Annotated in this window: 100 protein-coding genes, 1 tRNA gene and 1 other RNA gene (1 of these 102 running past the window's edge); 42 read left to right on the top strand and 60 right to left on the bottom strand. The window is 38.6% G+C overall.

The window, feature by feature from the left end; all coding sequences use genetic code 11:
- Together SKC36_RS01050 and SKC36_RS01045 are read left to right on the top strand one after the other, a co-directional pair.
- Window positions 1–1075: the 3' portion of a DHA2 family efflux MFS transporter permease subunit gene (locus SKC36_RS01050; protein WP_459452676.1), read on the top strand. The gene continues 509 nt to the left of window position 1, outside the view; the window shows 1075 of its 1584 coding nt (coding positions 510–1584); its start codon lies beyond the left edge, outside the window; its stop codon occupies window positions 1073–1075.
- A gap of 4 nt (window positions 1076–1079) precedes the next feature.
- Window positions 1080–2381, top strand: coding sequence for a TolC family protein (locus tag SKC36_RS01045; RefSeq protein WP_459452674.1), 1302 nt, complete (start codon window positions 1080–1082; stop codon window positions 2379–2381).
- Here the strand turns inward: SKC36_RS01045 and ald are convergent, their stop codons facing one another.
- Window positions 2382–3467, bottom strand: coding sequence for an alanine dehydrogenase (gene ald, locus SKC36_RS01040; protein WP_459464070.1), 1086 nt, complete (start codon window positions 3465–3467; stop codon window positions 2382–2384).
- 214 nt (window positions 3468–3681) lie between these two features.
- Between ald and SKC36_RS01035 the strand changes: the two genes are divergently transcribed.
- The 5 genes from SKC36_RS01035 (at window position 3682) to SKC36_RS01015 (ending at window position 7908) form a co-directional block, all read left to right on the top strand.
- Entirely contained in the window at window positions 3682–4155 is a 474-nt protein-coding gene (locus tag SKC36_RS01035) for an Lrp/AsnC family transcriptional regulator (RefSeq protein ID WP_459452670.1), read from the top strand.
- A 41-nt stretch (window positions 4156–4196) separates the two neighbouring features.
- Window positions 4197–4568, top strand: a transfer-messenger RNA (tmRNA) gene (ssrA, locus tag SKC36_RS01030).
- 112 nt (window positions 4569–4680) lie between these two features.
- Complete coding sequence (locus tag SKC36_RS01025; protein WP_459464068.1) at window positions 4681–5988, top strand: flavin-containing monooxygenase; 1308 nt, start codon at window positions 4681–4683, stop codon at window positions 5986–5988.
- Window positions 5988–6686, top strand: a complete 699-nt coding sequence (locus tag SKC36_RS01020) for an alpha/beta hydrolase (protein ID WP_459464066.1) — start codon at window positions 5988–5990, stop codon at window positions 6684–6686. Before SKC36_RS01025 ends, SKC36_RS01020 begins: the two co-directional genes overlap by 1 nt.
- 211 nt (window positions 6687–6897) lie before the next feature.
- Window positions 6898–7908, top strand: a complete 1011-nt coding sequence (locus tag SKC36_RS01015; protein WP_459464064.1) for a DUF6268 family outer membrane beta-barrel protein — start codon at window positions 6898–6900, stop codon at window positions 7906–7908.
- On the opposite strand, the gene SKC36_RS01010 is transcribed toward SKC36_RS01015, so the two are convergent.
- Window positions 7909–8373 carry a DUF2147 domain-containing protein gene (locus SKC36_RS01010; RefSeq protein WP_459464062.1) on the bottom strand — a complete coding sequence of 155 codons (465 nt, stop codon included), beginning with the start codon at window positions 8371–8373 and terminating at the stop codon, window positions 7909–7911.
- A gap of 304 nt (window positions 8374–8677) precedes the next feature.
- On the opposite strand from SKC36_RS01010, the gene SKC36_RS01005 reads away from it, so the two are divergent.
- Window positions 8678–9631: a 3-keto-disaccharide hydrolase gene (locus SKC36_RS01005; RefSeq protein ID WP_459464060.1), complete on the top strand. Its 954-nt coding sequence runs from the start codon at window positions 8678–8680 to the stop codon at window positions 9629–9631.
- 133 nt (window positions 9632–9764) lie between these two features.
- On the opposite strand, the gene SKC36_RS01000 is transcribed toward SKC36_RS01005, so the two are convergent.
- From SKC36_RS01000 to SKC36_RS00960, 9 genes are all read right to left on the bottom strand, one after another.
- A complete protein-coding gene (locus SKC36_RS01000) occupies window positions 9765–10316 on the bottom strand; it encodes a hypothetical protein (RefSeq protein ID WP_459452658.1) in 552 nt (183 codons plus the stop codon).
- Between the two features lie 55 nt (window positions 10317–10371).
- Window positions 10372–11496, bottom strand: coding sequence for a glycoside hydrolase family 88/105 protein (locus tag SKC36_RS00995; protein ID WP_459464058.1), 1125 nt, complete (start codon window positions 11494–11496; stop codon window positions 10372–10374).
- 9 nt (window positions 11497–11505) lie between these two features.
- Window positions 11506–11820 (bottom strand): L-rhamnose mutarotase, encoded by a 315-nt coding sequence (gene rhaM / locus SKC36_RS00990; protein ID WP_459452654.1) that lies wholly within the window; start codon window positions 11818–11820, stop codon window positions 11506–11508.
- Between the two features lie 74 nt (window positions 11821–11894).
- Window positions 11895–12923 carry a threonine aldolase family protein gene (locus tag SKC36_RS00985; protein WP_459464056.1) on the bottom strand — a complete coding sequence of 343 codons (1029 nt, stop codon included), beginning with the start codon at window positions 12921–12923 and terminating at the stop codon, window positions 11895–11897.
- Between the two features lie 5 nt (window positions 12924–12928).
- Window positions 12929–14077: an Lnb N-terminal periplasmic domain-containing protein gene (locus SKC36_RS00980; protein ID WP_459464054.1), complete on the bottom strand. Its 1149-nt coding sequence runs from the start codon at window positions 14075–14077 to the stop codon at window positions 12929–12931.
- 6 nt (window positions 14078–14083) lie between these two features.
- A complete protein-coding gene (rsmI, locus tag SKC36_RS00975; RefSeq protein ID WP_459464052.1) occupies window positions 14084–14755 on the bottom strand; it encodes a 16S rRNA (cytidine(1402)-2'-O)-methyltransferase in 672 nt (223 codons plus the stop codon).
- 185 nt (window positions 14756–14940) lie between these two features.
- Window positions 14941–15028, bottom strand: a tRNA-Ser gene (locus SKC36_RS00970).
- 21 nt (window positions 15029–15049) lie between these two features.
- Complete coding sequence (locus SKC36_RS00965; protein ID WP_459464050.1) at window positions 15050–15856, bottom strand: tRNA (adenosine(37)-N6)-dimethylallyltransferase; 807 nt, start codon at window positions 15854–15856, stop codon at window positions 15050–15052.
- 39 nt (window positions 15857–15895) lie between these two features.
- A complete protein-coding gene (locus SKC36_RS00960) occupies window positions 15896–16750 on the bottom strand; it encodes a hypothetical protein (protein WP_459464048.1) in 855 nt (284 codons plus the stop codon).
- 83 nt (window positions 16751–16833) lie between these two features.
- Between SKC36_RS00960 and kduI the strand changes: the two genes are divergently transcribed.
- Window positions 16834–17664, top strand: a complete 831-nt coding sequence (kduI, locus tag SKC36_RS00955; protein WP_459464046.1) for a 5-dehydro-4-deoxy-D-glucuronate isomerase — start codon at window positions 16834–16836, stop codon at window positions 17662–17664.
- A gap of 2 nt (window positions 17665–17666) precedes the next feature.
- Entirely contained in the window at window positions 17667–19562 is a 1896-nt protein-coding gene (locus tag SKC36_RS00950) for a glycoside hydrolase family 88/105 protein (protein ID WP_459464044.1), read from the top strand.
- Here SKC36_RS00950 and SKC36_RS00945 read toward each other — a convergent pair.
- The 3 genes from SKC36_RS00945 to SKC36_RS00935 are packed head-to-tail and all read right to left on the bottom strand — an operon-like array spanning window position 19559 to window position 22926.
- A complete protein-coding gene (locus SKC36_RS00945; RefSeq protein WP_459464042.1) occupies window positions 19559–20212 on the bottom strand; it encodes a DNA/RNA non-specific endonuclease in 654 nt (217 codons plus the stop codon). The genes SKC36_RS00950 and SKC36_RS00945 overlap by 4 nt on opposite strands.
- Before the next feature lie 10 nt (window positions 20213–20222).
- Window positions 20223–20999 (bottom strand): carboxylesterase family protein, encoded by a 777-nt coding sequence (locus SKC36_RS00940; RefSeq protein ID WP_459464040.1) that lies wholly within the window; start codon window positions 20997–20999, stop codon window positions 20223–20225.
- A gap of 4 nt (window positions 21000–21003) precedes the next feature.
- Window positions 21004–22926 carry a beta-N-acetylhexosaminidase gene (locus SKC36_RS00935; RefSeq protein WP_459464038.1) on the bottom strand — a complete coding sequence of 641 codons (1923 nt, stop codon included), beginning with the start codon at window positions 22924–22926 and terminating at the stop codon, window positions 21004–21006.
- Between the two features lie 123 nt (window positions 22927–23049).
- Here SKC36_RS00935 and SKC36_RS00930 point away from each other — a divergent pair, with 123 nt between their 5' ends.
- Together SKC36_RS00930 and SKC36_RS00925 are read left to right on the top strand one after the other, a co-directional pair.
- Entirely contained in the window at window positions 23050–24291 is a 1242-nt protein-coding gene (locus tag SKC36_RS00930) for an ammonium transporter (RefSeq protein ID WP_459464036.1), read from the top strand.
- 18 nt (window positions 24292–24309) lie between these two features.
- The gene (locus tag SKC36_RS00925) at window positions 24310–24651 is read left to right on the top strand and encodes a P-II family nitrogen regulator (RefSeq protein ID WP_130925100.1); all 342 of its coding nucleotides are present in this window, start codon (window positions 24310–24312) and stop codon (window positions 24649–24651) included.
- A gap of 56 nt (window positions 24652–24707) precedes the next feature.
- On the opposite strand, the gene SKC36_RS00920 is transcribed toward SKC36_RS00925, so the two are convergent.
- The 11 genes from SKC36_RS00920 to lpxK all read right to left on the bottom strand — a co-directional run bounded on the left by SKC36_RS00920 (window position 24708) and on the right by lpxK (window position 37788).
- Complete coding sequence (locus tag SKC36_RS00920; protein ID WP_459464034.1) at window positions 24708–25370, bottom strand: spheroidene monooxygenase; 663 nt, start codon at window positions 25368–25370, stop codon at window positions 24708–24710.
- Between the two features lie 101 nt (window positions 25371–25471).
- Entirely contained in the window at window positions 25472–26845 is a 1374-nt protein-coding gene (locus SKC36_RS00915; RefSeq protein ID WP_459464032.1) for a sulfatase, read from the bottom strand.
- Window positions 26846–26857: 12 nt separating this feature from the next.
- Window positions 26858–28222: a tRNA uridine-5-carboxymethylaminomethyl(34) synthesis GTPase MnmE gene (gene mnmE, locus SKC36_RS00910; RefSeq protein WP_459452628.1), complete on the bottom strand. Its 1365-nt coding sequence runs from the start codon at window positions 28220–28222 to the stop codon at window positions 26858–26860.
- Complete coding sequence (locus SKC36_RS00905; RefSeq protein ID WP_109322748.1) at window positions 28222–28506, bottom strand: SCP2 sterol-binding domain-containing protein; 285 nt, start codon at window positions 28504–28506, stop codon at window positions 28222–28224. The genes mnmE and SKC36_RS00905 overlap by 1 nt, the downstream gene beginning before the upstream one ends.
- Before the next feature lie 64 nt (window positions 28507–28570).
- Window positions 28571–31486, bottom strand: coding sequence for a PD-(D/E)XK nuclease family protein (locus SKC36_RS00900; protein ID WP_459452626.1), 2916 nt, complete (start codon window positions 31484–31486; stop codon window positions 28571–28573).
- A gap of 6 nt (window positions 31487–31492) precedes the next feature.
- Complete coding sequence (locus tag SKC36_RS00895; protein WP_459452624.1) at window positions 31493–33202, bottom strand: GMC oxidoreductase; 1710 nt, start codon at window positions 33200–33202, stop codon at window positions 31493–31495.
- A 10-nt stretch (window positions 33203–33212) separates the two neighbouring features.
- Window positions 33213–33752: a gluconate 2-dehydrogenase subunit 3 family protein gene (locus SKC36_RS00890; protein ID WP_459452622.1), complete on the bottom strand. Its 540-nt coding sequence runs from the start codon at window positions 33750–33752 to the stop codon at window positions 33213–33215.
- Between the two features lie 101 nt (window positions 33753–33853).
- Window positions 33854–34138, bottom strand: a complete 285-nt coding sequence (locus SKC36_RS00885; RefSeq protein ID WP_459464030.1) for a transposase — start codon at window positions 34136–34138, stop codon at window positions 33854–33856.
- A 29-nt stretch (window positions 34139–34167) separates the two neighbouring features.
- On the bottom strand, window positions 34168–34506 hold the full coding sequence (locus SKC36_RS00880) for a transposase (RefSeq protein WP_459452619.1): 339 nt from the start codon (window positions 34504–34506) through the stop codon (window positions 34168–34170).
- A gap of 253 nt (window positions 34507–34759) precedes the next feature.
- Complete coding sequence (locus tag SKC36_RS00875; protein ID WP_459452617.1) at window positions 34760–36751, bottom strand: putative porin; 1992 nt, start codon at window positions 36749–36751, stop codon at window positions 34760–34762.
- Window positions 36752–36780: 29 nt separating this feature from the next.
- Complete coding sequence (lpxK, locus tag SKC36_RS00870) at window positions 36781–37788, bottom strand: tetraacyldisaccharide 4'-kinase (RefSeq protein WP_459464028.1); 1008 nt, start codon at window positions 37786–37788, stop codon at window positions 36781–36783.
- A 67-nt stretch (window positions 37789–37855) separates the two neighbouring features.
- Between lpxK and SKC36_RS00865 the strand changes: the two genes are divergently transcribed.
- Both SKC36_RS00865 and SKC36_RS00860 read left to right on the top strand, forming a co-directional pair.
- The gene (locus SKC36_RS00865) at window positions 37856–38950 is read left to right on the top strand and encodes an o-succinylbenzoate synthase (RefSeq protein WP_459464026.1); all 1095 of its coding nucleotides are present in this window, start codon (window positions 37856–37858) and stop codon (window positions 38948–38950) included.
- A gap of 48 nt (window positions 38951–38998) precedes the next feature.
- Window positions 38999–39400, top strand: a complete 402-nt coding sequence (locus tag SKC36_RS00860) for a hypothetical protein (RefSeq protein ID WP_262899901.1) — start codon at window positions 38999–39001, stop codon at window positions 39398–39400.
- An 87-nt stretch (window positions 39401–39487) separates the two neighbouring features.
- On the opposite strand, the gene hemF is transcribed toward SKC36_RS00860, so the two are convergent.
- From hemF to SKC36_RS00845, 3 genes are read right to left on the bottom strand one after another with little or no spacing between them, the layout of a single operon-like run.
- Window positions 39488–40384: an oxygen-dependent coproporphyrinogen oxidase gene (hemF, locus tag SKC36_RS00855; protein ID WP_459452612.1), complete on the bottom strand. Its 897-nt coding sequence runs from the start codon at window positions 40382–40384 to the stop codon at window positions 39488–39490.
- Window positions 40385–40386: 2 nt separating this feature from the next.
- On the bottom strand, window positions 40387–42999 hold the full coding sequence (locus SKC36_RS00850; RefSeq protein ID WP_459452610.1) for a transglycosylase domain-containing protein: 2613 nt from the start codon (window positions 42997–42999) through the stop codon (window positions 40387–40389).
- Window positions 43000–43011: 12 nt separating this feature from the next.
- Complete coding sequence (locus SKC36_RS00845; protein WP_459464024.1) at window positions 43012–43605, bottom strand: N-(5'-phosphoribosyl)anthranilate isomerase; 594 nt, start codon at window positions 43603–43605, stop codon at window positions 43012–43014.
- 125 nt (window positions 43606–43730) lie between these two features.
- On the opposite strand from SKC36_RS00845, the gene mnmA reads away from it, so the two are divergent.
- From mnmA to SKC36_RS00830, 3 genes are all read left to right on the top strand, one after another.
- On the top strand, window positions 43731–44870 hold the full coding sequence (gene mnmA / locus SKC36_RS00840) for a tRNA 2-thiouridine(34) synthase MnmA (protein WP_459464022.1): 1140 nt from the start codon (window positions 43731–43733) through the stop codon (window positions 44868–44870).
- Window positions 44867–45799, top strand: coding sequence for a metallophosphoesterase (locus SKC36_RS00835; protein ID WP_459464020.1), 933 nt, complete (start codon window positions 44867–44869; stop codon window positions 45797–45799). The genes mnmA and SKC36_RS00835 overlap by 4 nt, the downstream gene beginning before the upstream one ends.
- A gap of 190 nt (window positions 45800–45989) precedes the next feature.
- A complete protein-coding gene (locus tag SKC36_RS00830) occupies window positions 45990–46856 on the top strand; it encodes an AraC family transcriptional regulator (RefSeq protein WP_459452602.1) in 867 nt (288 codons plus the stop codon).
- A 233-nt stretch (window positions 46857–47089) separates the two neighbouring features.
- Here SKC36_RS00830 and SKC36_RS00825 read toward each other — a convergent pair whose 3' ends face one another.
- From SKC36_RS00825 to SKC36_RS00815, 3 genes are read right to left on the bottom strand one after another with little or no spacing between them, the layout of a single operon-like run.
- Window positions 47090–47626, bottom strand: a complete 537-nt coding sequence (locus SKC36_RS00825; RefSeq protein ID WP_459452600.1) for a metallophosphoesterase family protein — start codon at window positions 47624–47626, stop codon at window positions 47090–47092.
- Between the two features lies 1 nt (window position 47627).
- Window positions 47628–48632 (bottom strand): zinc dependent phospholipase C family protein, encoded by a 1005-nt coding sequence (locus tag SKC36_RS00820; RefSeq protein WP_459464018.1) that lies wholly within the window; start codon window positions 48630–48632, stop codon window positions 47628–47630.
- Window positions 48619–52719: a hybrid sensor histidine kinase/response regulator transcription factor gene (locus SKC36_RS00815; protein WP_459464015.1), complete on the bottom strand. Its 4101-nt coding sequence runs from the start codon at window positions 52717–52719 to the stop codon at window positions 48619–48621. Before SKC36_RS00815 ends, SKC36_RS00820 begins: the two co-directional genes overlap by 14 nt.
- A gap of 303 nt (window positions 52720–53022) precedes the next feature.
- Between SKC36_RS00815 and SKC36_RS00810 the strand changes: the two genes are divergently transcribed.
- Complete coding sequence (locus SKC36_RS00810) at window positions 53023–54051, top strand: GntR family transcriptional regulator (protein WP_459464013.1); 1029 nt, start codon at window positions 53023–53025, stop codon at window positions 54049–54051.
- A gap of 31 nt (window positions 54052–54082) precedes the next feature.
- Here SKC36_RS00810 and queG read toward each other — a convergent pair whose 3' ends face one another.
- Complete coding sequence (gene queG / locus SKC36_RS00805; RefSeq protein ID WP_459464011.1) at window positions 54083–55024, bottom strand: tRNA epoxyqueuosine(34) reductase QueG; 942 nt, start codon at window positions 55022–55024, stop codon at window positions 54083–54085.
- Between the two features lie 100 nt (window positions 55025–55124).
- Here queG and SKC36_RS00800 point away from each other — a divergent pair, with 100 nt between their 5' ends.
- Together SKC36_RS00800 and dnaJ are read left to right on the top strand one after the other, a co-directional pair.
- Window positions 55125–55649, top strand: coding sequence for a nucleotide exchange factor GrpE (locus tag SKC36_RS00800; RefSeq protein ID WP_459452591.1), 525 nt, complete (start codon window positions 55125–55127; stop codon window positions 55647–55649).
- Window positions 55650–55657: 8 nt separating this feature from the next.
- A complete protein-coding gene (dnaJ, locus tag SKC36_RS00795) occupies window positions 55658–56815 on the top strand; it encodes a molecular chaperone DnaJ (protein WP_459464009.1) in 1158 nt (385 codons plus the stop codon).
- Between the two features lie 74 nt (window positions 56816–56889).
- Here dnaJ and SKC36_RS00790 read toward each other — a convergent pair whose 3' ends face one another.
- The 3 genes from SKC36_RS00790 to SKC36_RS00780 all read right to left on the bottom strand — a co-directional run bounded on the left by SKC36_RS00790 (window position 56890) and on the right by SKC36_RS00780 (window position 61657).
- The gene (locus SKC36_RS00790; protein ID WP_459464007.1) at window positions 56890–59868 is read right to left on the bottom strand and encodes a glycosyltransferase family 117 protein; all 2979 of its coding nucleotides are present in this window, start codon (window positions 59866–59868) and stop codon (window positions 56890–56892) included.
- Between the two features lie 68 nt (window positions 59869–59936).
- Window positions 59937–60962 (bottom strand): phenylalanine--tRNA ligase subunit alpha, encoded by a 1026-nt coding sequence (gene pheS, locus SKC36_RS00785; RefSeq protein ID WP_459452586.1) that lies wholly within the window; start codon window positions 60960–60962, stop codon window positions 59937–59939.
- 14 nt (window positions 60963–60976) lie between these two features.
- Window positions 60977–61657 carry a porin family protein gene (locus SKC36_RS00780; protein WP_459464005.1) on the bottom strand — a complete coding sequence of 227 codons (681 nt, stop codon included), beginning with the start codon at window positions 61655–61657 and terminating at the stop codon, window positions 60977–60979.
- 104 nt (window positions 61658–61761) lie between these two features.
- On the opposite strand from SKC36_RS00780, the gene radA reads away from it, so the two are divergent.
- Window positions 61762–63141: a DNA repair protein RadA gene (gene radA / locus SKC36_RS00775; RefSeq protein WP_459464003.1), complete on the top strand. Its 1380-nt coding sequence runs from the start codon at window positions 61762–61764 to the stop codon at window positions 63139–63141.
- Here radA and truA read toward each other — a convergent pair.
- From truA to SKC36_RS00750, 5 genes are all read right to left on the bottom strand, one after another.
- Window positions 63113–63880: a tRNA pseudouridine(38-40) synthase TruA gene (gene truA, locus SKC36_RS00770; protein WP_459464001.1), complete on the bottom strand. Its 768-nt coding sequence runs from the start codon at window positions 63878–63880 to the stop codon at window positions 63113–63115. The genes radA and truA overlap by 29 nt on opposite strands.
- 18 nt (window positions 63881–63898) lie before the next feature.
- Window positions 63899–66127: a phosphoribosylformylglycinamidine synthase subunit PurL gene (gene purL, locus SKC36_RS00765; RefSeq protein WP_459463999.1), complete on the bottom strand. Its 2229-nt coding sequence runs from the start codon at window positions 66125–66127 to the stop codon at window positions 63899–63901.
- Between the two features lie 111 nt (window positions 66128–66238).
- On the bottom strand, window positions 66239–66820 hold the full coding sequence (locus tag SKC36_RS00760; RefSeq protein WP_459452576.1) for a nucleotidyltransferase family protein: 582 nt from the start codon (window positions 66818–66820) through the stop codon (window positions 66239–66241).
- Window positions 66820–68988, bottom strand: coding sequence for a xanthine dehydrogenase family protein molybdopterin-binding subunit (locus tag SKC36_RS00755; RefSeq protein ID WP_459463997.1), 2169 nt, complete (start codon window positions 68986–68988; stop codon window positions 66820–66822). Before SKC36_RS00755 ends, SKC36_RS00760 begins: the two co-directional genes overlap by 1 nt.
- A complete protein-coding gene (locus tag SKC36_RS00750; protein ID WP_459452573.1) occupies window positions 68985–69473 on the bottom strand; it encodes a (2Fe-2S)-binding protein in 489 nt (162 codons plus the stop codon). The genes SKC36_RS00755 and SKC36_RS00750 overlap by 4 nt, the downstream gene beginning before the upstream one ends.
- A 92-nt stretch (window positions 69474–69565) precedes the next feature.
- On the opposite strand from SKC36_RS00750, the gene SKC36_RS00745 reads away from it, so the two are divergent.
- From SKC36_RS00745 to SKC36_RS00725, 5 genes are read left to right on the top strand one after another with little or no spacing between them, the layout of a single operon-like run.
- On the top strand, window positions 69566–70741 hold the full coding sequence (locus tag SKC36_RS00745; protein ID WP_459463995.1) for a class I SAM-dependent methyltransferase: 1176 nt from the start codon (window positions 69566–69568) through the stop codon (window positions 70739–70741).
- Window positions 70742–70798: 57 nt separating this feature from the next.
- Window positions 70799–71473: a hypothetical protein gene (locus SKC36_RS00740; RefSeq protein ID WP_459463993.1), complete on the top strand. Its 675-nt coding sequence runs from the start codon at window positions 70799–70801 to the stop codon at window positions 71471–71473.
- A 4-nt stretch (window positions 71474–71477) separates the two neighbouring features.
- Window positions 71478–71786 carry a hypothetical protein gene (locus SKC36_RS00735; RefSeq protein ID WP_459463991.1) on the top strand — a complete coding sequence of 103 codons (309 nt, stop codon included), beginning with the start codon at window positions 71478–71480 and terminating at the stop codon, window positions 71784–71786.
- A gap of 10 nt (window positions 71787–71796) precedes the next feature.
- Window positions 71797–72243 (top strand): SRPBCC family protein, encoded by a 447-nt coding sequence (locus SKC36_RS00730; protein WP_459463989.1) that lies wholly within the window; start codon window positions 71797–71799, stop codon window positions 72241–72243.
- Window positions 72244–72247: 4 nt separating this feature from the next.
- Window positions 72248–73486 (top strand): dicarboxylate/amino acid:cation symporter, encoded by a 1239-nt coding sequence (locus SKC36_RS00725; protein ID WP_459452565.1) that lies wholly within the window; start codon window positions 72248–72250, stop codon window positions 73484–73486.
- Here the strand turns inward: SKC36_RS00725 and SKC36_RS00720 are convergent.
- The gene (locus SKC36_RS00720) at window positions 73473–74696 is read right to left on the bottom strand and encodes an ABC transporter permease (RefSeq protein ID WP_459463987.1); all 1224 of its coding nucleotides are present in this window, start codon (window positions 74694–74696) and stop codon (window positions 73473–73475) included. The two genes, SKC36_RS00725 and SKC36_RS00720, sit on opposite strands and share 14 nt — an antisense overlap.
- Window positions 74697–74707: 11 nt before the next feature.
- A complete protein-coding gene (rbfA, locus tag SKC36_RS00715; RefSeq protein WP_459452561.1) occupies window positions 74708–75082 on the bottom strand; it encodes a 30S ribosome-binding factor RbfA in 375 nt (124 codons plus the stop codon).
- An 85-nt stretch (window positions 75083–75167) separates the two neighbouring features.
- Between rbfA and SKC36_RS00710 the strand changes: the two genes are divergently transcribed.
- The gene (locus SKC36_RS00710; protein ID WP_459452560.1) at window positions 75168–76538 is read left to right on the top strand and encodes a hypothetical protein; all 1371 of its coding nucleotides are present in this window, start codon (window positions 75168–75170) and stop codon (window positions 76536–76538) included.
- Here the strand turns inward: SKC36_RS00710 and rpiB are convergent.
- On the bottom strand, window positions 76535–76972 hold the full coding sequence (rpiB, locus tag SKC36_RS00705; RefSeq protein WP_459452558.1) for a ribose 5-phosphate isomerase B: 438 nt from the start codon (window positions 76970–76972) through the stop codon (window positions 76535–76537). The genes SKC36_RS00710 and rpiB overlap by 4 nt on opposite strands.
- An 81-nt stretch (window positions 76973–77053) precedes the next feature.
- Here rpiB and SKC36_RS00700 point away from each other — a divergent pair, with 81 nt between their 5' ends.
- Window positions 77054–77776 (top strand): LOG family protein, encoded by a 723-nt coding sequence (locus SKC36_RS00700; protein WP_459452556.1) that lies wholly within the window; start codon window positions 77054–77056, stop codon window positions 77774–77776.
- On the opposite strand, the gene SKC36_RS00695 is transcribed toward SKC36_RS00700, so the two are convergent.
- Together SKC36_RS00695 and SKC36_RS00690 are read right to left on the bottom strand one after the other, a co-directional pair.
- Complete coding sequence (locus SKC36_RS00695; RefSeq protein ID WP_459452554.1) at window positions 77773–79440, bottom strand: helix-hairpin-helix domain-containing protein; 1668 nt, start codon at window positions 79438–79440, stop codon at window positions 77773–77775. The two genes, SKC36_RS00700 and SKC36_RS00695, sit on opposite strands and share 4 nt — an antisense overlap.
- A 14-nt stretch (window positions 79441–79454) precedes the next feature.
- Entirely contained in the window at window positions 79455–79940 is a 486-nt protein-coding gene (locus SKC36_RS00690; RefSeq protein ID WP_459452553.1) for a methylated-DNA--[protein]-cysteine S-methyltransferase, read from the bottom strand.
- 267 nt (window positions 79941–80207) lie between these two features.
- On the opposite strand from SKC36_RS00690, the gene SKC36_RS00685 reads away from it, so the two are divergent.
- The 3 genes from SKC36_RS00685 (at window position 80208) to SKC36_RS00675 (ending at window position 83258) form a co-directional block, all read left to right on the top strand.
- Window positions 80208–81638 carry a circularly permuted type 2 ATP-grasp protein gene (locus tag SKC36_RS00685; protein ID WP_459452551.1) on the top strand — a complete coding sequence of 477 codons (1431 nt, stop codon included), beginning with the start codon at window positions 80208–80210 and terminating at the stop codon, window positions 81636–81638.
- Between the two features lie 408 nt (window positions 81639–82046).
- A complete protein-coding gene (locus SKC36_RS00680) occupies window positions 82047–82733 on the top strand; it encodes a DUF4386 domain-containing protein (protein ID WP_459463985.1) in 687 nt (228 codons plus the stop codon).
- A gap of 285 nt (window positions 82734–83018) precedes the next feature.
- Window positions 83019–83258 carry a hypothetical protein gene (locus SKC36_RS00675; protein ID WP_459463983.1) on the top strand — a complete coding sequence of 80 codons (240 nt, stop codon included), beginning with the start codon at window positions 83019–83021 and terminating at the stop codon, window positions 83256–83258.
- A 435-nt stretch (window positions 83259–83693) separates the two neighbouring features.
- On the opposite strand, the gene lysA is transcribed toward SKC36_RS00675, so the two are convergent.
- The gene (lysA, locus tag SKC36_RS00670) at window positions 83694–84929 is read right to left on the bottom strand and encodes a diaminopimelate decarboxylase (protein ID WP_459452543.1); all 1236 of its coding nucleotides are present in this window, start codon (window positions 84927–84929) and stop codon (window positions 83694–83696) included.
- A gap of 44 nt (window positions 84930–84973) precedes the next feature.
- On the opposite strand from lysA, the gene SKC36_RS00665 reads away from it, so the two are divergent.
- From SKC36_RS00665 to SKC36_RS00655, 3 genes are read left to right on the top strand one after another with little or no spacing between them, the layout of a single operon-like run.
- Window positions 84974–86314, top strand: a complete 1341-nt coding sequence (locus SKC36_RS00665; RefSeq protein WP_459463981.1) for an alkaline phosphatase D family protein — start codon at window positions 84974–84976, stop codon at window positions 86312–86314.
- A 1-nt stretch (window position 86315) separates the two neighbouring features.
- Window positions 86316–86753, top strand: coding sequence for an OsmC family protein (locus SKC36_RS00660; protein ID WP_459452540.1), 438 nt, complete (start codon window positions 86316–86318; stop codon window positions 86751–86753).
- 3 nt (window positions 86754–86756) lie between these two features.
- Window positions 86757–87551 carry a thymidylate synthase gene (locus tag SKC36_RS00655; protein ID WP_459463978.1) on the top strand — a complete coding sequence of 265 codons (795 nt, stop codon included), beginning with the start codon at window positions 86757–86759 and terminating at the stop codon, window positions 87549–87551.
- A gap of 122 nt (window positions 87552–87673) precedes the next feature.
- On the opposite strand, the gene SKC36_RS00650 is transcribed toward SKC36_RS00655, so the two are convergent.
- From SKC36_RS00650 to SKC36_RS00615, 8 genes are all read right to left on the bottom strand, one after another.
- Window positions 87674–88639: an AAA family ATPase gene (locus SKC36_RS00650; protein WP_459463976.1), complete on the bottom strand. Its 966-nt coding sequence runs from the start codon at window positions 88637–88639 to the stop codon at window positions 87674–87676.
- Window positions 88639–89997 (bottom strand): peptidylprolyl isomerase, encoded by a 1359-nt coding sequence (locus SKC36_RS00645; protein ID WP_459463974.1) that lies wholly within the window; start codon window positions 89995–89997, stop codon window positions 88639–88641. The genes SKC36_RS00650 and SKC36_RS00645 overlap by 1 nt, the downstream gene beginning before the upstream one ends.
- 7 nt (window positions 89998–90004) lie before the next feature.
- Complete coding sequence (locus SKC36_RS00640; RefSeq protein WP_459452533.1) at window positions 90005–92260, bottom strand: peptidylprolyl isomerase; 2256 nt, start codon at window positions 92258–92260, stop codon at window positions 90005–90007.
- Window positions 92261–92348: 88 nt separating this feature from the next.
- On the bottom strand, window positions 92349–93026 hold the full coding sequence (locus tag SKC36_RS00635; RefSeq protein WP_459452531.1) for a hypothetical protein: 678 nt from the start codon (window positions 93024–93026) through the stop codon (window positions 92349–92351).
- Window positions 93023–94072, bottom strand: coding sequence for an agmatine deiminase family protein (locus SKC36_RS00630; RefSeq protein WP_459463972.1), 1050 nt, complete (start codon window positions 94070–94072; stop codon window positions 93023–93025). The genes SKC36_RS00635 and SKC36_RS00630 overlap by 4 nt, the downstream gene beginning before the upstream one ends.
- A 1-nt stretch (window position 94073) precedes the next feature.
- Complete coding sequence (locus SKC36_RS00625; protein ID WP_459454889.1) at window positions 94074–94841, bottom strand: type III pantothenate kinase; 768 nt, start codon at window positions 94839–94841, stop codon at window positions 94074–94076.
- 3 nt (window positions 94842–94844) lie between these two features.
- On the bottom strand, window positions 94845–96776 hold the full coding sequence (gene nadE / locus SKC36_RS00620; protein ID WP_459463970.1) for an NAD(+) synthase: 1932 nt from the start codon (window positions 96774–96776) through the stop codon (window positions 94845–94847).
- Window positions 96777–96781: 5 nt separating this feature from the next.
- Entirely contained in the window at window positions 96782–97087 is a 306-nt protein-coding gene (locus SKC36_RS00615; protein ID WP_459454887.1) for a hypothetical protein, read from the bottom strand.
- Between the two features lie 163 nt (window positions 97088–97250).
- On the opposite strand from SKC36_RS00615, the gene SKC36_RS00610 reads away from it, so the two are divergent.
- Together SKC36_RS00610 and SKC36_RS00605 are read left to right on the top strand one after the other, a co-directional pair.
- Window positions 97251–97835 (top strand): 7-carboxy-7-deazaguanine synthase QueE, encoded by a 585-nt coding sequence (locus tag SKC36_RS00610; protein WP_459464730.1) that lies wholly within the window; start codon window positions 97251–97253, stop codon window positions 97833–97835.
- Window positions 97836–97837: 2 nt separating this feature from the next.
- Window positions 97838–99091 (top strand): OmpA family protein, encoded by a 1254-nt coding sequence (locus SKC36_RS00605; protein ID WP_459463968.1) that lies wholly within the window; start codon window positions 97838–97840, stop codon window positions 99089–99091.
- 302 nt (window positions 99092–99393) lie between these two features.
- Here SKC36_RS00605 and SKC36_RS00600 read toward each other — a convergent pair whose 3' ends face one another.
- Window positions 99394–99891, bottom strand: coding sequence for a septal ring lytic transglycosylase RlpA family protein (locus SKC36_RS00600; protein WP_459454884.1), 498 nt, complete (start codon window positions 99889–99891; stop codon window positions 99394–99396).
- 104 nt (window positions 99892–99995) lie between these two features.
- A complete protein-coding gene (locus SKC36_RS00595; RefSeq protein ID WP_459454883.1) occupies window positions 99996–101267 on the bottom strand; it encodes a citrate synthase in 1272 nt (423 codons plus the stop codon).
- 183 nt (window positions 101268–101450) lie between these two features.
- On the opposite strand from SKC36_RS00595, the gene pepT reads away from it, so the two are divergent.
- Window positions 101451–102719, top strand: coding sequence for a peptidase T (pepT, locus tag SKC36_RS00590; protein WP_459463966.1), 1269 nt, complete (start codon window positions 101451–101453; stop codon window positions 102717–102719).
- A gap of 127 nt (window positions 102720–102846) precedes the next feature.
- Here pepT and guaA read toward each other — a convergent pair whose 3' ends face one another.
- The gene (gene guaA, locus SKC36_RS00585; protein WP_459463964.1) at window positions 102847–104370 is read right to left on the bottom strand and encodes a glutamine-hydrolyzing GMP synthase; all 1524 of its coding nucleotides are present in this window, start codon (window positions 104368–104370) and stop codon (window positions 102847–102849) included.
- A 72-nt stretch (window positions 104371–104442) separates the two neighbouring features.
- Window positions 104443–105618, bottom strand: coding sequence for an exo-beta-N-acetylmuramidase NamZ family protein (locus SKC36_RS00580; protein ID WP_459463962.1), 1176 nt, complete (start codon window positions 105616–105618; stop codon window positions 104443–104445).
- A 78-nt stretch (window positions 105619–105696) separates the two neighbouring features.
- Between SKC36_RS00580 and SKC36_RS00575 the strand changes: the two genes are divergently transcribed.
- Both SKC36_RS00575 and SKC36_RS00570 read left to right on the top strand, forming a co-directional pair.
- Complete coding sequence (locus SKC36_RS00575; protein ID WP_459463960.1) at window positions 105697–106905, top strand: ABC transporter permease; 1209 nt, start codon at window positions 105697–105699, stop codon at window positions 106903–106905.
- 2 nt (window positions 106906–106907) lie between these two features.
- Window positions 106908–108758, top strand: coding sequence for a M61 family metallopeptidase (locus SKC36_RS00570; protein WP_459463958.1), 1851 nt, complete (start codon window positions 106908–106910; stop codon window positions 108756–108758).
- Here the strand turns inward: SKC36_RS00570 and SKC36_RS00565 are convergent.
- Both SKC36_RS00565 and SKC36_RS00560 read right to left on the bottom strand, forming a co-directional pair.
- Complete coding sequence (locus SKC36_RS00565; protein ID WP_459454877.1) at window positions 108748–111024, bottom strand: NADP-dependent malic enzyme; 2277 nt, start codon at window positions 111022–111024, stop codon at window positions 108748–108750. The two genes, SKC36_RS00570 and SKC36_RS00565, sit on opposite strands and share 11 nt — an antisense overlap.
- 21 nt (window positions 111025–111045) lie before the next feature.
- Window positions 111046–112305 carry a cation:dicarboxylate symporter family transporter gene (locus SKC36_RS00560; RefSeq protein WP_459454876.1) on the bottom strand — a complete coding sequence of 420 codons (1260 nt, stop codon included), beginning with the start codon at window positions 112303–112305 and terminating at the stop codon, window positions 111046–111048.
- Between the two features lie 130 nt (window positions 112306–112435).
- On the opposite strand from SKC36_RS00560, the gene trxB reads away from it, so the two are divergent.
- Genes trxB through bshB1 form a run of 3 tightly spaced genes read left to right on the top strand, consistent with a single transcriptional unit; the run spans window position 112436 to window position 115197 of the window.
- Window positions 112436–113374: a thioredoxin-disulfide reductase gene (gene trxB, locus SKC36_RS00555; RefSeq protein ID WP_459454875.1), complete on the top strand. Its 939-nt coding sequence runs from the start codon at window positions 112436–112438 to the stop codon at window positions 113372–113374.
- Between the two features lie 9 nt (window positions 113375–113383).
- Entirely contained in the window at window positions 113384–114481 is a 1098-nt protein-coding gene (locus SKC36_RS00550; protein ID WP_459454874.1) for a peptidoglycan DD-metalloendopeptidase family protein, read from the top strand.
- Window positions 114482–114483: 2 nt separating this feature from the next.
- Window positions 114484–115197, top strand: a complete 714-nt coding sequence (gene bshB1 / locus SKC36_RS00545) for a bacillithiol biosynthesis deacetylase BshB1 (RefSeq protein ID WP_459464728.1) — start codon at window positions 114484–114486, stop codon at window positions 115195–115197.
- The last annotated feature ends 146 nt before the right edge of the window (window positions 115198–115343 follow it).

Raw genomic sequence — 115343 nt, 5'->3', positions numbered from 1 at the left:
CAACATCCCTGTTTGTATTTTGGCTACCATTTTAACCATTGTTTTCATTGATAGAAAAGAGGGTGAAGGCCAACATCGAAAAACGATGGAAATTGATTACATCGGCATTTCTTTATTAACCCTGGGTATAGGGAACCTGCAATATATTTTAGAAAAAGGCGAATCGGAAAATTGGTTTGAATCCAGAACCATCAATACCATGGCTGGATTATCGGCCATAGGACTGATTGGATTTATTTGGCGAGAGTTAACGACAGAACATCCTGTAATTAATTTAAAAATCTTCAAAAACAAGGTCTTTGCCATGAGCACGGTATTTAACCTAGTTAGCGGATTTGGTTTATTTACATCTGTTTTCATTTATCCCATCATGGTGCAACGCATCAATGGCCTAAGTTCAACGGAAACTGGACTTTCCTTGATGTACCCAACTTTACTCGGTGTCATATTATTCCCCATGATAGCCAAATACCTGTCCTTGGGAGGAAAACCCATTCCAGTCATGGGGCTTGGAATTTGTATTTTTATCATTTTCGGATTTATTGGTGGATCGGCTACTCCTGAAATGGGTCGCTGGGATTTCTTTCCGATGCACCTATTACGTATGATGGGGGTGGCCATGTTACAAATGCCCTTAATTAATCAAGCTGTGGCGGGTTTACAACCATCTGAATATCCCGCAGGAATTGCCTTGAGCAACATGATTCGACAGTTAGGTGGAGCCTTTGGTATTGCCGTTGCGAACAATTATGCAACACATCGCGCTGCCCAACATAGGACAGATTTACTAGCTAATATTCAAGTAGAAAATCCTTTATTTCAACAAAGAATTCAAGGATTGACACAAAATATGATGCAAAAAACGGGGGATTTAGTTCGGAGTGGAGAAGCTGCCTATCGCCAATTAGATGCTATGGTCAATAAGCAAGCATACTATTTGGCTTACTTAGACACTTTCCGTTTAGTTTCCATTTTATTTATGTGTATACTCCCCTTCTTATGGTTATTGCGGACACCTAAGAAAACCAAAGCAGAAATAGAAAAAATCATGAAAGCCAGTGAAGAGGCTCATTAAACATATGAAAAAATACATCTTACTTTTATCCTTTAGTTTTTTGAGCAATGTTATTTTTGCTCAAACCAAGGGCCTTCCTGAATTAATTCAAGGTATTTTACAACATTCACCTGCCTTGAAAGGACAAAGAAACCTGATAAAAATGGGGCAAATAAAAACCCAAATTCAGGAGTCGTATGCTAAACCGGTGATTGGTGCAGAAATTGGACTTACGAGAATCGACCCGGTTGCCCAGGCTAGTTTTAACTTCGGGGGAGCGAATTCAACTTTACAATTTCAACCTAACATGAATTATAATTCGCAATTTGTGGCCAACCATGTATTATATGATTGGGGAAGGAATGCGATGGCCATTGAGAAAACAAGATTAGAAACTCAATTAAGTCAAGCACAGATAGAGCAACAAGAATTCCAAATGGGCTTTCAAATCGCTAATTTATATCAACAAATTATCTTAAATAAGAAAGCCATACAAGTGCAAAAGTCACAATTGAAGCGCTTAGAAAATAATTTACAGGTTATTCAAAAGCAACTAGCCCTAGGAGAAGCCATTGAATATGATAAAATCAGCCAACAGGTAAAAATAGCAAACCAAGAGAGTAAAATCCTTGAATCTGAAAATCAAGTAGCTCGCATGTTGGATTATTTAAGCACTCTATTAGGAGCTAATGCAGAGGCCTTTTTGGTTGAAAACCCTCAAAATTGGCAAGCCCAAACAGCCAAACCCATTGAGTCATTTTCCAATCCAGAGATTAATCAAATCAAAGCCCAAGAAGAAATTGTTAACAAAAGTATTGAGTTAGCTAAATCGGAAAACACCCCTACCTTAGCAGGATTGGCCACACTTGGACTGAAAAATGGTTATGTTCCTAGAATCAATGGCGAAACACCTGCCTTTGCAGATGATTTTAAAGTAAATAGTGTTTTGGGTATTAAATTAAGTATTCCTATTTATTCTGGAAAAAGAGGGGCTTATCAAACAGAATTAGCCACCATTCAAAAGGAACGTGTCGCATTTCAATTGGAGGATGCACAAGAAAAATTAGGTACCGAATGGAGGCAAGCTCAATTGAATCATCAAAATTACCTTAAAAAATCAGCGACACAGAAAGAGGTAGTGGCTCAAGCCCAATATGCCTTAGATTTAGCCAATACCCGCTTCAAACAAGGATTAATTCGTAGAATTGAATTAGATCAAGTAGAATCCATGTTAGAGGAATCCCAATTGATGCAAGCTCAATTTGATTATCAAGTGAACTTACAACAATTGGAATTATATAGAATACAAGGAATAAAAATCTGGTAATTATAAATCAAATAAAATAGCTAAGCCCGGGTTTTGTAATTTACCCTCGAAAATCGTCAGTCCATTGGCTAAGGCTTGGTTATTTGTACAGGCTAAATTCCAACCTTCTTTGGCCAATTGCTGGACATAAGGAAGTGTTGCTTGGGTCAAAGCCAATGTAGACGTTTGTGGAACTGCTCCTGGCATATTTGCCACACAATAATGAAGTATCCCGTCAATTTCATAAACCGGATTTTCGTGGGTGGTAGGTCGACAAGTTTCGATACAACCACCTTGATCGACAGCCACATCGACTAGAACCGTTCCGGGACTCATTCGCTTTAAATCTTCCTTCTTTATGAGATGAGGAGCTTTGGCGCCGTGTAATAGCACCGCTCCAACGATCAAATCAACTTGAGCTAAGCTCTCCTGAATAGCTAATGAAGTAGAAAACTGGGTGGACACATTGGCGGGTAAAATATCTTCCAAATATCGCAACCTACCTAGATTGGTATCCATGATGGTAACATTAGCGCCCAAACCTGCTGCCATTTTGGCCGCCTGGGTTCCTACAACTCCACCCCCTAAAATGAGCACATTTGCAGGTTTTACTCCTGGAACACCACCTAACATTTTACCTTTTCCACCTTGAGCTTTACCTAAAAAATAGGCCCCCACTTGAATAGCCATTCGACCAGCCACCTCAGACATCGGGGTTAATAAAGGTAAACTACGATCAGGTAATTCTACTGTTTCGTACGCTATACAAATAGCCTTACTAGCTATCATTGCTTGGGTCAACTCTTTAGACGCTGCAAAATGAAAATAAGTAAAGAGTATTTGACCCGCTTGAATCAAGGGATATTCTTGAGCCAAAGGTTCTTTCACCTTGACAATCATTTGAGAAATTTCATAAACCGACTTCGCATCAGGAAGTATTTTAGCTCCTGTTTGCATGTACAATTCATCTGAAAAACCAGAACCTAAACCGGCCTGAGTTTGAACATAAACTTGGTGACCTTGAGACACCAACGATTGAACCCCAGCAGGCGTTAAGCCTACTCTAAATTCTTGATTTTTAATTTCCTTAGGGACGCCAATGATCATGATAGTAGATTTTAGCTTGTTTGAAAAAAAGAACGGCCAACGAAAAATTTCGCTGGCCGTTACCTTTGATGAAGTATAATACTCCACAAATATAAAAAAGACAAAAATTATTTAGGTATATCCCTTATAAATAAGGAAATATTACTGCAAAATTAGATTGAAAAGGAAATAATTCTATATATTAACATTCTGTTAACAAAAATCCGAAAAAATTATGGCTTCCAAACTCAACTTAGATGCGCTAGATTTAAAGATTTTGAAAATCATTCAAGGCAAAGGGCAAAAAAAACTCAAAGATGTAGCCGCCCAAGTCAATTTATCCCTCTCTCCTACGCATGATCGAATTCGGAAATTGGAGAAAGATGGATATATCATGTCCTACGTAGGATTACTTAACCGTAAAATGTTGGATTTAGGTTTATTGGTGCATTGCCAAGTTACGCTAGAAAAGCAAAACCGTAAAAATTTCAAAGAGTTTGAACAAGCAGTTCAAGCTTTTCCTGAGGTTTTATCATGCCATTTAGTTTCAGGGAACTTTGATTATTATTTGATGGTTGTTAGCTCGGATGTAGAAAGTTATAACCGTTTTTACCAAGAGAAATTGGCTGTACTCCCCACAGTAGCCCATATCAATAGTTTATTTGTGATGGATGAAATTAAACAAAGTACAGAATTACCAATTCCTTGACAAAGGCCTATTTAATGTTGTACCTTTGCATCTCAAATAATGGGGTCGACCGGTTTTGACAGCTTATGTCGGTCGGTGGTAAGCACGTCGGGAGTTGTAGGCATTTCCTGTTAAAAAAACCTTCGAATTATAACTGGCAATACACAGTATGCCATGGCTGCTTAATCTTAGAGATTAATCAATTTGCCATCGTTCAGCCTTCTCCAAACTCTGCCGAGGAGGGCATCTGAGCGTCGACATGCAGAGTCGATAAGTTCGAATTTCTCTACGGACTTGTTAGTATCCAGAGGATAAGTTGAAAGTTTGGGTCTGATGTGAACCCGCTTTTGATCGAAAAATAATCACAGCTAAACGTGTAGAAAGCTATTGTTCGCTAGGTTTGGACGAGGGTTCGAATCCCTCCGACTCCACCAGGTTTTTTTTCTTCCCATCAATTCAAGGACTTGGCCCGGTTTTTAACCGGGCCTTTTTTTATCAAATATAAATGAAGGACTATTTATATATATTTGATAAAAAGTAATTTATATGACGAAAGTTTGTGTAATTGGTGCGGGGCCTTCTGGAATAACTGCCTTGAAAAATATGATAGACCAAGGTCTAGATACGGTTTGTTATGAATTAAATACCCAAGTCGGAGGAAACTGGATTTATAATGAGCAATTGGGGCACTCGAGTGTTTTCGAAACCACCCATATAATTAGTTCCAAAACCCTTTCACAATATGAAGACTTTACCTTCGATGATTTCCAAAAAGGGATGCCTGATTACCCTTCGCATGATCAATTAAGACGCTATTTTCAAGCTTATGCTGAACATTTTAATCTATACCCACACATTCAATTCCAAACTTTGGTAAAATCCTGCGAATTAGATGAAGCTAATAATTGGGTTATAAAAACAGAGAAGAACGGCATTGAAAAAACAGAACACTTTACCCATTTAGTTGTTTGCAATGGGCATCACTGGCTACCTAGAATGCCTCAATATCCAGGTGAGTTCACCGGTAAATTCATGCATTCACATGAATTCAAAAAGGCGGAACCATTCAGAGATCAACGTATACTTGTCATAGGTGGCGGAAATTCAGCCTGCGACGTGGCGGTAGAAACATCTCGGGTGAGCAAGAAAACGAGCATTAGCTGGAGAAGAGGCTACCGAATTGTACCCAAATTTTTGTTTGGCAAACCGAGTGATGTAGTAGCATCTAAGTTGACATTTTTGCCCACTAAGTTGAAATTTTTCTTATCAGAATTATCCGTCAAAATAATCTCTGGTTCTAATAGGCACTATGGCCTTCAAGAGCCAGAACATGCCATCACAGGAACGCATCCCACCATCAACGAGGAACTATTGTACAAAGTAAGGCATGGCAAAGTATTCCCCAAAGGAGATATTGATCACTTTGAAGGGCAGCATGTCCATTTCAAGGATGGTACCGTGGAAGAGTTTGATACAATCATCGCTTGCACAGGCTATATTTTAGAACACCCATTTTTTCGAAAAGACTTCATAAATTATAGCGAGGGGGACGTCCCACTTTACTTAAAAATGCTACATGAAAAATACGATAATCTATTTTTTGTAGGTATGTTTCAACCGCTTGGTTGCATTTGGCCAGGGGCTGAATTGCAAAGTAAGATAGCGGCAAGGGCCATTAAGGGACTTTGGCATAGACCCAAGAACATCGCCGAATTATGCCAAAGAGAAGTCACTCATCCTCATTTGCATCAAATAAAAACACCTCGGCATACGATTACGGTGGACTTCCATTTATTTGTCAAGGAACTGAAGAAACACCTTCCCTCAAATTACATCAGTAAATCCCCCGCTTAATGAAAGAAACGATAGTTTTTGTTCATGGTATGTGTCACGGATCTTGGTGCTGGGAGGAGCAATTTATCCCATATTTCGAGAAACTGGGTTATAATTGTATTGGGTTCAATCTTCCTGGGCATGAAACAGAAGGAAGAACCAGGCCTATTTCCTATTCGCTTAGCGATTATGTCCAAGCACTTCGCAAGCAAGTAGAAAACTTACAGGAACCTCCTATCATTGTTGGACATTCCATGGGTGGAATGATACTACAACATTTTCTAAAGACTGGATTATGTAAAAAGGCCGTTTTAATGTCATCGGTTCCTCCCTCGGGTGTGTTATTAGCCAGCCTTCGTGTGATTTTTCGCTACCCGGGTGTGATACCCCATTTACTACTTGGAAATCTGTTAGGTGCCTTTAAAAAATATCCCCATTTGATATTAAATAAGGCTACACTGACAGCGCGATATTCGCCTCGAATGTGTGCTGAATCATTTAGAGCATATGTAGATTTGTTAATACCTATATCACACAGATCTACTGTACCTATATTAGTTTTAGGTGGTTCAAAAGATGGACTTATCACCGTTCGTGAATTTGAAAGCACTGCAAATCACTACCATGCTAAACTTAGCATCATAGAAGGCGGGTCACATGACCTAATGCTAGATGAAGATTATGAAAAATCAGCAAGAGCCATAGAAGAGTGGATTTGATTATTTTTGAACCAATTAGTTCAAAGTCTCTTTTTCGTCAAAACCTTTAAAATTTTTACTAAGGAATGGTACATCGCATGATTAATCTACCCGTGAGCTATTGAAATATAATAAATCACAAGTTGGGAAACCTTATTAACAATTGTTGGTTTTAGTTATGGTTAAGCTTTAATTAACCCAAATAAATTCGCCCTAATTAAAATTTAATGGTATGAACATAATTCGTATACTCGTTTTTTTTCTTTGTCCAATCCTCATTTATGCGCAAACTGATACCACGGACACTTTCGACTATAATAATTTTGGAGATGCCGATGGGGTAAAAAGGTACTGTACGGTTAAAGTGTTAAATCAAACACCCCAACGAATCTTCCATATAGGCTTTGAGAACTATGGACATTTTCCCATGCCAGGAGTTAGATTTAATGCAGCAGATTTACCCAGTACCATACATGTTGACCAAGTTAATGCCATACGCGCTCAGGTGAATATTCCCGTATTGTCAACTAATAAAATTATTTGGCAAATGGGGTTCAACTATTGGGCAAGTAATTTTAAGGTAGCTAATCCAAACATTAATTCCTTTGCGAACTCATTAAACAACAACACTTTAGTTACTGCTGGAATAAATACAACGGTGTTTAAGCCATTGAATGAAAAGAATTTTATGATTTTTCAAGCAAGCTATGATGTAAATGGGCTTTTTAATGGAACCAAGGATATAAGTTCGCAGGCCTTTACTACCAGTCTAACACTCATCTATGGTTGGAAAACATCTGAAAAAAATATGATAGGAACTGGCTTGGCAAGAACCTACCGTGCTGGTCAGCCTATTTTTGCACCCGCATTATTTTGGAATAAAACCTTCAATGAAAAATGGGGAATGGAACTTTTATTGCCTGCACGAGCTCATGTGAGATATAACATTTCTGTCTCCAACATATTACAAGCGGGATTCGAAGTAGAAGGGAATCAATATTGGGCGAATGTTCCAGGAATAGAAAATGTCTACCTACAGCGAGGGGAAATTAAGCCTCGGATTAGTTGGGATAAAAAGCTATTTGGCTTTCTTTGGCTTAACCTACAAGCAGGATTGCGCTACAATTTCCGCTTTGATGTAGCCAATGCTTATAATGCTAAGGAAGAAAGCCAAAAATATTTTACAAGTAATTTAGGAAACCCATTATTCTTCAATGTATCATTGAATTTTGTATCTCCCTAATCACTGTTTAGCTTGTTGCCTTGTCCAATTATCTGTTCTACCAATCAAGGAAACTCCGATGTATCCTCTAACTTCCAGCGTATTGGCGGAAGTTAACTTGATGGTACAAGAATAGGTATTTCCATTTTTAGGATCATAAATATTCCCTCCCTCCCAGGTATTATTTTCCTTGAATTGAAATCCCCAAATATTGATTAAGCCCAAAATAGGTCTTTTTCTGGAAGCCTCTTCAGGATGATTTTTATCCACTTTGGGATTACCCGTTTCAGGATCTACGGGTTCTTTTAACCAAACTATTTTACCTTGGTACTTATCACCATTCTTATAAATACGGACCATAGCGGTTCCTTCACCCGTTTTCCATACCCCTACTATCGCATCAGGATTATCGAAAGCAGATACAAAACTTGAGCTCAATGAAAAAATAACCGTTAATAACAGGGAATAAATAAATGCATGTTTCATGGTAAGTAGTTTTTTGTGTTTAAATAATATGGTATAATATCAAATTTTAACGATAACTATTGAACTGTCACTAATGTTATTTTATTGCAATAAAACTTTTAGGGGATAAAAAAATCAAGCTATTTAATGGTATAAACTTTTGAGGTTTCTTTGATATATGAAAATCATATAAGGTCTTTAAATAAGATTCATACACAATTCCAATTACAGGATAAGACCTGCCTTATTTCAATTTTATTGTAATTCTGGGTTAAAACAATGAAAAAATCGTAAATTCATTGTTCAAACAATACTCAATTTTACTATGAAACAAAGATTCATTCAAAGCATTAAAACGACTTTCATACTATCTATGCTAAGTTTGTCTTTTGGAACATTCGCACAAGTTCCTGCAGGACATTCAGTAGTTGAAGGCAGATGGGATATCACCATTACCAAGAGAAATGTAACTACTCCTGCCTGGTTAGAGGTAACACATTCAGGCTTAAAGACCTTAACTGGCCATTTCGTTGGTGATGGGGGAAGTTCAAGACCTATTTCAAAAGTAAATTTTGTTAATAATGTCCTTTCTTTCAGCATTCCTCCACAATGGGAAAATTCTGATAAGGATTTGTCCTTAGAAGCTGAATTAAAAGATGATAAATTAATGGGTACCTTAACTACCCCATTAGGAGAAAAATTTCGTATTCTAGGAGTTAGAGCCCCTAAATTATGGAGAGAAAAAGCACCTGTTTGGGGAACCCCGATTAGCCTTTTTAATGGCAAAAACATGGATGGATGGCAAACACTAGGACCAGACAATCAATGGGTAGCTGAAAACGGAATCATGAAAAGTCCAAGAACGGGAGCGAATATACGTACGGTTCAAACATTCCAAGACTTTAAATTACATGCGGAATTCCGCGTTCCAAAAGAAAGTAATAGCGGACTTTATTTACGTGGTCGTTATGAAATCCAAGTGGCGGACAGCAAAGGTTTAGAGCCTGCCAAAGACCAATTAGGCGCTGTTTATGGATTTATTGCTCCCCTAGAAAATGTGGCTAAAGAGGCTGGTGAATGGCAGACCTATGATATTGAATTAGTAGGTCGTAATATCACCGTTACTTTAAATGGAAAAACCGTTATCTACAAAGCAGAAATTCCAGGAATCACTGGTGGTGCTTTAGATAGCAATGAAGGAGAAGCTGGTCCAATTATGATTCAAGGAGACCACGGTCCAGTTGAATATAGAAATTTGATTATTACTCCAGCGAAGTAATTGAATAATGTAGAATGTAGAATGAAGAATTGATAATGGTCATTAATTCCTAATTCTACATTCTTCATTCTTCATTCTTCATTCTACATTATTCATTCTACATTCTTCATTCTTCATTCTTTATTCTACAACATTAAGCCTTTCTTCTAGGTAAGTACCACCCTAACCACAATCCACATAAAGCCCAAGATACGAGTAAATCAATCAACTCAGCTCTAAGATCAAATACAGGGTACCAAATATGCTGCGTATAAGGTGAGTTAGTAAAAACTAATAGGCCTATCACTAAACAAAGGCCTAAAATATCTCGCATTTTAGCTGTTTTCAACTGTTTGATTAGGTAAATCACTAATAAAACTAAAAAAATATCTACGATCAAACCTCGAATCATATTATCCTGCATTGATATTTGATAATTGGTATAATATTGAACTCGAGCCCAAGGTTTACCAGTTACTTTTTTGGCAAATTCCTCTGCTTGAGCCATATCTTGCTCATTTTCCATTCGAGGTAAAATATAACCACCCTCTTTTTTAAGATGCTTATTCAAAGAAATCAAAATACTATCTTGATTGGCCGAATACATTTGAGAAGGTTCATGTAGGTTAAAAGCTACATGCGAGGCTGCTTGCCAAAAGAATAGAATTAATCCACCAACTATTGCCCCAATAATTGTCTTTTTCATGATTGATATAATTTAGTATTCGGTAAAATTATAAAAAAAATCAGAAAACATAGAATTAATTTGATTTTAACATTTCAGAGCCTGCCAGCAAAAAGCAGCCCAATCCAAAATCCTCAAAATTGGGAACAGAATTAAAAGTTACGGGTTGTGAATCTTTAGGTTCCTTTCCTGTACCTTGAACAAATCCAAGGAAACCATTCGGGTGCACGCATTTACTCATGGCTTGCCATGCTTTATCCGATGCTTTTTGATACTTTTTGTCTTTCAAAATACCATGCCGCAATGCCCACTTCATTCCATAAACAAACAAAGCCGTTCCGGTTAACTCAGGACCTCCAAAATTACTTTCGTCTTTTAAACTCACATTCCAAAAGCCATCCTTACGCTGTAATGGGATTAATGCCTCCGACATGGCTATAAAATCTTGAATGTATTCTTCGCGATGAGGAGCATTGGCTGGCATAACATCTAGGGTTCTAATTAAAGCCGCATACACCCAAGCATTTCCCCTTGACCAATAACAATTTTCTCCATTGGGTTCTTTATAAGGTGGAACAAAATCCTTATCTCGCCACCAAAGATGCTCTTGGGGATTATAAAGACCATTCCCTCCGTGTTTGTATTTGGTAAAAGCATACAAATCATACATTTTCTCATAATAGCGCGTATCATGAAAGCGAGTTCCTAGGCGCGCAAAAACAGGCATACTCATTTGAAGGCAATCTACCCATGACCAATCGTCGGCTTTTTGTGTAGCCAGCATATTATCTATGTTCGCTTTAATGGGTTTGATTCGAGCAGAATCTCCCTGTAAATCAAACAAATCCAAGTACACTTGACCACATGCCTGATTATCTGCATTTCTTGTTTTTAAGCCATCACGTAAACCCCATTGATGAAATGTGCCCCAATCTGTCATATAGGTTAAATCAGAAGGACGGGGATCCAGCTTATAGAGTTCCATTAGTCCTTCATAATAAACAGCTCTGGTCCAGATATTAGATGGACGTGTTCTATCAGGGCTAACAATCACTTGTCCTACGTTTGGCCATTTTTGCTTAAAATAGCTATTCGCCAAGTGCATCTGAGCTAAAATCTCCTTTTTATTGGGTTTTGCGTTTGCTGAAAATAATACAAGAACAGCTAACATTAAGCTAGAAACAATCGATCTGATTTTCATTTGAGAAGATTAGGCTAAATAAAACACGGAAGGAATTTCAACGGCTTTGGGAGAATTATCAGGATTACTCTCCATAATATCAGCCATATAGGCCCACCACTTCTGCATGATGGGCAATTGAGGAAGAGTATCTAATAAACTTAAATCCTCTGCTTCCAAATAAGCAAATAGAACCCTAGTTTCAGGATCCAGAAAAATAGAATAATTTTGAACGCCTACTGACTTCAATAATTCAGCTAATTCTGGCCAAATTTCATCGTGTCTTTTTTTGTATTCAGCCTCTTTTCCCGGGTGAAGAAACATTTTTAGGGCTTTTCTTTGCATAGTTACCGTATTTTAATTTTTTTTAAAAAAGCCCTAAATTTAAATATTCTACTCAATCAAGAGACCTCATTAACTTAAGAAATAAACGATGATTTTATTCTTTGCTCAAAAAGATTCAAATCCTCATCATCAAAACCTAAATGGGTAACGAAGCGAATGTATTCAGCACCAAATGGTGCACATTTAATTCCTTTTTGGGCTAATAATGCCACTTGAGAAGAAGAATTTAAACCAGGCTGTATTTTCAATATCACGATATTGGTTACCACCGGTAATGTATTTTGTACCCAATCAAGTTTTTCGCAAATCTCCGCTATTGCTTTCGCTCGTTGATGGTCTTCTTTTAATCTATCCACTTGATTATCAAGTGAATAAATACCAGCAGCTGCCAGCATACCCGCTTGTCGCCATCCACCACCAAGTCTTTTTCTTACCCTTTTAGCTTTTTTGATAAAGCTAGTATCTCCCACCAAAACTGAACCCACTGGAGCACCTAAACCTTTGGACAAACAAATGGAGATAGAATCAAACCAGCCACCAAAATCGGCCGGACTTTGTCCTGTTACTGCCATAGCATTGAAGATGCGAGCTCCATCTAAGTGAAGTGGAATGGCATTAGCTCGACAAAACCTTGAGATTTCGTCCAAACTTTCACTACTATACACACTTCCTCCACCTTTATTCACCGTATTTTCCAAACTCACCATGGCACTCTCACAAGCATGTATATCATCAGGAGAAATAGCTGCTTCAATTTGTGATTTTGACAAACGGCCTAAATCACCTTTCAATAATTTCACCGAAGCTCCGGCATTCGCCATAATACCCCCTCCTTCATACAAATAAATATGTGACAGTTCATCGCAAATCACTTCTTGTCCTTTAGAAACGGTGGCTGAAATGGCCATTTGGTTACTCATGGTACCAGAAGGGCAAAACAGTGCCGCCTCCTTTTGAAACATTTTAGCTAATTTTTCTTCAAGCGCTAAAACACTTGGATCCTCCCCAAAAACATCATCGCCCAAAGGAGCAGCCAACATGGCGTCTCTCATTCCGGCTGTGGGCAATGTAAAAGTATCGCTTCTTAATTCAATGAATTTCATGGTGCTTATTTGGTAGAAAAACGGGATAGAAAAAATAAACGAACCAAGATAGGCAAGGCAATGATGAACAAGCCATAAAAGAGATACGCCGAAACTAAACTGGCTATTAATGCAAAAATAAAAGCTATTCTAACATAATTTAGCCAAAAACCAGTGCCTCGATTTTTGGCAAACCAAAATACCAAAGGAAAATGTAAGGGCCATAAAACCAAACAGCTCAAATTGTATGACATAACTTCATGGTCTGTGGCTGTTGCTAAAAAGAAAATCAATATGCCAAAAAGTCCATAAACCAAGAAAAGAGCAATATCAATTCCATATAATAGTTTATGCTTATGCGCTAATCGCCAGGATACCAACCATAAAATTAAAGATAAAGCTAATAATACAGGAATGGGTCCAAAAGGATCAAAGCCTTCCATTGGGTTTGCTTGAGCCTCAAATAAGGTCAAGGAAGCCTCTACCAATTTAGTTTGATTCATACTTGCTTGAGCCGTAGCAATCTCTAGATTATCTGGTAAATAACAAGATTGAGAAGCACTTGCAGTGACATCTGAAGGTAAACCCAAGGCCAGGTTCATACCAAAAGTTACCCAAGCAGTGGAAGGTAAATAGCGATTCATCCAATCTCGGTAGGAAAGCCCTTCCAATCGCTTCATTTTACTCCAAGGATAGGCGCCTGGTGCTGCCTTTTCAAATATATCGCGAATACGCGTAGCGCAATTATCGTAGAAAAATTTATATTGATAATAACGATTCTCCGGTAAATAATTTGTTTCCAAAGCCTGAAAAATCTGATTGCGCTGGGCATTACTTAATGCCAATACTTGCTCCCTCAAAGTTCTGTTCTCATATTGAGAATAATAATTGAGCACGTCTGACATATTATTATATGACAAGGAATAGGGCAAGGTTCCTTTCAAAAATTTCCAATAAAAGTTTTCCGTTTGAAAGTCGAACGTTCCATAACTATAGGCTCTATCTAAACCTGTTTGGGGATCATACACACGAATTAGGGTATGACCAAAAAAGGAGTACAATTCTTTCCCTGGGGCAATGGTCACTAAAGACACACGGGATTGAGGACTTAGGCTACTTTGAGCAAGAGCTGGCCAAAACAAGCCACTGAAAATCAAAACAAACAAATACTTCATAAAACCTTATTTACCTGCTATTATTAAGACCATTTCACCTCGTACTTTGTCAGGATGTTGATTTAAAAACTGTATAACTTCAGCTACTGAACCACGAATCATTTGCTCGTGCATTTTGGATAATTCTCTAGCCAGCATCACCTGCCTGGTTTCTCCCAAAAACTCCAGCGCTTGCTCCATGGTTTTTACAATTCGGTGCGGGGATTCATATAAAACAACCGTTTTATCTTCTTCAGCTATGGCTTTCCAACGGGTTTGGCGACCTTTTTTATGGGGCAAAAATCCTTCAAAAATAAATCGATCACAAGGGAAACCCGAATTGACCAAGGCGGGCACAAAGGCCGTTGCTCCAGGTAAAGTTTCAACTTCAATACCTTGTTCTACACAAGATTTAACCAATAAAAAACCTGGATCTGAAATACCTGGCGTACCTGCATCTGACACCAATGCCAAAGTTTTACCAGCCAATAACATCTTGATAACACCCGCTACACCCGCATGTTCATTGTGGGCATGATGGGCAAATAAAGGTTTATTGATTTGTAAATGCTTCAATAACTGCCCCGTATTACGCGTGTCTTCCGCCAAAATACCGTCTACTTCCCCTAAAATTCGAATTGCTCGTAAGGTAATATCCTCTAAGTTTCCAATGGGCGTTGGTACAATGTATAATTTCATGCAATGAAAATACTACATAAATATGAATTTGTTGGGTGTGTACGTGATTATGAAAAATAATTTACCTACTTCTTAACACGGCGCCATCATGATGATACATGAATTTTAGTAGAATGAACTCAAGCTGGTTATTGAGAAAATTGATGCTTGAAAAAACAAAAAAAGCGCAAATTTCTTTGCGCTTTTGGTAGAGGGTGAGGGATTCGAACCCCCGGGCCTGTAACAGCCAACAGTTTTCAAGACTGCCTCGATCGACCACTCTGACAACCCTCTGTCTCAAATTGAGAATGCAAATTAAGGCCTTTTTTCGATTTTAAGCAAGTCCTTTGTTAAAAAATCCTTAAAAATTAATTGAGAAATCATCCAATCGACTGCTTCTGACCGCATTAAATTTTCAGGAATCCACAGGATTTTAATACCTGACCTTTCCATTTTCCGGAAAAAGGTCATCTGCCTTTTAGCAAATTGATGAATCGCTACTTCCAAACCTTTTTCTAATTCTTCCCGAGTGATTTTATTCTCCACAAAATCGGTTAACCACTTGTATTCCAATCCTAACCATCTCAAATCAGCTGGTTTTAAGCCTTTTGCAAGTAAATTTTCAACTTCTTCTACCATACCCTCATTCAATCGTTGAAATAAGCGATTGGAACAATTCCTTCTTCTGTCATCCCAAGAAGGTTGCAAACCAAATACGATCGTCGGACGATCCAATTCCAAAGGTGATTCCAAAAAGGGAGGTAATTTAGAAAATTGATAACTTGATAAAACAGCATCGATATACAAGCCTGTACCTCCACATAAAATGGGGAATTTATAATCAAGGTCTATTTTTTTCATCGCCTCAAAAGCATCTTTCTGAAAATGGGCCACCGAATAGCTTTCGCCTACCTCCAAGATATCGATCAAATGATAAGGAACTGCATGCTCTCCTTGTCCATATTCCACTATATCCTTTCCTGTTCCAATATCCAAACTTCTGTACAATTGCCTAGAATCGGCGGAAATGATTTCTCCTCCAATTTTCCTTGCCAATTCTACTGCCAAAGCCGTTTTTCCACTGGCTGTAGGTCCAAGAATGGTAATAAGCGGTAGTGACATGAAAAAATATGATTAAATAAACCGAGCTACAAAAATGCTTCAATTTTTCGAATAATATAAACGCAGTTTCTTATTTCCAACAGTACAAACTTGAGCCTCTTCCCAGGTTTTACAAATTTTCCTTTTACCTGCTTCATTCAGCGTATATAAAATGGGAGGTGTTATTTGAATTTCTTGAAAGCCAATGGACTGATACCCTTCCCCCCTATTCCATTCCATATCAATGTAAGTCATGATATTGTCAACCTTTTCCTCTAGTTGATAGTAGTGAAGTACCTTACTTAAGCCTCCGACAATCTGAGTGCCTAAGGTGGAACAAAAACGAATTAATTCGCCTGAAATATGTCCTTCAAATTCCTTTTCTTTCATGCGCATGGGTTTAGCCAATGTAGCCACTCCCACTAATTTTTGATCTCCCATCCAATATGGACTGCTAATGTTCCGAAATTGCCTGTGTGGTGGAACCACTAATCCCCAATAGCTCTTTGCTTGTGCTGAACCTAAGAGATGTTCATTTTCTAAAAAAGAATCAGCTATTTCTTTAGAAATAGGCACAACACGTAAATCTCGAGCAAAAATGGAACTATTACCCAATTTACGAAACTGAAAATACCGCTTAATCCAAGTGGACTGTTTTAACCAAATATCTTCCCAAATTCTAATCAAAGGTGTAGAAGTACTAATCTGTTCCAAATACTGCTTTTGCCAAGCAGCAGGATCAGAAAAATCCTTCTGGCTTTGAAAATCTTTTATTGAAATACATTGTACATATAATGAAAGCTCAGGCAAAAAAATAGTAGAAAAAGCATGATTGGGACATAATTCTACCTTTATTTCCATTTCCTTTAAAAAAGAAATTACTTCATCAAAGAAATTAATAGGATATACGGACATGCCATGAGAAATTGCATTCAAAGATACGTGTATATTGAGTAGAATATCTCCTAATCTAACTTTGTAAACTAAAAATTAATCACATGAACTATCGATTTGAGGCGAGTAGAAAAGAAGTATCCACCTTTACGAATCAAGAATTAAGGGATCAGTTTTTGATTGAAAATATATTTGAACCCAATCAAATTCACTTAACCTATACCATATACGATCGGATGATCATAGGCGGTGCTATGCCCGTTTTAGGTGAAATAAAATTACCCAATCCAGAAAAATTAAAAGCTGATTATTTTTTAGAGCGAAGAGAGCTGGGTATCATCAATGTGGGTGGCCCCGGAGTAATTAAGGCCGATGGACAAAGCTTTGAAATTTCGAAATTGAGTGCTGTTTACTTAGGAAAAGGAACACAAGACCTTAGTTTTCAATCAGTTTCAGCTAATGAACCCGCCCAATTCTATTTACTCTCTTCACCAGCTCATGCTACCTATCCAAATGAGAAACTAGATAGAGAAAATGTAATTACTGTCAATGTTGGTTCATTGGAAAATTCCAATCACCGAACTATCTATAAATACATTCATAAGGAAGGAATACAGTCATGTCAATTGGTCATGGGACTAACTATATTAGAACCAGGATCTATTTGGAATACCATGCCAGCTCACGTGCATGATCGAAGAATGGAAGCCTATCTGTATTTCGATGTAAAACCAGGTCAAGCGGTTTTACACTTAATGGGCGAAGCTCAAGAGACCAAACACATTTGGGTACATAATCATCAAGCTGTAATTTCTCCACCTTGGTCCATTCACAGTGGTGCAGGAACTCAAAACTATTCTTTTATTTGGGGAATGGCGGGTGAAAACAAAGACTACACCGACATGGATTTTTCTGAAATTTCTGAACTACGTTAATTATGAAAAAAGCGCTTTTAGGTTTACTTAGCTATTGTTTATTAGCTCCAGTTTTGGGGCAAAATACCCCCTATTCTATCCAAATGGCTCAATCTTTGATGCATACGCATCCAGATTCCATTCAAGTTAAAATTGGGAAGCCTGCTACTTGGGATTATGAACAAGGCTTATTCTTAAAAGCCCTTGAACATGTTCATCAAAGAACCGGAGACGCTACTTATTTTCAATACATTCAGAAAAACATCAACAGTTTCATTTCTGAAAAAGGGGATATTCGAACCTATAAGTTTTCAGAATTTAACTCGGACAATATCACGACAGGTCGCCTTTTACTTTCTCTTTATCAAGAAATAGGCGATGACAAATACAGATTAGCTGCTGAACAATTACGCTTACAAATCAAAAAACAACCTAGAACAAAAGAAGGTGGATTTTGGCATAAAGACCGATATCCCGATCAAATGTGGTTAGACGGTTTATACATGCTAGAACCCTTTTATGCTGAATACAGTCAGGTATTTCATGAAAATAATTGGGATGACATTGCGCTACAGTTTCAATTGATGTATAAAAATGCCCGAGATCCTAAAACGGGATTGTTGTACCATGCTTATGATCATGAACGCAAACAAGCTTGGGCTAGTAAACAAACTGGACTTTCACCTAATTTTTGGGGAAGAGCTATGGGTTGGTATGCTATGGCTTTAGTGGATGTTTTGGACTATTTTCCTCAGCAGCATCCCAAAAGAAGTATGTTGATTAAGCAATTAAATGAATTAAGCACTGCTTTAGTTAAAGTACAAGATACATCCACTGGACTTTGGTACCAATTACCCACTTTAGGTACTCAAAAAGGGAATTACTTAGAGGCTTCATGTGCCAATATGTATGTATATGCTTTTGCGAAAGGGGTTCGTAAGGGCTATCTGCCTGCCAATTTCTTGACAGCGGCACAAAAAGCCTATGTATCCATTTTAGATAAATTCATCACCAAAGACGCACAAGGCTATATTCATTTAGAAAAAACGGTAAGCGTAGGTGGATTAGGTGGAACACCTTATCGAGATGGAAGTTTCGCCTATTATATGTCAGAACCTCTCAAAACAGATGATTTAAAAGGTGCTGGTCCCTTTATCTTGGCTTCTTTAGAAATGGAAATAGCTAAGGAATTGGGTATAGGAAAAGGTAAAAAAGTGGTATTGGATTATTATTTTAACCATGAGTTCCGTAAAAATAAGCAAGGAAACATGGAGCGTTTCCATTATACTTGGGAAGATAGAAAGGATTCAGGATTTCAGTTATTAGGAGTACAAATCGAGCAGTTAGGAGCTACATTGGACAGCTTAGCTCAAGCCCCTACAAGCAAAAATTTGGCAGGAGCTTCCGTGTACATTATAGTAGATCCAGATAGTCAAAAAGAAACCGCCAAACCTAATTACATGCGTGTGCAGGATGCGGATGAAATCGAAAAATGGGTAAAGGCTGGTGGAACTTTAATTTTATTGGCCAATGATACAACCAATTGCGAAATACCCAAATTTAATACTTTGGCAAAAAGGTTTGGAATGGAATTCATGGGGCCTAATTTAAATATGGTTCAAGGAAAGAATTGGCATCAAGGAACATTGAACATTTCATCCAATAATCTCATTTTCAAAGGATTGAAAAAAATCTATATCAAAGAAATTTCAACCATTAAACTTTCAGGAACGGCTAAATCCTTAGAGGATTTAAATGGCCATTGTGTGATGGCCATGGCAAAGGTGGGTAAAGGGCGAGTGTTCGCATTGGGAGATCCTTGGATTTACAATGAATACACCAATAACCGCCGAATTCCTTTGGAATATGAAAACTTCCCAGCTGCCAAGAAATTGATGGAATGGGCGTTAAAACCTTAAGGAAAGCGTAAACCCGTCATTTTTTCTAAGGTATTTTTCGTCACAGCAAATGTTTGCCAGTTAGGATGCAAATCATGCTGGTTTGGGAAAAGTAAATACCAAGATTTTTCGGGACCAATCACCACCTTCCAACAATATTTTGGAATGATCACCTCATTTCCAATTTTATCCAAAACCCCAAAACCGCCGGCATAAATCGTTAATTTTTGTCCCCTTTTGGCCAATTTTCTACAATAAGATTCTAGGCGTTCCCAAGGTCCTCGATTCAGTTCAGGAGTCTGTGGAATCATGTTGGACATGTAGAAAGTTTCCGCATTTAGAAAGAAACTGGAAGATCGATCTTCTGAATTACAAAGATGCCCCCGATCGTATCCGCTGTATTTATAATCATCAGCATCTATTTTCTTAAAACTTCTAGGTAAATCATCATCTTCTCTAAACCGATTCGAACGAGGCGTATCTCCCAAATCGGAAGCTGATAGCGTCCAAGCCACCCAATTAGCTTTTCCTTGAACTCCATCATAGGACATTACATATCCCCTTTTTATTTCTAAGTAATTAGAAGTAGAGGCCGTAGAAGCCCCTGATATATTAAAAATACCTCCAGGTAATAAGGCCACCTGGAGGTATAATAGGATGCTTAATAGCATAGGTTACTGTTTATTTTTTGTGTGAAAACATCCAAGAGAATAATTCAGGTTCTTTAAATGCATTATCCCATGAGTTGTGGTTGACACCTGGGTATTCGGTATATTTTGGATTGGCCCCCACTTCCTTTAAAGCAGCTACAGCCTCTCTAGAATGTTTTACAGGCACCACGGCATCTGCATCACCATGAAATATCCATAGCGGAAGTTTTTTAGCATACTTTTTAACAAAATGTAAGTCGGCACCACCGCAAATAGGTGCAGCTGCTGCAAACATTTTAGGGTTTCTGGAAATGGCTTCAAAAGTCCCCATTCCACCCATAGAAAGTCCCATGATATATAAACGCTTTTTATCAGCAGCTTTTTCCTTCACTAAATCTTTGACTATACTAACCGCCGCTGCTAAAGGCCAATTGGGTTCTTTGGGATATTCAAAAACAAAAGTTGTTGGCTTAGTAGTTCGATCAATTTTCACCGTGGACCAATAGGAATTGGCAGGGCATTGAGGAAAAATAACTATGGAAGGAAATTTAGATTGATTACTAGGATCCAAAAACAACTTGGAACCATGAGTCAGCTGTTTTTCATTGTCGTTTCCTCGCTCACCCGCCCCATGCAAAAATAGAATTACGGGGTATTTCTTTCCCTTGTCATAATTTTCAGGATAAAGAATTTGGTAAGGTAGGTTTTGATCGGGACCAAAAGCTAATTCCCTTTTTTCGAATTTAGCTTGAGAAAATGCAGAGAGGCTTACACATAAAGCTAGCCATAATAAAAGAAGTTTTTTCATCATTTTATTTCTTTAAACGTTTTTTCAAATCTTCAATAGAAACCGTCATCATTCGACCCACCTTTTCTTTACCCCTGTAGGAAATCATGCGCATGACTAAGGCATCTTTAGGGACTATAATTTTACCAGAAGCAGCAGGATAGAAATAATCAGGATAAGAAAAATCAAAACTGTAATGAACAGATAGAGGGTTAACTTCCGTGCTTAATTCAACCCATAATTGACCTTGCTCATTTTTACCTACCTGAATGATAGCATCATACATACTCGGCGCATATTTGCGTTCAGCCTGATCAAAACGACCAAAGTGATGCTCCACACGGCTTACGAAATTATCCCAATTTCTGTTTTCTTGAGGAGACCATAAAGCCTCTGAAACAGCCCAAGCACGCGGGAATAACATGTATTGCAAATGACGGTAGGTAAACAATTGTTCTGACCATAAGTTGGCCTGCCCACCTTTCACTAATTTGGCATCCACTCCATCAGGAACAGGATTGAATGCATAAGAATCTTTTAGTCGAACCGTTTCATATACTGGAGGCTCTATGGCAGCGTCACCCTGCATTAAATCCACGTACACGTGATTATTAGGAGTCATTACCACTTCATGACCATCTTTAGCTGCCTGTACTCCTCCAGCAATACCCCTCCAAGACATCACAGCTGTATTTTTAGGTAAACCACCACCTTCTAAAATCTCATCCCATCCCATCATTTTCTTACCTTTGGAAGTAATGATTTTTTCTAATCGACGGGTAAAAAAGGCTTGTACTTCTTGTGGGGTTTTCAAATTTTCTTTCTGCATCATGGCTAAAATCTGAGGATTTTTTTCCCAATAATTTTTAGGGCACTCATCTCCTCCCATATGAATGTATTCGAATGGAAACATTTCAGCCACTTCCGTAAATACTTTGTCCAGAAAGGTGTATACTTTTTCATTGGCAGGACAAAGCGTATTGTCTTGCAGAGCTACTGCATGACCATGAGACCAATCAATAAAAGGTTCACCTGAGATCACTTGATAATTTACAGCCTCAGGTGTACAAGATAATTCAGGATAAGAAGCAATAGCTGCCATGGAATGACCAGGAACATCAATTTCAGGCATGACATTCACAAAGCGTCCTTTGGCATAAGCTACGATTTCTTGGATATCCTCTTTGGTAAAAAATCCACCTTGAGTTCTAGGCTCATTAGGTTCTGGCTTAGAAAATTCTGTAAAACGGCCTACTTTAGGTACATTCCATGCCCCTTTTTTGGTCAAATTAGGGAATGATTTAATTTCCACGCGCCAACCTTCATCATCTGTTAAGTGAAAATGTAAGATGTTATACTTATAGGCCACCATTTCATCAATAAACTGCTTTACTTGATCTTTATTGAAGAAGTGACGAGCTACATCAAGCATTAAACCCCTCCAAGCAAAACGCGGATAATCAGTGATTTGAGCAAAAGGGATTTTCCAAGATGACTTAATTACCGTTTGTTTGGATTCAATTTCCTTTGGCATCAATTGAATTAAACTTTGAATACCATAAAAAATACCGGCAGGTTTATTTGCTGTAATCAATACCCCTTTGGCATTCACAACTAAGGTATAACCCTCATTTCCCAAATTAGCTATGGGTTGATTGGATAATACCAAACGAATTTGGGCTAAATCAGCTTGAGAACTAGCATCCCAAAGCATCTGCACCTTACGCATGGCCGTTTTTTCTAAGCGTTCTGTTAAATTTTTAACTGCCACTTGTAGGCTTTCGTCTTTAGGAGCGGCTATAATTACCCGACTAGGCAGACTATAAAATCCTTGTGGGTAATTGGCTTTTACAGGAATAGGAATTAAAGGAGCTTGTTGGGCTGCAAGAGAAAAGTGAATGCTCAGTAATAAAAAAAATACTTTTGCAATGAATTTAGATTTCAACATGAGTTTTAAATAGATTTTTAGTAAAAAATGATAAATTTTCGTTTTAAAGGTTTTAAAAATAAGGTCATTTTCGAAATTTTAGTATAATTTCGAGGAATCAAGTAAAAAAACAGAAACAAAATCATGAATAACACCATTTCCCTTGCGGCTCAGCAAGTCGAACTTACACATGCTATTGATACTGTCTGGGTGGCCCTTTGCGGAGCGCTCATTTTTCAAATGGAGGGAGGCTTTGCTTTATTAGAAGCCGGCTTTGTCCGTTCAAAAAACGCCGTCAGTATCATTGCCAAAGTCATGATTGACATCATGTTTGGCGGAATAGCCTTTTATGTAGTAGGATTTGGTATAGCCTACGGAACAGGATTATTCGATTTCGGAATCAATTTAGGAGATTTAGGTTTAGGTCTCACCATTTCTAATAAATTATTTTGGTTTATTCAGATGGGATTTGCCATTGCAGCTATCTCCATTGTTTCTGGTGGTGTGGCAGAAAGAATGAAAATGTGGGCCTATGCTATTTATGTCACGATTTTCTGTGCCTTTTTATATCCATTGGTGGCTCAATGGGTCTGGAATCCACATGGCTGGTTTGCCTTACAAGGATTCAATGATTTTGCTGGTTCGGCGGCAGTTCATACCATGGGTGGTTTTGCTGCATTAGCGGGTGCTATTGTATTGGGACCTCGCATTGGGAAATACAATGAAGATGGTAGTATCAATGCTATCCCTGGTCATAATTTAACTTTATCTGCCGTAGGGGCATTTATATTGTGGTTTGGATGGTTTGGTTTTAACCCAGGATCTACCTTAGCAGCTGTAGGGAAATGGGATTTAATTGGTTCTGTAGCCACCAATACCTTTTTAGCATCAGCTATGGGAGGAGTTTCTACTATGCTGTATACTTTTATACGTTATAAAAAGGTTGATATTACCATGGTCATTAATGGAGTATTGGCAGGATTGGTAGCAGTAACGGCGGGTTGTAATGTCGTTAGTCCTAATAGTGCTTTAATCATTGGATTTGTAGCAGGTATATTGGTAGATGTAGCCGTTGTACTAATCGATAAAATGCAAATTGATGATCCAGTCGGTGCTATTGCGGTTCATGGAGTAAATGGTTTTTTCGGTACTGTGGCGGTGGGTTTATTCTCAGAAAAGAATGGTTTATTTACTACGGGACAAACAGATCAATTGCTGATTCAGGTCATGGCAGTCAGTATCATCAGTATCTTTTCTTTTAGCGCTACATTCGCGATATTTAAGTTATTGAAGAGTACCATTGGTATTCGCCTAAGCTACAAGGCTGAATCGGCTGGTATCGATGCCGTTGAATTTGGAGTTGAATCATATACCACATTTGAATAAGCTGAAAGGGAAAAACCTATGAAAAAAGTAGAAGCTATTGTTAAGCCATCCAAATTAAAAGCCATTCAAAAAGGCTTAATTGATGCCAATATCCCCTGTATGACCGTCGTGCCTGTTCGTGGCGCGGGATTACAACAAGGTTATTCAGAAATATATCGAGGTACCGAGAAGTCCTTAATCTTATTGCCCAAAGTCATGATCATTTGTGTGGTCAGTGATGAAAACCTGGAAAAATGCATTGATGTAATTCTAGACAATGCCTCCGAAGGAAATACGGGTGATGGTAAAATATTCATCTATGATGTCCAAGATGCCATACGTATTCGTACCAGAACCAGAGGTGTAGAAGCGATTAGGTAAAAGGTGGGGATTGATTTTGGATATTAAAATATCCAAATCATAACCTACATGTTACCTTATAAATTTCTGGCTTTCATCCTCACAAACATCTCCTCGGAGTACCATTGGTATTGCCTGGTTTTTTTAATCATGGGAGCATGAGCACGGGAGCGATAAGCAAAGGCATCCAAGGCTTGCGCATTTTCCCATATACTAAATGTGGCTTGTTCGAATAAAGGCACCTCACCAACACCCTTGGCAAAAAGCAAACCGGCTTGATTTTCAATACCCCGACTGGAAGAAGGAACATTCATCCAAAATCGTATTGCCTTTCTTTTATCGATGCTGGCTCGAGTGATGACAGCTACTGGACCATCCCAAGGTTCATTAGAATCATCAAATTCAAAAGGTTGCTTATGATTCCAAGTTCCATGTCCTTTCCATGGAGTAGCATCCCAACCTGAAATAGATTCAGCCTGACTAGCTAATTCTTTCCATCGATCATCGGTCGAAAAAAATGTTTGAGCAGCATCTTCGTTATTCCAAAGACCAAGAAAGGCATAAGTTCCCCAATCTGGGAATATGGAAAATCCATTGCCTGCCCCGGTACCTAAATGCTTAGCAAATAGTAATCCCTCAGCTTGCCAAGGATTTTTTCTCAATTTACCCATCCAGGTAAACGCATTCCATTTCGCTGTAAAACCTTGAAAATGAAGAAAGCGAATGGTGATGAATTGCATAATTCTATATAATAGGATTCTTAGGGAATATTATTTACAACCTAAACTAAAAATTTCATTTCATGTTCAAAGTAACTGGTTTCTTATCTTTAAAGAAGCTTTTATTTCTTTAAAGGCATGTTTGCCTGAACTTTTTTTCTCCAATCGATCAAAAGGCGATGTAATTCATCGCGTTTGGCAGGAAATTGCTTTGCCACATCGTGGCGCTCGCCAACATCTTCTTTTAAATTATACAGCTCTAATTGCGCTAATTCGAAATTATCCACGAGTTTCCAATCGCCTAAGCGAACTGCACCGGCCGGCCGGCCCATTTGGTTTGAAAAATGTGGATAATGCCAAAATAGGGGCCTATTTTGATCTTTTATCGAAGGTTTATTAATCATTGGCCAAATACTGATTCCATCAGTGAGGTCTGGGGCTTTTTGTCCTAATAAATCTAAAATGGTCGCTGTATAATCCGTATTCATGAAATAGGTATCATTTACCTGTTTAGGCAAAATTTTACCTTCCCAAAACATAAGTGTAGGAATTCGAATACCTCCCTCATACACGTGCCCTTTCCATTTTCGAAGGCTATCATTTTGGGTGGGTGTTGGGCCTAATTCTGGCAAACCCACGCCACCATTGTCTGAAGCAAAAATCACCAAAGTGTTTTTCAATAGCCCTTGTTTTTTCAATAATTCCATAATGCGACCTACCCCCTCATCCATACTTTCGACCATTGTGGCGTAATAGGGATTATATTGACCTTTAAATTTCTCGTATTTCATAAAATACTTGTTCAATTTGGTAGCTTGGGGAACGATAAACACATGAGGAGCCGAATAGCACATATACAAGAAAAAGGGATTAGCATCTGTCTGTTTACCTATGAAGTCAACGGCATAATCGCTTAATTTATCGGTCAAGTAGCGTTCTCCTTTATCTTCAAAAACCTGTTGGAAACTATCTTGGAAGATTCCATAGTTATAATAATCAAGGCCATTTTTTCCAATCATTCGTGCATAATCAAAGCCGCGATTCCAAGGCGCGAGGCTATCTCCTGAACCTAAATGCCATTTTCCAATCATTCCAGTTTGATAACCTAAAGCCTTTAGTCGTTGGGCTAAAGTAATTTCCATGGATGGCAAATAAGTTTTCCAATTCGCGGGCAATAGAGGGGAATCCTCTTCTGTTCGATTACCCACCAAGAAATTTGTTAATTTTAATCGAGCCGGATGAAGGCCAGTCATGATGGCTGCACGTGAGGGTGAACAAACGGTACTTGCCGCATACGCCTGCGTAAATCGAATACCATTCTGGGCTAATGAGTTTAAATGTGGGGTTTCATTGTAAGGATTTCCATAACAAGCTAAATCCATATAACCTAAATCATCCGCAAGAATGAAAATGATATTAGGTTTTTTAGGGGTATCTAAGGCGTAAATTTGTAAACTCAAGAGGCTTAAAAGCAAAATAGAAAAGACCTTTTTCATAGGTATAAAGATTTATTTTCCAATACAAAACTTCCCAAAGATATTTTTCAATAAATCGTCATTGGAAATGGCTCCTGTGATTTCACCTAAATGATGTAAGGCATAACGAAGGTCCTGAGCGATTAAATCTCCTGTTAAATTCGATTTCAATGCATGTAAAACCTCCTCCAATGTCTCTTGGGTTTGTTTCAACTTTTCATAATGCCGCAAATTGGTCACTAAGGTTCCTGAGTTAGACACCTGATTCAATCCCACAACATCCAATAATTTTTGTTCAAAATCCGCTAATCCCTGACCAAATTTAGCTGAGATAGCGACCGTAGGAAAGCCCAAAGATTCCCATTTGGAGATGTCTGGTTGAGCTTCATCTACTTTATTTAAAATCAATATCAAAGGGATTTCCAAATTGGCCATCTCCTCAACCGTATCCTGAATATCTTTTTTGGTATCCTTGGTCACATCCACTACATACAAAATCACTTGGGCCTTTTTAACCCAAGCCTGGGTTCTTTGTACCCCTTGTGCCTCAATGACATCTGCGGTATCTCGTAGTCCGGCTGTATCCACCAATCGAAATCGAATACCTCCTAAAACCCATTCATCTTCTAAACTATCACGGGTGGTACCAGCAATATCCGAAACAATAGCCCTCTCTTCTTTCAATAAGGCATTGAGTAGCGTAGATTTACCCGCATTGGGCTTACCCACAATAACCGTTGCAACTCCATTCTTAATGGCGTTTCCGGCTTTAAAACTTGCCACTAAGGGCCTGACTTTTTCCAATAACTTATTGACCAAATCCTCCAAATCTTGTCGGTCAGCAAACTCAACATCTTCTTCACCAAAATCCAATTCTAATTCTATCAATGAGGCAAAATGAATCAATTCCTCACGTAAGGCCGCCAATTCCTGAGAAAATCCACCCCGTAATTGATGTAAAGCCGCCGAGGTAGCTGCTGCAGAATCCGCTGCGATAACATCAGCCACCGCCTCTGCTTGGGCTAAGTCAAAGGCACCATTTAAAAATGCTCTTTGTGTAAATTCACCAGCCCGAGCCAATCGAGCCCCCTTTTCAACGAATAATTGAATGATACTTTCTTGAATATATGGCGAACCATGGCAAGATATTTCAATCACATCTTCTTTGGTATAAGATTTGGGGCCTTTGTACAAACTAATCACCACTTCATCAAATACCCTTCCACCCGACTCAATACGCCCATAATGTAAAGTATGAGGCGCTTGCTTACTTAAATCTTTGTTGGGAAACACGTCATTAACCCATTCAATTGCCTGATCTCCCGACAATCGAATGACACCAATTGCGCCCACACCCAAAGGCGTGGCTAGGGCAATGATCGTATCCTTAAAATCCATTATAACAAGTTTTGTAATTTCATGGCCACGGACATATCGCCTGAAATCTTGATTTTTCCAGTCATTACTGCCATCATCGGATTTAAATCACCCGACATTACCTTACTGAAATTTTCTACTGTTGCCGAAATAGTACAATCCGCTTCCTCATTTTCATTAGTAACCGTTCCATCATTTTTTACCACGATGATTCCTTCTGGGAAAGCAAATTTAAATGAAACTCCTAAGCCGCCTTTCTGTGCAGCCATGGTAGCAATACGATCATTGATGTCTTGAAATGTCATGTTATTTTTATAAATGTGTCAATAAAAAGCAAATTTAAGGCATTTAATTCCTTAATAAAATACACTAAACCTCACGCCGACAAATACCCTTGAAGTCGCAATACTGGCAATCCTCCAAATTACTTGTTTTCTCAAATGCTTGGGTAGGATCTAGTAAACGTTGAACCCAATGCTCCACCAATTGTTCTGATTCTTTTAAAAATGATAACAAAGGTTGACGTTCTTGAAATTCAATATTCTCAGTTAATACTTTTGAACCCAAATTCCTGAATGATATGATGCCAGGCTGTATTTGAATATGGTCAGCTTGGAATTGTTTCAAATATCCTACTCGATCTTCTTTGGATTTAGTTAACTCAGTTCCTAATAAAAACTTATATAACCACAATTGAAACAGTTTTTCCTTTATTTCATCGGATGTTAATTCCGATATCAAATCCTCTGCTATCTTTAAATCCTTGGCTTCTACTTTACCTGTTTTGTAATCTAAAATCCTAATGGTATTCTCCCCCAAAAGATCCATGCGATCTATCCTACCTTTCAACTTAACTGGCCAAATATCTCCATCTACTGGAACATTTACCATGGTTTCTAAACTTCCTTCTACCACCAAAAGTTCAATGTTTTCCTTTTCCCATTGTGGAGAAGATTCTAAATAATTTTGTAAAATGGTTTTGGCAACTTCTTTTAACACATAATTAAAGCCCTTTTCTAGTTCAAATACCCCTTTTTCTTTCTCTATTTCTCGTATGGCCTCATGTAAATAATCATCCAAATGGTTGATTTTATCGTTCCAATCCACTAGCTCTAATTTACCCGAATACTTTTCAATGATCTCGGCATCTATTATTTCTAATACCTTATGAATCCAGGTACCAAAAACATCCGCTCCCATCTCGTCATCACTCTGCTTATCATCTCGCAAACCCACTATTTGAGAGAAATAATATTTCATGGAGCAGGTAACCAACATGGATACAGAAGATGCAGACAGCCCCCTTTTTTGCAACACATCCTTTATCTTTTGTCGCATCTCACCCGTTTTTTCAATTCGAGTAATGTGTTCTTCCTGTTGTTGTTGAGTTTGTCCCAAATGCAAAATGGGTTCTTCCAAAATCAGGTTAGGATTCTTCTTTTGCCAATCAAATTGTATCTGTTTAATGAATCGACTCATTTCTTTGATACTTGATTTTTCAGAAGGTTGAACATAACAGAGTATGACCTCTTGTGCACGTTGCATCAAGCGATAAAAGTGATAAGCTGTTACCGCATCTGCTTGGGTAAAAGTAGGTAATGAAAAATACGACATATTGGCGATGTCGGTAGGAATTAGACTTTCTCGCTTTCTTGTCCCTGGTAATGAACCTTCATTCAAAGACAATACAATCACACGATCAAAGTCTAGGGTTCTAGTTTCCAATAAACCCATGACATGCAAGGTTCTAGAACTATGATCAGGTCCCTCAAATGTCAGCTTTTGCTGCTGCAATAATTGCATCAACAATATTTTTCCACTTTTATAGGAAATTGGGAAACGACCTTTTATAGCGGATTCTAAGGTTTCACAAACATCAAATGCCTGTTGAATGGCTTGCGCTTCTTCATCCCATTCATTTTTAGGGTAGGCCCTTAAAATTTGTTCGACAAAACCCTTAATTTGACTTAGAATAATAGAAAATTCATCGTCTAATTGAACTACAATATGCTGAAGTAAAGGAATTTGAAGTTCCTTTATTTGTTCAAATGAAAGATATAAACTTTCCTCACCTAGCTTGGAAAGTATATTTTGGGCAGGAACTTGTCTTTTTTTAGATTCCGAGTCAGCATAAATTTGAACCAATGGGTGATTCCAAAGTTTCAAGAAATGCGACATAGGATAGCGTTCATCTACACCTCTTTTGGTTAATTCCCACCATAAATTCAGTAAGGAATAAATCTGTGTTTTTTTGATGGAAAAACCCATCGTGATATTCAATCGATCCTTGAATTCACCAATATATTGTGTCAAAGAGTCCAATAGGGATTCATCCCCTAATACCAATGCCACCTGTTCATGATCTCCATGATTTTTTGCCCAATTCCTAATGGCCTCCATGGCCACATAAACTTGAGCAGAGGGATTGGCCACACCTAAAATTTGGACTTTTTTGGGTGATTCCATTAGGTTTTTACCCATCCAAAGGAAAGGTCCACGAGATAAATATTCTTGAGAAGCAGGATGAGAATAATTTCTTAACCAATTGCCTGCTCGATGAAATTTATTTTTCACATAATATTCATCCGCATCCCAAAGCGTGTTAGCCAATCCTTGTTTCAAAAGTAGGCTAATGATATCTTCTTCAGCTTTGGACAAAGCATTAAAGCCAACAAAATAAATCTTTTTGAAGGCTTTAGGAAGAGCGATACCTTTTTCTAAATTCTCCACCAAGCGCCGATAGGCCATTCCCCGATAAACCAATCCCAAAGAATCTAAACGATTTTTGAGTCGAATATAAACCTCTAATAAATGATCATAAAGCTGAAAATATGCCTTGGTATGTTCGGTAATGAATTTTTCTGGATGTTCTTCACCATAATCTTTTCCCCACCGCTCCAAAGATTTAGCCTCAGAAAGAAAAGAAAATAATTGAACGGGATCTACCATATAAAGGTCGAGCACATCAAAATCCTTTAACATCAATTGTCCCCAGGAAACAAATCGATCAAAATCTACCTGAGGATCAACCTCTTTAAAGCAAGTAAATGCTTCTGACAATAAAGAAATGGGGTCAATGAGCTCGGAATTTGTCATTTGCAGAGCAAATTCCTCAATGGTCATAATTTTAGGAGAAAGAAATGGTCTTTCTCCCAATTGAGCTAATTGTGTTTTAAGGTAAAGCGCACCACGTTGGGATGGCATGACGATAGCCACCTCCCTTATTTCATCAAAGCCATGTTGAGCAATGAGGTGTTCCGCTGTTTGCCTTAAAAATGATTTCATCCGCGCTTATAAATTCCCCTTTTTCATCTCCTTAACAGCATAATCTACGGCTCTAGCCGTAAATGCCATATAGGTTAAAGAAGGATTTTGTGTGGATGTAGAAGTCATACATGCTCCATCTGTGACGAAAACGTTTTTCACATGGTGCATTTGATTCCACTTATTCAACAAGGAAGTTTTAGGATCTGCTCCCATGCGAACCCCTCCCATTTCGTGAATATCCAATCCTGGAGCTTGTTTAGTATCCCGATGGCGTATATTTTTAAAGCCTGCTTTGGTGTACATTTCGGTAAATTGGTCAATAAAATCCTGAACCATTTTATCGTCATTGTCATCATAAGCCACATTGACATGCAAGATAGGCATACCATTTTCATCCTTTTTTAGCTTATCCAAAGTAACTTTATTGGATTCTTTTGGAATGGTTTCACCCATCATATGTGATCCAGCATACCACATTTGATTCATTTTGGGATTAAGCAAGGAATTCTTCAAGCTTTCTCCTAAACCTTCGCGGTCAGTACTTGAACCCCTTCCTGCGTTCATACCGGCGGCATAACCTCTCAAGAAATTGGTTTCTTGCTTGTACAAATTACGGAAGCGAGGAATGTATCCCGAATTTGGACGGCCTCCTTCCGTTTTATAATCTAAATATCCTTCATAATCTGCTGAAATGGATGCTCTATAATTATGAAATGCAATGTGTGTACCTAAAAGCCCTGAGTCATTTCCTAATCCATTGGGGAATCGATGTGAAGTCGAATTCAATAAAATCAGATTGGTATTTAATGCTGCGGCAGTAACAAAAATCACTTTAGCGTAATATTCCACCATTTCTTTGGTATGTGCATCAACCACCCGAACACCTACGGCCTTTTGTTTTTTCTCATCATAAATAATGGAATGAACCACAGAATCTGGCCGTAAAGTCATATTTCCAGTTTTAGCTGCCCAAGGTAAAGTAGAGGCATTTGCGGAAAAATATCCCCCGTAAGGGCAACCCCGTTGACATAAATTACGACCTAAACATTGAGCTCTACCTTGTTGGTAATGAATTTCCTTAGGCTCGGTTAGATGAGCACATCGACCGATAATCACATGTCGATCATTGTATAATCTTTTAATTTCTTTTTGAAAGTGCTTTTCTACACAAGTCAATTCATGAGGCGGTAAAAATTCACCATCAGGCAATACATCCAAGCCATCTTTATTACCCGAAATACCAGCAAATTTTTCTACATGAGAATACCAAGGGTCTAATTCTTTATAAGTAATGGGCCAAGGTGTGGCAAAGCCATCTCGAGCAGGACCATCAAAATCCAATTGAGACCAACGTTGGGTTTGTCTGGCCCATAAAAGGGATTTTCCTCCTACTTGATATCCTCGAATCCAATCAAAAGGCTTGTCTTGTTCATAAGGATGTTCTTTATCCTTTACAAAGAAATGTTTTGCATCCTCTCTAAATGCGTAGCACTTGGATATAATGGGATTTTCAGCTAATTCTTCCTCCGACAAACGACCACGGTGAGGAAACTCCCAAGGAGACATTAAAGTAGTTGGATAATCTTCATTGTGAGTTACTTTTCTACCTCTTTCTAAAACCAATGTTTTAATTCCTTTCTCACAAAACTCTTTGGCAGCCCATCCTCCTGCCATTCCCGACCCGATTACGATAGCACCATAAGTGCGTTTTTCAGCGTTTGTTAAATAGTTCATTGAGTTTACCTTATGATTTTTTGACAGGAGCACAGCCATTAAAAAAACCTGGCGCCATGACGTAATTGTAATATTTGACCATAATTTCTTCCGAAGTAGTATAACCTTGTATCGTTAAACCTTTCAAGGTTGACATGGCTTTTTGAGCACCAGAACCTACATTACCTTTGGCCATAGCAAAAAGAAATTCCTCTTTTTCGGCTTGATTAGCTTGTGACCAAGCTTTTTTAACATAGGATTCAAAAGAACTAGGGAAAGCATCTAAAACTTGACGGAAAGTTTCTTGAGCAGAAAGCTCATAACAATCATCTAACATGGTTTTTACAAATTTAGGAACTCCTAAACTTACTGCCCCAGGAATGGATGACTCTGGAATTATAACTCCTATCCATTCATTCAGTATTTGTTCTTGTTTGGCTGTCCAGGCTGGTGCTTTTTTAGAAACAGGAAAATTAGGTTTGGCTTGGGCGGAAAGGTCATAAAAAGCGACAGTACCCAATGTGGCTAATGTCATTCCTTTTACCCACTCACGACGAGAAATTGTTGTCATTAGTAATAGATTTAAAACATGGTAAATCTAATGAAAAATTGGGAGCTTATTGTGCTGAAATTTGGGTAAAAGTAAATGGCTATCTTTTATTTTAAACCATTTTACAATGGAGATTTCTTCTTTCCCCAATTTTTGGGATTATTGAGCGTATAGCGCTGCATGTTATCAAATGACCTTTTATTTAAAACTACATAATCATGATAATTGGAATGCCAGCCAAAATCTGGAGTAAACTTATGAGCAAATTTAGATACAGCAGATTTATAGGAACGAACTATGGATGATATGGAACCATTTTTGGGTGAAATAGAAGACATATAAGCATTTGGTATACCTTTTTTGGTCCTTTTAAATGAATTAGAATCTCGAACGGAATCTGCATTCATTTCATTGGAAGTATTTAAAATTTCCTTACCTAAGATTGATTGAATTGTGAAGTTGAAACGGGGTAATTTTTGATTATCAACATACCATGCAAATGATCAGGCATGATGACAAAATTGGCTAATTCTACAAAAGGGAAATGTGAAGGTATTTCTCTCCAAAACTTTTCAGCCAATTTTCCTAATTCACTTAATTGCATTTTTGAGTCAGAAGCATCTTGACTTTTTACTATGGACCCAAAGAATGGAATTCTATTTTTGGTTACAATGGTAATATAATAGGCTGCTGGTCTTCGATAATCCCAGTCTCGTTTTCTTGTTGTATCTACCCTATATTTATCGTGGAATTTTCTTGGTTTCATTGGTGGCATAGGTATATTTTTTTGATGCTAATCCGAGTTAATCGGAAATCAACTACAAAAAAAATACCCTAAATGCTCAAAAAAAATCCTAATCCCAAAATATCAAAAAGCTGATACAGTGCATCGGATCTGTAAACCCTCCAACCAAAAAAGCTGATGCACCGCATCAGCTCTGTATACCCTCCAACCAAAAAAGCAGATGCAGTGCATCGGCTCTGTAAACCCTCCAACCAAAAAAGCTGATGCACTGCATCGGATCTTGTTAATCAAACAAAAGCCATTTCACACCATAGCCAAAAACGCGTGACATAGCGGGATGTAAATATGCGGTGTAAAAATTATTGTTCAACAAGCCAAAGTTGGCATGGGACATTTTAAAAAATAATCGCACGCGATTAATACGCAGAGATACATAAGGATCTACTTGTACAAAAGCAGGTACTTGATACTTATTTTGAATATGATATTGCTGTAAAGCAGGCTGATAGGCATCCGCAAAATAGGCCGATTGATGATGAACATCAATTCCAAATTGAACATAAAGCAACTTCTTATATTGAACATCTAGAGCTAAATTAGCGTCTATCAATAAATTAGGCATCCTAATAACATCGGGGCCAGTTTGCGTATTGGCATATACTTTAGTAAACCAAGAGAATTTCCGCCATTGTCCTCCAATGTCTACATTAGTTCTAAAAACACCAATATCCGCTTTTACTTGAGTTGGCGTGGCTAGCGTATCAAAATAAATCCAATCTGAAATTCGCTGGATGGTTAAACCTGGTTTAAAATAAATCGATTTAGATTTTAAGCTAATGCCTCCATAAATTTCATCAATGGAAATATTGGCAAAATCATTTTTCCATCGATATGAGGTATTATACACCCAGTTATGGGCAATACTCGGACTATACGAAATTCGTTGAGCAGTGACTTGAAAGAATGGGGATTGAAAATTAGCTTTCAATCGATAATCTGAACCTAATAAATATTCCCCTTCGGCTGTAAAATCAATATTTTTATTGAATGATTGATTTAACCATATACCAACATAATTTTCAAATCGATCTAGACTACTATTATTCATGGGATTATACACAGACCAATACCTTTGTTTCAGGTAGGTTCGGTATACAAATTGCTTATAAATACCCTTAAAACCTGTTTGATGGCTATAGGAAGACCATTGATTTTCATTGTAAAGAGAATCTTCACTCGGAGCCTGAATGTATTGAATATAAGTTCTAGGATAAAAACCATCGGCTAATGATTGTTGAAATGCTTTATCTCGAAACTTAACGGTCCTATTTTCAACATCTAAGGTTTGAAACAATTGTAAACCTTTCCAGCCAATATATTCATGGTATAAATGGAATTTGATGAATTTATCATTGGATTGGGAAAGTGAATTGGATAAAATAGCTGTATTATCTACATATTTTAGAGCTTCATCTGCCGTTAAGGTTTTTGATAATTTAACCCCACCTTGGTCATTTGTACCTTGATCAAAATAATTAATATGCCCAAGTAAACGGTATTTACCATTTTTTGATTGATAATTAGTATGTAATAAAAGGCCCCATTGACCTAATAAACTTTGTTCTCCAGATTTAAATGCCGCATCCGTTAATACTTTGTCGGCCACCATTCGTTGAAGTGAAATACCAATATTCCACAAGGAATCTACGTTTCTAGCGAAATTAAAATTCAAACGCGTTTGTCCTCCTCCGCCCAAATTATATTCCACTTCCGAATAAGGAGATTTAGAATTGAAATACCGCACTTGATCCGATTGGAAAGCATAAGGAGCATAAACTGAGTAACCTAGTTGCGTCCCTAGGCTAGCTGGAGATTGATAAAACACATTTCTAACGGCCGTTCCATCGTTACCTAAATTAGCCGTCAAAAAACCGCTTTTTTCTTGAAATAAATAGCGCTGAAAAAGAGTTAGTGTCGTGTCAATTCTTCGTTTAATGTCCTTAGAATTAACCATATCTGATTCGTACAGATAATACATGGTATTAGGACCATAAATCAATTTAGTGGAATCATCCAGAGCAGCTCTACCACTTTTTTGTGGACCTTTACTTTTAGAAGGAGTCGTAGGATTGGCAGGATTGGGGAAACTATTTCGATCATTGGGATTTTGTGTTCCTGGAAAACCCGAAGATGTACCAGGTGTTAACACTTGTGCCCAAATAGAAATCGGCAACAAAAATAAAAGTAAAAAAAGTACGGCTAAGCGATGTTTCATCCCCACAAAGGTAGCTTAATTTAAGGAAATTATATTGCTAAGCTCTGTTTCAATACATTCCAAAACTCAGCTTCTTGCTCTAAAAAATACATCTCCATGGGCAAATAGAGCAGTTTTTGTTTCAAGAAAGGATAGTCGTTAGCGACAGATTGTAAACGAACAAAATCCTTGTGCGTAGTAATAAATGCTTCATGTGATGCCATATTCTTGGCTAGGTTGTTCATTTCTTCAAGCTCTGCCGACTTAAAACGGTGGTGATCAGGGAAAGATTGTGTCCTTTTTAACTCACCTAAGGTGGCAACTTGTTGAAAAAACAATGTCGGGTCAGCAATACCGGCTATGGCAAACCAGGTGGTAATGGATTCCGAATTCAGACCTAAGGGTTTAGCATAGCGAATAGATGCAAAATATACGGGTTTAGGAATTTGGGATTGAAACCATTGCATTTCTTGTCTGCTTAGGTGAGAAGGACAGCGTGTAAGCACAACCACATCCGCCCTATGAATACCTTCTCTCCATTCCCGGAGCCGGCCCATGGGCATTAAATGGTCTTTAAAATAGGGCTGATCAAAAGTTGTACAAACGATATTAAAATCTGCTTTCAAGGCACGGTGCTGAAAAGCGTCATCTAGAATTACTGTGCTTATTTCTGGGTACTCGGCATACATTTGATGAATTCCTTGAACCCGATTTTCACAAACAGCTACATGGATATTGGGAAATGAGGTTTTATAGCTAAGGGGCTCATCTCCTACCTCACTGGCTGTCGAACTAGTCTGAACCCATTTGAAGCCATGGCTAAGTCGTCCATATCCCCTGCTCAAAATACCTAAAGCTGATTGCCAAGGAGCGTGTTGAATCAAATAGGCCACTAAAGGACTTTTGCCCGTACCGCCCACTGCTAGATTTCCTACTACAATGGTTTTGGGCTTTTCAAAATGATGTGATTTAAACCAAGCCCAATCATAACATGTATTTCGCAAGAATATGATTATTCCATAAAGTAATGCTGGAAACCAAGTCAATAATTTTTTCATATCAAGTTTAAAGCTAAAAAGAATCGTCGAGGCGGCAAAACAGCCAAGAAAATAATAACTTGCATACATGTTTGATATATCTGTTTCTTACCAAAAACATGCTTTAAAATTTCATTTTGAAGCCGGCACTTCTCGGGGTGTGCTGACTGAAAAAAATTCATATTTCATTCAGATAAAGAATAAAAAAAATCCTCTTCAAGTGGGTTTAGGTGAAGCTGGACCGTTACGAGGATTAAGCCCCGAATTTGAAGAAGAGGGATTGGCGGGCTTTGAAAAATATATTAAAAGCGCCAATTGGGAGTTATTTCCGGAAAGCCTGGACGAAATTCCCTTATTTGTCAAGGAGCTACCTCTTGGTTACCCTTCCTATAAATTTGCCATTGAAATGGCAGTCTTCGACTACATCATGGGCAAAAATGGACAATATTTTGATAATGATTTTAGCCAAGGAAATCAGTCAATACCCATCAATGGACTCATTTGGATGGGAAAAGCAGATTTCATGGAAGATCAAATCGAAGAAAAAATAGCTCAAGGATATACCTGTTTAAAATTAAAAATTGGGGCTATCGATTTTGAACAGGAATTAGCCATTTTAAAGAACATTAGAAGTCAGTTTTCGAAAGAACAATTGACTATTCGAGTTGATGCTAACGGGGCTTTTAAAACACAGGAGGCCGCTCATAAATTGGAAAAATTAGCCAAACTTGATATTCATAGCATAGAACAACCCATCGCAGCAGGTTTATGGAATGCGATGGCCGATTTATGTAAAGAAAATATTTTACCCATTGCGCTCGATGAAGAGCTGATAGGCTTAGAGTCTGAATATCAACAAAATCAATTACTAGATAAAATTCCCGCCCAATACCTTATTTTAAAACCGAGTTTATTAGGTGGATTTTCAGCAAGTCATGATTGGATTCAAGCTGCGGAATCTAGGGAAATGGCTTGGTGGATTACTTCGGCTTTGGAATCAAATATTGGTCTTCAAGCCATTGCGCAATTCACTGCGGATTATTCCCCTAATCTACCTCAAGGTTTAGGGACAGGTAGTTTGTATACCAATAATTTTGCCTCGGGCTTATCCATACAAAAAGGAAATTTACATTTCAACCCAAATTTTAATCGGATCAATCCATTTCATGAAAATCATGTTTAGGAAATACATTTTAAGGCCTATCTTTACAAAAAATTAGAAAAATACTTCATGAATACGATTGACGCGGCAATGATTGCCATCCTTGAAAAACGTTTAGAACTCTCTAAATTGAACTATTCAGATGAAAGCTATGATGATGTAGAAGAAATCTTACACGATTTAGAAGATGATTTTAATGAGAAATATGGTGATCAATTAGAAGAAATTCTCGAAAAGGTTCATATCAAACATTGTCCAGAATCTGATGTGCTCCTACCTACCGCTTACCTAGCCAAAAAATTTGTTGAAACAGAAGATGGAGAAATTGAAATAGGTAAAAAAGAGGGTGTAGAGGTTGAATGGATTGAAAATCCAGCGGTGGGTGCAAGATTAGTACTTTTGCCTTCACCTACGCGAATTTTATTAATGACTCCCAAAGGTATCTCTGTAGTTTGGGAAAAAGAAAGCTAATCATTCCAACGAGTATCGTTAACACAACATAAAAAAGCCACTAGATTTATTTCTAGTGGCTTTTCTTTTAATCACATGGGAATAAAATTAATATACCCAATCAATACCTTTGACTAATAATTTCTGCGTTTCAATTCCCAAAGGGTAATCAGAATAATCGTGCATATAGTCCCAGCTAGCTAATGGAGGCAAACTCATCAATATTGATTCTGTTCTACCATTCGTTTCTAAACCGAATTTTGTACCCCTGTCATGTACCAAATTAAACTCTACATACCTTCCACGACGCAAAAGCTGAAACGCTTTTTCTTTCTCTCCAAAGGGCCTGATAGCATTTTCTTCCATCAAATGACTGTAAATTGGCACAAAAGCTTCTCCTACCGCTTTAACAAAGTCAAAATGGGCTAATTTTTCTTCAAGATTCTTTGATTTGACATAATCAAAAAATATCCCTCCTATTCCTCGTGTTTCTTCTCGGTGAGTATTAAAAAAATAATCATCTGCCCAAGTTTTATAGCTAGGATAATAGGATTTATCAAAGCGGTCACAAACTGATTTTATTTGTTCATGAAACCATTTGGCCTGTTCAGGTATGATGATATGAGGCGTTAAATCTATACCTCCACCAAACCAGTTTTCGCCATTGCTTAATTCAAAATACCGAACATTCATATGAATAATCGGTACCCAAGGATTGATTGGGTGCATAACAATAGAAACTCCAGAGGCAAAAAAATCTACCTCTTCCTTTAAATCTAGACTTTTCACCATTTTAGGGTGCAATGGTCCAAATACAGCTGAAAAATTCACGCCAGCCTTTTCTAAGATATTCCCGTTCACAATCACTCGAGAGCGACCACCTCCGCCTTCCTTCCGCTTCCAATTATCTTCCTTAAATCTACTACCCCCATCTACGGCTTCTATGCCCTTACAGATAGAATCTTGCAAACCTTTAAAATATTCGGCTATAACTTCCTTACGCATATTTATTGAGGGGAATGTTGATTGGTATCAGGCGATTCAGTAGGACTTCCTAATAAAGAATTGAGTGAATCCAATTCCGAATCACTGACTTGAAGTGAATCTGGTAGGGTACTGTATGAACTTTGACAGTTAAAATCCTTTTTAACCACTCGTTTATCTAATTTGTCAAAAGGCACGGGCTTATAATTAGCCAAAAGAGGGTCATTGACAACTTTTATCATAAAGCGCTTGTAAATCGGCAAGGCTGTTTTAGAACCTTCACCCAAAGCACCCGTTCGGAAGTGAATGGAACGGTCATCCCCACCAACCCAAACACCGGATATTAAATTATGTGTCATACCTATAAACCAACCATCTGAATGATTGGATGTTGTACCGGTTTTAGCTGCAAATGCAGGTGCATATCGATTATTGGCCGGTAATAAAACTTCTCCCTCGTTCCATAATAATGAACTACCTGTTCCACCTTCATAAACCACCCCTTCTAACATGGAGCGAACTAATTGAGCTGATTCTTTTTTGATGACACGGTAAGAAACAGGGTCAAAACGTTGTAAAACCTTGCCATTTTGATCCTTAATTTCTTGAACTATCATTGGCTCCACATGGATACCTTCATTGACAAAAGCGGAATAGGCACCAATCATTTCGTACAAGGAAACATCAAAAGAACCCAATCCTATGGAAGGAACCGCTTTTAATGGACTCTTGATTCCCATTTTCTGTGCATAATACATAACAGTGTCCGCTCCTACCTCATTGGTTAAACGGGCAGTAATTGAGTTAATGGATTTAGCCAATGCCCTACGTATGGGCATAGCCGAATAGGAAAAAGTCCCATCAGCATTGGATGGCCTCCAAATTTTCTTTTCGCCCTTTTCTTCTACTTCCAGTTCAAATGGCTCATCGGTCATCATGTAACATGGCGACAAATCTTTAGGTCCATCAATCGCGGCCGTATAAACGAAGGGTTTAAATGTAGATCCGGGTTGACGCTTCGATTGCTTTACGTGATCGTACTTAAAATACTTAAAATCCAATCCACCTACCCAAGCTTTAATATGCCCTGTGTATGGATCCAAGGTCATCATACCTGACTGTAAGAATCGCTTATAATATTGGATCGAGTCATAGGCACTCATGGTCATTTGTTCTTCACCCATGGTAGACCTGGAATACACCCACATTTTCCGCTTGACATTCTTCATGTAATGCATGACAGAATCGGGATTATTGGGGTATTTATGTACTAATGCCTTATAGTATTCCGTACGTTTAGCCACTGTATCAATGAAACCAGGAATTTCTTTACCATGTTCATCTACCCAAGGATTTTGCCCAGTCCAGTGATTATCAAATGTTTTTTGAATGGAACGCATACCTGACTCCACGGCTTGTTCAGCATGAATCTGCATTCTAGAATCAATGGTCGTGTAGATTTTCAAACCATCACGATATAAATCAATTTCCATATCGTTGGCTTTAGCCCATTCATTCAAATATTTAGCAATGGCCACTTTGAAATAATTGCCAGTACCGTCATAGGGTGATTCTTCATTAGAATGTAATTCAATAGGCATTTTAGCTAATGAATCGAAGGCGTTTTTCTTGAGATAACCAGCCTTTACCATTTGGGCTAAGACTACATTACGACGTTTCCAAGCTTTATTTTGTTCCAATGGTTTACCTTCATAACGCTTAGGATTATAGGTCGTAGTAGCTTTCTGAAGTCCCACTAAAATAGCAGCCTCTTGGATATTTAAAGAATCTGGGGAAGTATTGAAATAGGTTTTAGATGCTACTTTAATACCGTAGGCATTATTTCCATAGTCAACCGTATTTAAGTACCAAAGGATGATTTCATCTTTGGTATAAAAACGTTCTAGTTTAATGGCGGTCACCCACTCTTTGGATTTATATATCAACTTACTTAAACCTGGAATATAGCCAAATAAACCTGTTTTGGTAAATCCTTTTTTAGTCCTTGTTTTAAATAAATTCTTAGCCAATTGCTGAGAAATGGTACTTCCTCCCCCACGATCACCGCCTTTTACTAATCCCAGAGCCACTCCTGCCCAAGCTTGAAAGTCTATACCGGTATGTTCGTAAAAACGGGCATCTTCGGTTGCCACTAGGGCTTGAACAAGGTAAGGCGAAAGCAATTTATAATCGCGTATTGGAGTTCTATTTTCTGCAAAGTATTTTCCTAATAAAACACCATCAGCAGAATAAATTTCAGAAGCTTGAGATAATTTAGGATTTTGCAATTCATCTACTCCTGGCATTTCACCCGTCAACCAAAAGATATTGGTCTCAATCACAAACAGGTAGATTAGCACATACATGACTACTTTACCCGCTACTTTCCACATGGTGACAATGGGACGATAATAAGGAGAATTTCGGTCTACTCGGGCTTCATAATAAGCCTCGATTAATCTCCATTTTGTCCGTAGAAAAAAACTGGTCATTGCCACTTGGCCTACCAGCCAAGAATACTTCTTTTCTCCTAGGACACGAGCTAATAAGGACAAGAACAAAACCGTTAAACGCTCCAATCCTGTCCAGAAAAGGCTTTTAAGCTGTTGAACGATTGCGCGAATTCGTTGTAGCATAAATGGATTGAATTATTCCGTTTCTAATTTTTCTAAGATACTCATTAAATCCGTAAAATCCCTAAATCCTGGTCTATCCTCATGCCCAGCCATAAGTCCTATTCCTTGGATTGAACTTTGCTCCACCCATTCCTCTAAATCTTCTTCTGGAAGTTCTAAGCCCAACATGACAGGATACTGAGCTGCCCAGGTTTCTATCTGAGCTTCCATACCCACCAAAGAATCAGGAGAATCTGCCACCAATAAAAAATAAGCCACATAAGGTGCAGCCGTAGCAAATAAGGCAGGTAAATTATCTGAATCAATATTGACTCGCATCATTTTTGGAATATCTAATTCTAGTAAACGCGGTAATTGCACCCGGGAATCCACTTCAATCCAATCAGGTGCATAGTTTTGAACGATTTCTTTAATTTGATCTGACGAAAGTCCTGAAAGTTCTGCTACAATTTCCACTCCACTTAACCAATTTCTAATTTCCTTAAACTTATCTAATGGCATTTCATGCAAGGCAAACCCTAACCAATCAACCCCCATGCCGGCACAATATCGAGCATCCGAAAGGTTATCAATGGAGGAAACCTTCACCCGTGTTTTTAACATCATATTTTATTCTAAAACAATTGGCAAAACTACTGCATAGGACGTGAATTACAAATAAAAATGACTTATTGGAGAAATAAATCATTAAATTGCGGAAAATTTCTGCAGGCTTTGAACCTGAATTGAATATGGAAACAAAAGGACGCGTTCTCGTCGCTATGAGCGGCGGCATTGACAGCTCGGTCGCAGCTGTATTATTACACGAACAAGGGTACGAAGTGATAGGCATGACCATGAAAACATGGGACTATGCTAGCTCAGGTGGAACGAAGAAAGAAACAGGCTGCTGTTCTCTAGATTCCATCAATGATGCTCGGCATATAGCCGTTTCCTTGGGATTCCCGCATTACATTTTAGACATTCGGGAAGAATTCGGTGATTCAGTTATCGATTATTTTACTAATGAATACGTAGAAGGTAGAACTCCTAACCCTTGTGTCATGTGTAATACCCACATCAAATGGGATGCCTTATTACGTAGAGCAGACCAGTTGGGATGTGATTTTATCGCAACAGGACATTATGCCCAAATCCGACAAGAAAATAATCGATATATTATTTCAAAGGGGGTAGATGCCTTAAAAGATCAAAGCTATGTGCTTTGGGGAGTATCTCAGGAGAGTCTTGCTAGGACCATTTTGCCTTTGGGACATTTAACCAAACAACGCATCCGTGAAATGGCCACTGAAAGAGGCTTTGTGGATTTAGTGAATAAATCAGAAAGCTATGAAATTTGTTTCGTGCCAGACAACGACTACCGAGGCTTTTTAAAAAGACGTTTACCTGATTTAGAAGAAGCAGTGCAAGGAGGAAATTTCGTGGATCAGTCGGGAAAAATCATTGGGAAACATGAGGGCTACCCATTTTATACCATTGGTCAAAGAAAAGGACTAGGAAAAGCCTTTGGTTTTCCTGCTTTTGTCACGGAAATTCGGAAAGAAACGAATGAGGTGGTAATTGGAAAATTAGAGGATTTGAATCGTACAGGTATGTATGTGGGACAATTAAATCTTCAGAAATATGCTGAAATACCAGCCGGAGGCCTAGAAACCATTACCAAAGTTCGATACAAGGATCCAGGAACGGAAGGTTTAATTGAACAAATAGCTGATAAAATCAAAGTAACTTTTCATGATGAGGTTTCCGGTATAGCACCGGGGCAAGCAGCTGTATTTTATGAAGGGGATGACGTGATTGGCGGAGGATGGATTTTAAAGTCATTCCAAAAAGGTAGTGTATTTGAAAATATTCAATCATTTGCTGTATGAAATCAACCTTCTTGATAGCCTTCATGATGTGGGTAGGCCTTCATCAAAATTGGGCCCAACAAGCTAAAAGTTACCCTAAATCAGACATCAGCTTTTTGCTTATGGGTGATTTTGGTCGTCATGGCGAATACCACCAAAAAGACGTAGCCAAACAAATGGCTTTGACTGCCGCCGAGGCAGAAATAGACTTTATCATTACTACAGGAGATAATATTTATCCCAAAGGAGTAGCAAGTGCCCAAGATCCGGCATGGAAAAGTAGTTTTGAAGATATTTATACGGCACATAGTCTGCATGTCAACTGGTACCCCGTTTTAGGAAACCACGATTATGCAGGTAATCCTCAGGCTGAAATAGACTATTCAAAAGTGAGTCGGAGATGGAATTTACCTGCCAGATACTATTCTAAAACCTACAAATTAGGCGATGGTGCCACCTTATTAATGGCATTTTTGGATACTTCTCCCTTTGAACTAGGATATTATAGCGATGCAGAGGAACCTTTTAGATCGAATGTAGCTGCACAGGATACTAGTGCTCAAAAAAAATGGTTTACCAAATTAATGAGTCAATCCAAAGCCACTTGGAAAATCGTAATAGGACACCATCCCCTATTTACTTCTGGTCCACGTATGGGGAGAATAAATCATGTAGCGAATTCCTGGCAAAAACTATTTGAAAAAATGGGAGTAGACTTTTATTTAGCAGGCCATGAACACCATTTGGAATACAACCATTTAAATCAAAAACTACATCATGTGATTTCTGGAGCGGGCAGTAAAATTACTCCGTTACAAACAAAAGATAAATCCATTTTCGCCCAATCGGTCAATGGATTTGCTGCCTTTTTTATACAATCCAAAGCCTTAGAATTTCAATTTATAGATGAATCTGGAAACACCATCTTTAGCCAAAAAATTAAGAAATAAGAAGATTGGGTATTCTAAACTTGCCCAAGCGCAAAATATAAAATTGATATATGTCAATTTTTGCAAAGAATTTTTTGTTATTTGAAAATTTACATACATTTAGAAGATTGAACCCGTTCAGGTTCAATAATTACCATAAACAATTGGTAATTAACAATGAACATGTTTTACCATTTACTGTGTACTACCATTGAAATTTATACCCAAAGTATCGTTTAAAGAAGACCTAAAATCAGAAGGTTTTGAATGCGTTGATTTACAAGAATTTTGTAATCGAGATTGGTCAAAATATGAACCGCATACCCCCTATTTCCCACATCGAGTAGATTTTTATGTACTCTTAATTATCACCAAAGGTTCGGTCAAACATAAGGTGGACTTTCAAGAATTTTTAGTCAATGAAAATGAGTGTTTAATCATTTCACCCAACCAAATACATGAGTTAAATGCTGAGTCTGACTACCATGGCTATTTCATTTTCTTTACCAAGGAATACCTATTAAACTACTTTACCCCCAATACATATTTTCATATTTCTCAATTATTCAATTACCACATATTTAAGCCTATTTACCAATTAGATGAGTGCATGATGGATTATGCGAAAAGAGTGGCAACTGAATATAGTAATAGCCGCTATGTCCTGAAATATCAAATCATAGCTTCCTTATTTTCTATCATACTTTATAAACTCAACAATAGAAACCTTTTGTATTCAGAAGGAATTACCAAGCAAGGATTTGAAGTGTTTGAAAAATTTAGAAATTTAATTGAAAGCAAATATTCCCAAAGCAGGAATGTCAATGATTATTCGGATATGATGAATATCTCTTACAAGCATTTAAATGAAATCTGCAAGCGATTTACGCATCGAACGGCTAAGGAGTTTTTAGATGATTACATCATTTTGGAAATCAAAAGAAAATTAAGTTCTACAACACTTTCCATTAAGGAAATTTGCTTTGATACAGGTTTTGATGAGCCTACTAATTTCAATAAATATTTCAAAAAATTAACTGGAATTACTCCACTAGAATTTAGAACTGAACTAAATTGAGGTAACATATTTACCATCATCAGGCATAAATTAACCTTTTGCCACTAAGTAAATTTGTTGAATTTTGTCATACATAAAGTAAAACAGACATAAACTCAAATTATAACAGATTTGTTTTTATAAAAATATTTAATTCCGCCTTTTTAATTACCAAATCCTGTGTTCATATAATAAGGTGTAAACAATAAAATGTTTACACCTTTCTTTTTTTAGGGCTTGAATAGCTATTTATCTTACATTCCTTCCTCTAGCATTTCTTTAGGAACCTTTCTATTCCGCTCCATTTGAATGATTTCTACATCATAAATGCGCGTACCATCAATCTTCAATTGAATAGCTGTTTGAATGGGATGAAATCCATGCTGCCCTGCAGCGCCCGGATTAATAAATAGCATATTATTTCGTTTAATATCCCTCTTAACTTGAAGAATATGCGAATGCCCACAAACAAAAATCTGAGGTATTCCCTTTGAAAAAGCCTCATAAGCATCTGGCTTGTAAGAAGAGGGTGCTCCTGCAATATGCGTCATGGCTATATTAACTTCTTCACATCGAAAGCGCATGATTTTAGGGTACATATTACGAATGGTCCTATCGTCAATATTGCCATAAACACCAGCTATCGGTTTTTTATAAGTCAAAAGTTGGTCTGCCAATTGAACTGACCCCCAGTCTCCCGCATGCCAAATTTGGTCGCAAGCTTGTAAATGAGGCTCCAACCTTGGATCTAAAAAGGAATGGGTATCTGAAATAATTAAAATTTTCTTCACCTTACTCGGCCTTTTTATTCTTTACAGAGATTAATAATTTATCGCTAATCAACGTATTCGCTAACCAGGCTTTTTTCTCCGCCTGAAAGGCGCCCTTTAATTCCTGAGAAATTTTAGTATCATGATTCACCCAAGCAGGAGAACCAGCATCTTTATAAGCTGAATACCAAAAGGAGGCTACGCGGTGGGCTGATACCAACATACGGTCTTGCACCTTTGCGCCCAGCTTATTTCCATAAGCTTGAATAAACTCCTTGGTATAATAATTTAAAGTTCTTCCGTTTCGAACTACTTGCATGTGCTTTTTATCTGCACCCATAGCTAGCGTAACCTCTTTTTCCACTTGAAATAATTCAGGTAACATGGCATGTGATTCTAACAAAATTTCAAAAATAAAATCTTGGGGTTTAGAGATATAAACCAAAGGTTTTGCCTGATAAGTAGCTAAATTATATTGAGATAGTTGTTCCTCCGGAACTAAGCTCTCCCACAAAGCATGCAATCCCTTTTGACCCGTTAACTGACCATCATGGTTTTTGGTGGTATGTAAGGGTACGTGAGCATCAGCCACATAATGACCTAAATCTGCTGCATAAAATAATACAGAATCTTTCATTTCCCTTTTAAATGCATTCACCAGTCGGCCATAAACCCGGACAACCTCCCATGGCACTAAACCTTCCTTACGCAGTGAATCTAATCCATATTTAGCTACAGCTGCTGAGAATTCATGAGGGATGTCTTTGGTATAATTTGGTCCAAAAATGGCCGCATCCATATCCAAATAATGTTTCACATCTTCCGTTTTATCTTCGTTTCTGCGAACATCTGGACGAATGGATTGATTAACCAAATAATCCTGATTTGCATAGAAATATGCTCCCAATGGATCAGGTAAAGCATAAATAGAAACTTGCTGCAAGGTTTTATGCGCCAAAAACCCCCAGGATGAAATCATAAGAGTTAAGGGCACAATAATTAAGAAAACATACTTAGGATTTTTCATCTTGAATTTGTTGAATGAATGATTTCGGGGATTTCCCATATTGTTTTTTAAAGGCACGCGTAAAATAGGCAGGATCATTGAAACCAACCTGATAGGCAATTTCGGAGATATTAAATTCAGAATTTTCTAAAAGCAATTTGGCTTGTTGCAAACGGATGGAACGAATAAACTCATTTCCCGCCAATGATGTCAAGTTCTTAAGTTTTCGATACAATTGCATTTTGCTCATATCCAAGCCTTTTTCCAAGTCATCCACATCAAATTCTGCTTCAGCAAGATGGTCGATCACCAATTGAGTGGCTTTTTGCAAGAAGGGATCCTCATACACGGATAATTTTCCTTCTGTTAAACCTTGCTGAATCATTTGTTTTTGCCAGTTTTTCCGCATCCTCTCCTTCGTTTCAAGCAATTTATTGACCCTGATTTCCAAAATATCGGCATTAAAAGGCTTGGAAACAAAATCATCAGCACCGGATTGCATTCCTTCAATCTGACTTTCGTGCGAACTTTTTGATGTTAAAATCAATAATGGAATATGGTTAGTCTTAGGATTTTGGCGTAAGGCTCGGCAAAGATTTACACCACTCATACCAGGCATCATCCAGTCGGTAATTAAGACATCAGGGATAAATTTCAAGGCCATTTCTAGGGCTTCTTCACCCCTTTCTGCTTGGATAATCTGAAACCTATTTTTAAAAATATCCGAAATAAATTGACGCATTTCTGAATGATCGTCAACCACCATTAAAATTTGCTTCTCTTGTTCTATTTCCAATTCATCCGCTTTCTTTAAAACAGAGCTTGGCTCGATTGCACTAAATACCGGTTTATTGAGTATCCAGGAAGGATCATAATCCTTTTGGGTTACCGGAAATTCGATACAAAAATCGCTGCCTTTACCTAATTCGCTACTAACCTCTATCTGCCCTAAATGAAGCTCCATCAATTCCTTGCAAAGAGATAAACCGACTCCAGTACCTACTCGACCAATGGAATCAGGAACTTGATAAAATCGATTGAAAATATGAGGTAAATGAGTCGAATCAATCCCCTTACCCGTATCCATCACATGAATTTTAGCCACTTGAACTTCCTCAGATCCCGCTTTAAACTGCTTAATTAAATCCATTTTGACGGCTATGGTTCCATCTTCTGGAGTATGCTTAAATGCGTTGGAAAGTAAATTAGAAATACATTTTTCAATGATGTCGGCATCGTAATATACAAATAGGGATTCCATGGGTGGAACCCATTTTAATTTAATTTGCTTTTGAACGGCATAAGCTTCAAATCCTTGCATGATACCATTCAATTGTAAAATTAAATCATGTTGCGCTATGACTGGTTGCTGCTTCCCTGCTTCAATTTTAGATAAATCAAGCAATTGATTTATCAAGTGTAATAGTTTTTGGGCATTTTGGTAGATGGCCAATATCCTAGATTTCTGTTCTTTATTGGCCTGTGCATTATTTAAAAAATATTTCTCTAACGGACTGATTATCAATGTCAATGGAGTTCTTAACTCATGAGAGATATTTGTAAAGAAATGAGTTTTCACTTGCTCCAACTCTCGAATTCTCTCCTTCTCAATTTCCTTCATCCTAAGGTCCGTTTTAAATGCCTCGCGAATTCTCACCTCGCGCATAAAACCATAGATCAAACCAAATAAGATAAGAGAATAGAGACCATAGGCCCACCAGGTTCTATACCAAGGAGGCAAAACGGTAATTTTTAATTCAAATGGTTTTTCACCCCAGACACCATCGGAATTAGTAGCTTTCACTTTAAAGGTATAATCCCCGGGGTTAAGGTTGGTATAAGTAGCCGTGCGTTGTGTTCCTACCTCATTCCACTCTTTATCAAAACCTTCCAAATAATACGCGTAGCGATTGTTCTTTGGCCTTTGATATTCCAAAGCCACGAAATCCAAGCTAAAAACTGTCTGATTCGGCTGAAGGATTAAATGCTTAGTTTGAAGGATATCTCGCTCTAAAGGTGAATTTTCGTCCCCTACTTTAACGGGTTTATTGAAAATCTTTAAACCAGTTAAATAAATTGGCGGAATATCCATTTTCATCCTAAGGCTATCTGCCTTAATAAAATTAAGTCCATTTGCGCCGCCAAAAAACAACCAGTCTTTGTTATTCTGACTATAAGCATTGGCCAAAAACTCCTTCCCTTGAAGTCCATCCAATTCATCAAAGTTGACAAATTTGAGTGTTTTAGGGTTCATTTTAGATATTCCTCCGTTGGTACTAATCCAGAGGTTTCCCTGTTTATCCTCCATCATACTCCTTAAAGTATTAGATGCTAAACCATCTGCCACCGTAAGGTTCCTAAAACCTTTACCAGGTCCTAGAAATAAATGTAAACCTCCCCCATTCGTCAACACCCAAATTCGCTTATTCCGATCTTGAAATATTTTAGTAATATTATTGTATCGGATTCCGTTGGGAGCTCCATTTTTCTCAAAATGTGTCAATTGTTGACTAGCTATGTCGTACAGATATAATCCAAAGCCAGTAGTTCCTATCCATATTTGCTTATTTTCAAGGACCATAAGACTGGAAATATTCTTACCCGCAAAATTCTTAGATCCTAAGGCTGGGTAAGGAATACGGTATTTTTTAGTGGGAATATCAAATTCTAAAAGGCCTAAACCAACGGTCCCAAGCCAAAGTTTATTTCCCATTAAGCTCATGGCCGTCAAATTTGCAGCCCGGTTACCTAATTGATATGGATAGGCAATTTGCTTCTTTTGGGAAGTCAAATTTATCAAGCCATTACCCCAAACGCCAATCCATAAATTACCATCTTTATCCGATTGTAATAAACTGACGTCAAAATCTGAAACCTGATTTAATTTGTTAACTCCAGCATTATTAACGATATGCTCAATTTTCCCTGTTTTATAATTAAAGTAGGACAAACCCACATTCAAACCAATCCATACGCCATTGGGATCCGTTTTACTAGCACTTATGGCCGTAACTTTATTACTTAAAAGCCCTTGCAAGGTGTTAGGTTTGTAACGTAGAATGGAAAAGCGAGGTTTTTGGTAAAAGGCAATATTTAAGCCTGCTTCCCAAGTTCCTACCCAGGTATTTAGATTGGCATCAGTAAATAAACTGGTGACAGAAAAAGAACTAATTCCAAGGTCTGGATCAGGATTCGATGAAATTTGATAATAAGAGGAAAAATCTTCCTTATTTAGTACATATACTCCATTATCTGTTCCTATCCATAAATTCTTATAGGCATCTTTTGTTAGGCTGGTAACGATATTTTGCCGACTTAAAGGACTTTGGGCATTGTAAAATACTCGAGTAAAATGTTGGTTTTGCGGATTAAATCGAAATAACCCTCTTCCCTCCGTCCCCACAAGTATGTCACCATTAGCCGCCTCATTAATAACCCGAATACGGTAATCCGGTGTTAAATTTTTTTCTGACAATTTGAATGGCATATAGGATCTAGGTCCAAGCCTGGATATCAATAAACCCGTGCGCGTACCAAACCAGATAGCCCCTTTAGAATGGCGATAAATACGCACCACATCTGCCATCATGGGGTTTTTTACGTCCGATTCTTTGGCTATTAATTTGTTTTCTCGTGTGTCATAAATTAAAATACCCAAGCCTGTGGCAGAAACCATGACCCGATGATTTCCCAAATTCAAAATGGAAGAAACGGTCATGGAAGAAAAATCCTCACCATTAGGGCCCTTAGAAAAACGATAAACCTTACCCGTAGATAGGTCAATTTTATTCAAACCAGCATTCCTGGTGCCCGCCCACATATTGCCTTCATCATCTTCACACATGGTAAAAATATCACTTCCACTAAGGGTGGTTGAATCCGATGGGTTACTTCTAAAAACCACAAAATTATTCCCATCATAGCGGTTAAGTCCGTCTGAAGTGGCAAACCAAAGAAAGCCTTTTTTATCCTGAATAATTTTTGAAATGGTACTTTGAGATAATCCGGATGCCGTAGTCAAGCGTTCATAACGCTGACTCTTTTGGGCAGAAAGTGGCCAACTTACACCCAAAAACAAAAGCAAGAAAAGTCCAAATAATCGTTTCAAAAGGTTTCTTTTATTAGGCTAATAAAAACTAAAATTAGAAAAATATTCCTGAATCCTGAGATGATTTATCCTACATAGAAATATTTAGCCAATGTCCTATTTCCCTAGAAAAGGTGATTAAAGGGTAAAAAATACCTTCAAATTCTTTCAAATGGGTGATTTTGCAAGATATATCCTTAAATATGAAAGATTTGTCCTAAAGTATCCAAGCTCTTGAACTTAATTTTGAACACGTTTTGAGACATAATAATTTAGTTTTTAACTCAAAGCTTTCTCCATTAGTAAATCTTTCAGAACCAAATTATGAATAAATCATTTGTTTCGTTTTCTGGCAAAAATTTTGATAATAAGTTGCCAAAATACCAGCAATTAATTAATTCACTTCTTCAAGATATTGAGATGGGAGAATTGAAGCCGGGGGAACGTCTGCCTTCCATCAATGAAGCCTCGGAAGAATGTTATTTATCGAGAGATACGGTAGAAAGAGCCTATACTGAGTTGCATAAGATGGGAGCCATCACCTCCATTTTTAGAAAAGGGTATTTCATCTCCAACTCGTCGCTGAAGCTAAAAACCAAGGTGATGTTTTTAGTAGGCAAAATTACTGACACCAATAAAGCCATCTTTAATTCTTTTAATGAAGCTGTAGGCAAAAATGTATTGGTGGACATTTTTACTTATCAATACAAGACGCGTCAATTTCAAGAAATATTAGGTCAACAATTGGGCAATTACCATTACTATGTAATTATGCCTCATTTGATTGAAGAGGAAGAGGAAAATATTAAATGCTTAAAAAAGATTGCTGGTGACCGATTAATCTTGTTAGACCAGCATTTTGAAAGTATGCAAAATACTCATGCGAGTATAGTTTGCCATCCAAAATCACAAATCATTCAAGAATTTACCAACCATACAAACCTGTTTCAAAAATACCGTTGTTTAAATCTCGTATTAACCGAAGAAGAATACTTCGATGCGGAATTTATCAATGGCTGTGGAGATTTCTGTGAGTCCATTAACATGGATTTTAAAGTATTAGATGGTCTGGAGGGAGAGGAATTAAACCAAGGCGAATTGTATTTCACCCTGGATGATTCAGACTTAATTCAGGCCATCAAATACGCAGATCAGCAAAAATGGAAATTAGGGAAAGACATCGGTATCATATCCTACAATGATCAAGGATACAAAGAAATATTATCAGGGGGTATTACTGTCCTTTCAAACCAACCTGAAAAAATTGGTCGACGTGCTGCAGCACTAATTGGCGAAAGCATTAAGACCACAGAAGAAATTGATCTACAATTGATCGTAAGACTATCACTTTAGGGTTTAATTTTGTGGAAACGGGTCATGAATTTCATGACTCGTTTTTTTTGTTTACGTATTGAATATTTCTTTGTAAGCCAGTTATTTTCGTGCGTTTAATAGCCGAATAGTGGAATAATTCTTTGAATACTTGTTCAGATAATGATTCCCAATCTCCCTTCTTCATTTCTAAAAAGGCAGGACTAGCTTCAAACCTAGGTTCTTGATGCGGCTTCGAAAAGCGGTTCCAAGGGCAAACATCTTGGCAAATATCACATCCAAAAATCCAATCCTGAAAATCAGATTTCATAGAAGCCGGAATGCCGTTTTTCAATTCAATCGTGAAATAGGAAATACATTTAGAACCATCCACCCAATAGGGGCTTAAAGCTTCCGTAGGACAGGCATCAATACACCTAGTGCATGTACCACAAAAATCCTTGATAGGACCATCTGGCTCGGCAGGAAGATCAATGAGCAGTTCGGCAATAAAGTAAAAGCTCCCCTGTTTGGGAATAATCAAATTTCCGTTTTTACCCAACCAGCCCAATCCTGATTTCTTTGCCCAGGCTTTTTCTAATACCGGAGCAGAGTCCACAAACATCCGTCCTGATATCTCCCCTATTTCATCTTGAAGAGCATCCCACAACACTTGCATCTTATCTTTCACTACCCGGTGGTAATCTTCTCCAAAAGCATATTTAGAGACCTTAAAATGATGATTTAAAGGGCTTAAGCTAGGACTTGGAAAATAATTAAAAACCAATGAAACGACCGTTTGACACCCCTCCACCAATTTTCTAGGATCCAAACGTTTATCAAAATGGTTGGCCATATAAGCCATCTCACCATGCAAACCTTGGTTTAACCAAGCTTCCAAACGCGGAGCCTCTTCCTCCAAAAAATCTGCCTTGGATATTCCACAAAAAGAAAATCCAGCATCTAGGGCCTTTTTTTTGATGATTGCCGAAACTTGATGTGGAGTTAGTGTCATATGCCTAAAATTACGAATATGGCTTATCTCTGCCAAACTGTCATAAAATACTTTTTGGCTTATGATTTGTATGGCTATAAAAGCGTATTAATTTTGCCTTATGAAAAAGAAAGAAAACGAGAATAATTTAGAGGAAGAGAAAATCCAATCCGAAAATCAGGAAAATTTGACAGAAAACGAAGAGAGCGAGCAGCAGGAAACACCTACGGATGAGTTAGCAGAAATGAAGGAAAAATACCTTCGCTTGTATTCAGACTTTGAAAATTTCAGAAAGCGTACCGCCAAAGAAAAAGTAGAATTAATCCAAACAGCATCTGCTGGTTTGATTGTTGATTTGCTACCCGTTATCGATGATTATGAGCGTGCCCTAGCGAATGCACCTGAAGGTGAAATTTCCGAAGGTATTCAATTGATTTTTGCGAAAATTAATTCAGTCCTACAATCTAAAGGCTTAAAAGAACTTCCTGCTAAAGGGGAAACATTTGATGCAGAAATACATGATTGCATAACTCAGTTTGCTGCGCCAACGGAAGCCGATAAAGGTAAAGTACTTGAGGTGATTGAAAAAGGATATACACTACATGAAAAGGTCATCCGCTTTGCGAAAGTGGTGGTTGGTAATTAATAAATACAATGGCTCAAAAAAGAGATTATTACGAGGTATTAGGGGTAGCTAAAACGGCTTCAGAAGAGGAGATTAAGAAGGCATATCGTAAGATGGCCATTAAATACCATCCAGATAAAAACCCTGATAACAAGGAAGCAGAAGAGAAGTTCAAAGAAGCGGCAGAGGCTTATGAAGTTTTAAGCAATGCGCAGAAAAAAGCCCAATACGACCGATTCGGACATGCGGGCATGGGTGGAGCAGCAGGTGGTGGCTTTAATGGCGGCAACATGAACATGGAAGATATCTTCTCTCAATTTGGAGATATCTTTGGGGATGAAAGCCCATTTGGAAGCTTTTTCTCAGGTGGCCGAGGCGGTGGTGGAAGACGCCAACGTAAAGGTTCGGATCTACGCATTAAGCTAAAACTTAATTTAGAGGAGATTGCCAATGGCGTTGAGAAAAAAATTAAAGTTAAACGCCATGTAGCTTGTAAAACTTGTTCTGGAAATGGTTCCAAAAATGGAACTGACCTAAAAACATGTCAAACATGCCAAGGTTCTGGTCAAGTACGTCGAGTACAGCAAACCATGCTAGGACAAATGGTAACGTCCTCTACTTGCCCTACATGTAGTGGTGAAGGAAAGAGTGTTGGAGCTAAATGTGATGTTTGTTTCGGTGAAGGACGTATACTAGAAGAGGAAATAATCCCAATCAAAATCCCAGCTGGTGTGTCAAACGACATGCAGCTATCCATGAATGGCAAGGGAAATGTCCCTCCCCGTGGTGGTGTGGCAGGAGATTTATTAATCGTGATAGAGGAAGAAGCACATGAGGTATTGCACCGTGATGGAAACAATATCATCTATGATTTATATGTGAGCTTTGCTGATGCAGCATTAGGTACCTCAGTAGAGGTTCCAACGATTGGAGGGAAAGCAAAAATCAATTTAGAGGCAGGAACCCAAAGCGGTAAAATTCTTCGCTTAAAAGGCAAAGGAATCAAAGAACTAAACGGTTACCATGTAGGCGATCAATTGGTACATGTCAATATTTGGACTCCGAAACAATTAACCAAAGAAGAAACAGAAATCTTAGAGAAATTAAGAAGCTCGGAAAACTTTGCTCCTCAACCGGGAAAATCCGACAAAGGATTCTTTCATAAGGTTCGAGATATGTTTAGTTAGAAAAACACCATACACTAAAACGACAAAAGGCTTGAAAATTCAAGCCTTTTGTCGTTTACATGAAAAGGGATACTTTATCCGTTAATTCTTTGTATTTGCTTATTGAAAATTTCTTCCAACTCTTTGTATTTAGCTGGATTCACTTTCGATTCTTTAAAGGCAGAAACAATCAAATTCATTTCATAGAAGGCTATCTGAATGTCGCGATCATGTGAACGAACATTGTCTTCAGAGAAATAAAAATCAATTGCCTTGGAGTTACGTCGGATAATGGTATTGGCCATACTTAAAGCCTTTGCCTCATCCCCAATTTCCAAATACAAACCAACAGAGCTGGCAGAGAATTGGTCATAAGGTATTACTTTGTTTGGCATGACCTTATCTAAATGATCAAGCACCTGTTTAGCTTTAGGCAAATTACCTTCGCGTATCAACTGATCTGCTAAACGATAAACTCCTAAACGAGCAGTAACACTTGGTATACCCAAGTAAAAATCACCATGATAATATACCTTTTCATCATTTAAACCCCTCCAATACATTTTATTCAAGAAGTTATCTGCCATAATTTTAGTATTCACAAAACCATCTTTGGCTCCTGGAATCTTAAATGGCATCAAACGATAGGCATAACCTTCTAATTGCATACTTTCCTTTAAACCTAAATATTGATCATTAGGCAAGGTAGAAGCAAAATAAATAGGACGTTTCCAGCCAGTTTTCGCATTGTTTGAAATCACCTCCAATTGAATCAATTCACCTTTGAAGATATTTTTACCCGGAAGTTTCCAACCAATACTTGTACTCAAAAATGGAGTAAACTCTTTAGGGAACCAATTACTAGCTGCAATTTCAGTCGGATTAACCGGAATGACCAAAGAATCAGATGGGAAGGTATTAATCATATCTCCCGACTGAGTTTGGGCTTGAATTCTCGGATCATTTTTATGAAGTAAATCCAAATAATCTGGTAATGACATCCCCGTTATGTTGGGATTACCGTTATACATCACTTGGTCATTTACTCCTTCTAGAAATTGATCTTTAGTCAATTCAATCGGTAATGGAGCCGATTGGTAAGTTTGACGCTTCATTTGATCAATGTACCAGTCAGTACCTAAAAGAGACAAATTACATACACGAACGTCAGTTCGGAAACCCTCTACCTCTTGTACATACCAAAGAGGGAAGGTATCATTATCTCCGCCCGTAAATAAGATGGCATTAGGCGCACAACTATTCAAAAGGTTTTTAGCAAAATCGATTTGGTGGTACCTACCGCTGCGATCATGATCATCCCAGTTTTGCTGGGCCATAATCAATGGGGCAGGAAGTCCAAACACCGCTAAAAGTGACCATTTCAATTGAGGGCTTCGAACAATCTTGCTCAACCATTCCCCAATTTGCATCACACCTAAACCAGCCCAAATAGCCATAAAATAGAAAGAACCTACATAGATATAATCTCGTTCACGAGGCTCTACGGGAGGTGAATTCAAATAAACGACCAAAGCTACCCCGCTCAAAACAAACATGAGGATTGTGATGAGAAAATCCTTTTCATTTTTACTGTAAAGCAAATAGAAGCCTAAGAAAACCAAGATTAATGGTAAGAAGAAATAATTATTTCTCGCTTTATTATTAGCTAAACTCTCCGGTAAATTAGAAGAATCTTGGAAGGGATTAATGGCCCAAGCATCTTGGTAATCACTTTCTCGCCCTAAGAAATTCCATAGCAAATAACGCATGTACATGTGGCCAATTTGATGGGTAAACATGAAGCGAAGATTATCACCAAAACTAGGCTTTTGTCCTGCAGGGATACCCAACATCTCTTGATATAAGGCGACATGCTGAGGTGAATTACTGTAAACACGTGGTAACAACATTTGTTGATCCTTTTGGTATACATATTCAGGCTTGTAGGTATAAACCTCATATTTACCATCCTTCAACTTATAAACAGGCTCTCCTTGTTTAAATTCTTCAATTTCTGCCGTATACACTGGACCATAAAGCAATGAACGCTCTCCATATTGCTCTCTTTTTAAATACTTCAAGAAATTCAAGATATTGCTTGGATCGTTTTCATTGATGGGAGGATTATAACCCGAACGAACTAAAGCCACGGTATAAGTGGAATAGCCGATCATCAAGAATACAAAAGAAAACAAGGCGACATTTAATACTTCTTTGCCTTTGGCATAGGAATAACGAATACCTAACACCACTCCCAAAATGATTAAAAACAAGAAAAATAAAGCTCCACTGCCGTTACTTAAACCCAAAGAATTCACAAAGAATAATTCAAATTTAAAGGCGATGGATGGTAGCCCTGGAATAATTCCAGAATTAATAATGGCCAAAATTACCAAGCCAATAAACATGGCTATAAAACCACCTTTGTAAGTTGGTTTGGCCTCACGTTTAAAATAATATAAAATAGCAAGAGCAGGTAAAGTCACTAAGTTCAATAAGTGGACCCCAATGGATAATCCAACCAAATAAGCGATAAATAGCAACCAACGATTTGCTTCTGCTCGATCCTCAACCAATTCCCAGCGGAAAGCAGCCCATACTACTATGGCTGTAAAGAAAGATGACATGGCATAAACCTCTGCTTCCACAGCAGAGAACCAGAAAGAATCAGAGAAGGTATAAATCAATGATCCTACCACTCCTGAAAATAACAAAGTATAGGTTTCTGTCTTATTTAATGCTTCAAAAGGCTTGTTAATTACTTTGCGACCAATCATAACAATGGTCCAATGCATGAACAAGATGGTTAATGCACTACTAATTACCGAAAGCATATTTACCCAAAAAGCCACTCGACTTACATCGCCTAGGGCTAATAAGGAAAACATACGACCTAGCAATAAGAACAAAGGTGCTCCTGGAGGGTGAGGGACCTGTAATTTATAGGAACAAGCGATGAATTCGCCACAATCCCAGAAAGAAGCGGTCGGTTCAACAGTTAAAGTATACGTAACTAATGCGATGGCAAAAACGACCCAGCCAGTGACATTATTTAAGCGTTTAAAATTCATCATATTTTACAAATTAAAATCAAATGTACAGGGATTCAAGCTGGCTAAAAAAAGCTTGATGTTAAGAGTTGTTAATTGAATTGCTTTAAAAAACGTACGTCATTTTCCGTAAATAAGCGTAAATCTTTGATTTGGTATTTTAACATGGTAATACGCTCAATACCCATTCCAAAGGCAAAACCATTGTATTTTTTGGAGTCAATGCCCACATTTTCCAACACATTAGGATCTACCATACCAGCGCCAGCAATTTCAACCCAGCCCGCTTGCTTACATACATTACAGCCTTCTCCTTTACATAGCAAACAAGTAATATCCATTTCAGCGCTAGGCTCAGTAAATGGAAAATAGGAAGGACGGAAACGTACTTTAGTATCTTTCCCAAACATCTCCTTAGCGAAGTGATAAAGTGTATCTTTCAAATCTTTGAAACTTACTTTTTCATCCACATAGAGTCCTTCAACTTGATGAAACAAACAGTGAGCCCGGGCAGAGATAGCCTCATTGCGGTATACTCGTCCTGGCATAACCGAACGAATAGGTGGCTTCTGGTGCTGCATCAAACGAATTTGAACATTTGAGGTATGGGTACGTAATAGGACATCGTCTTGAATTTCACCTGCACCTTTTTCAATAAAAAAAGTGTCTTGCATTTCCCTAGCCGGGTGATTGGCTGGAAAATTAAGGGCAGTGAAATTATAAAAATCGGTTTCTATTTCTGGTCCATCTGAAACAGAAAAACCCATACGATTAAATATCTCTAATATGCGGCTACGAACCAAGGTTAAAGGATGCAATGTACCTTGTTGAACCGGACTAGACAATGTCAAGTCGGAAGGAACTTCAAAGCTTGTCTTCGAATCCGCAAATGATTCCTGGGCTTGGTTAAACTTATTTTCCGCTAGGTTTTTTAATTGATTTAAGGCTTGACCAACTTCCCTCCTATTTTCTGCAGGCACATCCTTCAAACCGTCAAACAAACTTGCTAACCGACTTTTGCGACCTACAAACTGAATTCGAAATTGCTCGACATCTGATTCATTTGAAATGACAAAAGCCTCAATTTCAGCCTGAATCACCTTGATTTGTTCATTCATTCAAAAAAAATTTATTATAATATTTTAATACCTAAGGTTACATGCCAAACACTGGCCTTTTGAGAAATATTAACTTCACTTGGTATAGGTACAGTTTTCGATAAATCCGTTAAATTTCCTTCATACCGAAGGTCCAAGGTCATTCCCAATAAATCCAAACCTCCTCCTACGGAATACGAGAAATAGGCCTTAGAAACCGCATCACGCACCGAAACAGATGAAGCCACGGAAGTAATAGCCTGAGCTATGGTATTGTCTGAATTTAAATTATAAGAAGCAACTGGACCTGCCAATACATGCAGAGGACCAAGTTTATATCCTAAAAGTAGAGGTACATCTAAACTAGTATAAGCTACATCAACCATTCTATTACCATTGCTAAAATTAATGGTGGCGTTTTTAGCCGTTAATAAGACTTCGGGCTCGATGAATAATTTCCGTCCAACACGGGCATAAACTCCTCCCACATAACCTGTTTTTAAAGCCAAATTTTGATTGAGGATATCATTAATGGGAACAGCTGTCCCTTTATAGGTCATACTTTCTACATTAATTGAAGACAAAGTGATTCCTCCTTTTATTCCTACACGGAAGAAACTACCAGTAGCTTTTCTCGCTCCAAATTGAGCATTTGCTTGAAAAATCATTCCCAACAGGAATAAAATTAAAAGACTAAATTTCATTGACTTTTTCATGAGAGGGCGGTTTAATTCAATTAGCTTGTAAAATTATCCTTTTTACTCCGAAAAAAAAGGAAAAACCAAATCAAAGCGTAATTTTGAGTTCTTAATCTATTGATGTGGCCAAAGCCAAAACTTCTTTTATTTGTCAATCCTGTGGACAGTCATCACCCAAATGGCTAGGTAAATGTCCAGCATGTGGTGAATGGAACACTTTTGTGGAAGAACTCCTTGAAACAACCATCCATCCTGCTGAGGTTTGGAAAAATAAAAGTACCTTTAAAACGGCCCCAGTACCGAAATTATTGCAAGAAATAAGCTTCGAGAGCAGTCCCAAGCTTCAGTGCTCCGATGAAGAGTTCAATCGAGTTTTAGGTGGGGGGATAGTTCCGGGTAGTCTTGTTCTCATAGGAGGTGAACCTGGAATAGGAAAATCTACCCTACTTCTTCAAGTGGCACTTTCCCTTCAAGGACCAAAGATATTGTATGTGACAGGAGAAGAGTCTGAACAGCAGATTAAATTAAGGGCAGATCGACTAGGTCCTATTTCTCAAGATTTATATATCCTTACGGAAACCAATACCCAGCAAATATTTAAGCACCTGATTGACCTAGATCCTGATTTAATTATCATTGATTCCATACAAACCTTGTATTCGGATCAAATTGAATCTGGACCGGGTTCCGTATCTCAAATTAGGGAATGTGCCTTGGAGTTGATGAGGTTCGCAAAAGAAAGTGGCACACCCATCTTTTTGGTAGGACATATCACCAAGGAAGGATCAATTGCTGGCCCCAAAGTATTAGAGCATTTGGTGGATACTGTACTTCAATTTGAGGGGGATCGAAACATGATCTACCGCATATTGCGTACCACGAAAAATCGATTTGGCAGTACATCGGAGTTGGGAATTTACGAAATGCTAGGAAATGGTTTAAGACCCGTGAGTAATCCTTCTGAAATCCTACTTTCATCCCGGGACGAGCCAGCCTCTGGTATCGCCATTGGTACCATTTTGGAAGGAAATAGACCTCTGTTGATTGAAATTCAATCATTAGTTACACAAACCTCCTATGCCACAGCTCAAAGAACGGCTACTGGTTATGATGCCAAGCGTTTAAATATGTTATTGGCGGTTTTAGAAAAAAGAGGTGGATTTAGGCTAGGAACTCAAGATGTGTTTCTCAATATTACCGGAGGCATCCGAGTAGATGACCCGGCATTGGACTTGGCGGCTTGTATGTCTCTACTTTCTTCCCATGAAGATAAAGTGATCGATTCCCACATATGTTTTGCTTCTGAAGTAGGTCTGGGAGGCGAATTAAGAGCGGTAACGCGCATCGATCAGCGCATTGCTGAAGCTGAAAAATTAGGCTTTAAAGAGATTTGGATTAGTAAATACAATCAAAAAAGTATCAATTACAAGGCCAAAAGTATTAAAGTACAGTTAGCTAGTACTTGGATGGAAGTCATGATGAACATTTGGAAACGAATGTAAGTGCTGGATATGCTACTTGAATTAAGTGTAATCCATGCGCTGGAACTGCCCTTCCTGCCTGTTTTCGATCTTTAGCCGCTAAAATACGGAGCAAATCTTGTTGATTCCATTTACCCAAACCAATTTCAATCAAAGTACCTACTACCGCTCGCACCATCCCTCTTAAAAAACGATTTCCCTGAATGGTAAAGATCAATTGATGCCCTTCTCTTCGCCAAACAGCAAGGCTAATGTGGCAGTCGAAGGTTGTTACATCCGTTTTCACTTTGGAGAAACTTTGAAAATCACGGTGATGCAATAAAATTTGAGCTGCTTCATTCATCGCCTCCACATTCAATGGAGTCTCAAACCAATAAGCATAATCCTTGGAAAATGGGTCTTTGGATTGAGATATGCGATATTCATACGTTCTAGCCGTAGCATCAAATCGAGCATGAAAATCGTCTGGAACCTGATAAATCGCCTGAATAGCTACACTTGCAGGTAATATTCGATTTAATCGATACACCCAGTCTTCCTTGGGTTGATAGGCCTCCTCCTGAATATCAAAATGGGCAAATTGTTCAAGGGCATGAACGCCTGTATCTGTCCGACTACTACCCACTAAATCCACTGGTATTCCAGCTAGAGTACTTAAAGCATTTTCTAGTTCCGATTGAACCGAAACGGCATTTTGCTGGATTTGAAATCCATGAAAAAAGCCGCCATCGTACGAAAATTGTAGTAGATAACGGCTCATTTTCTTTGATTTTAAAATCTAATTCAACGCTTTTTCTAAAGCTGTATGGAATGATTCCGAAGCCTTAGCTTGAGATGAAATGATTTGACCATCTACGATGAAATCATGACCCGTCACCACACCTAATGAACTAAATGGAATCGTTTGAGATTTCAAATGGGATTCAAAAGCCGCTTGTTTATCAGGTGAAACAGATACCAATACCCGGCTTTGAGCTTCTCCAAATAAGAAAGCATCTAGACGTACGCTAGTATCAGTATTTATGGCAAATCCTTTTTGTCGTGGGAAAGAAGATTCTGCTAAAGCCACTAATAATCCTCCATCCGACAAATCATGAGCTGATTGAATCAAAGATTGTTGAATCAATGAGGCTATTCCCCCTTGAATTTTTTGCTCGGTCTCCAAATTAAAATGTGGAGATGGACTAGCCTTAACGCCTTGGTAAGAATATAGATATTCAGATGAAGCGATATCATTTACGCTCTCACCCACTAAATAGATTAAATCACCCTCTTCTTTGAAATCCAAGGTCATCTTTTGACTTGCCTCCTCTAAGATACCTAACATTCCGATGGTAGGCGTAGGGAAAACAGGGCCTTCATCAGAAGATTGGTTATAAAAACTCACATTACCACCGGTTACAGGAGTTTCAAAGGCCAAACAAGCTTTTCTCATACCTTTAATGGCCCCAACAAACTGCCAATATACTTCTGGCACGTAAGGATTTCCAAAATTCAAGCAATTGGTAATGGCTACGGGTACCCCTCCAGAACAAACAATATTACGCGCAGCCTCCGCTACCGCAATGGCACATCCTTCTTCTGGATCCGCATTCACGTAGCGTGAGTTACAGTCGACCGTAATAACAATCGATTTCTTAGAACCATGTACTTTTACGACCGCCGCATCAGATGGTGCATTGGTATTGCGGTTAGCACGACCAATGGATGAATCATACTGTTCAGCTACCCATTTTTTGGAAGCAATATTGGGGTGATTCATTAAAAAATCAAAAGCTTTACTGATTTCACCAGCTTCTAAATCTTTAACTGAATCTATCTTAAATTTCTTAAACTCTTGGTAATAAGCAGGCTCACGGTATTCACGGTGGTAGATAGGAGCGCCTCCGCCAAGTACTAAATCATCTGCAGGAACATCCGCTACTAATTGTCCATCTTGGAAGAATTGAAGACGTTTGGTGTCGGTTACTTCACCTATTTGCTCACAATTTAAATCCCACTTATCAAATATTTTCTTCGCTTCATGTTCTCTACCCTTTTCAACCACGATTAACATACGCTCTTGAGATTCTGATAATAGAATTTCAAAAGGTTTCATGTTTGGTTGACGTGTAGGAACTTTAGACAAATCTATGATCATTCCATGCTCACCTTTGGCAGACATTTCAGACGTAGAGCAAATAATACCTGCTGCCCCCATGTCTTGGATACCAATCACACAACCAGCTTCTATGATTTCTAAAGAAGCTTCTAACAATAATTTCTCTTGGAATGGATCCCCTACTTGTACTGCAGGTAATTTTTCTGATGACTTAGCCGTGATATCTTCAGAAGCAAAGCTTGCCCCTCCAATACCATCTTTACCTGTAGCTGATCCTACAATGAATACAGGATTACCTACTCCATATGAAATAGCTGAAGCTTGTTTTCCTACTTTTAAAATTCCTGCCGAGAATGCATTAACCAATGGGTTAGTGGAATAACAATCGTCAAAGAAAACCTCACCTCCCACTGTTGGTATACCAAACGCATTACCATAATCACCAATACCTTTAACCACACCTTTTACCAACCATTTAGTCTTAGCCAATTCAATATTTCCAAAACGTAAGGAGTTTAATTGAGCAATGGGGCGAGCCCCCATGGTAAAAATATCGCGATTGATACCTCCAACACCTGTAGCCGCACCTTGGTAAGGCTCTAGGGCAGATGGGTGATTGTGCGATTCAATTTTAAAGGCACATCCTAATCCATCTCCTAAATCTACCAAACCCGCATTTTCCTCACCAGCCTTAGCCAACATACGAGGAGAATCTTTAGGTAAAGTTTTTAACCAAACAATGGAGTTTTTATAACTACAATGCTCAGACCACATAACAGAAAAAATAGATAATTCAGTGAAGTTAGGTTTGCGACCTAAAATCTCTTGAATGCGATCATATTCTTCTGGAAGTAAACCTAATTTTTTGGCAGTTTCGAGGGTGGGTAAGCTTTCGTTGGATTCCACAATGTAAATTTTAATGTAAGAAATGGCTTTAAAGCAAGCAATTGAGCACAAAGGTAATAATTTTTGCTTGGAGGGAAACGATTAAATCAGGAATATTCCAATTAATCCTTTCTATTTCTCCCAATTTTCTTGCCAATACTTTTTATCCTCTACTGTATCCAAATCTCGGTATTCTTCTTCAAAGGAAATCCAAGTGCAAATCTCAGGATGAGATTTCCAAAATGGACCAAAACCTTTATCTCCCTTCCAATCATATAATTTGGCTTGATGCGCATAGGGAATCAATACAGGAGGAGAAGATTGACCTTGAAATGAGGAAATGATTACTTGATTAGGATACTCAAGGTGAGCCTTTAAAATGGCTTGAATATGTTTTTCCTGAACAAAGGGTGTATCTACCAACATGACGAGAACTGACTCTTTTCGAGGAGCTAATGCGCGCATACACTCTGACAAGGTATTACCTTGACCCAAAGCCCAATCCTGACTTTCTAAAATCTCGATGGGTTCTTGAGAAATAATGCTGCGAATAGCATCTTTCTGGGCACCTAAAACCACAAGAACCTTATCCAATAAAGGAGCTTGCAAAACCTGCAAGCTTCTTTCAATTAAAGTTTTTTGCCCTAAAGTAATTAAAGCCTTAGGCTCCCCTAGTCGGGAAGAAGCCCCTGCCGCTAAAAGAACTCCCAACATTAGACGTTTGAGATATCAAATGGTAAAGTTCTTACTCGCTTACCTGTGGCTAAAAACACCGCATTACATAATGCTGGAGCTACCGGTGGAAGTCCAGGCTCACCAACACCTCCTGGAGCTTCTGTGCTTGGCATAACGAAAACCTCTATTTCAGGTATTTCACCTTGTCGTAGTACCGCATAGTCATGAAAATTACTTTGCTGGGTTTGTCCGTTCACTACCGTAATTTCATTTTTAATGGCAGCAGTAAGTCCCATGGTAATATTACTTTGCACCTGTGCCTTGATATTTCTAGGGTTAATGGGCACTCCGCAATCAATGACTGAATAAACTTTTTTAATGCTGATTCCATTCCCTTGCTTTTCCACTACAATGGCATGCGCGCAGATAGAAGAAAAAGATCGAGCAATGGCTATACCAACTGCCTTTCCTTGTGCCTTCAATTGTTGATAATTAGACAATTCAGCCAATTTCTTTAAAACATCTACAAAGCGAGGAGAGCCTGACAGCAATTCTAAACGAAAAGCCAAAGGATCTTTCTTTGCCTGGTGAGCCAATTCATCGATGAAAGATTCTTGGCCAAATAAATTATTGGAAGCATATACCGAACGCCACCAAAGTATTGGTATTTTGGTTTTAACTAGACTAAATGAATTTCTTCTGTTCGGAAAAGCATAGGGACTATCTGGCAAGTTAATTCCTTCCTCTGCCCATGGATCCGGGGCATTATCTAAAGGAACTTGGAATACTTGATTCAAAATAGAAGCAACATTCATTTTATGTTCAAATGCTTGCACCTTTCCTTGTGCATCAAGAGCGCCTTTCATGACAGATAGCATACCCGGACGGAAAGGTCCTTGTTGGGTATCATCCTCTCTAGTCCAAATCACCTTTACAGGGGCATTGATTTGCTTGGATAAATGGGCTGCTTCTAAGACATAATCATAATAGGCTTTTCTACCGAAAGCCCCACCCAAGAAGGTGACATTAATTTTAACATTTTCTTTTTTGATGCCTAAGTAAGCAGCTAATTCAGTGACTAATGAATCAGGGCCTTGAACTGGAGCCCAAACCTCTACTTTACCCTCTTGCACATAGACCGTGGCATTCTCAGGCTCCATAGGAGCATGAGCTAAAAAGGGAGTTTGATAGGCTGCTTCAATGACCTGAGTGGCTTGAGCAAATGCCTTATTGACATCACCGGTCAGAGATTCCTTGTATTCATATCCTGGGTTTTTCCCTGCTTCTTTCAATTGATTGAAATACTTATCCGTATTCATGGAATCAGCTTCGGTACTTTCCCATTCGATATTTAGTAATCGTTTTCCCTTTAAAGCAGCCCAGTAGGAATCTGCTAAAACAGCTACTGCTTCCGTACTAGCATGAGGCATTTTACGCTCAGTTTTGAGTACAAATTTTACGCCTGGACTAGCAATGGATTTTTCTCCTTGATAGCTTTTTACTTTGGCATGTATACTAGGTGCATGAGCAATACTGGCATAAAGCATCCCTGGAATAACTACATCCATACCAAACTTAGCCGTTCCATTTACTTTAGATGGAATCTCTGGCCTAGGAATGGATTTACCTATTTGCGTAAAATCAGCTGGATTTTTAAGTGTAGGATTACTAGGTACCGGTAATTTAGCTGCCGAAGCTACTAGTTCACCATATCCTAAACTGATGTTCTTATTTTTTTGATAGACACGTCCTTCCTTAGCATAACATGCGCTAACTGGTACATGCCATTGCTGAGCAGCCGCTTGAATCAACATTTCTTTTACTGCTGCACCGACAGTACGCATGGGTATATATCGAGTACTAACAGATGAGGATCCCCCTGATAATTGAGAGCCGAATTTAGCTGATCCGTCTGATGTTACTATTTCTACTTGGTCTAAACGCACTTCCAATTCCTCAGCAATCAACATGGGAATCGATTGAGATGTACCCTGACCCATATCAGGTCTGGCATTAAACAAAGTCACTTTACCCGATTCATTGATGAGTACGTAGGGATTTATTTCCACACCTATGTGAGGTTCATGGGCCATCTTTTTAACCTTTACGCCCGTTCCATTAGCTAAATTTTCAAAACCAATGGCAAGAAAAGCGGCCGTTTGAGCGCCTATCTTGATAAAATCTCTTCTTGTTGTCTTTGAGCTCATTTGGATTTCGATTTAGAAGTGGTTTTCATCATCTTAGCTGCTTCATGTATTGCCTTACGCATGTCTTGGTAGGTACCACATCGACAAATATTACCGGATAAAGCTGTATCTATATCCTGATCCGTTGGATTAGGATTTGAATCTAATAAAGAGGCCACAGCTAATATTTGACCTGATTGACAATATCCACATTGGGGAACTTGTTCTTTTATCCAGGCTAATTGAACTGGATGATTGGTATTGGCAGATAAACCTTCGATGCTAATAAGTTTATCCTCTGGTTTGATACTTGAAATCGGGGTAGAGCAAGAGCGAATCGGATTACCATTTAAAAGTACCGTGCAAGCCCCACAAAGACCCATTCCACATCCAAACTTGGTACCGGTCATCCCTATTTCATCTCGAATTACCCATAAAAGGGGTGTATCAGAATCCACATCTACAAGATGCTTCTTCCCGTTCAGTTTGATGCTGTACTTACTCATGGCTTTATTGATAGATTAGAACATAAATTTACAATAAAATCAAATTCCATTCGTCTTTCAGAGAAAATATTAAACCAGCATTCTTAATTTGCATGATGCTATCAAAAGAAGAAATAAAGTTCATACAAGATCATGCCCAGGATGACCCCTATCAGTTGAGTTTATCAAAGGGACTGAACCCTGAGCTTCATTTGCCTAGCTTGATAGCACAAATACAAGCTAGGCAAAAATTGATCCATAAATTACCCAGCTGGTTGGCGAATCCCGAAATTTATTTTCCCCCACAGTTAAATCTAGAACAAGCATCATCAGAGGATACGGCGCTGTTTAAAGCAGAATTGATTCAAGGTAAATTGATCGATGTAACAGGTGGCATGGGAGTTGATAGCTGGGCATTTGCCCAAAAGGGAAACAAGGTCACCTACGTTGAACGAGATGAAAATTTGGCCAACATTACCCAAAGGAACCATCACCTATTGCTTGGCGACCGGATTCAACATGTGCAAGGTGACGGAATTGACTACATGAAGCATCATCCCACTGATTGGGATTATATCTATATAGATCCTGCCAGAAGAGGTGCCAAAGGCGAAAAGGTAATTCTGCTGGAAAATTGTGAGCCCAATGTACAAGATATATTGCCCTACATTAATAAAAAAACTAGCTTATTGATCAAAACAAGTCCTTTATTGGATATTAGCAGAGCCATACAAAGCCTGCAAGGAGTCAATCAAGTATGGGTGATTGCAGTCAAAAATGAAGTAAAAGAATTACTATTTTTAAAATCAGCCGAAGCCACGATGGATCCACAAATAGAGGTTCATGAATTAAGCTTGACTAAAAGTCTGATATTCCAAGGAAAGCTTAGTGAAGAAAAAGATGCTATATCTCCGATTGGTGATTTGGATGAATACCTCTATGAACCCCATGCCGGCATAATGAAGGCAGGATTTTTCAAATTAGCAGCGGGTAAACATTTGCATAAACTAGGAATCAATACGCATTTATACACTTCAAAAGAAAGGGTACTTGATTTTCCGGGAAGGCAATTCAAGGTAAAAGCTTATGGAAGCCTAGATAAAAAATGGATAGAGAGCCACCTTACTGAAGGAAAAGCCAATATTAGCACTAGAAATTTCCCTATGAGTCCTGAAGAGATCCGTAAGAAGTACAAGCTAAAGGAAGGGGGGCCGTGGACACTATTTGCCTTCCAAGATGCGCATCAAAAAAATGTCTTGGCATTATGTGAAAAATGTCCTGCCAATTGATTTCGTATTTTCACTAAAAAATTTACCTTTGTTCTTTACATTCAACAAATTAAGGCCATGTCTAAGTATCTTTTCCTAGCGTTGTTTGTTTTCAGCACTTGCTGCAGTCAAGCTCAAATATTTTCTGGAATGACAGAAATAGAGCGTGCAAAAAAAGAAGGCTTTTATACCTATTTGGGATCGGAAGAAAAGTATGCCATAGAAAGCTGGAAAAACTATTTAAAGAAATTTGGTCGAGTAGAAAATGGTAAAGGTGGTGCCATCATCAGTTATGACACTCGAATTTCTGCTATTTCTAAGAATTCATTTACTCTATTATCTAAAATCTCAGAGGAAAATAATAAAACTAAACTCTTTGTTTCCATAGGTTTAGGGCCTGATGATTACATTCAAACGGGTCATGCTCAATTCAGAGATGCCTCTTCCTGGTTAGAGGATTTTATTGAAATCTTAAACTCAGAAGAGGGGGTACGGAAAGAGGAACAAAAATTGGCGAATCTAACTAATCAGAAAGTCAAGAATATCAAATCAGCCGAACGACTGGTTCGAGAATTAGAGGCGAACAAGAAACAAACGGAATTATTGACTAAAAAATTAGAGGAAGCGAAATTAGAAAAAGAGAAATTACTAGCTAACCAAGAACAAAATAAATTAGATCAAAAAGCTACGGAGGAAGCTTTAATTCTTCAAAATCAAGCACTAGAATCAGCAAAAAAGAAAATTAAAAACTAAACCCATGAAAAAAGCCATACACTTTTTGGGAGTATTCATGATGTATATCATGACTAGTAGTTTTGGATTGGTAGAATATTCTGCCATGAGACCGCATACGTATTTTGTGGGCATAGATAGTACTAAACAATTGAAGCAAACTTCATTATTGGCGGCTAAAAAAGAGATTAATTCCTTACCTAAAAAGCAAGAAGATAATCAACAGGATTCTCAAATAAATGAAGAGGCTAAACATTGGTCCAAATACATTGTTCTGGGAGTTAAGGCTGTCTTTTCAACATTACTTAGTCTGCTTAGTTATATGATTAAGTAAATCACACCCTATGCCATCATTCAGAGTAGAAACACGCATTACATCACCGATTGACTCTGTTTGGGCTCTTTTTGATCAGAACTTATTAAGCAAATTATCGCCTCCATTCCCTCCTGTTTCCATAAATCGTTTTGATGGTTGTCAGAAGGGTGATTTAGTCCAATTGGAAATCAAATTGGGCTTATTTAGTTTATTTTGGGATTCGGAAATTACTGAGGATTATCAGGGTGCAGATAAAATCTATTTTATTGATGAAGGTAGAAGGATTCCATTGGGAATAAAGCAGTGGAAACATGAGCATATTTTAGAAAAAATCAATGCCGAAGAAACCATGGTCATTGACCAGATTACTTACTCTACTTCCTCTAAATTTTTAGATATTCTACTTTATCCCTTACTTTGGGGAATGATTATCTACCGTAAACCTCTGTATAAATCTTTACTTACACTTCGCTAAACATATGAAATTAAGCCTTACTCAAAAAATCATCCTAGGTTTTATCCTTGGACTTGCCCTAGGTGAATACTTTTACCTTTCCTTTTCTCCCGAAGAAAGTCATGAGTGGGCCCAACGATTTCAAGTAATTTCGAAGATATTCTTACGTCTGATCAAGATGATAGTGGGACCTTTGGTATTCTGTACCTTAGTGGTGGGTATCGCTAAACTTGGTGATTTTAAGGCAGTTGGTCGAATTGGATTAAAAACCATCGGATATTTTTATTTCGCTACCCTCCTATCTTTAGTAACTGGATTGGTTGTTGTAAATATCACCCAACCAGGAAGCCTCCAGTCATGGCCAAAACCAGCTGCGGGTACCTCCACAGGAATCGATGCTTCTAAAGTAAAAACCTTAGAAGATTTTATATTGCATATCTTCCCAGATAGCTTCTTCAGAGCTTTAGCAGAAAACGAGATTTTACAAATTGTCATTTTTTCCTTGTTCTTTGGAGTGGCTTTAGGTTCGATTGGTGAAACTGGTAAAAAGCTGATTCATGTCTTTGAAAACTTAGCGGAGGTGGTTTTCAAAATGGTGAATTACGTCATGGAAGTGGCACCTTATGCGGTTTTTGCAGCCATGACTACTGTGGTAGCGAATAAGGGATTAAGTATTCTAATAAGTTATGGCTATTTAATGGTATGCTTTTTAGGTGGTCTTTTATTCTTTACCGTGGTCATTTTGTGGCTTATTTGCCTTTTCAACAAAATACCTTATTGGGCTTTGTTAAAAGAGCTCAAAGAGGCTTTATTGATATCCTTCTCCACAGCAAGTTCGGAGGCTTCCTTCCCTCAAACCATCGCGGCATTGGAGCGATTTGGTTGCAGCAGACGCATAGTAGGTTTTGTTTTGCCTTTGGGATATAGCTTTAATTTAGATGGCTCCATGTTGTACATGACCTTTGCTACGGGTTTCATCGCGCAAGCCTATGGAGTACATTTAACGCTGGAGCAACAAATCACCATGTTATTAACGCTCATGATTACCTCTAAGGGTATCGCGGGGGTGCCTAGAGCCTCCTTGGTCATTATTGCGGGAACACTAACCATGTTTAACTTACCTGCGGAAGGAATAGCCCTGCTCTTAGGGGTTGATCCCTTCTTGGATATGGGTAGAACTGTAACCTCAGTAGCCGGAAACGGAGTTGCAACCTGTGTGGTATCTAAATGGGAAGGAGAATTTAATCCTCCTACAAACGCTTAAAGGTCATTTCTACTGCTTTTTTAGCTGGAAAAATGGAAGCTAAAAAGGTAATGATAATGACTACCAAAGCCGTTTGAACAAAATCAGCCAGTCGCATTTCAATGGGATAGGCATCGATGAGTGAATTAGGAATGCCCAAAGATATAATCCCATATTCTTGTTGGATATAGCCCAAACCATAACCTAACAGCATACCAATGATGGCGCCGGAAAAGCTTATTAAAACACCCACCAACAAAAATGTTTGGAACATCTGTTTTTTGGTAAAACCCATGGCCAATAAGGTGGAAAGGTCTTTCTTTTTCTCTATAACCAATAAGGAAAGAGCATAAAATAAGGTAAAAGAAGCAATACCCATTACAAAGGCCATGATCAAGAAAACAAAGAATTTTTCAATCTTGATGGCTTTTAACAGGGCCACATGCTGTTCATCTCTCGTTTGAATTTGATAGTTATTCCCTAAAATAGCAGCAAGTTTATTTTTTACCACACTTTCGTCCGAATTCTCATCAATCATAATTTCCAAGGCAGAAATTTGATTTTCTACCCCCATCAATTCCTCCATCCAGGTAAGCGGCACTAATATCATTTGGTTATCAAAGGATTGCTCCACTTCCATCACACCTGCAGGAAAAAAGTTATTACTGCGAATAGACTGCTCATTAACAGTGAAGCGTTTCAGAGCTTGATGATTAGGATACCAGGCTTCAATCGGAGTAAATACATCCTCAAAACTCATGCCCATATTTAAAAACACCCCAATACCGACGATGGCAAAGGCATGCTCGCCACTCTGAACAAAATAATCTCCCTCCACGACCTGTTTTTTCAGACGTTCAGCCTTAATAAACTCATCATCGACTCCTTTAAAGCGAACAACCAATTGTTTACTCTTGTAACGAATAAGTGCTTGGTCCTCTAATATTGGATTGACGAATCGAATACCCTCTAAGGATTTTACGGCTTGTAATTGTTGGGCCGACAAGGTAAATCGGGCATCTTTAAGAGAAATAACTTTTAAATCGGGGTCATAGGTTTTGAATAAACCTTTTTGAAATTCTTCTAAACCGTTAAATACCGATAAGATTAAGATGAGCGCCATGACCTCCACTCCCACCCCCAGCATGGATATACGGGAGATGAAGGTGATAAAACTCGCCTTAGACTTGGTGAAAAAATACCTTTTTGCAACAAATAAGGGTAGATTCAAGGGACTAACATTTATTTATCTTCCTCGTCAGTAGCAGGAGGAATAACCAAACCTTCAAATAAAGCTTCAATTTTAGCTGCATAGGCAGCCGTATCATCTAGGTAAAACGATAAATGTGGTATAATTCGTACTTGATGGCGAATTCGATTCGCTAAAGCATTGCGAATAGCCTTGGTTTTTTCTTCCAAAATATCCACCACTGCTTGAGGATTATCCACGAGAAGAAAGCTCAAATAACAACGAGCCGCAGACAAATCGGGACTCATTTTTACGTCAGTGATGGTGACCATTCCTTTACCAAAAATCTCTTTAAATTCCTTTTGAAAGATATCACTTAAATCTTTTTGTATCTGACGACCAAACTTTTGTTGACGCTTGCTTTCCATATTTCTCCTTTCTTTACCTAAAAATCCCACAAATTTCAGAATAATAATTGGATTAAACGTAATTTAGGGGCAGTGTTCCAAAAATATGTTCCAAATTTTTAAGTCTGATTCCATTTTGCCTACCCTTTTATTGGTTGCAATTTGGCTTATTAGTTTATTCTATATCCAGCAATGGGGATTAGCTCCCTTTCCTTGGGAGATTAAAAACTATTTATTGGGTCAAAAACTAAATCAAGGTTTCTTGATTTATGAGGACATTAGTGATAATACCGCTCCATTAGCGGCATTGTTTTATCAACTAGTTCAATGGTTCTCCATTCCAGTTCATTGGAACATCTATATATCATCGATCATTGTTATTTATCAAAGTTATATATTCCAACAAACCATACAGCGTTTTGAACTAATGCCTCAAATTGGGTACCTACCCTTTTTGATGTATGCCATCATTTTCCACTTATCCTTGGAGTTTTTAGCTCCTGGGCCAGCCTTGGTTGGACTAACTTTTTTATTGCTGGCATGGAGGGAAATCATCTATCAACAAAGGACCTTACAGGTCAATGACCGGGTTATACTTATTGGAATCTACATGGCGATTGCCAGTCTATTCTATTTGAGTTATTCTTTATTCTTTGTTTGGGCTTTGTTGAGCTTGCTGTTTTATTCGGGTATTACGCTTCGACAAATCGTCTTAATGTTTGTTGGATTCCTGATGGTCTTTTCCTTGAACATCTTATTCTTTTCCATCAATGGAAACTTGCCCTTCATGATTCAAGTTTTCAAAAGGTCGGCCTTTCAGTTTCAAGTGCCCGAACAATTAGAGGTTATACAAATTGCGGGCGTTTTTGCACCAGCCTTGTTCATCGGAATTTGGGGATTTTGGTTGGTCTTACGCAGCAGAAGAATTCGTTCCAATGCGCAAAAAGGCCAGCAAACCAATCTTATTTGGCTCATTACAGCCATTTTTGCCACCTTGACGGTTCCTTCTTTGATTCGCATCAACTTGTTATTTTTCTTACCTGCTTTAGCCTATTTTGGACTTAATATTTTTCATGTAAGCTCCAATTCCATTTTGAAAGAAATAGCGCTATGGTTACTGATTGGAGGTACTTGGTATAACGTACAGCTAGAACTAAAAAATAAGGACCGGGAGCGTATTCCTGCCCCAACTTTGACCTTAAAAAACCAGCGATTGATGGTACTAGGGCCACAAATAGAAGAATATTTGGGTAATCAAATGGTGGGACCTTTTGTCAATTGGGATTTAGCCAAACCCTTATTTTCTAATTTGGACCAATACAAAAACGTGGTTTTACTGCATGAATACTTTGAAAAAGACGCCCCCGACTACATTTATGATGCAGAAAATAACATCAAAAAACTGAGTATCTATTTACCAAGCTTGAAAAAGTCTTACCGACAAATTTCCCCTAATTTATACCAGAAAAATCCTTAGCTGCAGGATATTTTACCCACACGACCTTGATGGCGACCACCTTCAAAAGGAGTTTCAATGAACGCTGCTAAGCAGGCTTTTGCTTCCTCTAGGGAAATAAATCGTACTGGCAAACAGATGACATTGGCATCGTTATGTTGACGAACCAATTTAGCTACTTCGACATTCCAGGCTAAACCCGCACGAATACCTTGGTGCTTGTTGGCTGTGATAGCTACCCCATTGGCACTACCACATAATAATAAACCGAAACGCTGCTCTCCACTTTCTACGGCTGAAGCTACGGGATGAGCAAAATCTGGATAATCTACTGAATCAGCAGAAAAAGTACCATAATCTTTCACTGTGATTCCTCTTTCAGTTAAGAAATCAATCAAATCATTTTTATAATCAAATCCGGCGTGATCACCGCCAACAGCAAAAGTTAAGCCCATGGTATTGTATTTTAGTTCTAAATTCTTGACAAAGGTAAGCGGATATATCCTACATTTGCGATGAATCAAAAGAATAAATTTATGTTGGAGAATGATCGGCAGCACGAAGAAGAAAAAATAAAAAAAGCATTTGGAGACAAAACCTGGGCACAAATAAAATCAGAAGAATCTTGGAGAATTTTCAAGATCATGAGTGAGTTTGTAGAGGGCATCGATAAACTTTCTAAGATTGGCCCTTGTGTATCTATATTTGGTTCAGCCCGAACAAAACCAGACAATCCCTATTATCAAGTGGCCGAAGAAATAGCGGCTAAATTAGTCAGACATGGCTATGGAGTCATTACTGGTGGTGGTCCAGGTATCATGGAGGCAGGTAATAAAGGAGCAAAAACCGAAGGAGGTAGATCAGTGGGATTAAACATTGAATTACCATTTGAGCAATTTGCGAATCCTTATATTGACCATGACAAGAACATCAATTTTGATTTCTTCTTTGTTCGAAAAGTCATGTTTGTGAAATACTCCCAAGGCTTTATCATCATGCCTGGTGGCTTTGGCACCTTGGATGAGATGTTTGAATCCTTAACCTTGATTCAAACCCATAAAATAGGTCGTTTCCCGGTGGTATTGGTCGGGACCGATTATTGGAAAGGATTAATCGATTGGATAAAAAACACCATGATTTTGCATGGAAACATAAATGAGGAAGATTTAGATTTATTTTCCTTGGTTGATACCCCTACCGAAGCCGTACGCGTGATTGATGAGTTCTATGCCAAATACCTATTGAAACCAAACTTCTAAGCTTTGCTAAAAAAGGCTTTCAAGTCTTGTATATTCAATGCATTTAAGGTCAAGGAGCGCAATAAACCTCCTTTACGTCCTACTTTGACCCCATATTCCATATCTCGAATGCCCTCAATTTGGTGGGCATCGGGATTGATGGACACGTAAATCCCCTTGTCCATGGCATCGTAAATGTAGCGCCAATCTAAATCGAGACGATAGGGACTAGCATTTAATTCGATGCTCACACCATTAGCCTTGCAAGCATCTAAAATCTTTTCCATGTGAAGGGGAAAGCCAGCACGAGTTAGAAGCAGCCGACCTGTGGGATGTCCCAAAATAGAAGTATATGGATTCTCAACAGCCTTAATCACTCGGGGCATGGATCGTTCTATATCCATGGCCAATTGGGCATGCACGGAAGCAACCACGTAGTCGAAACGAGCTAGAACCGATGCATCATAATCCAAAGATCCATCGGGCAAAATATCAGCTTCTATCCCTTTCAAAATGGTAAAATCATTCCAACGGGCATTAAATTCATCAATTTCTTCTTGCTGAGCAATCACGCGATCCTCTTTTAATCCGTTAGCATAAGCGGCATATTGCGAGTGATCAGCTATACCAAAATAGCTTAAACCTAGGGCCCGACAAGCCTCAGCCATTTCCAATAAGGTATTTTTACCATCCGAATAAGTGGAGTGATTATGCAAACATCCTTTTAAGTCGGAATACTGAATTAATTCCTCTGCTTGATGCTTTTGGGACCATTCAAACTCCTTGAATCCTTCGCGCATCTCAGGAATGATGTAGGGCAAATTTAAGGTTTCATAGACCTCTTGATCTGATGCAATGCTTTTCCCTTGAAAATGTTTGTAAAAATGTATGCTGGTTAAGTGCTCGGGGTGAGCTATATGCTGAAAAAGGGCATGTTGCCATTGTTCCGGAGCAATAATATGAATGTGTATAGGCAAAAGATGGCCATGAAATAAACCTCTCCAAGTAAATGGAGAAGATTCTTGGATATCTTCTTGCATCCCATCAATGGCATTGATGAGCGCACCTGATCCAAATATGTCACTAGATTCAACCAAGAAAATTAGTTCGGAAATAACTTCACAGTTTCTAGATAACTCCCCGGCCTTGGCAGCTTGAGGGAATTGTAATTTCAATTTTTCTAAAATCAATTGAGATAGATGGCTGGCCTTATCTAATCGTAGCTTTTTGGAGTTTTGCTTAAGAAATTGAATGTACAACTGCACGTTTTCTTGTACCGCTTTACCAAAACCCTTTAATTGCTCCAAACGGTTCTCCTCACAGGCACTTAGTAAATCATCTAAGTCAGTAATGCCTAATTCCTTCCAAATCAGCCCGACTTTCTTAGGCCCTAGTCCTTTGATTTTCAATAAGTTCAATATCCCAGAAGGAGTCTGTTCCAGGATTCCTTCCAAGTCCGAACTACTTCCTACTTGAATGAGGTCTAAAATGATTTTGACGATGGACTTCCCTACGCCTGGGATTTGTAATAATTCAGCTTCAGTGAGTGATGAAATTTTGCCTGGGTATTTATCTAAACCACGCGCGGCAAAAGCCAAATTCTTACTTTTAAATTCATTGACCCCATGGACATCCCATAGTTTGACCAATAATTCCAATGCATCAACAATTTCATCATTTCCCATGCTCAAAGATAAGCCTAAAAAAGATTCAATTGAAGACTTAATCCTGGATATCCTTCATGTTTTAATAACCACTCCTTGCGCCACAATTCTCCTCGGTAACCTACCAAGGAACCGTCAGAGCCAATCACTCGATGGCAGGGAACCAGCAATAGCACAGGGTTTTGGGCATTGGCATTGCCAACAGCTTGGGCCGCCTTGGGTTGTTCGATAATCTCGGCAATTTGTTGGTAAGACATCACCTCTCCCACCGGAATTTCCAATAAAGCTGACCAAACCTTCCTTTGAAAGGAAGTAGCATTTGAAAAATCTATGGGACAAGTCCATTTCCATTGAGGATTCTCAAAATAGGCATCTAAGTTCCGTATTACCTCCTCTTGCATCGCCTTGAATTCATCGGCTATGGTATCATTTCCACCTTGCTCGACAAACTGTAGCGAAGTTAATCCTTTGTCAGAAAGCTCAATTTGTAAATAACCGAGAGGAGAATGGCAGAAAAACATGTGATACATTGTCAATAGTGAAGAGTAATTAGGGAATCCTTTTGGGATCCAATCATATTAGCCTTGAAGGTACTCAAAACGAATTTATGCTAATAATAAATTGGGAATTTAGTCATTGAAAATAGTAAGCCAAGGTCAACGATTGTTATACTCAAAAAGCCAATTTATCATTTACCATTAGCTCACTTGCAGCCAAAAGTTCTTTTTTTTCCAGAAATAAAATCCTAAATTATTAGCTAATCAAGCATTGCATAAATAATAAGGCCTATGAATTTCACATTTAAAGATTACCAAACAGAGGGATTTTACGACGAAATGTTCAGTCCAGAAGGACTTGTTCGCGAGGGATATGGACCATTTAAAGAGCGCGTAGAACAATTAAGCCAAGAGGAATTTCTTCGCAGGCATCAATCTGCCGAAAGAGCCTTAATGGCCATGGGAATTACCTTCAATGTGTATTCTGAAAATGAAGGCACGGAGCGTATTATGCCTGTCGATATTATCCCCAGAATAGTGAACGGCACGGATTGGGATAATGTAGAAAAAGGGCTAGTACAGCGCATTACGGCATTAAATTTATTTTTATCTGATATTTATTCCGATCAAAAAATCATCAAAGACGGAATTATTCCCAAGGAAGTTATCTATTCATCCAAGAACTTTTTAGCACCCTGCATGGGGATTAAACCACCTAAAAACATTTGGATTCACATTACAGGAACCGATTTGATCCGTGGCGACAATGGGGAATTCATGGTTTTGGAAGACAATTTACGTTGTCCCTCTGGGGTTTCTTATATGTTGGAAAATAGGGAATTGTTCAAGCAAACCTTTCCTGAGGTGGTGGCCAAAACGCAGATACGAACCATTTCGGATTACCCACATAAATTATTGGAAATGTTGCGCTTCATCAGCGACCGACCTGAGCCAACCGTGGTGGTGTTAACCCCTGGGATTTATAATTCAGCCTATTTTGAGCATTCGTATTTGGCCCAACAAATGGGCGTAGAATTAGTAGATGCCCGTGATTTGGTGGTGCATGAAGGCTATGTGAAAATGCGTACCACCAAAGGCTTCAAAATCGTGGATGTGATTTATCGTCGCATCGATGATACCTTTTTAGACCCAGATACCTTCAACCCTGATTCCATGATTGGTATACCGGGAATATTTGAAGTGTACAAAAAAGGAAGAGTAGCACTAGCCAATGCCCCAGGAACTGGTGTGGCCGATGATAAGGTAATTTATGCCTATGTGCCAAAAATCATTAAATATTATTTAGGAGAAGATGCCATTTTACCCAATGTAGAAACCTATATCTGTGGCGAAGAGGCAGACAGGAAGTATGTCTTAGAAAACATTGAAAAATTGGTAGTCAAAGAAGCCAATGAAGCAGGAGGTTATGGCATGTTGATAGGCCCCAAATCCACCAAAGAAGAGCAAGAAAAGTTCAAACAATACATTTTAGCCAATCCAAGAAACTACATCGCCCAACCAACCATATCCCTATCTCGTGTCCCATGCTTGATAGAAGATCATCCAGAAGGAAGGCATGTGGACCTAAGACCTTATATTTTATACGGTAATGAAGTCAAAGTAATCCCTGGCGGCCTAACCCGAGTAGCCTTACGCAAAGGCTCCTTGGTAGTTAATTCCTCCCAAGGAGGTGGGTCGAAGGATACGTGGGTGTTGTATTAGTTGTTAGGGATTAGGGCTTAGTTATTAGAAAATGTAGAGTGTAGAATGTAGAATGTAGAATGTAGAATGTAGAATGTAGAATGTAGAATGTAGAGTGTAGAATTATTTGTGAAATGCGGTGACTAGTCGCTCCAAATCAACTTTTACAACATGGATTTTCATGTACCGAAGGGCCAAATCGAACAGTAGATTTGTCAAAGAGATTTGTCACAGAGATTTGTCAAATTTTGAAAATTTGACAAATCTGAAGCATTAAAAATCCTAGGTTATTTTTCTGGCATGCATAAAGTGGAAAATAGCGTATTAAACTGGCACACCAACTAAAAGAATAAGCCTGATTTTTTGGCTATTATTGCTTACTTTCCTTCTAACGAAAAACTTTTTCAATCCCTTTGACCACCTAAAAACATGATTTCAGATAAAAATTTAGCCAGATTGGCAGGGTTTTGCTATTTGCTGGTGATTGGAACAGGATTGTTTTCAGAAGTTTTTGTCAGGCAAGCATTACGTGTGCCAAATAATGCCATAGCCACGGCCCACAATATTCAAACACATGAAATGCTTTATCGTTGGGGTTTTGCTGCTGACTTGATCAATTTTGTGCTTGGAATACCCACCATTTTGATCATTTACCACTTTTTCAAAAAATCAAACAAGCTGATCGTACAAATGGCTGTAGCCATGGCTATCATTCAAACGGCCATTATTGCCGTCAATCTGTTGAATCAAATTACTCCTTTGTTATTGTTGAGCCATGACAGCTACTTAAGTACTTTTCAAGCCAGCCAAAAGGCAACAATGGCCCTTTTGTCTTTGAATATTCAAGCACAAGGTTATGGAATTGGTTTGGTATTCTTTGGATGTTATTGCATCCTCATAGGATATGTCATTTTCAAAACCAATGCCATTCCTAGATTTATTGGTGTATTATATGTGATCGCTGGACTCTGCTATTTGATCAATAGTTTTACCATGTTTCTCTCCCAAGGATTCGCCAATCCCTTGTTCATTTACCTAGCCATTCCAATATTTATAGGGGAACTAACTCTTTGTTTGTACTTACTCATCAAAGGAATTGATACATCGAAGTGCTAAGTCAGAATTGTCAAATTTGCGAAATTTGACAATTCTCTCACCCAAATACTCCCAAACCCCTTATCACTAATCCCTAAACACTAATCACTAAACACTAATCCCTAAACACTAATCCCTAAACACTAATCACTAGTATATCTGATTTCACTATAAGTCCTCAAACGTATCTACAGTTCGTAGAAAATATAAAGAATTTTATATTAATGGGAAAATACTTGATAAATTCACATCATTGTTATTACCTTTCAGAATCTAGGAATAATTTAGATACTACACATTTTGTTTATGAAAACAGAATCCATCATACAAAGCAAGAAGTTAGAATTAATTCAGTGGCTATCTACTATTGATGATATAACTGTACTCAATAAAATCTTTGAGTTAAAAAAGCAAGAAAATATAGATTGGTGGAGCAGTATTTCTGAATTAGAAAAACAATCTATAGAACAAGGATTGCAAGAGGCAGAAAACGGGAAATTAAATAATCATTCAAAAGCCAAACAGCTTTATGAAAAGTGGTTATAGAATTGTTTGGACGGATCATGTTTTAAATGAATTACACAATACAATCCAATATCTTCAAGAAAATTGGACAACAAAAGAATTACAAAATCTAGCAACAAAAATTGAAGAAGTCATTTCCTTAATTTCTCATAATCCATACTTATTCCAAGTTTCAGGTTTCAAAAAAAAATGTTCGTAGAGTTGTCATTGCGAGACATAATACTTTATACTATCAAATAAATGAGAATCAAATTGAAATACTTTCGTTCTTTTCTCATCGTCAAAGTTTAAAGAAAAGAAAAGTATAAAATTCCCGTTTTTATCGCATTTTGACATGTTCATACACCCACTGTTCGCCATGTTCACATCCCTACGGTTCAGTGTAAACCGCTGGGCCATGTTGAATGGCGATTCTTAAGCACTAATCACTAAAAAATAAACACTAATCCCTAATCACTAGTATATCTGATTTCTCACCAAATCCTCTAAAGTATCTCTTTTGCGTATTAATTTGGCTTCGGATTGGTCTACCAATACTTCTGCTGGTAAAAAGCGAGAATTATAATGCGATGCCATGGTGAATCCATAAGCTCCTGCATTGGCAAAGGCTAAGATATCGCCTTCCTTTACTTCATTCAATATGCGCTCGTTTTGATTTCCTTCAAAATCAAAGGAGAAGGTATCTGTCTCGCAGATATTTCCTACCACGCGGTAAGCCTCCTGCTGCAAATCTTCTTCATTGGAAGCATTAAATATATAATGGTAAGAACCATACATCATAGGACGTATCAAATGGTTCAATCCGGAGTTGATACCCACAAAGGTCTTAATCGGGTCACGTTTAACGACCGTCGCTTTGGTCAAAAGAGTACCTGCCTCAGACACCAAAAACTTGCCTGGTTCCACCCAAAGCTTTAATTCCTTGCCATAATGCGCACAAAACTTCAAGAAGGCATTGCCCATGATTTGACCGATCTCCTGCATATTAACACCCGGATCCTCAGGTGAATAAGGCACTTTAAATCCGCCTCCCAAATCCATTAATTCTAAATCAGGAAAATCCTTAGCAAACTCAAACAAAGCGGAAGCCGCTTGTTCAAAGGTCTTTCCATCCTTAATATCCGAACCCGTATGCTGATGTAAGCCAATGACTTTGATTTGGTATTTCTCTATCAAAGTCAAAATTTCAGCCTTTTGATGAATGGAAATTCCAAATTTAGATTCTGGATGTGCCGTCATGATTTTGGCATTTCCTCCTCCAAAAACATGGGGTTTAATGCGCAACAAACATGGAACAGATGAACCATAGGTTTGGCCAAACTTTTCCAATACTGATAGGTTATCTAAATTAACTATTGCCCCTTTAGAAACCGCAAATTCTATTTCCTCAAATTCTACTCCGCTGGGGGTAAATGTAATCTGATCTCCTCGGTAACCTGCCAATAAACCTAATTCCAATTCCTGTGGCGAAACCACATCTAAATCTACTCCTTCTGCCAGCATCAATTTTAAAATGGACACATTGGTATTGGCCTTGCATGCGTACTTAATCGACAAAGAGATATCATCAAATGCGTTTCTTAGAACCGAGATTTTTTCCCTAATTTTGTCAGCATTATATACGTATAGAGGTGTACCAAATTGATTGGCAAGGGTTGTCAAAGGAATACCTTGAATGGAATAATAGGCCATTGTAAATAAATTAAGGCACAAAGATAGTGCTAATCTTCTTATCTATGCAGTCAACCAACAAAATAAGACTTTTTCAGCTAGGTCTAATCTTAGCAATACTTAGTTTTTTCCCAACTTTTTCTCAGGTAAAAAGTGGCCCTATGCTGGGTTATTCTGAGATGAAAGAAGTGCTCATTTGGGTACAAACAGAGAAGCCTGCCCAAGTTCAAATCAAATATTGGGAAAAAGGTACGGAGTCCAATAAATCAGCACACCTCACTCCTGCCATCCTTACCCAAAAATCCCAAGCACATATTGCGCGCATGATTGCGGATGAAGTCAGCATGGGTAAAAAATACACCTATGAAGTTTGGGTCGACAGTAAAAAAGTCAACTTTGATTATCCTTTGGAATTTCAAACGCAAACGCTTTGGCAATACCGAACCGACCCACCTAATTTCAACTTTGTGGTTGGCTCATGCAATTACATCAATGAAGAAGCCACCGACCGACCGGGCAGACCCTATGGAGGGGCCGATGAAATTTATAAGGCCATTTATGACAAAAAGCCCGATTTCATGATTTGGGGTGGTGATAATTTTTATTACCGAGAGGCCGATTGGAATACACGAACCGGCATGATTCATCGGAATGACCATACGCGTGGACAAAAATCGGTTCAACCCTTATTAGCAAGCACGCACCATTATGCCATTTGGGATGACCATGATTATGGCCCCAATGATGCCGATCGTTCTTTTGCCTTAAAGCATACTTCCTTGGAATTATTTAAACTCTATTGGGGAAATCCCAATTTCGTTTATCCCCATGAGGCTATTACGGGAACATTTCAATGGGCTGATGTGGAGTTTTTCATGATGGATGACCGCTGGTTTAAAGCTCCCAATGATGAAAAAAATCCAGCCAAAGATTATTTTGGACAAAAACAATTGCAATGGCTGTTGGACGCTTTGACGAGCAGTCGGGCTAGCTTTAAAATCATTGTCAATGGTGGACAAGTCATAAATCCGGCCAAAGTATTTGAAAACATGGCCAATTACGAACAGGAGCACACTCAATTATTGAAAGAAATTAAAAACCGAAATATCCCCGGCGTTTTATTCATTTCGGGAGACCGCCATTGGTCCAGTTTTTGGAAAATGGATCGTCCTGGCACTTATCCCTTATACGACTTGACCGTGTCACCCTTGACAGCCGGAACTGCCAGTCCTACGCCACAAGACTTAAATTCGGCATTAGTACCGGGCACGGCAAGTAATCAACGTGCATTTGCCCATATTTCTGTCAGCGGTCCGCTAAAAGATCGTATCTTAGAGATTAATTTAGTGAATTCCGAAGGAAAGGAATTGTGGAAACAACGTATCACATCAAGTCAATTGAAATAATATGGAAGTTGTATTAAATCGTATAGATCAAGATTTTCATTTCGAAGCGCGGGGCAGTTCTCCTGTTCCCGTACATATCGATGCCGCAGAAGGAATTGGCGGTCATAATGCCGGTGCTAGACCTATGGAATTACTCCTGATGGGTTTAGGTGGTTGTACGGCCATTGATGTTATCTTGATTTTGAAAAAACAAAGACAAGTGGTGGATGATTTTCAAATCCGTATTTCAGGTACTCGGGAAAAGATTGAAGGAACGGAGAAAACTCCTTTTAGAAGCATCAATATTCAATTTGAATTACAAGGAGCCATTGATGGAGGAAAAGCCCTAAAAGCGATTCAGATGTCCATGGATAAGTATTGCTCTGCCACAGCCCAATTAGAACCTAGTTCAGTGATTACTCATACCCTTTTGTTGAACGGAGAAGCCTTTGAAAATTAATCCATGAAAGCATATTTAGACCTATTACGTCATATCAAAGAAAACGGTACCTTTAAATCAGACCGTACAGGAACAGGCACTTTAAGTGTATTTGGGTACCAAATGAGGTTTAACTTGGAAGAAGGTTTTCCCATTTTGACCACCAAAAAAGTACATACCAAATCCATTATTTATGAATTATTATGGTTCTTAAAAGGTGAAACCAATATCAAATATTTAAAGGATCATGAAGTTTCTATTTGGGACGAGTGGGCCAATGAACATGGGGATTTAGGACCTGTGTATGGCAAGCAATGGCGTTCTTGGGAAGGACCTAATGGTCAGGTCATAGACCAAATCAAGGAAGTTATTCATACCCTAAAGACCAATCCAGATTCACGCAGAATCATTGTTTCTGCTTGGAATGTGGCTGATTTACCTAAAATGGCCTTGATGCCCTGCCATGCTCTTTTCCAATTTTATGTGGCCGATGGTAAACTATCTTGTCAGTTATACCAACGTTCGGCAGATGTTTTTTTAGGAGTACCTTTCAACATCGCTAGTTATGCCTTATTAACCATGATGATCGCTCAAGTGTGTGATTTAGGCCTAGGAGATTTTGTTTGGACTGGTGGTGATACTCACTTATACTCCAATCACATGGAGCAAGTGGAAAAACAATTAACTCGTGAACCGAGAGCATTGCCGCAAATGAAATTAAACCCTAGGGTTAAAGATATCTTTGAATTTACTTACGAGGATTTCACCTTAGAAAACTACGACCCACATCCGGGAATTAAGGCGCCGGTGGCGGTGTAATTAGTTATTAGTGTTTAGTGATTAGGTATATGAATAAACAATACATAATCAATTAATAACTAATACCTAAACCCTAAAACCTAATAACTAATACCTAATAACTAATCATTAAACCCTAATAACTAATCACTAAAGACTATTTTTCTCACCACTTCCGCGGCCGTCAAGCCTTGTGACTCAGCTTTATAGTTTAGTATGATGCGATGCTGAAGAACAGGAACCGCAACTGCCCGAACGTCCTCTACATTAGGAGAAAATCTACCTTGCAATAAAGCACGGCATTTAGCAGCTAAAATTAAGTTTTGTGAGGCTCTCGGGCCTGCACCCCAAGATATATATGAATTGCTTACTTCAGTCGCTAAGGCAGAATTAGGTCGTGTTTGATGCACCCATTTCACGGCTGTTTCCACAACATGATCGGGAACAGGCACGCGTTTTACTAATTTTTGGTATTCCAACAAGGTATGGGCATTCAAAATAGAAGCTGGCAAGGTTTCAGCATTGGATTTCTCTGACATTCTTACCACGGCCACTTCTTCTTCATAGGATGGATAATCCAAGACCAACATGAATAGAAAACGGTCCAACTGCGCCTCAGGAAGTGGATAAGTCCCCTCCTGTTCAATCGGGTTTTGAGTCGCTAATACAAAGAAAGGTTTTGGCAAAGGATAACTCTCTCCTGCTACAGAAACTGTCTCCTCCTGCATGGCTTCCAATAAAGCTGATTGGGTTTTGGGAGGAGTACGGTTGATCTCATCTGCTAAAACAATATTGGAAAAAATTGGACCGCGATTGAACACAAAATTTCGTTGGGAATCCATCACCTCAGCCCCAATTATATCTGAAGGCATTAAATCTGGTGTGAATTGAATCCTCCGAAATTCTAAATCGGTCAGTGCTGCCACCGTATGTACCAAACGGGTTTTAGCCAAACCCGGAACGCCCACCAATAAACAGTGACCTTCACAAAATAAAGAAATCAATAATAAGTCAATGATTTCATCTTGACCCACAATGCGATCAGCAACCGCCGCTTTGATTCGCTGAAAATCCCTAACAAATGATTCGGCTAATTGTACGTCGTTCATTATTCTCCAGTTACACTGCCTGCCAATAAATTACAATCTTTATACTCGTCGTCAATGAAAATGAACACATCATCTTTGGCTTTCATAAACCATTTTTCAACTGCTTGATTCTTCTTACGTGATAAAGCAATCGCAGCAATTTTTTGATAATCATCCTTTAGATTAGCAAAATGAGGCGGGTGCTTGGCTTTGAAATATAAGACACGTACCGCACTTCTTCCATCTTCTGTACGGTAAGGAATCGGAGTAGAAATAGTACCAACTTTCATGGAATCTAAGGAAAAATACAAGCCGGGCTCCATACCGCTATCAAAAGGCATACGGGTAGTGCGCGTACCTGGATCAATCAACATTCCTCCAGCATCTTGCGTAGGTTTATCTTCTGAAAACTCTCTAGCTGCCCGATCAAACTTGATGGAATCTCGTTGAATCAACACACGAATACTATCTAAAAACTTAGTAGGCTCAGTTAAATCTAATTTTTGATAATCAGGACGCAACAAAATATGTCTAGCATGGTACTCCTGACCACGAATCTCTAGCAATTGAATCAAGTGGAAACCAAATTCAGATTCTACCACATCTGACATTGTACCGGGCTTTAATTTTAAAGCGGCAGCTTCAAAGGGAGCCACCATCTGTCCACGTTTAGAAAAACCTAAATCTCCACCGCGCTTACCACTTCCTAAATCCTCCGAATACAATTTCGCTAATTCCTCGAAACTCTCTCCTTTATCTACACGTTTGCGATAATCCAATAGTTTTGCCACAAGCTCATCTTTCTGATTTTTATTTGGCTTAGCCAAACGAACAATATGACCTACTTCCACCTCTGAGGGCAAATAAGGCAAGGAATCGGCCGGGATAGCGGCAAAAAATGCAGCTACCTCTTTCGGTGTAATCTTTACATCGCCTGTTATTTTATCCTGCATTTTACGCCCAGTTAATTGCTCCTTTAGCGAGGTCCGGAGATCTTCCTTTAAATTAACGATGGACTTGCCAAAGGCTTCCACAATGTTTTTTGATGAACCATATTGCGTTTCCATTTGATCCATGCGGGAATTTAATTCCATTTCCACACGTTTATCCTCCACAATCACAGAGTCAATCTCTGCTTTGGCTAACATCAATTTGTTGATGACTAAACCTTCCAATAATTGACAGCGTGTAGGTGTGTTGGCCTGACCGCTCGACAAATACTGCTGGTATTGCTGCTCAACCTCTGATTTTAAAATATAATGATTGTCTACTTTGACAATTATCTTGTCTAATAAAGTCCCTTTACTTGCCTCTTGTGCGACAGCTGCCCAAGACAGCATCAACATCACTCCTCCAAAAATCCAACGATTCAATTTCATAAATTTATTATTGCATTATTTTTTGTAATTCCTCCTGCTGAATAACAATAGGATACTTATTCTTCAATTTCTGAAGCCACTCTTTATCTAGTTGTGCTTGTAAATCACGAATGATACTACTTCTACATTCATCAAAAGTCTTTACACGCTGTTCTTCTACTTTTTTAATCTCAAGATAAACATATCGACCTTCAAATTCCAAATTCTTTTTACCTAGTTGCCAGCTTTGAGCATCTAAAACAGGAATTTCACCTTTTTTGAAAATCCCCTCCGTAGCTTCTAAACTTTTAGGTTTAATCGCATTAAATCGCTTTACCACATCATCCATCGACTGGGAAAAGAGCTTAAAACTTACCCGAGCATTTTTAGCCTTATCCGTTTTAGAGGCAGAAACCAATTTTCCTTCATCCTTTTCAATGAAGCGGACGCCACTTATTCCTTTACTCGCCAAAAACTTGACCACTTGATTTACACGAGCTTCTGACAAACTGTCTTGCTCAGAACCATCTATATGCCCTGTCACTTCCACCACATAGTCCCGATTTTTACTCATCAATAAACCCAATTCTTGCAAAACTTTTTTGGCATTAGCAGTTAATTCAGATTGTCCCAATTTAAATAAAATATCGGGGTAACGCTTATTCATTGGGTAAGGAGCGGACTTGAGCAATTCCATGGCATCTGCCAAAGTTTTGGCATTATCGGAAGAAATCAATTTCACTTCAGCCCTTATAGGCATGGTAAAAAGAGCCATATTCTGCTGATAATAAGCATGTTGACGCAAAGAATCCAAGGATTTCTCAAAGATTTCGCGATCCGTAATTTTACTCAATAAACTACCTTCCAAGAACTCCGCCATTTGCTCCTTAAAAGCAGGATATTTGGTTTCTAAATGCTGCTCCTCTGCTTGCAATGTATGAGAATCAATGAATTCCTCTAGCCAGGTTGCTTCTGAAATGGCAGGCAAATAACCTAGTTCTTTGACCTTTCTGCGCTGCTGAGCCACAATAAACTGGTAGAACTCTTGAATAGTAAAGGACTTATCCAATACTTTAAAAAGCGGAAATTGTAACCATGGCTCATCACCAACCCGGTCACGAGCAAAACGTTCCAAAGCCATTTTCTTTGACTCTTCTAAAACAGCAACTCGATTTTCCACGCGTACACGCTTCATAAATGACTGACGGATTAAAGCACTTCGCTCAGGGTCAGTATTTACTTTTTGACGCAAATACTCGGCCATCTCTTCATAAGAAAGAAGCGGTTTTTTATCCAACAACTTAAATATCTGCCAACCTAAATTAGTACGGATAGGCTCCGAAATATCGCCCAAACGCTGTAAACCAAATAATTTATCTTGAAGCTCCTCACTTAAATCCGATGAATAATACCAACGACGTAATTCTCCACCACGACCTTTGGAATAAGGATCCTCGGAATAATTCCGACACACATCTTCATAGCTTTCACCTTTCTTCAAATAGGCTTCTACCTGCTCAATTTTCTTTTTAGCTTCAACTTGAAAAGGAGTAGCTGCATCTACAGGCACGGAAATGAGTATATGAGCCAATCGAATTTTACCCTGGTTAGGACGTTGTTTCAATATTTTAATCAAATGGTACCCACTTGAAGTTCTTACAGGGGCCGAATATTCCCCCAATGCTAATTCATACACCTTATTCTCAAAGGCATATTGCGTCTGTAAACTGGTGATATAACCTAGATTTCCACCTTTTTTAGCTGTTAAATCATCATCTGAAAAACGCTGTGCTAAGGAAGCAAAATCCTCTCCCGCTTTCAACTTTTTATACAAATTATCGATTTTCTGATAAGCAATTAGGGTGTCACCCGGACTTGGATTAGCAGGTAATTTAACTAGAATATGGGCTACTTGCTTTTCATCCTTCAAACGCTGATATGCCTCCTTTACTAAGGAATTTACTTTTTCATTATCCACTAAGTAGGGACTAGCTAATTCCTTACGGAAACTGGCATATTCCTCTTGAAATCCCGGTGTTTCAGCCAATTTTTCATCCTCAGCCGCAACTAATTTTAGAGATAAATCTAAATAATCTGATAAAAATTTATTCTTATTGTCAGGTTTGATACTGTCACTTTCAATCAAACGACGGTATATCGATGAAAACTGCGCAGAACTGATTTTTTTAGGTCCAATCTGAATAGGAAATCCCTCTTGAGCCAAAGAGCTCGGAAGGGCAAAAAGAAGATATATAGATACTACTAAGTAAAAACGAAAGCGCATAGTTTAGCAATTTTGCTTGTCCAATGGGTTATAAACGTCAACAAGCTTATAAAATTACGAATATTCCCTAAATAAACCCTTTAATTCATCAATCCCTTACGCTTATTTCATAAGAGAAATCATAGTGATAGTCATTGAGCATCTTAGGTCCACTTTTCCATGTTCCTTTTTTGTTCAAACTCGCCACTTGATCCCAAGTAATTTGCATTTCTGAAATCCCCAAGCGATCATTCCCATCCCATTTACTCCATAATTCCATACCTAAACCACTCGCTTTTAATCCCCACATGAACCAGCCAAATGGATGAGTCACGGAAGATAATTCCAATAGAGATACAGGAACTTGCAAAACCCCTCCCCACTGGTTTACTTGTCGCAATACTCGCTTAATTTGTTGATAATCATCTATTTCCCACAAAGTCACTTGAATACCTAAACGTTGACCAGGCTTTAATGAAAGGGACAAGGAAGGAATAGCTTTTAATGAAAGCGCTATACCTTGTTTTACTTTTCCTAGGTAATGCGAGGACTGTTGAATCTGTACCACCTGCTGATTTTCAATGGCCACAATGGAATAAACCAGTAATAATTCATCTGCTTGTGTGATATTCTCTTGAATATTGGTAGCCAAAATTTGATTCAATCGAAACTGTACTTGTTTATTGGGAATAAATTGCTTTTCAGCCTGGGCTGTTTTAACAGGAATGGCCTCTTTTCTACAAGAGAACAAAGTTATAAGTAGAAAATATAGGAGGATTTTTCTCATAAAGCGGCCTTAGGCTCTTGCTGAGTTAAACAATGAAAACTTCCTTGGCCCCAAATAATTTCTCTTGCGGAAAGTCCAATCACAGGTCTATCTGTAAATAATTGAGATAAGATATCCAAAGCCACTGCATCTTGTGGACAATGAAAAATGGGTACTATGACCGCAGCATTACAAATATAGAAATTCGCATAGGAGCCCGGCGCTCTAAATTCATCGATTACCACGGGATCAGGCATAGGGATTTCAACAATTCGCAGGGGACGACCATCCAAAAGCTTCATTTCCTTCAGCTCTTGTAAATTTTGAGCCAACACCGCATGATTATCATCATCCAATTTGGGTTCTATCATGGTGATAACAGTATCTTCATTGACAAAACGTACCGTATCGTCAATATGGCCATCTGTATCGTCACCCACAATGCCATCACTCACCCATAAAACTTGCTCCACACCATAAAAGTCTTTCAGATATTTTTCAATCTGTTCTTGATTCAAATGTGGATTTCGATTGGGATTTAATAAACAAGATCGACTCGTCAAAACAGCACCTTGTCCATTGAATTCTACCGAGCCACCTTCCATGATGATACCTGGACTTTGGAATGTCAAGCCTAAATCTTGAGCGATGGCTTGTGGAATTCTATTGTCCGCATCAAAAGGAGGATATTTACCTCCCCAAGCATTATAGCCCCAATCAATCAATAATCTTTCCGAACTATCCTTCTTTATTAAAAATGCGGGGCCATGGTCACGGCACCAAGCGTCATTGGTCGGTCGAACAAATAACTCAATTTTCTGAGAATCAATCGAATATTTAGGCAATTCACCTAAGATAAAATCAGACAATCTAGCATCATTGACATTGATTCTTACCTTCTCACCTTGGGAAATCGCTTTAATGAGCGCAAAATATTCAGGGTACATCTGCGCCAATTTATCCCCTTGCCAGGAATGATCATTGTGCGGAAATGTAATCCATGTTGCCTCATGTGGATGCCATTCAGCAGGAAAAAAAAAGCCTCTTTCTTTAGGAGTAGATACCATATTAATCCAAGTAATTTTCAGCAATTAAACGTAAGCCATCTAGGGTGATTAATTTATTCACCTCATCAAAATATGATTCCAATGGCGTTAAAATAGAGGATAAACCGCCAGTGGCCAATACTTTGACATGCTGACCTTTTTCATCCTTTACCCGATGAATCATTTCTTTAACCATGCCCACATATCCCCAAAGAATACCCGATTGAATAGCACTAACTGTATCAAAACCTAACGCAGATTGAGGCATTTCGAGGGGTACTTCGGGCAATTGAGCCGTTTGAGAAAATAAGGATTTCACGGCTGTTTTTAAACCGGGAGCAATGGAAACCCCTTCCATTTTTCCTTGGGCATTGACCAAAGTAAATGTTAGTGCTGTTCCAAAATCAACAATCAATACATCAGCTTGGTAAGCATGATGCGCATATACCGAGTTGGCTACCAAATCAGAGCCAATTTCATCCGGTGAAATAATTTCAATAGGAAACTTCTTGTACAATTTGGGCGACATCAAGATAGCTGAAATAGCCAACCAATTCTCTAAGCCCTTTTGTACATGGTATGAAACCGAAGGCACGACGGAGGAAATGATTAACTTTTGCGGTTTTAAAGAACCAATATTTTTCTCCAACCATTCTTGACGAATCCAATTTTCCATCCTTTGCGTTGTCCAAGGCTGGTGGGTGGGTGTCCTTAATATCAATTTCCAATCCCCTTCGGTATAAAATCCAAAGACGATATCTGTATTTCCAATATCTACTACTAAGAGCATGTGTTAGGGTTTAATATCTTTTTCTAATCCAGCGGATAAAATGGGGAATCGAAGCCAAGATTTAGGATCTAGGCTGTAATCATCCACATGGAATCCGGGTGCATAACGCTCTCTTTTCCACTGGTTTCTGGCCCATAATCGAAAGAATCGATTACAAAATTCACGGAGCTGTTCTTTGGTATATTTTTCTCCATAAACCTGAAACAAGTTTTGTAAACAGTCCGCAGGCGATAATTTATCATAAAATGCCCAGCGTTCGATGGCATTTAAAATGGGATAAGGCATTAGGTCTTCCTCATCTACCTGTTTCGAGGTTAATGGCCTTAATTCAGCGCTAGGTTCTAATTGATTGACGTGAGAAAGTCCTTCTAGGCGCAAATTATCCGCTAATCCCATTTTCTCCATCCAAATAAGCCATTCACGAATAAATGTCTTATCAATGCCAGCAATGGGTGAAATAGAACCTGAGGTATCACCATCCATGGTAGCGTATCCCACCGAAGCTTCCGAGCGATTGGAAGTGGCTAGTAATAAGGCATTGTTGATATTGGCAAGCATCCATACGCTTGGGCTTCTCAAACGAGCTTGAACATTTTGCAATGTAATATCATCCTTTTCCCAGGTTAATGTACGCCCAATGGCCTGCTCAATGATTCCTCGATATTCTTTAACCAAAACATCTATATTCCAATCATAATGCGTGCTTCCAATGCATTCAGCGAGTGCTTTAGCCGAGGCCCTGGTATGATCAGAGGAATTTTCTGTCCCCTGATAGGCAGTCGTTAAAATATGTGCTACTAATTCCTGTTCGGATGATACATCCTTCAACCAAGGTATATAGGATAATTTTTCTTTGACTCCCTCCCAGGCTAAATCCTTTATGGCTAATCGTATGGCCAAAAAGCATAAAGCTGAAATAGCGGAAGAATCTGCGCCGCCAGAAAGGGAAATAACCCAACCAAAAGATTTAGATTTTCTGAGGTAATCCCAAAGTGCCAAACCTAGGGCTCTGGCAAATTCTTCTTCTTTTAGATAAGGGGATTTTTCCCAAGAAGCAGCTTTAAAAGAAGGATACGAGTTTTTTTCCTCAGAAATAGGGATGTATGCCTGGATTATATCCTCATCGAATTGATTGTATTCTTGTACCTCCACTGCTGCTACAATCAATTGTCCGTCTTGAAAACTAAAACGAGATGATTCCGCAACAATTTGTCCCTTATCTACAATATAAGCATCCCCATCAAAAATGGTTCTACCCGATTCATTTCCTAATAAATTGGCAAATACATAAGCTCCACCGATGATTTGAGAACCCTCTTGGGCTAAACCTTGACGAATTTTAGATTTACCAAAAGCAAAATGGGAAGCGGTAGGACTACAAATGACGGAAACACCCCGATGTGCTAGAGCATGAGCTGGCCTTCGAGCGCCTTCCCAAGCATCCTGACAAATTTCAATGCCGATGGTTAAACCATGAAGCCCAATGCGGTAATCACCAATGGGGATTTGGCCTAAACTAGTGGATATGATAGCTCTTTTTGAGGCAGGCCAAGGACTAAACCATCGGGTTTCGTAATGAACACCGTCATTGGCTAAGTGTTGCTTAGGGATAAGTGCCACCAATTTACCATGTACTAAGCAAGCCGCTACATTGTACAAAGTCCCTTCAAAATATAAAGGTAAGCCTAGCCACACCAGTATTCCCTGGGTATAGGGTAAGATTTCAGTTAAAGATTCCCAAGCTTTCTCAGAGGTAAATGCACTTAAAAATTGGTCTTCACAGCCATATGCACTTATGCAAAGCTCTGGCAAACAAAGTATGTCCGCTTTTTGCTCTTGTGCTTGTTTAATGATAGTAATGATTCGGGCTTGATTACCCTTCCAATCCAAGGGTAGTTGGTTCAAAACCCCGGCAGCTAGTGCAATTTTAGGCATATGGTTTAACGGGGTTTCTTGGAACTAACACGATCAGCTGGTTTATAAAATTGATACCAGGCTCTTTTCTTTGTAGGCTTATTAGGTCCTATGGTCGCGTAGTTGGAGGTTCTCACATGATTGTAACGAGGAGTCCACATCCAAGAAAATGCTTCTCTAGGCCGATAATAACTTTCTCCGTGACGGTGCTCTACCCGTACACGACATGTCTCTCTAGGACAGCGCGCTGACCAACAAGAACTCATTCCTACGGTCAGGAAGGTTCCTATAAAAAACATCCAAAAAAAACGGAATGTTTGATTCTTGATCATTTTAAGAGAAAAATAAAAAATCGATCCTATTTAATAGAACGATTTCTTATTAGTTAAATTACAAATCAAAGCTTAATTTTACTTAGAATTTCTGCCTTGCATGCAATCAAACACCAAAGATATAAAATCAGATGTAAAAAGAGATGCTTTTACGTATCCCGTGATGGAATCTTTTTACACGATCCAAGGCGAAGGTAAATTTCAAGGACATGCTGCCTATTTCATTCGACTCGGGGGCTGCGATGTGGGTTGCCATTGGTGTGATGTAAAAGAATCTTGGCCCATTGACACCCATCCCATCAAAACAGTGGCCAATTTAGTACAAGAAGCCTCAGCTTATCCTGGAAGGATTGCCGTCATTACTGGAGGTGAACCTTTGATGCATGATCTGAATCCCTTAACAGAAGCATTGCAAGAAGCTGGTTTTCGAACCCATATAGAAACATCGGGAGTAGGTAAAAAAATAACGGGGATTTGGGATTGGGTATGTTTTTCTCCCAAGAAATTTAAGGAACCTAATCCTGATATTTTTCCTTTGGTTGATGAACTTAAAGTGGTCATATTTCATCCATCGGACATTGCTTGGTCTCAAACATGGATAGAAAAATTACCCACAAAAAGTCTTTGGCTCATGCAGCCCGAATGGTCGAAACAAGCCGACATGAATCCATTAATCGTTGATTTTGTCAAAGAAAATCCACGTTGGCAAATTTCTGTTCAGACCCATAAGTTCTTACAAATCCCATAAGCATGCTAGCGGCTTTGTTCCTTTCATTCAGTTTATGGGGATTTCCCCAGGATAGTCTGAAATCATCCCCTATTGTTGAACTCAACCTTCAAAAAGCTCAGTATTTCCCCCATTATTCTTCTGTCAGAAAAGAAATCTATTTTACGACACGAGCAGATCGGGCTGATGAAGAATTGCAAGTAGCCACTTGGGATGGGGAAAAATTCATCAATCCGCAGGCTTTGAGCAGTATCAACCAAGAAAGTAACGACGGCACAGCAAGTTTGTCCAAGGATGGAAATACGATGATTTTCTCGGGCTGTGAATACCGTAATAGTTTTGGGGGCTGTGATTTATATGAGAGTAATTGGATGAATGGAAACTGGTCTAAACCTAGAAATTTAGGAATCTTGATAAATTCCCACGACTGGGAGGGACAACCATGCCTAAGTGCAGATGGTCAAAAACTCTATTTTTCATCCGACAGGCCAGGAGGTATTGGAAAAAGAGATATTTGGATGAGTGAAAAAGATGCGCAAGGTCGTTGGAAAATGGCCATTAATCTAGGTCCTCAAATCAATAGCCCAGCTGATGAACAAGGTCCCTATTGGCTGGAAGTGAATGAAGTTCTGCTATTTTCAAGTGATAAAAAAGGAGGAAAAGGAGGTTTGGATTTTTATCAAAGCACAATGGAAAATAAGCAATGGCTAGCGGCCAAAAATATAATGGAATTAAATACGCCAGACAATGAAGCAGGTATCTGCCAGGGAGTAAATAGTTTAGAATATTTTATTTCCAGAAATAAGCCAGGCCAAGCCATTGAAGAAGAGCTCCATCGGATATTCATTCCCAATAGCTATTGGTTGCCCAAAAAGACAAGTCCAAAAGCAGAAGTAAAGCTTGAGGTCAAGACTGAACCAAGTAAAATCAATTTTCAAGAAGTCAGTTTTGATGATATACAATTCGCCACGAATCAATGGGCTATCCCCACTCCTATTCCTGAAAGTTTACACAAACTTGTAAAATTCTTGCATGAAAATCCACAGCAAAAAATAGAAATCAGGGGACATACCGATGAAATTGGTCTAGCTAAATCTAATCAAGTGCTCTCTGAAAAAAGGGCTAATTCCATCAAAAGCTATTTAATCAGTCAAGGTATTTTAGCTGATAAAATCCAAACCAAAGGAATGAGTTTCTTAAAGCCCAAAGTAGCCAATAATCAAGCAGAAGCCCGAAAATGGAATCGTAGAATTGAGATTGTGCTTTTAAATGAATAGTTGGTAATTAGGGGTTAGGGGTTAGGGGTTAGGGGTTAGGGATTAGGGATTAGGGATTAAGGATTAGGGATTAAGGATTAAGGATTAGGGATTAGGGGTAAGGGATTAGGGGTAAGGGATTAGAGATTAGGAGTTTTAGACCTACTATACTTTTTAACTGAAAAAACACCAAACCCTAAACACTAAACACTAAATCCTAAACCCTAAACACTAAACCCTAAACACTAAACACTAAATCCTAAACACTAAACACTAAACCCTAAACATCAAAGCCTAAACACTAAACTCTAAACACTAAACACTTATTTTTTTTTCTTCTTTTTCTTCTTTTTAGACTTCTTGGCCTTTTTAACATACACCGTGTAAGGATGCTCTTTTAAAATAAGGCTGTCGCGCTTTTGTAAAAAAGTCAAAAGTGTATCACGTAAATCCGCCTCATCTAATGGGCGTATGTGAACAGGAGCGATTCCAGCACCAACTATCCCTAACTCTTTCGCAGCGCTAAAAGACACATCTATCAATAAGCGTTTTTGATGTGGGCCACGGTCATTCACCCGTACATACGACTTACTACCAGATTTGATATTACTTACTTCTAACCAAGTACCCATGGGGAATTTTCGATGAGCAGCAGTGAACAAATAAGAATTATACCTTTCGCCACTATAGGTCTTTTTACCACTTAAATTCTTGTGATAATAAGAAGCTTTTCCTTGTTGAATTTGAGCTAAAATCCCTTGGTTTACCATCCCCAAAAAAAGGAGCACCAAGAGGAAATAGCGCTTGAATTGTAATGTCATGCATTCCATTTAAGCTTGCAAATTAGCCCTAATACCTCATTAAACCAAAAAAGCCCTTCTTTCGAAGGGCTTTTAGCTTGTTAAAAATTGTTAGACCATTTAGCCTATCGTTGATTAATCTCAACAAATGCACGGCTAGTTGCGCCAGTATAAATTTGTCTTGGACGACCAATTGGCTCCTTGTTAGCACGCATTTCTTTCCATTGAGCAATCCAACCTGGAAGACGTCCAATAGCAAACATTACAGTAAACATATTGGTTGGAATACCCAAGGCACGGTAAATAATACCTGAGTAAAAGTCTACATTAGGATAAAGCTTTCTAGCTACAAAATATTCATCACTTAAGGCTGCTTCTTCCAAACGTGCTGCGATGGCTAAAACGGGATCATTAACACCCAAAGCTGTTAATACGTCATCAGCTGCTTTTTTAATGATTTTCGCACGTGGATCAAAGTTTTTGTACACACGGTGCCCAAAACCCATCAAACGGAAACCTGAATTTTTATCTTTTGCCATGGCAATGTACTTATCTGTATCACCTCCATCGGCTTTTATGGCTTCCAACATTTCAATAACCTCTTGGTTAGCACCCCCGTGAAGTGGTCCCCAAAGTGCATTAATTCCTGCTGAAATAGACGCAAAAAGATTCGCATGAGATGATCCTACCAAACGAACGGTAGAAGTAGAGCAGTTTTGCTCATGGTCAGCGTGTAAAATCAATAATTTATTTAATGCTTTCGATACCACAGCATCAGCTGTATATTTTTCTCCCGGCTTGGCAAACATCATTTGCAAGAAAGTAGAGCAATAATCTACCGTTGTATCCGGCTGAATGATTCCTTCACCTAGGGATTTTTTATAGGACCAAGTAGCCATTACGGGCAATTGAGCCATTAATCTCAACACACTCTTCTCATCGTCACCTTTTTCTTCTGTTGAATAAAAAGCGGACATAGCTCCAACCAAGGCCGCAATGGTGCACATAGGATGTGAACTTACTGGAAAGCCCTCAGAAATCTTTAGTAAATCTTGATTTACTACCGTGTAAGACTGGATTTCAGCAGAAAAAGCATCCAATTGAGCTTGAGTGGGTAATTCCTCATGAATAAGCAAATAAGCCACCTCTAAAAACGAAGCTTTGTCAGCTAATTCTTCAATGCTGTAACCTCGGTAACGCAAGATCCCTTCTTCGCCATCCAAATAAGTAATTGAACTTTTAGTAACTCCAGTATTTTTGAAGCCTGGATCAAACGTAATGTAACCAGTCAAATCACGCAATTTAGCGATATCGATGGCCTTTTCGTTCTCTGTACCCTCCAGAGTAGGCAAATCAAAGGATTTCCCTTCGAGGTTAATTGTAGCCGGTTGAGACATAATTTTTTATAAGCTTAACTTTGGTATGATTTTAAAAATTGAAGAAGCTTTTTGCTCCAAGCAAAATTCAAGCCTCTAAGATAATACGTAATTTTGAAAGGTTAATTACCTTTATGAATCCAAAAAAAATAAATTTATTTAACACAATTTTTTCTTTCTATATTTCAAAAATAATCGGTTTTTATGACCAATATCTCGCAAAAATTCAAAAAGTACACGTATAGTTCCGCCAATCGATTTCTTACTTATGTACAAATTGATACTCAGTCTGATCCAAACTCCACTAGCAGTCCTACAACAGACAAACAAAAAGATTTAGGAAAAGTTTTGGTTCATGAATTAAAACAACTAGGCTTAGATTCCGCCCATTTAGATGAATATGGGTATGTCTATGCACAGCTGCCAAGCAATGTCCCAAAATCCATTCCTGCTATTTGTTTTTGTGCCCACATGGATACCTCCCCAGATTGCTCAGGAAAGGATGTTAAGCCATTGATCCATCGAAATTACCAAGGTCAAGATTTGATTTTGCCCGATGACAACTCCGTAGTCATCCGCCTAGATGAGCATCCAGATTTGGCCGAACAAATAGGACATGATATCATTACAGCCAGCGGAAAGACACTTTTAGGAGCAGATAATAAAGCAGGAGTGGCAGAAATCATGGATGCCATTCAATTCTGGGTTCAACATCCTGAAGTTCCTCATGGGCCCATTTCCATCTTATTTACACCTGACGAAGAAGTCGGAAAAGGTACAGACCATGTCAACCTAGAAAAGGTCAATGCACAATTTGGATATACCATTGACGGAGAAAAAAGAGGGCATTTAGAAAATGAAACGTTTTCAGCCGATGGGTTTAGTATTAAAATTGAAGGTATTTCTCAACATCCAGGCTTTGCCAAAGGCCGAATGGAAAGTGCCATTAAAATAGCGGCTGAAATCATTCATTTGCTGCCTAAAGATTACCTGAGCCCGGAAAGCACAGAAAAAATGGAAGGGTTTATACATCCGGTTGAGATTACGGGAAGCGTGGAAACTGCGGAAATCCATTTCATCTTACGTGATTTCAAGACAGAAAAGCTTTCAGAATATGGGGCCTTATTGAAAGATATTACTCAGGAAGTGCTTAAAAACTATCCACATGCTAAGGCTGAATTTATTCAAACGGAGCAATACCGAAATATGAATGAAATATTAGTCAATTATCCTGAATGCCTAGAAAATGCCATGGAGGCTATGAAAAGAGCTGGTTTACAAGCAGAAATGCAAAGTATACGGGGTGGTACGGACGGTTCCCGACTTACCTTCATGGGTTTACCTTGCCCCAATATATTTGCTGGGGAGCATGCTTTTCATAGTAAACAAGAATGGGTCAGCATCCAAGACATGCAAAAGGCCACTGAAACCATCGTTCATTTAGCAGCCATTTACGCAGAAAAGGGAACCTAAGTTCCCTTTTTTTGTAAGCATTTTCATTAATTCGCTCCGTTTTTTCCAACGCTGTCAGCGTTCCAAACGCTGCCAGCGTTACGGAGCGTCAACGTTTTAAAAATTTATTTGTTGTCCAAGTTCTTGGTTATTCCCACTCAATGGTTGCTGGTGGTTTGGAAGAAATATCATACACAACCCGATTTACCCCTTTTACCTTATTGATAATTTCATTTGAAATTTTACCTAGGAATTCATAGGGTAAATGACACCAGTCGGCAGTCATACCGTCCAAACTACTTACAGCCCTCAAGGCAACTACTTGCTCATAGGTTCTTTCATCCCCCATCACCCCTACGGAATGAATCGGCAATAAGATTGCACCAGCTTGCCAAACTTGATCGTAAAGCCCTTCAGATTTCAAGCCATTTATAAAAATAGCATCCACTTTTTGAAGGATATCCACTTTCTCCGGTGTTATATCTCCTAAAATACGAATGGCTAAACCTGGACCTGGGAAAGGATGGCGACCTAAAATATCTTGTGGTATGCCTAAGGTTTTTCCTACCTTTCTCACTTCATCCTTGAACAAGGTATTCAAAGGCTCTACTACCTTCAATTTCATGAAATCAGGTAATCCGCCCACATTATGATGGGATTTGATGGTGGCAGATGGTCCTTTGACAGAAACTGACTCTATGACATCTGGGTAAATAGTACCCTGGCCTAACCAAGCAACACCCTCAATAGCATGTGCTTCATGATCAAAGACATCGATGAAGGTTTTACCTATCGCTTTTCGCTTCAACTCTGGATCACTTAAACCTGCCAATGCATCGTAAAAACGCTGTTTTGAATCTACTCCCTTGACATTTAAACCTAAGGAATGATAGGATTCTAATACTTGTTCAAACTCATCTTTGCGCAGCAATCCATTATCCACAAATATGCAATACAAATTTTTACCAATAGCCCGATGCAATAATACCGCCGCTACCGAACTATCCACTCCACCTGATAAACCTAATACGACTTTATCCTGACCTAATTTTTCTTTCAAATTAGCTACTGTTGTTTCTACGAAGGAATCAGAAGTCCAATCTTGTGTACAATCACAGACCTTCACCACGAAGTTTCTTAAAATGATACTTCCTTCTGTACTATGCGTAACCTCAGGATGGAATTGAATTCCAAAAATTGGCTTAGAAACGTGTGCAAAAGCTGCTACTTTAACTGATTCCGTAGAACCAATAACTTCATACATGGCAGGTAATTCCATAATGGTATCACCATGCGACATCCATACTTGGCTATTACTGGAAATTTCATCCCACAAAATAGAATCCTTAGTACCCGTTAAATGAGCACGACCATACTCTCTATGTTGGGACGCCTGAACCGAACCTCCTCCTTGATGAGCTAATAATTGAGCCCCATAACATATACCCAAAATAGGTAAGTCACCAAATAGGCTTAAATCTACTCTTGGAGAATCTTCATCACGGACTGAACAAGGACTACCTGATAAAATAATTCCTTTGACTGAGGAATCGATGCTAGGTATATGATTATAAGGATGTATTTCACAATATACTTGAAGCTCACGAACTCTTCGGGCTATCAATTGAGTCACCTGAGAACCAAAGTCAAGAATAATAATTTTTTCCGCCATAGCTGCTTTAAATAAAAATAAACGGCAAAGGTCGCAATTTTAAACGAAAAGTCGAGTATTTATTTTGTATTTCTACCGATAAATCAGGTACTTTTCTCGAATCTTTTTATACTCTTTCAAGCCTTCCTGCCAAGTGGCTCGTATTTGCTTTTCTGATTTCCCTTCTAACATCATTTTCCTAAGTTCATTGGTTCCTGCTAGCTTATCAAAAAAGCTCGGGCTGGTAAAAAACGACTCTTTTTTACCCGAATTTTCAAAGAAATAGAATAGATATTTCAAACTAAATCCTAGCTCACGAGTATCTATTTTTGTTAAATCAAAACCATAGCATAGCTTTCCTTTCAAGGGTGGTTCCATGGCTCCCGGCATGGGCATAGGGGTGAATGTATAATCACCTAAACCAGCTACATTAGTACCTGCTACTTGAAATTGGGTCATGGTGCCTCTACCAATACTAACATTGGTCCCTTCAAAAAGACATAAGGAAGGGTATAAGCCTATAGCTTGATCATTTGGAAGATTAGGTGAAGGCGCCACGGTAATTTGCACCTTATCTGCGTGCTTGTATTTTTTAACAGGAATAATACTTAAATCACATTGAATTCCCCGATCTAACCAGGCCTCTCCATTGATCATTTTGGCCAACTCGCCTAAGGTACATCCATGCACCACCGGAATTGGATTTAACCCTACAAAAGAGGCAAATTCTTTTTCCAAAACAGGACCATCTACATAGTGGCCATTGGGATTTGGACGATCGAGTATGATTAATTTAACGCTGTTTTCAGCACAAGCTTCCATCACATAATGTAAAGTAGAACTGTAGGTATAAAACCTAGTTCCTACATCCTGAATGTCAAATATCACCACATCAATACCTTCCAAATCTGCTTTGGTCGGTTTCTTATGTGCTCCATACAATGAAATGATGGGTAATCCTGTCTTTTCATCCTTCCCATTATCAATATGTGCTCCAGCATCTGCTGTACCCCTAAAACCATGTTCAGGTGCAAAAATCTTTTTAATGGGAACCTTTAAAGACAATAAGGTATCTGCCAAATGAGTTTTACCCAAAACCGAAGTATGATTAACGACCAAACCAACTCGCTTGTCGAAAATCATTGGCAAATAGGTCGCAATTTGTTGATCTCCAGGGATAGCTTTGCTAGACTGAGCTAGAGTAACCTGAGGCAGTAGACTAGAGGAAAAAAACAACAATAAAATCAATAGCTTGTAGATTCGATGCATTCCTATTTTCTTTGCGGTTTAAAATTTACTTTATCAAATATCTGATAAATTTTAAGATAATTAACGTAAATCGACTGAATGAATTTTCCACTTTTTGTTGCACGTCGGATTCGTAATACCCATGAAACTTCCTTTTCTAAAACGGTTACCTATGTAGGTATAGGAACAGTAGCAATGGGAGTAAGCATCATCCTCATTGCCTTTTCTATTCTATTTGGCTTTAAAGATGCCATTCAAGATAAATTAACCCGTTTTGCTGGAGATATACATATCAGCCAAATAAGTGGCAATCATTCCCTTTCTGATAGCCCGATGAGGAGAAATTTGGCATGGGAAAAAAATATCCTTAAAAACCCCTCGGTGGACCACATTCAGGCTCATTTACAGAAACCCGGCATACTAGTGGGAGAAGCTGGTTTGGCGGGAATCGTCATCAAAGGAATAGGAAATGATGTGCCTAAAGACCAACTGGCCAACAATTTGCTGCAAGGGCAGTCACAAATACATCATCCCCAGGACATCATCATGAGTAATAGCTTAGCTAAACAACTGAAAGTCAAGCTAAATAGTAGCTTAATTCTATATTTTCTATCTAATCCCGAACGGCCAAGGAAAGTAAAAATCACCGGGATTTATGAGACAGGATTAGAAGAATTAGATAAAATGTTCATTTTAGCAGACCGTTCATGGGTTCAAAAAATGAATGGCTGGTCCACTGATTCCATCGGAACTTATGAGGTATTTTTGAAAAAATCAGCGGATTTATATCAATCTGCGGATGAAATAGAATCAAAGATGCCTGCCGAATGGCGATTGGAAACCATCACTGAATTATACCCTGCCCTATTCGACTGGATGATGATGCTGGATAGGAATATTGTCATATTTATTTCACTGCTATTGGTAGTAGCCTGTTTTAATCTCATTGCGACACTATGGGTCCTTATCATGGAACGTATTCCCATGGTCGGATTATTGAAAGCCATGGGGGCTAACCATAGACAAATTCGAACCATTTTTTGGTGGAATGGTTTCTTTATTCTACTTAGAGGATTAGCCATAGGCAATGTATTGGCCATTCTTTTTTGTTACGTACAATCCGAGTACCACCTAATTCCTTTGGATCCTGAAAGTTATTATATGAACTCTGTTCCCATAATTTGGTCCATGTCCACATGGCTTTGGGTCAATTTGGGTACCAGTATTTTGGTGGCTATCATCATTACACTACCAACCATCTTCATCAAAAAAATTCAAGCTCAAGAGGCACTGCAATACAAGCATTAATTATGAAAAAAATTCAACTACTTTTTTGGCTACTTGCCTCGACGCTGGCCTTTGGGCAAGAAAAAGTTCAGTATAAGATTGATTTAAACAAGCTGACTAATGACCGTTTAGAGGTAGTTGTTAAAGCACCTAAATTCAAACAAAAGGAGGTAATTTATGCCCTTCCTAAAATAGTACCAGGAACTTATGCCAACTATGATTTCGGTCGATTTGTTCAAGATTTCAGGGCATTAGATGCAGTGGGTAAAAACTTGAAATACAAAAAAACTGGGCCGAATACCTACCAGATTTCCAATGCCTCCCAATTAACTGAATTACGGTATTTTGTCCATGATACTTGGGATAGCCCTGAAATACCTGGCGATTATGTCTTCGAACCGGCGGGTACTTCCTTCCAACAAGATAGTTTATTTGCACTCAATACGCATGCCATGTTGGGATATTTCGTTGGCCATGAAAAAGCCCAAGTACAATTATCCATCGATAAACCCAAGAACCTATACGGGGCCAGTTCCCTGCAAAACAAAAGCAAAACTAGTACAGACCAATTTGAAGCCATCCATTATCAAGAACTGATTGATGCGCCTTTGATGTATGCTTCTCCAGATACGCTAAGTTTTCCCTTAGCCAATGCCAACATTTTGATTTCAGTTTATTCACCCAATAAAATGTGCTCAGCGGCGCAAGTAGCGGAACAAATCAAACCTTTACTGGAAGCGCAAAAAAAATACTTAGGGGGGCAATTACCCGTATCTAACTACGCCTTTATCATCGTTCTATCTGACAACATCAAAAATGGCAGTTATGGGGCATTAGAACACGCCCAATCCTCCTTTTATTATTTACCAGAAGGAAACATTCAAACCTTAGCAGAAACTATACGAGAAGTATGCGCACATGAATTCTTTCATATTGTCACTCCTTTGAATATCCATTCGGAAGAAATAGGAAACTTTAATTTTTTAGAGCCTAAGATGTCTAAACACCTCTGGCTATATGAAGGCTTAACCGAATACGCGGCGCATCATGTTCAATTAAAATACCAAATCACCGACCTGAAAAAATTCATGTCGACCTTTGAAAATAAGTGGGAAGTAATGAATGTCCAATTTGACAGAAAATTACCTTTCACGACGATGAGTGAGAAAGTGCTGGACAAATACAAGGATGAATATGGCAATGTCTACCAAAAAGGTGCTTGGCTGGGTTTTGGATTAGATTTAACCCTAAGAAAACTGAGCCAAGGCAAATATGGAACCCAAGAAATGATGCGGGATTTAGCCCAATATTATGGGCCTCATCAATCTTTTAAAGACAATGATTTATTTGATCAATTGGTCAAAATCACTCAAAAACCTGAATTAAAAACCTTTTTCCAGAAATACATAGAGGGTAAAGAGGAAATCCCTGTGGCTGACTGGCTACACCTCATTGGATATGAAATTCAGGAATTTAGTGCCAGTCCGATCAAGTCTTTGGGATTCGATTTTCAATCCTTAAACGTCAATGCTGAAACGCATCGTGCTGTAATAAACTCTGAAGATGGAATCAATGAATTTGGAAGAATGCTTGGCTTACAAGCCAAAGATGAATTGGTTTTTGTCAATCAACTTTCTTTTAGCCTAGAAAATTTCAGTACAAATGCAGCTAAAGTACTCAAAGACATACAATTAGGGGATATCTTAGAGGTAGAAGTAGCTAGACCCAAAGGAAATGGTCTGTATGAAACGGTTCGCTTAAAAGCTCCATTTCAAACAAGTATGGGCAACGCTCCGACCTCTTTTGTACCACAGAAGAATCCAAGCGATGCCCAATTGGAATTAAGAAAACAATGGATGAATTCTATTCCGTAGTTTGTGCTTCAACTACGGCAATAGCCACCATGTTGACAATTTCTCGAACACTAGCCCCTAATTGCAGCACGTGAACCGGTTTTCGTAAACCTAAAAGAATTGGGCCGATGTATTCTATTTCAGCGGCTTCTTTCAATAAGTTGTAGGCTATGTTAGCTGCCGATAAATTAGGAAAAATCAATGTATTGGCTGTTTCATTTCCGAGTGATGCAAAAGGATAATTTTGCTGACGTAGTTCCTTATCAAAGGCCAAGTGAGCTTGCATTTCACCTTCAATCAACCATTGAGGATATTTTTCCTGCAAAATATGGGTAGCCTCACGCATTTTAATGGCATCATCTCCATCGGCTGAACCGAAATTGGAATAGCTCAACAAAGCAATTCTAGGTTGCAAATTAAAACGCTCTACGGCCTCACCCGTCAAGCGGGTTATTTCTACGATATCATCCACACTAGGTTGAAAATTAATGGTCGTATCAGAGAAAAATAGCGGTCCTTTCTTGCTTAAAAGTAAATACATACCGGCTACTTTTTTCACCCCTGGCTTTTTACCGATAATCTGTAAGGCAGGACGAATAGCTTCCGGATAGTTTTTGGTTAAACCCGATATTACTCCATCGGCACGATATGTTTCCAACATCATGGCCGCAAAATAATTACTTTTACGAACCTGATTTTCAGCTTCCCAGCGCGTATAACCACGTCTTTTACGTTTTTCGTAAAATAAATCAGCAAATTCCTTTAATAGAGGTTCATTATCAGGATGCTTAAAATCCAAGATTTCGGTGCCTTGTAAATCAATGTGATGCTCCTCACAAATGGCTTCAATGGCAGCTTGATTACCCAATAATATAGGTTTAGCTATTCCTTCATCCAATACCTCTCGCACTGCTTTAAGAACTTTCAGATTTTGAGCATCTGCAAAAACTATCCGTTTAGGATTACTTTTTGCTCGTTTCAAAATGAATTTCATCACCTGGTTGTCCAAACCTAAGCGTTTAGCCAATTGATTTTCATATTCATCCCAATTCTTAATGTGAACAGTTGCCACACCTGAGTCCATAGCTGCCTTGGCTACTGCCATAGAAACCGTGGTAATCAAGCGTGGATCCACTGGCTTTGGAATGATGTATTCTGGTCCAAAACTGATGCTTTTTTCATTGTATGCCAAATTCACAATATCGGGAACAGGCTTTTTTGCTAAGCAAGCCAAGGCCTTGGCCGCAGCTAATTTCATTTCATCGTTAATCTCGGAAGCTCTCACATCCAGCGCACCTCTAAATATAAATGGGAAGCCGAGTACATTGTTAACTTGGTTAGGATAATCGGAACGACCAGTGGCCATGATTAAATCATCCCTAACGGCCTTAGCTTCTGCGTAACCAATTTCCGGAGTTGGGTTGGCCATAGCAAAAACCACTGGATCTTTAGCCATGGAGGCTACCATTTCAGGCTTAAGAATATTTCCCACCGAAAGGCCCAAAAAGACATCTGCACCTTTCATGGCTTCTGCCAAGGTTTTCTTGATATTGGCTTCACATGCCAATGGACTTACATAAGGATTTAGGTCTGTTCTAGCTTTTGATACTAAACCATCTTTATCAAAAATGAGGAAATTCTCAATTTTTGCTCCTAATTGAAGGTATAATTTAATACAGGAAATGGCTGCTGCACCGGCACCAGAAACAACAAATTTTGCCTGCTCAATTTTTTTTTCGACAATTTCCAAGGCATTTAATAAAGCCGCTGAAGAAATAATGGCAGTTCCGTGCTGATCATCATGCATGATTGGAATCTTCAAGCGCTTTTTTAATTTCTCTTCTATCTCAAAGCACTCAGGCGACTTAATGTCTTCCAAATTTATTCCTCCAAAAGTAGGTTCTAAACGTACAACCGTTTCTACAAAATCATTGGGCTCTATGCAATTCAACTCCAAATCAAAAACATCGATATCGGCAAAAATCTTGAATAAAACACCCTTTCCTTCCATCACAGGTTTACTTGCTTCAGGACCAATATTCCCTAAACCCAATACGGCCGTTCCGTTGGAAATTACCCCAACTAAATTGCCTTTAGCCGTATATTGATACACTTTCTCAGGAAAAGCGGCAATCTCTAAACATGGCTCTGCTACACCGGGAGAATAGGCTAGTGATAAATCCCGCTGAGTGGCTGTTGATTTGGTGGGTTTTACTTCAATCTTCCCTGGCTTACCTTCGGAATGGTAAGCTAAGGCATCTTGTTTTAAAATAGATGAGATGGACATAATTTGATATGTTGATGAATGTTATTCTGATTCGGGGGCATGAAACTCTCCTTCGTGCTTGGCTAACCAAACCGTCGCGACTCCATTTCCAATGAAATTCGTAATCGCTCTAGCTTCTGACATAAAGCGATCAACGCCCAATAAAAGAGCTAAACCCTCTAGAGGAATTACTTGTAAGGCTGTTAAGGTAGATGCTAACACCACAAAACCACTTCCTGTGACTCCTGCGGCACCTTTAGAAGTTACCATCAACACGCCAATGATGGTTAATAATTGTTCCCAGTTGAGCTGAATACCATACACTTGGGCTAAAAATAAGGTTGCCATGGATAGGTAAATACTCGTTCCATCCAAATTAAAGGAATACCCAGCTGGCACGACCAATCCCACCACGGATTTTGAGCAACCCATTTTTTCTAATTTTTGCATCAAAGAGGGTAATGCAGCTTCAGAAGAAGATGTACCCAAAACGATTAATAATTCGGCTTTGATATAGCTCAAAAATGAGGTAATTCGTTCACCGCAAGAACGCATGACCAAGGCTAAAATGACAAAAATAAACAAAGCCATGGTGATGTATACAGAGGCCATTAATTTAGCTAAAGGCAATAGGGAATGTATACCAAATTTTCCAATCGTATAAGCCATACCTCCCATAGCCCCCAGAGGTGCCATGTACATCACCCAATGCAAGGCTTTAAAAACCCAATGCGAGGCTTGTTCCATTCCTGAAATCATACGAGCCTTACCACGAACAGAGTTTAAAAAGATGCCAAAAAAGATGGAAAAGAATAAAACTTGAACAGTAAAATTTTCCTTTAAAAACAATAACCAAGAGAAAGAGGCCGCCTTTGCCGTGTATTTACTAATATCTCCACCGGCCACATCTGAACGAATAACACCCTCACCTGGCACCAAAATAGTGGAAACAAATAAACCAATAATCAAAGCTATGGTGGTAATCACCTCAAAGTACAATAAGGCTTTCCCTCCTACTCGACCTACCTTTTTGAGATTACCCATATTGACAATTCCCAAACTAATGGTAAGGAAGATGATGGGGTGAATAAACAATTTGACTAAACTGATGAAAAAACCACTTAGCAACTCACTGACACTAGGCCCCATGCTGATATCTGCACCCAAAAAAGAATAGGCAAACTTCTTTTCCATCAAGGGATACAAGGCCCAATCAGGAGCAAAATGTCCTAAAAGAACACCCAGAAAAATGGAAATTAAAACCCAAAAAGTAAGGTTGTGTGTAATTTTCTTTTTACTCATTCGTTTGAAAGCAGATGATAAACAAATGTAAGGATTAATAGCAAAATATCCTCGTTTGGGATTCTGCGCTTATTTACCGAATTTTGCACCTTCATGAACCTTTTGAGATCTTCAAGGTGTTATTAATTTTATGGCAGAAAAAATAAAATGTTTGATTATCGGCTCAGGGCCGGCAGGTTATACCGCAGCTATTTACGCTTCTAGAGCAGGTTTACAGCCTGTGATGTATCAAGGTGGACAACCAGGTGGTCAATTAACCACGACAACCGAAGTGGATAATTTCCCAGGCTATCCAAAAGGAGTAGATGGCCCTACTATGATGCAGGATTTAGAAAATCAAGCCAAGCGATTTGGTACAGATGTGCGTTTTGGCTTAGCTACCAAAGTGGACTTCAACAGCCAGCCTAAAAAAGTATGGATTGATGATCAAACAGAACTAGAAGCCGATGCCGTTATTATTGCCACGGGTGCTTCTGCCAAATGGTTAGGGCTCGAGGGAGAAACTACTTTCAATGGTTTGGGTGTTTCTGCCTGTGCTGTTTGTGATGGATTCTTTTACCGAAATCAAGTAGTAGCCGTGGTGGGTGCAGGTGATACTGCAGCAGAGGAAGCCAGTTACTTAGCCAATTTGTGTACCGAGGTTCACATGATCGTTCGTAGGAATGAAATGCGGGCTTCTTTGATCATGCAAGAGCGTGTTAAAAATAATCCTAAAATAAAAATTCACTGGAATTCTGAAACAGAAGAAATTTTAGGTGATGCCAATGGCGTAACCGGTATTCGTATCAAAAATAGAGAAACGAATGCCACAGAAGAAATTGCCTTAACTGGATTTTTTGTAGCGATCGGACATCAACCCAATACCGCTATTTTCAAAGGTCAATTGGATATGGATGCTCAAGAATATTTAATTACCGAAAAAGGTAGCTCTCGTACCAATATTCCAGGCGTTTTTGCTTGTGGAGATGTACAAGATTCTATTTATCGTCAAGCCGTAACAGCAGCAGGTAGTGGTTGTATGGCTGCTTTAGACGCTGAGAGATGGTTGGCTTCCAACCATTTACATTAATCTTCATTTATGTCAGTAAAAAACCTGATTTTCTTCCTATCTGTCACTTTTTTTGCCTTTTCTGTAAAGGCACAGGAACGTAATTTGTTCAAAAAAAGCACGAAGATAGAAACCAAATCAAACAGCAATAGCAAAGAAAAGAAAGAGGAAATAGACGATCTACCTCCTTTACAATTCCGCAATGAAACGGAAACTACAGGCATGGTGGCTGGTTCTGAGATGCAGGAACGTAAATACGAACCCATAAAGATTTTAAATCCAACCATCAGTAATTTCGACACCACCTCGATCGATGAAGGGGAAGCCCTAGTGGTAGAAATAGAGGAAGAAAATGCCCCGGTAGGAAGTGAGGATTTTGTAACGGTTGCCTCCTATTTTGCCATTTGGGATACCAAAAGTATTGATCCGTATGATATCGACATCAAAGATTTCGATGAACCGGTGGACATTGAACTTTATAATGTAGGAAGTGGAAGAAATTGGTCTCCACCCTTGAATGTGGTTAAACAAACCAGTCCATTCGGACCGCGTTGGGGACGTTTGCATGCTGGAGTTGACCTCGACTTAGAAACAGGTTACCCCGTTATGTCGGCCTTTGACGGCATTGTTCGTATTTCAGGATTTGATTATTCCGGTTACGGAAATTACGTAGTTGTTAGGCATTACAATGGACTTGAAACCCTTTATGGGCACCTTTCCAAACGAAATTTTGAACCAGGAACTTTTGTCAAAGCAGGAGATGAAATTGGTTTGGGTGGAAATACAGGTAGAAGTACAGGGTCCCACTTGCACTTTGAAACTAGGTATGAAGGTAATCCATTCAACCCAAACAATGTTTACAATTTAAGCACTGGAGAACCGCTATCGGACCACTTATTAATTACTGCTAGAACTTTCGACCGCCGCTCACTTTCCCTACGAAATGAATATGGAAGTGCGGGTGAAAAAATTCGTTCGAGACGTACCGCCTGGACCCGAGTTCGTTCAGGTGATTCCTTGTATTCCATTGCTCAACGAGCAGGAATATCGGTGACTAAATTGGCTAGATTAAATGGTTTAAAACTTAGCTCCACCATCCGAGCTGGTAGACGTTTACGTATTCACTAATGATGAAACTAGATATTTTAGTTATGGCTGCGCATCCAGATGATGCAGAGCTGGCTTGTTCAGGTACCATTGTATCTCAAATCCAACAAGGAAAAAAGGTGGGGATAGTGGATTTTACCCGAGGTGAATTAGGAACGAGGGGGACGCCTGAGATTAGATTGGCTGAATCAGCTGCAGCGACGGCCATATTGGGCATTCATGCCCGGGAAAACTTGGGGATTAGGGATGGGTTCTTTCAAAATGATGAAGAAAGCCAATTGAAGTTAATTCAAGTTATTCGTAAATACCAACCAGACATTGTACTGGCCAATGCCTTGGAAGACCGACACCCTGACCATGGTAAAGGTGCCCAATTAGCCATTGATGCTTGTTTTTTATCTGGATTAAGAAAGATTGAAACAAAAGACGCTCAGGGTAATTTGCAAGCAGCCTGGAGACCCAAGCACCTTTTTCATTACATTCAAGATCGTTATTTAAATCCTGATTTTGTGATCGATATTAGTGCGCATTGGGATGTCAAGGAACAATCTATACGTGCTTTCAAAAGTCAATTCTTTGACCCTAACTCCACCGAACCAGACTCTTATATTTCCTCTCCTGATTTCTTAGAATTCATCCGCGCAAGATCCATGGAAATGGGCCACAAAATTGGCGTAAAATATGGTGAAGGGTATCAAACCCAGAAAACGATTGGATTAAAAGGATTTGATTTTTAGTGTTTAGTTATTAGTGTTTAGTTATTAGGGGTTAGTTATTAGGGGTTAGTTATTAGGAGTTAGTTATTAGGAGTTAGTTATTAGGAGTTAGTTATTAGGAGTTAGTTATTAGGAGTTAGTTATTAGGAGTTAGTTATTAGGAGTTA

This window comes from Aquirufa sp. OSTEICH-129A (genome assembly GCF_054558355.1).
The sequence above is the reverse complement of the archived record's forward strand: the minus strand, read 5'-3'. Positions and strand labels throughout refer to the sequence as shown.

Bases quoted from the DNA above. Each gene is read 5' to 3' on its own strand.
- SKC36_RS01045 (WP_459452674.1), top strand. From the start codon at position 1,080: ATGAAAAAATACATCTTACTTTTATCCTTTAGTTTTTTGAGCAATGTT.
- ald (WP_459464070.1), bottom strand. From the start codon at position 3,467: ATGATCATTGGCGTCCCTAAGGAAATTAAAAATCAAGAATTTAGAGTA.
- SKC36_RS01035 (WP_459452670.1), top strand. From the start codon at position 3,682: ATGGCTTCCAAACTCAACTTAGATGCGCTAGATTTAAAGATTTTGAAA.
- SKC36_RS01025 (WP_459464068.1), top strand. From the start codon at position 4,681: ATGACGAAAGTTTGTGTAATTGGTGCGGGGCCTTCTGGAATAACTGCC.
- SKC36_RS01020 (WP_459464066.1), top strand. From the start codon at position 5,988: ATGAAAGAAACGATAGTTTTTGTTCATGGTATGTGTCACGGATCTTGG.
- SKC36_RS01015 (WP_459464064.1), top strand. From the start codon at position 6,898: ATGAACATAATTCGTATACTCGTTTTTTTTCTTTGTCCAATCCTCATT.
- SKC36_RS01010 (WP_459464062.1), bottom strand. From the start codon at position 8,373: ATGAAACATGCATTTATTTATTCCCTGTTATTAACGGTTATTTTTTCA.
- SKC36_RS01005 (WP_459464060.1), top strand. From the start codon at position 8,678: ATGAAACAAAGATTCATTCAAAGCATTAAAACGACTTTCATACTATCT.
- SKC36_RS01000 (WP_459452658.1), bottom strand. From the start codon at position 10,316: ATGAAAAAGACAATTATTGGGGCAATAGTTGGTGGATTAATTCTATTC.
- SKC36_RS00995 (WP_459464058.1), bottom strand. From the start codon at position 11,496: ATGAAAATCAGATCGATTGTTTCTAGCTTAATGTTAGCTGTTCTTGTA.
- rhaM (WP_459452654.1), bottom strand. From the start codon at position 11,820: ATGCAAAGAAAAGCCCTAAAAATGTTTCTTCACCCGGGAAAAGAGGCT.
- SKC36_RS00985 (WP_459464056.1), bottom strand. From the start codon at position 12,923: ATGAAATTCATTGAATTAAGAAGCGATACTTTTACATTGCCCACAGCC.
- SKC36_RS00980 (WP_459464054.1), bottom strand. From the start codon at position 14,077: ATGAAGTATTTGTTTGTTTTGATTTTCAGTGGCTTGTTTTGGCCAGCT.
- rsmI (WP_459464052.1), bottom strand. From the start codon at position 14,755: ATGAAATTATACATTGTACCAACGCCCATTGGAAACTTAGAGGATATT.
- SKC36_RS00965 (WP_459464050.1), bottom strand. From the start codon at position 15,856: ATGTCACTACCGCTTATTACCATTCTTGGACCTACAGCCAGTGGAAAA.
- SKC36_RS00960 (WP_459464048.1), bottom strand. From the start codon at position 16,750: ATGTCCGTATATCCTATTAATTTCTTTGATGAAGTAATTTCTTTTTTA.
- kduI (WP_459464046.1), top strand. From the start codon at position 16,834: ATGAACTATCGATTTGAGGCGAGTAGAAAAGAAGTATCCACCTTTACG.
- SKC36_RS00950 (WP_459464044.1), top strand. From the start codon at position 17,667: ATGAAAAAAGCGCTTTTAGGTTTACTTAGCTATTGTTTATTAGCTCCA.
- SKC36_RS00945 (WP_459464042.1), bottom strand. From the start codon at position 20,212: ATGCTATTAAGCATCCTATTATACCTCCAGGTGGCCTTATTACCTGGA.
- SKC36_RS00940 (WP_459464040.1), bottom strand. From the start codon at position 20,999: ATGAAAAAACTTCTTTTATTATGGCTAGCTTTATGTGTAAGCCTCTCT.
- SKC36_RS00935 (WP_459464038.1), bottom strand. From the start codon at position 22,926: ATGTTGAAATCTAAATTCATTGCAAAAGTATTTTTTTTATTACTGAGC.
- SKC36_RS00930 (WP_459464036.1), top strand. From the start codon at position 23,050: ATGAATAACACCATTTCCCTTGCGGCTCAGCAAGTCGAACTTACACAT.
- SKC36_RS00925 (WP_130925100.1), top strand. From the start codon at position 24,310: ATGAAAAAAGTAGAAGCTATTGTTAAGCCATCCAAATTAAAAGCCATT.
- SKC36_RS00920 (WP_459464034.1), bottom strand. From the start codon at position 25,370: ATGCAATTCATCACCATTCGCTTTCTTCATTTTCAAGGTTTTACAGCG.
- SKC36_RS00915 (WP_459464032.1), bottom strand. From the start codon at position 26,845: ATGAAAAAGGTCTTTTCTATTTTGCTTTTAAGCCTCTTGAGTTTACAA.
- mnmE (WP_459452628.1), bottom strand. From the start codon at position 28,222: ATGGATTTTAAGGATACGATCATTGCCCTAGCCACGCCTTTGGGTGTG.
- SKC36_RS00905 (WP_109322748.1), bottom strand. From the start codon at position 28,506: ATGACATTTCAAGACATCAATGATCGTATTGCTACCATGGCTGCACAG.
- SKC36_RS00900 (WP_459452626.1), bottom strand. From the start codon at position 31,486: ATGAAATCATTTTTAAGGCAAACAGCGGAACACCTCATTGCTCAACAT.
- SKC36_RS00895 (WP_459452624.1), bottom strand. From the start codon at position 33,202: ATGAACTATTTAACAAACGCTGAAAAACGCACTTATGGTGCTATCGTA.
- SKC36_RS00890 (WP_459452622.1), bottom strand. From the start codon at position 33,752: ATGACAACAATTTCTCGTCGTGAGTGGGTAAAAGGAATGACATTAGCC.
- SKC36_RS00885 (WP_459464030.1), bottom strand. From the start codon at position 34,138: ATGAATGCAGATTCCGTTCGAGATTCTAATTCATTTAAAAGGACCAAA.
- SKC36_RS00880 (WP_459452619.1), bottom strand. From the start codon at position 34,506: ATGCCACCAATGAAACCAAGAAAATTCCACGATAAATATAGGGTAGAT.
- SKC36_RS00875 (WP_459452617.1), bottom strand. From the start codon at position 36,751: ATGAAACATCGCTTAGCCGTACTTTTTTTACTTTTATTTTTGTTGCCG.
- lpxK (WP_459464028.1), bottom strand. From the start codon at position 37,788: ATGAAAAAATTATTGACTTGGTTTCCAGCATTACTTTATGGAATAATC.
- SKC36_RS00865 (WP_459464026.1), top strand. From the start codon at position 37,856: ATGTTTGATATATCTGTTTCTTACCAAAAACATGCTTTAAAATTTCAT.
- SKC36_RS00860 (WP_262899901.1), top strand. From the start codon at position 38,999: ATGAATACGATTGACGCGGCAATGATTGCCATCCTTGAAAAACGTTTA.
- hemF (WP_459452612.1), bottom strand. From the start codon at position 40,384: ATGCGTAAGGAAGTTATAGCCGAATATTTTAAAGGTTTGCAAGATTCT.
- SKC36_RS00850 (WP_459452610.1), bottom strand. From the start codon at position 42,999: ATGCTACAACGAATTCGCGCAATCGTTCAACAGCTTAAAAGCCTTTTC.
- SKC36_RS00845 (WP_459464024.1), bottom strand. From the start codon at position 43,605: ATGATGTTAAAAACACGGGTGAAGGTTTCCTCCATTGATAACCTTTCG.
- mnmA (WP_459464022.1), top strand. From the start codon at position 43,731: ATGGAAACAAAAGGACGCGTTCTCGTCGCTATGAGCGGCGGCATTGAC.
- SKC36_RS00835 (WP_459464020.1), top strand. From the start codon at position 44,867: ATGAAATCAACCTTCTTGATAGCCTTCATGATGTGGGTAGGCCTTCAT.
- SKC36_RS00820 (WP_459464018.1), bottom strand. From the start codon at position 48,632: ATGAAAAATCCTAAGTATGTTTTCTTAATTATTGTGCCCTTAACTCTT.
- SKC36_RS00810 (WP_459464013.1), top strand. From the start codon at position 53,023: ATGAATAAATCATTTGTTTCGTTTTCTGGCAAAAATTTTGATAATAAG.
- queG (WP_459464011.1), bottom strand. From the start codon at position 55,024: ATGACACTAACTCCACATCAAGTTTCGGCAATCATCAAAAAAAAGGCC.
- SKC36_RS00800 (WP_459452591.1), top strand. From the start codon at position 55,125: ATGAAAAAGAAAGAAAACGAGAATAATTTAGAGGAAGAGAAAATCCAA.
- dnaJ (WP_459464009.1), top strand. From the start codon at position 55,658: ATGGCTCAAAAAAGAGATTATTACGAGGTATTAGGGGTAGCTAAAACG.
- SKC36_RS00790 (WP_459464007.1), bottom strand. From the start codon at position 59,868: ATGATGAATTTTAAACGCTTAAATAATGTCACTGGCTGGGTCGTTTTT.
- pheS (WP_459452586.1), bottom strand. From the start codon at position 60,962: ATGAATGAACAAATCAAGGTGATTCAGGCTGAAATTGAGGCTTTTGTC.
- SKC36_RS00780 (WP_459464005.1), bottom strand. From the start codon at position 61,657: ATGAAAAAGTCAATGAAATTTAGTCTTTTAATTTTATTCCTGTTGGGA.
- truA (WP_459464001.1), bottom strand. From the start codon at position 63,880: ATGAGCCGTTATCTACTACAATTTTCGTACGATGGCGGCTTTTTTCAT.
- SKC36_RS00760 (WP_459452576.1), bottom strand. From the start codon at position 66,820: ATGTTGGGAGTTCTTTTAGCGGCAGGGGCTTCTTCCCGACTAGGGGAG.
- SKC36_RS00755 (WP_459463997.1), bottom strand. From the start codon at position 68,988: ATGAGCTCAAAGACAACAAGAAGAGATTTTATCAAGATAGGCGCTCAA.
- SKC36_RS00750 (WP_459452573.1), bottom strand. From the start codon at position 69,473: ATGAGTAAGTACAGCATCAAACTGAACGGGAAGAAGCATCTTGTAGAT.
- SKC36_RS00745 (WP_459463995.1), top strand. From the start codon at position 69,566: ATGATGCTATCAAAAGAAGAAATAAAGTTCATACAAGATCATGCCCAG.
- SKC36_RS00740 (WP_459463993.1), top strand. From the start codon at position 70,799: ATGTCTAAGTATCTTTTCCTAGCGTTGTTTGTTTTCAGCACTTGCTGC.
- SKC36_RS00735 (WP_459463991.1), top strand. From the start codon at position 71,478: ATGAAAAAAGCCATACACTTTTTGGGAGTATTCATGATGTATATCATG.
- SKC36_RS00730 (WP_459463989.1), top strand. From the start codon at position 71,797: ATGCCATCATTCAGAGTAGAAACACGCATTACATCACCGATTGACTCT.
- SKC36_RS00725 (WP_459452565.1), top strand. From the start codon at position 72,248: ATGAAATTAAGCCTTACTCAAAAAATCATCCTAGGTTTTATCCTTGGA.
- rbfA (WP_459452561.1), bottom strand. From the start codon at position 75,082: ATGGAAAGCAAGCGTCAACAAAAGTTTGGTCGTCAGATACAAAAAGAT.
- SKC36_RS00710 (WP_459452560.1), top strand. From the start codon at position 75,168: ATGTTCCAAATTTTTAAGTCTGATTCCATTTTGCCTACCCTTTTATTG.
- rpiB (WP_459452558.1), bottom strand. From the start codon at position 76,972: ATGGGCTTAACTTTTGCTGTTGGCGGTGATCACGCCGGATTTGATTAT.
- SKC36_RS00700 (WP_459452556.1), top strand. From the start codon at position 77,054: ATGTTGGAGAATGATCGGCAGCACGAAGAAGAAAAAATAAAAAAAGCA.
- SKC36_RS00695 (WP_459452554.1), bottom strand. From the start codon at position 79,440: ATGGGAAATGATGAAATTGTTGATGCATTGGAATTATTGGTCAAACTA.
- SKC36_RS00690 (WP_459452553.1), bottom strand. From the start codon at position 79,940: ATGTTTTTCTGCCATTCTCCTCTCGGTTATTTACAAATTGAGCTTTCT.
- SKC36_RS00685 (WP_459452551.1), top strand. From the start codon at position 80,208: ATGAATTTCACATTTAAAGATTACCAAACAGAGGGATTTTACGACGAA.
- SKC36_RS00680 (WP_459463985.1), top strand. From the start codon at position 82,047: ATGATTTCAGATAAAAATTTAGCCAGATTGGCAGGGTTTTGCTATTTG.
- SKC36_RS00675 (WP_459463983.1), top strand. From the start codon at position 83,019: ATGAAAACAGAATCCATCATACAAAGCAAGAAGTTAGAATTAATTCAG.
- lysA (WP_459452543.1), bottom strand. From the start codon at position 84,929: ATGGCCTATTATTCCATTCAAGGTATTCCTTTGACAACCCTTGCCAAT.
- SKC36_RS00665 (WP_459463981.1), top strand. From the start codon at position 84,974: ATGCAGTCAACCAACAAAATAAGACTTTTTCAGCTAGGTCTAATCTTA.
- SKC36_RS00660 (WP_459452540.1), top strand. From the start codon at position 86,316: ATGGAAGTTGTATTAAATCGTATAGATCAAGATTTTCATTTCGAAGCG.
- SKC36_RS00655 (WP_459463978.1), top strand. From the start codon at position 86,757: ATGAAAGCATATTTAGACCTATTACGTCATATCAAAGAAAACGGTACC.
- SKC36_RS00650 (WP_459463976.1), bottom strand. From the start codon at position 88,639: ATGAACGACGTACAATTAGCCGAATCATTTGTTAGGGATTTTCAGCGA.
- SKC36_RS00645 (WP_459463974.1), bottom strand. From the start codon at position 89,997: ATGAAATTGAATCGTTGGATTTTTGGAGGAGTGATGTTGATGCTGTCT.
- SKC36_RS00640 (WP_459452533.1), bottom strand. From the start codon at position 92,260: ATGCGCTTTCGTTTTTACTTAGTAGTATCTATATATCTTCTTTTTGCC.
- SKC36_RS00635 (WP_459452531.1), bottom strand. From the start codon at position 93,026: ATGAGAAAAATCCTCCTATATTTTCTACTTATAACTTTGTTCTCTTGT.
- SKC36_RS00630 (WP_459463972.1), bottom strand. From the start codon at position 94,072: ATGGTATCTACTCCTAAAGAAAGAGGCTTTTTTTTTCCTGCTGAATGG.
- SKC36_RS00625 (WP_459454889.1), bottom strand. From the start codon at position 94,841: ATGCTCTTAGTAGTAGATATTGGAAATACAGATATCGTCTTTGGATTT.
- nadE (WP_459463970.1), bottom strand. From the start codon at position 96,776: ATGCCTAAAATTGCACTAGCTGCCGGGGTTTTGAACCAACTACCCTTG.
- SKC36_RS00615 (WP_459454887.1), bottom strand. From the start codon at position 97,087: ATGATCAAGAATCAAACATTCCGTTTTTTTTGGATGTTTTTTATAGGA.
- SKC36_RS00610 (WP_459464730.1), top strand. From the start codon at position 97,251: ATGGAATCTTTTTACACGATCCAAGGCGAAGGTAAATTTCAAGGACAT.
- SKC36_RS00605 (WP_459463968.1), top strand. From the start codon at position 97,838: ATGCTAGCGGCTTTGTTCCTTTCATTCAGTTTATGGGGATTTCCCCAG.
- SKC36_RS00600 (WP_459454884.1), bottom strand. From the start codon at position 99,891: ATGACATTACAATTCAAGCGCTATTTCCTCTTGGTGCTCCTTTTTTTG.
- SKC36_RS00595 (WP_459454883.1), bottom strand. From the start codon at position 101,267: ATGTCTCAACCGGCTACAATTAACCTCGAAGGGAAATCCTTTGATTTG.
- pepT (WP_459463966.1), top strand. From the start codon at position 101,451: ATGACCAATATCTCGCAAAAATTCAAAAAGTACACGTATAGTTCCGCC.
- guaA (WP_459463964.1), bottom strand. From the start codon at position 104,370: ATGGCGGAAAAAATTATTATTCTTGACTTTGGTTCTCAGGTGACTCAA.
- SKC36_RS00580 (WP_459463962.1), bottom strand. From the start codon at position 105,618: ATGCATCGAATCTACAAGCTATTGATTTTATTGTTGTTTTTTTCCTCT.
- SKC36_RS00575 (WP_459463960.1), top strand. From the start codon at position 105,697: ATGAATTTTCCACTTTTTGTTGCACGTCGGATTCGTAATACCCATGAA.
- SKC36_RS00570 (WP_459463958.1), top strand. From the start codon at position 106,908: ATGAAAAAAATTCAACTACTTTTTTGGCTACTTGCCTCGACGCTGGCC.
- SKC36_RS00565 (WP_459454877.1), bottom strand. From the start codon at position 111,024: ATGTCCATCTCATCTATTTTAAAACAAGATGCCTTAGCTTACCATTCC.
- SKC36_RS00560 (WP_459454876.1), bottom strand. From the start codon at position 112,305: ATGAGTAAAAAGAAAATTACACACAACCTTACTTTTTGGGTTTTAATT.
- trxB (WP_459454875.1), top strand. From the start codon at position 112,436: ATGGCAGAAAAAATAAAATGTTTGATTATCGGCTCAGGGCCGGCAGGT.
- SKC36_RS00550 (WP_459454874.1), top strand. From the start codon at position 113,384: ATGTCAGTAAAAAACCTGATTTTCTTCCTATCTGTCACTTTTTTTGCC.
- bshB1 (WP_459464728.1), top strand. From the start codon at position 114,484: ATGAAACTAGATATTTTAGTTATGGCTGCGCATCCAGATGATGCAGAG.